Origin of the sequence: Psychrobacillus insolitus, assembly GCF_003254155.1 — a bacterium.
Lineage (GTDB): Bacteria > Bacillota > Bacilli > Bacillales_A > Planococcaceae > Psychrobacillus > Psychrobacillus insolitus.
This window is the reverse complement of sequence record NZ_QKZI01000003.1, coordinates 115,065-230,407: the sequence shown is the minus strand read 5'-3', so window position 1 is coordinate 230,407 and position 115,343 is coordinate 115,065. Positions and strand designations below refer to the sequence as shown.

The following is a 115,343-nucleotide window of genomic DNA, read 5'->3' as shown; positions in this document are numbered from 1 at the left end:
ACACCTTTATATTGTAAAAATTGGCCCCTTGGTCAAGCGGTTAAGACACCGCCCTTTCACGGCGGTAACACGGGTTCGAATCCCGTAGGGGTCACCATTTTAAGAATAAACCAGTTTCATTGGAGGATTAGCTCAGCTGGGAGAGCATCTGCCTTACAAGCAGAGGGTCGGCGGTTCGAGCCCGTCATCCTCCACCATTAATTTTCATTAAGTATATTGTTGTCGCGGGGTGGAGCAGTGGTAGCTCGTCGGGCTCATAACCCGAAGGTCACAGGTTCAAATCCTGTCCCCGCAACCAAAATGGTCCCGTGGTGTAGCGGTTAACATGTCTGCCTGTCACGCAGAAGATCGCCGGTTCGATCCCGGTCGGGACCGCCATTTTTAAAGTTTTATTTAAACAACATATGTGGCTCAGTAGCTCAGTCGGTAGAGCAAAGGACTGAAAATCCTTGTGTCGGCGGTTCGATTCCGTCCTGAGCCACCATTTTTACGCCGAAATAGCTCAACTGGTAGAGCAACTGACTTGTAATCAGTAGGTTGGGGGTTCAAGTCCTCTTTTCGGCACCATGTATAGTGGAGGGGTAGTGAAGTGGCTAAACACGACGGACTGTAAATCCGTTCCTTCGGGTTCGGCGGTTCGAATCCGCCCCCCTCCACCATCTTTAAATTTAGGGGCATAGTTTAACGGTAGAATACAGGTCTCCAAAACCTTTGATGTGGGTTCGATTCCTACTGCCCCTGCCAATTTTAAAATTTAGCTATTTTTCATTTATATTTATGGCGGTTGTGGCGAAGTGGTTAACGCATCGGATTGTGATTCCGACATCCGGGGGTTCAATTCCCCTCAGTCGCCCCATAATTCTTAGCAGTTAGCTCTTTTTTTATTTATATTTATGGCGGTTGTGGCGAAGTGGTTAACGCATCGGATTGTGATTCCGACACTCGGGGGTTCAATTCCCCTCAGTCGCCCCATTGGGGTATAGCCAAGCGGTAAGGCAATAGATTTTGATTCTATCATGCCCTGGTTCGAATCCAGGTACCCCAGTTTTTTTTGCGGAAGTAGTTCAGTGGTAGAACATCACCTTGCCAAGGTGGGGGTCGCGAGTTCGAACCTCGTCTTCCGCTCCAAATTTTTATTTCGGCGGCATAGCCAAGTGGTAAGGCAAAGGTCTGCAACACCTTTATCACCGGTTCAAATCCGGTTGCCGCCTCCAAATTTTATAAACTGCCTTTTATTTTGCCGGTGTGGCGGAATTGGCAGACGCGCGGGACTCAAAATCCCGTATCCTCTGGATGTGCCGGTTCGACCCCGGCCACCGGTATTAAATTACTTTAGAAACATTGTAGTATCAAGACTTCACAGTTAATTCTGTGGAGTCTTTTTATTTTTCTTACAGAAATAAATAGTTATAAATGTAATAAAGAAAATCTTTGGGTAAATAAAAAAAGAACGTGCATAATTTAGCACGTTCAATAAATTCAGTTCTTGTTTTTGCTACTTTATATCACGTTCGGTGTATTGCATTTGAATTGGGCTTTCAGTAGATGTATCGATTGAATTGCTATTCAAAAGTGTTCTCAATATATTCCTTCTCTTCCCATGGATTCAATAAACCAGTAGCTCGTCCTACACTTCCACCTTGAAGTTTCCATATATCATTGTGGTCAATATCAACTTTTGAAAAATCCCCACTTGACCATTGTGCTAAAATATCTACGTATAAATCGCCATTTAACTCCCATTTTTGCTCGTTAAGTTTGGCAACTTCCAACAAGCGTTTAATACGTTCTTCTGTCATTTGTATGTATCCCCATTTAGTTTTTGCTTCTACTTTCTGATGAGATAAACCATGAATAGCATTCTGCATTTCTGACTCCTTCATATTGTCAGGGAATCGTACTGTAACATCATCTATTACTTTGCCATCTGTTTCAATTAATTCTAATTCTGTTGCTTTAAATCCTTTTTCGATTTCTGCTTTTGCTTTATCTATTTCTTCGTCTGTGGGTTCGTTCAATAATTGTCCCATTTTGTAAATTCCAAAACCTAATGCTAAGATCACTACAGCAATTGTTATTCCAAGTAATTTCTTTTTCTTCATGAATACTCACGCAACACTCGAGACAGAGTATGCTTATAGGTCACAAGCTTTTCTGCTATACTTTGGATTTTATTTTTTCCATTTGCTTCATTTAACTTTAATAGTTCTCTAACTAATTCTAGGAAATCTCTTGAGTAATATTGTATCCCCATTTTTGTTTGATTGAATTCTATCATTTTGTAATCATCTCCAATACTAGTAATATTACCATAATCAGACAATGTATTAAAGACTTCAAGAGAGCTATTGAGATTTTCAAAATCCTATATGATATTGTTCAACGAATTGTAACTTGTTCACATAAGTTATGTTAGTGCATGAATATTATAATTTTCTCTCCTCATAATAAATACCAGAAGGAGGGATATTTTTATGGCAAAAAGAACAAAGAAGAACGATCCACAGCAAAAGAATAAAAAGGGATTTAATTCAAGTAAGCAGGACTCCGAGTTTTCAACAGAATTTGGTAGTGCAAAGGCTAATCAGGCACATAAAGAAAAAGCAAAAGAAATTAGAGATAAATTTTAAGATGCCGTTGACCGAGAGATAGATGAAACTTGAGGCTATAAAAAGGTTCGGGTACTATTGAAGAATTAAGTAATAAATAAATTTGAAATTCCAAAAGTAGAATTTTGAAGAGAAAAATAAAACAACTCCCTTTATCGAAAAAGGGAGTTGTTTCTTTAATATATTTCTTATAAAAAGTCTCTTCTTAATTCTTCTGCAGATCGTGGTGAAATATAACCAGGTGCTACATCATAAACTGTTTTGGCACCAAACTGTTTTTCATTATTTAAACGATAAGCTGCTCTTGCATAGGCTACTAATACGCTTGCAGTAAATTCTGGATTGCTGTCTAGTTTAAGTGAGAATTCGAAAATTTGCTTGTTGCCAGCTCCCGTATCTCCACCACGGATAACAAATCCGCCATGTGGTGCTTTGGTATGGTCTTGATTTAATTCTTCTTCAGAGATAAAATTTACATCTGTATTATAATCTGCAAAGTAGTTTGGCATTGTTTTGATTTCATTTTCGATTGCTGCTTTGTCTGCGCCTTCTTCAGCAACGATATAGCAAACACGAGCGTGCTTTTCTGCCGTTTTTAGTTCAGGATTTGCTCCACTACGGACTTTTTCTATTGCATCTTCAGCTGGAATTGTATATTGTACACCATTTTTTACACCATTTACTCTTCTTACTGCATCCGAGTGGCCTTGGCTTAGTCCTTTACCCCAGAACGTATAGTTTTCCCCATTCGGTAAAATTGCATCTGCCATGACACGGTTGACAGAGAATAAGCCTGGATCCCATCCGACTGAGATAATTGCAGTGGTATTATTTTTTGTTGCCACTTCATTTACAGATTGATAAAACTCAGGAATTTTTGCATGTGTATCAAAACTGTCTACAGTGTTGAACATGCTTGCAAAGTAAGGAGTTTGTTCAGGTAAATCTTTTGCAGATCCACCACAAAGTAACATTACATCAATTTCATTTTTGTAATCAATCGCTTCTGAAATATGTACAGTTTTTACATTGGGCACATTAAGATTTAAATCTTTAGGATCTCTTCTTGTGAAAATTGCTACTAACTCCATGTCTTGAGTTTGTTTAATCGCTTCAATTGCACCTTTTCCGAGATTACCATATCCAACGATACCTATTTTTATCTTATTACTCATATACCTATCCCCTTATTGCTTTATGATTTTTTTAGTAAAGAAATGAAGCAAATCTTTAGCTAATGCTTTCCTTTATTATAAGTGAATTAAATGTTTTTTGTAAATAATATTTGGATGATGTAGGTTAAACATAAAAAGGGTATAGTTTATCCTAGTCGATGATGATTAAAGTACACATGAATTATGAAACCAATGGATATAATTTATTCAAATTGGCTTCTTTTTAAAGTAATAGCGTAAGATGATCTGTGCGACGAGCTTGCGCAGATGTCTCAAACGTTTCGCAATGCGAGACTATTTTTAACATCTAACATGCTTGCGTTTAAAACCAAGCTTTCCTTTATCGACGAATTTTTGAATACTTTCGTAAGCATTTAGGAAGCTGGTTTTTTTCATGTCCCGTTTAACTTCTACTATACCTATTTCCTTTGCTGTCTCTATTGCTTTTTCATGTAGCGGCAAATATGAAATCCCCACGGTGTAAATAAAATTATTCATAGAGGATTTCGCTCGTTCTGGTGATTCATGAATCGTATTTTTTACAAGATCAAGCATATTAGAAATTTTACTTTCTGAAAATTCAACGTCTTTTCGATTTCCTAATAGCCAACAATAGCAACTCCAGCCTGCTGACATCCTAAGCTCTTCACCGCTTGCGATCCATGTATCAGCAACCTCTTGTGCAATATCTGACTCTGATAAAGTTACGGCCACTACAAAATCGGATAGCATATAAAAATACGCCGCATCCATCCAACGATCATAATCTGACATAGTCATGGCATTTGGGTCAGCAATAATTCCTGCAAAATACATTGCATCGTAGTTCCCGGTGGCATAAAGCTCTTCAGCCAAATGTTGATTTATTTTTATTTTCTTTGAAATAGGTTTCATAGCTCCTGTAGCCACGCCAAAAAGCGGCTCGTGCGCACCATTAGATATGTAGATTTTTTTAGTTCGTTCCTTGCCAAGTGCGCAAAGCTCCTGCATAACCATATCTAAATTCATCGTTTAGCACTTCCTTCATTTCGAATTTTTCCCATCAGCTATAACATCATTATCCTATAACAAACAACTATTGGCTATTATCACAAAGGTTCCTACCTAAGGTAAGCCAAGAGCCTTTGTGATAATAGGAAAGTCTAAATATTTACCTTTTGATTTCTCTATGTTGATTGAGAACAGTTACTACTTTTAATAATGATCGATTTCTTCATCACAGAAAGACTACATTAACGACGAACTCGCTTTGGGAACTTAAACTAGATTGTATTAAAGCAGGTTATTTGGTATATTATAAGTAATAGTTAATCTACGATGTGATCAAGTAAATAAGTATTGTGAAACAGAAAATATAGCAACTTGCTGAGAGCTATATCACCACTTCTTATTGAAACCTTCCACTGAGATGTTATGAAAACATAACCGGCTCGTTGTCGTTATTCAACGTTTGAGATAGTCCGCTAAATTGTGGCGGATTAATTAAAGGTGGTACCGTGTCTATTCAGTATAAAGACGCCCTTTTTATAAGGGAGTTTTTATACTTTTTTTAATTTAAAGGAGGAAAAGTAGATGTCTACACAACAAAATGACTTTACAAAATGGTATATTGATACAATTCAAAAAGCAGATTTAATGGATTACACACCAGTTCGTGGGTGTATCGCTTTTAAACCAGATGGTTATGAAATCTGGGAGCATATTCAAGATGAAATGAACAAACGTTTTAAAGAAACTGGACATCGCAATGCTTACTTCCCAATGCTTATTCCGGAATCTTTCTTTGAGAAAGAAAAGGATCATATTGAAGGATTCGCTCCTGAGCTTCCTTGGGTAACAGAGGCTGCTGGTGAAAAACTAGAAGAGCGTTTAGCGCTTCGTCCAACATCTGAAACGATGATCGGTCATTTATATTCGAATTGGATTAAGAGCTATCGTGATCTTCCTGTTTTAATTAACCAATGGGCAAACGTATTCCGTTGGGAAAAGAAAACTCTTCCTTTCATCCGTACATCTGAATTTTTATGGCAAGAAGGGCATACTGCTCACGTAGATGAAGAAGAAGCACGTAAAGAAACAATGCAAATGCTTAACATTTATAAAGAGGTAATAGAGGAGCTATTAGCTATTCCAGTATACGACGGTGAAAAAACACCTTCTGAGCGCTTTGCTGGGGCTGTAGACACGTTTTCAGTTGAAGCAATGATGAAAGATGGAAAAGCAGTTCAAGCTGGAACATCTCATTACCTAGGAACAAAATTCGCAGAAGCGTTTGATATCAAATATTTGAATAAAGAAAATAAACATCAACATGCACATACAACATCATGGGGAACTTCAACACGATTAATCGGTTCGGTCATTATGGTACATGGTGACGAGCAAGGTCTAGTATTACCACCACGTGTTGCTCCAACGCAAGTTGTATTAATTCCAGTGGGACCTTGGAAGAAGAATCCTGCGATTATGGAAAAATTAGATGAGCTTTATGCCGCATTAAAAGCAAAAGGTATTCGTGTTCGTTTAGATGATTCAGATCAATCTCCTGGGTATAAATTTAATGAGTGGGAGCTTAAAGGTGTTCCAGTTCGTGTTGATTTAGGTCCTCGTGATTTGGAGAACAATCAAGCATTGATTAAAGTACGTGACTTGGCTGATAAAGAGTCTGTAGAGCTTGCTGTTATAGTAGAACGTATTGAAGAAGAATTGAAAACAATGCAAACACGCTTATTAGAAACTGCACGTGCATTCCGTGATCAAAATTCACATTTGAATGTAAATTCATTAGAGGAATTAAAACAACATCTTGCAGATTCAACTGAAAAAGGGTCAATTCCTGGATGGGTTCTTGCAGGTTGGTGTGGAGACGATGCTTGTGAAGAAAATGTGAAGGAAGAAACGAAATTTACAACACGTAATATTCCATTCAACCCACCGGCTGAAAAAGCAACATGTATTAACTGTGGAAAAGAGTCTAAACACACAGTTTGGTTTGCTCGTTCATATTAATTAAATAAATAAGAAACGCTCCTTCAAAAAATAGAAGGGAGCGTTTTTTATTTACACTAATACAACAGAATATTCCATAGAAGCTGATAATATAACAGGTTGCTCAATATGAGTTGCTTTAACACCATACTTAGGATAAAGTGTTTCCACTTTGCCACCTAGTAATAACTTAATCGCATAATAAGGGATATTAATATCTGCTAGGCAACTAATATGTAGTCCACCACTCATGCGAGGATTAATTTCTAATAGTTTAGGAATACCGTCTTTATATTTGACTTGAATATTAAAAATATAAGGAATTTTATATTGTTCTGCCATTTTCTTAGCAATTTCTAATAGTTCCTCGTTATATTCAAGTTCTCGAATGCGACCATTACCTTTTTTTCGAGGTATAGCAACAAGTAATGTTCCATCTGCTCCAGCTAAACAATCAATACTATATTCATAGCCATCTAGATATTCTAATACCATTAGGTCTGGAAAATTTTCTTGTGTCTGTAATACTTTATAGACTGTTTCAAAAGAGATCTTTTGCGAAGAAGCGGTACTAAACAAGTATGGAATAGTATCTGAAATATTATCAATAATACGGAATCCACATGCTCCTTCACCTACTACTGGTTTAATGCATAGTTTTGTATTATTTATACTTAATTCTTCATATGCTTTTTTGAAGCTATCAGCGTCATTTACAATTCGATAAGAAGGTATATCAACAATAAAGTTACCATCTTGTTCTATCGTTTTTAATGATCGATACATAGCTGCTTTATTATCCATTATGGACATTAAATCGCCTTTAGGACACACTAAAACTTTAACTCCAATTTGTTCAAACTTATCTAAATTATTTGAGATGAGCACGTTTTCTTTTCGTGGAACAAAGATATCAATCCTATTTTGCATACAATAATCAATACAAAATTGAAGATATTCTTCTCCATCAATATCAGGTTCTGTGCCATAAACATCGCAGTTTTTAAAATAAACAGTATCAGGATTAGGATGTGTACCATAAATTACAAATTCCAGACGATCCGGATTATGTCGAATCATATCCATATAGTGTGAAACTGTTGAAAACCATCTATTGAACCAAATATTAAGTGCCATTTTATAAAGCTCCCTTTTCTTATAAGTACGATTTAACCAATAATAGTGGACTCGAAATCTCCACCATGTAACTGTAGAAACATGGTTGCCATAGAATTGATTAATTTTTGTCCTTCCTTAACATCCATAGAAGGTCGAAGGAATACAATTTGTAACGCTTCGGTAGTGTTTTCAGTTACAGCCGTTCTAACGGAGTCAACAAATGGACTTCCGAATGGTCCGACTGTATCTTGTAGAGTGAGTATATTTTCCAATTTATTTTCTTGGCCATTTAACCCTACATATGTGGTTTCTTCATCGCCTATAGAAATAGTTATATCCCCTTGAATCTTGTCTATATCATAGATTCCCATAGGTATTTCATATTTAAGAGAGAAGAAATTATTTAAGTCAACAGCGGAGTCCATTGGTGTGATATAATTTTGTTTTGCTATTCGTCGATATAAAGCTTCTACAGATGAATGATAATGATTGGGATCAGCTCCAAACTTTTTCCAGAGAGCTCTCCATTCTTTTATTCCATCAAATTCAGTTACAGCTTTTTCATCCATTTCAAAGAAAAGTTGTTCTTGAAATAATTGAAGTCGTCCTTTAAGCATTTGAGGAGAAGAAGAAACGACAATTTTGGTATAATGAATAATGCCTAGTTTAAAAGTAGGCTCGATTTGCACTAAAGCATCGGCTAGTTTAACTCTCATAACAATCATCCTTACATATAGTTTCTTATTTTAGTTTAGCATAGGAAGGGGGAAAAGCAGTGAATATCAATCAATTTCAAAACAATCTAATTGAATATGCTGCATCCATTGGAATTGATAAGATTGGATTTACATCTGCTTCTCCCTTTCATGAATTAAAAAATAGATTAGTTCGTCAACAAGAGCTAGGATATGCATCTGGTTTTGAAGAATCAGATATTGAGAAAAGAACACATCCAGAGCTTTTACTATCGGAAGCAGAAAGCATTATAGCTATTGCCATTGCGTATCCATCGAAAATGAAAGATGCTCCTTCAAGTACAAAAGGTGCAAGGCGGGGTATTTTTGCAAGAGCTTCATGGGGAATGGATTACCATACGGTTTTACGGGAGAAACTCGCGCTATTAGAGTTATTTATTTTAACACATATTCCAGATGCAAAATTACGTTCAATGGTGGATACTGGAGAACTTTCGGACCGTGCAGTAGCGGAGAGAGCTGGCATTGGTTGGAGTGCGAAAAACTGTGCAGTTATTACGCCAGAGTTCGGTTCTTATGTGTACTTAGGTGAAATGGTCACATCGATACCATTTGCTCCTAGTGAGCAGATGGAAGATCAATGTGGGGATTGTAGGCTTTGTTTAGACATTTGTCCAACTGGTGCATTGATAGAAGGTGGACAACTAAATGCGCAACGTTGCATTGCTTTTATCACCCAAACGAAAACAATGGTTCCGGATGAATTTCGAGCGAAAATCGGCAATCGAATTTATGGTTGTGATACATGCCAAACCATTTGTCCTAAAAACAAAGCGAAAGCAAACTTGCATCAAGAAGCGTTTAAACCAGACCCAGAGCTCGTTAAGCCTTTGTTAATACCTTTGCTAAGTATGACAAACCGTTCGTTTAAAGAGACATATGGGCATATGTCTGGGGCGTGGAGAGGGAAGAATCCTATTCAGCGAAATGCAATTATTGCGTTAGCACATTTCAAAGAAGCATCTGCCGTACCAACATTAATCAAACTTATGGAGAATGATGCTCGACCAGTTATTCGAGGGACAGCTGCATGGGCAATTGGTAAGATTAATACAGAAGAAGGCCTTGTTGCATTAAAAAAAGCGGAACAAACTGAAGAAGTACAAGAAGTTCTAGAAGAAATTCGAAAAGGGCTTCTATTCTATACATTAGAGAAATAGGAAGTGGACAAGTTGAGTATTAATATTGTGTTATATCAACCAGAAATTCCAGCAAATACTGGAAATATCGCTAGAACATGTGCGGGAACGGGTGCAAAATTACATTTAATCCGCCCTTTAGGATTTTCTACTGACGATAAAATGCTCAAACGTGCAGGTTTAGATTATTGGGAGCATGTCGATATTACGTATTACGATGGATTAGATGAGTTTTTTGCCAAACATCCGGCAGGAGAATATTATTTAATAACTAAGTTTGGTGCTAAGCCACACACTACTTATGATTTTAGTGATGTGGAGAAAGACCATTTCTTCATTTTTGGTCGTGAAACAAAAGGGTTACCAAAAGAAATTATTGATGCTCATCCAGACAAATGTTTAAGAATTCCAATGAATGATAATATTCGTTCTTTAAACTTATCAAATACCGCTGCAATTCTTGTTTACGAAGCTTTAAGACAGCAAGATTATCCAAATTTACATTAAAAAACGAACGAGTCATTATAAAATGACTCGTCCGTTTTTTAAATTTGCTTATTTGTTTGATGCACCTGGTTTGTCGTTATATCCAGCTTTGAACATTGGGACAAGAAATGCAATAGTAACACCAAGGATAAGGATTAAATTCATATGAAGTGCCTCCTATAATATATTCTTAACTAAGTATACCTTACTTTGTTTAAAAAGGAAATAACGTCAAAAAAACGAATAGTTCAAAGATTCGCACTATTTATAGTTGCAACATGGGTTGTATTCTACTAACATATAGTATAAAGGTAAAGCCTTTGAATGGAAATACTCGAAGGAGGATCTGATATGAGCAATTTGAAAAATGATACAGAGAATGGTTCGATGGCAACGAATATGGAAGAAGTGAAACAGTTAGGCAAGCAAATGGAGAAGATGCGAGACGATAATGAGCTTGAACAAGATAATCGCGTATCCGACCCTGCTCAATCTGATGATACTTCTTCTATGAAAAGAAGAGAAAACGACTGATTCATTTCAGTCGTTTTTCTAATACGAAAGGGTGAATGAGATGGAATTACAGAAGAATGCAACTAAACGATTAGCAAATGGAGTTGAGATACCACGTATTGGTTTAGGTGTCTATAAAATGACAGAGCCGGAAATTGCTATTCAAGCAATCACGACAGCACTGGATATTGGTTATCGACATATCGATACAGCTTCTTTATATGCAAATGAAAAAGAAGTAGGCGAAGTAGTTCGTAATTCAACTGTCCCAAGAGAAGATATTTTCATTACAACTAAAGTTTGGAATACAGATCAAGGATATGATCAAACATTAAAAGCATTTGAAAAGTCATTAGAATTATTAGGATTAGATTATGTAGATTTATATTTAACTCATTGGCCAGTGAAAGAAACATTCGTAGAAACATACCGTGCTATTGAGCGTTTATATGAGGAAAAGTTAATTCGTGCAACTGGAGTATCCAATCATCATCAACACCATTTAGAAACAATTGCAGCAAAAGCAAATATACAACCTATGGTGAACCAAATTGAATGCCATCCACGTCTAACACAATTTGATCTTCGTGAATACTGTGCTGAACAAGGAATTGCTGTTACTTCTTGGTCACCACTTGCTAGAGGTGGACTGTTGGATGAACCTGCGTTGAAACGAATTAGTGGGAAATATGGTAAGTCACCGGCTCAAATTATTATTCGCTGGCATCTACAACATGATCTAATCGTTATTCCTAAATCTATTACACCTGCTAGAATTGAGGAGAACCTTGACGTATTTGATTTCGAATTATCATTTGAGGATATAAAAAATATTGATTTACTTAACTTGAATGAGCGAATTGGAGCAAATCCAGATAACTTTAATTTTGAAAGTTAATTTCCTACAAGAATTTAAACGAAAAGGCAGAGCTTCAGAAAATGATCACGTCATTTTCTGAAGCTCTGTCCCTTTTTAATAGATAAGAAGTATAAGAGTTTCATTGGCAAGAAAGCGCCCCTCAAAAAAACCTGCCAATAAAATAATCTCCAACATCATAAATGTGCAAAACTCACATACGACATATTTTAAAATAAGTACAAAAACAGGAGAAAAGTCTCTTTTGGCACTTATTTCCGGATAAGTCGTATAGTGATTTTGCTGTATTTTATAAATCAGGATTAAATTTTAAAGGCAAAAAGATCTCTTCTTTTATTTCCATAAGCATTTGTTTTTTTTCTTCGATGTTTTAGGGGAGCGAGGGACAAACTATCTTAATAAAATGGTTGTAAACTATATGACATTGGTGAAATAAAATCCCCTTCTCGATCAAACAGGAGAACGGGATGGAACTTCACTCATGTCATTTTTTTATCAATATCTATGAAAAAAACCTGATCCGCGCTCTGATTTTCGTTCCGAGCGGACGCTTTCCGTGGGGAGTGCGGTGAGCCTCCTCGCCCTCGAAAACCGCGCTCCTGTGGAGTCTCACCTGTCACGCTAATCCCACTGGAGTCGCCGCTCGTAACGAAAATTAGCTGAGTGAATATAGGAAACATAAGTTCAAACAGATATAGAAAACAAGTGAGATTCCCTGAAGAATAAAAGTCGACAAAACCATCATCCAGGGGGGAATCACTTGTTAGGCTCTAATAGTATAAAATTTTTACTCTATATTCAAGATCCAAACATTCCTTTTGAATAAACCTATATAAAAAGACTGCCGCAAAAAATCAGTTTTACTGACTTTCTGGACAGTCCCGTGATAAATAAATAAATTATAGCCGACTAAAATTCTTCATCAACGTCATTTTATTGTTACAATATGGTCCAAAACGAACCGGCAACGTCCGTATAGAAAAAGGGCGCTTCCGCTTTTCAAATATTAAGATTCTAATTTTTTATCCTCAACGATCAAAACTTCACCAGTAATAGGATGTTTGAACTGCGCTTTAAATGCGTGAAGTTCATAAGTTCTAGTAGGTGTTTTTTTCGCTCCATACAATTCATCTCCCACAATAGGATGCCCAAGATAAGAGAAATGTACGCGAATTTGATGAGTACGTCCCGTTTCTAAAATAGCATTCACTTTTGTGAATTCAGGATTTCTTCCAACTACTTCATAATGAGTGATTGCTTGTTGGCCAGATGGTGAAACTCTTCTTCTACTAGGATGATGTCGATCACTCCCGATAGCTGCGCGAATAGTGCCGTGATTATTTTTTACTTGTCCTTCAACAATTGCTTCATAAGTACGTACAATTTCTTTGTTTTCTAACATACGGTCTAGCATACCTTTTACTAGTGGATTTTTTGCAATAACCACTAACCCTTTTGTTCCCTCATCTAAGCGATGAATATGCTCTGCGTAATGATGTCCTTTTAAAGAAAGATAATTCATAACTGTATTGATCAATGTATGATTTTGTCCATCTTCGTTTGGATGAGTGGAAGCACCTCTAGGTTTAGATGCAACGATTATATACTCATCTTCATATGCTACATATAATGGGATTTGATCGGAAAGAAGATAATTCGATGCTTCGCCTTCCCATTTAAAAACAAGAACGTCGCCTTTTTTATTTGGTAATTTCCATTGTAAAAGTTCTCCACCCACATTACTTACTGCTTTTTGCATACGCAATTCATGTATTAATTTTTTTCCGAGTTTCCATTTTTCTTGGAAAAGTGTATCGATTGTTAACCCGTCTTCAGGAACGGTATAGTTGAATGTATGTATCATACTTGTTCTCTCCTTTATAAAAGGCCCAGTCCAAAAAGACAAGGCCTCTTTTTTATTATTTTAATACAACTTGATCAAAGAATGCTTGGATTTGTTCGTTTGGAATAGCTCCCGTAGCTCTTGTTACTTCTTTTCCATCTTCAAAATAAATAAGGGTTGGTGTAGCTTCGATTTGATAATCATTCCAGCCTTGCTCATACTCAAGAACATTATACTTTACAATATCAACGCTATTTTCATCTGCAAGTGGTGTTAATCTTGGAGTCATTTCTTGGCAATGAACACATTCTGGACTAAAGAAATAAGCAGTAACAGGTTCTCCAGTTTCAATTTCAGCTTTTAGATCATCTGGAAGAATGATGTTCTGATAGTTTGGATCGTCTATTAGATCAATAGTAGATTGTGTTAAATTTTCTTTGTCATAAGGGTTGTCCGCTAGTACATCCTTATTTTTTTGGCTGTTTAATACAATTATTAATACAAAAATAGCGATAATGATACCACCGAATATAGCTAATTTCTTCATGATTATTTTTCCTCCTTCAAACCTTTCAAGATCATGATACTACTAATCGCTATAAGGATAAAAGCGACAAGTGCTAAAAAAGGGATTGTGATAAATCCTAAGATATTAATATACTCTCCAGTACAAGGTACTCTTCCACAAGCTACAGCTGAATCTTGCATAAAATCTAATTTTTGAAGACTATAGTGATATGCAGAGATACACGCTCCTATTACAGAAAAAGCAAGAGTTGTTATAGCTATTTTTGCATTCTTTTGTATATATGCAATTCCTAATATTAACACAAGTGGATACATCAGTATACGTTGGTACCAACACAATTTACAAGGTTCATACAATTGGATTTCTGAAAAGTAGAGGGAACCAAGCATTGCTGTGAATGATACAGCCCACATAAACAGCAAAAGATTTTCAATTTTTTTTGTCATAAGTTGCTCCTTTAAATTACTTTGAACTCAAATCAAAGTATAAAGGTTATTTAAAAACATGTAAAATGTTTTAACTGAATGCAAAAGAGATATATAATAGAAGTTAGTTATAAATTAAGGAGCGGATAGTATGTCAGAAGAATTCGATTTATCGCAATTTGAAAAAAGCATGAATATTAGACAAACAACTTTTTCTGATATTGAATCTATAATAGAAATACAAAGACATTGTTTCCCTGGAATGGAACCTTGGGAACTTTCACATTTACGTAGCCATTTAACAATATTCCCAGAAGGCCAATTAGTAGCTGAACTAGATGGAATAGTAATAGGTTCTTGTTCGAGCTTAATAATAAACTTTGATGAGTATGATGATCGCCATTCTTGGTCAGATGTCACAGATGCTGGCTACATTACGAATCATAATCCTGATGGATATAATTTATATGGTATTGAAGTAATGGTACACCCGAAATATCGAAGAATGAAGGTTGGACAACGTCTTTATGAAGGAAGAAAAGATATTGCAAGACAATTTAATCTAAAATCAATTATTATCGGAGGACGTATTCCGAATTATCATAAATATGCAGATGAAATGTCTCCAAGAGAATATGTAACTTCTGTTTCTCGTCATAAAATCTATGATCCTGTACTCACATTCCAATTGATGAACGGTTTTACATTAATGCGTATCAATCCAAATTATTTACCAGATGATAAAGCATCTGCTAAATATGCTACATTGATGGAGTGGAACAATGTAGATTATATTCCGCTTTCTAAACGTCATTTTAAAACGAGCTATCCAGTTCGTATATGTGCAGTACAATATATGATGCGTAAAATAAACTCATTTGAAGAATTTGCTAACCAATGTGAGTATTTTGTGGATGTAGCCTCTGATGCACAATCAGATTTCGTCGTATTTCCAGAAATATTTACAACACAATTAATGTCATTCTTAAATGAGCACTCGCCGAGCCAAGCGGTTCGGAAATTATCAGAGTATACTCCTCAGTATATGGAATTATTCTCAGATTTATCGGTTCGATATAATATTAATATTATTGCAGGTTCTCATTTCGTAGAAGAAGAGAATGAGGAAATTTATAATATCTCATATTTATTCCATAGAGATGGTGCGATTGATAAACAATATAAAATTCATATCACACCAAATGAACGTAAATGGTGGGGTATTAGTGCAGGGGACTCTGTACAAGTGTTTGATACAGACTGTGGGAAAATCGCGATTCAAATTTGTTATGATATTGAATTCCCTGAGCTTGCCCGAATTGCTACAGATATGGGAGCAAATATCATTTTCACACCGTTTTGTACAGAAGACCGCCAAGGGTATTTGCGTGTGAGATACTGTGCACAAGCCCGCGCGATTGAAAATCAAATCTATACCGTTATTTCAGGAACGGTTGGAAATCTTCCACAAACAGAAAATATGGATATTCAATATGCACAGTCTGCTATTTTTGCACCGTCTGATTTTGAATTTGCACGAGATGGAATAGTTGGAGAAACGGAGCCGAACGTAGAGATGGTATTAATAGGTGACGTTGACTTGGAAATTCTTAGACGTCAAAGACAAGACGGTACTGTGAAGCATTTAAAAGATCGTCGTCATGATGTATATGGCATTGATTATAAAAAAGAATGAATGGGAGATTCGCAAAATGTCTTATAAACAGATAATGGAGCAGTGGTTGGATTTTTCTGAACTAGAGACAGTTTGGAAAAAAGATTTGGAGTTACTTGCTGAAGATGACAAAAGAGCAGAAGATGCATTTTATCGTGATTTAGAATTTGGGACAGGTGGAATGCGCGGAGAAATTGGTGCTGGTACTAATCGTATCAACACGTATACGGTTCGAAAAGCAACAACAGGACTAGCTTCATACATAAAAGCAGCTGGAACAGATGCGATGGACCGCGGAGTAGCAATTGCTTACGATAGCCGTAGACATTCTCCTGAATTTGCGCTTGAAGCCGCTAGAACACTTGCTGCAAATGGCATTAAAGCATATTTATATAAAGCGCCAAGAACAACGCCACAGCTATCCTTTTCCGTTCGAGAACTACAAGCATATATGGGAATTGTCATTACTGCGAGCCATAATCCACCTGAATACAACGGGTACAAAGTATATGGTGCAGACGGAGCACAATTAAATTTGGATGATGCAGATACAGTGATTAAGCATGTTTATCAAGCGGGAGATGCGCTTCAAATAACATTAGATAATTTAGATGAAAGCTTAATCATTGAATTAGATGAAGCGATGGATGACGCATATATAGAACAGCTAAAAACAGTGCAAGAAAATCCAAATTTAGCTCCAGAAACAGATTTGAAAGTTGTATTTTCTCCACTTCATGGTGCATCTGGTCAAATAGTAAAAAATATTCTAAGCGAAGTAGGCTATAAGCATATTTATTACGTAGAAGAACAAATGGAACCTAACGGCGAATTTCCAACTTTAAAATCTCCTAATCCAGAAGAACAAAGTGCATTTGAATACGCGATCCAATATGGTAATAAATATGCTGCAGATATTCTAATTGCTGTAGATCCAGATGGCGACCGTGTAGGTATAGCGGTAAAAGTGAATGATGAATATAAATTATTAACTGGCAATCAAACTGGTGCAATTTTAATCGAGTATTTATTGACCCAACGGAAAGAAAAAGGAACGATGCCTGCAAATGGTCGTGTATTTAAAACGATTGTAACATCTGATTTAGGTCATGTAATTGCACAATATCATGGTGCAAGTACAGAAGATGTATTAACAGGTTTTAAATTCATTGGTGAAAAGATAAAAGAATATGAAGAAACACAAGAAGTGCAGTTTTTGTTCGGTTACGAGGAAAGCTATGGTTATTTGATCAAGAGTTTTGCTCGTGATAAAGATGCGGTACAAAGCGTCCTTGCTATTGTAGAAGCAGCTGCTTACTATAAAAAACAAGGGAAGTCACTTGTAGATGTTCTCCATTCATTGTTTGAACGCCATGGTTATTATTTAGAAGATCTTGTTTCGGTTACTAAAAAAGGTGTTAGTGGTGCAGATGCTATTAAGAACTTATTAGAACAAGTACGAGTGAATCAGTTAACAGAAGTTGCGGGTATTCAAGTTCAATCACAAGAAGATTATTTAACTTCTATTCGAACATTTACAGATGGACGAGACCCAGAAGCGATTCTATTACCACAAGCGAATGTTTTGAAATACTTCTTAGCAGACAACTCTTGGGTATGTGTACGACCAAGTGGAACAGAACCGAAGATTAAATATTACTTTGGTGTGACGAGTAATTCAGAAAAAGACAGTAGAGAAAAGTTAAAAGTGTTGAAAGAAGCCTTTACTGCTGAAATGAATAGGTATTTAAAAGAATAGTAAGAGAAAAACGAGATTAAGCAAGAGATTGCTTAATCTCGTTTTTTCTGGTTCCTTGTCAAATGACGTTGGTAAATAATTTTAGTAGGCGATAATTTATTTATTTGTCGCGGGACTGTCCAGAAATTCAGTGAACCTGATTTATTGCGTCAGTCTTTTTTATGTAGTTTTTCAAGTCTGGTTTTCTATATCTATTTGAGAATTTTGTTTCTTATATTCTCTTAGCTGACTTTCGTTCCGAGCGGCGACTCCAGTGGGATTAGCGTGACAGGTGAGACCCCACAGGAGCGCGGTTTTCGCGACGAGGAGGCTCACCGCACGCCCCACGGAAAGCGCCCGCTCGGAACGAAATCAGCGTGCATCAGGACTTTTTTATTTCATCACCGTCATATAGTGTACAACTTTTTTTCTACTCCAAAAGTATGAAAGCTTGTTCACACAGTGAAACAAAACAAAATGATATGATGGAGAGTAACTGGAGGTGTTTATATGCAATCAAACGAACTCTCAAATATAAAAATATTAAAGGAAATAGCAGAATTATTAAATGAAGAGACAGATATGGAAAAAATGTTACATGGCGCGTTACATAAGTTATTAGAAGGAACCATTTTTGAAACAGGATGGATATTCTTCATCGATGCTAAAGGGCAACATGAACTTGTAGCCCATGAAAATTTACCAGCTGCTTTGAAGAGTAATAATTGTATGAAGTTAGAAAAAGGCGGATGTTGGTGTGTTTCTAGTTTTCGTACTGGTAAGTTAAAAAAGGCATCAAATATAATAGAATGTAAACGAATTGATAATTCTGGTAAGACACCGATTATAGAAAATGCAGGTATTACACACCATGCAACTGTCCCACTTCAATCTGGACAAGAGAGATTTGGATTGCTAAATGTTGCAACGCCGAATACGATTCGTTTTGCGGAAAGAGAACTGGCTCTTTTAGAATCTGTTGCATTTCAATTGGGTTCTGCTATAAAACGTTTTTTATTAACCAAGCAAGAGCAGGAAGTAGCACTGGTTCAAGAACGTAACCGACTAGCCCGGGATCTTCATGATGCAGTAAATCAATTATTATTTTCAGTCACCTTAACTGCACGTGGTGGCATGGAGATGACAAAGGATTTGGATATAAAAGAGACGTTCCAAGAGATTCAACACTTATCTCAAGAGGCCTTAACAGAAATGCGTGCACTTATATGGCAGTTGCGTCCTAAAGGGCTAGAAGCTGGCATTGTGGAAGGAATCAAGGGATATGGAGAAGTATTAGGGCTAACATTAAATGTAAAAGTAAAAGGCGTGATTAACTTGCCAGCAAATGTAGAAGAAGCGTTATTCCGGATTACACAAGAAGCTTTAAATAATGTTCGAAAGCATGCTGGAGTATTAAACGCGGATTTATATTTGACGGTTACCTCTACGGATATTTTATTAGTTGTGAAAGATGAAGGACATGGTTTTCATATGAACAAAACAAATCATTTACCTTCTATTGGGATTCAAAGTATGAAAGATCGTGCAAAATCAGTTGGAGGAACAGTTGACTGGGTAAGTGAATGGAATAAAGGAACGGAAATTTTAGTTCGTTTACCATATTAGGAGGTGTTTGAATGATACGCGTATTAATAGCAGATGATCATCACGTAGTAAGAAGAGGATTAATGTTCTTTTTGAAAACCCAGAAGGATATGGATATTGTAGGAGAAGCTGTGAATGGAAGAGAAGCGGTAGAGTTGGTAGAAAGGCTTAAACCTGATGTTGTATTAATGGATTTAGTGATGCCTGAAATGGATGGTATTCAAGCAACAAAGCGAATAAAGGAGAAATTTCCAGAAACACATGTATTGATGTTGACCAGTTTTTCTGATCGTGATCATGTGATTCCTGCTTTAAATGCAGGAGCAGCAGGCTATCAATTAAAAGATATTGAACCAGATGATTTAGCAGAGTCTATTCGAAAGCTTATGCGAGGGGAACACACACTGCATCCCCATGCTACTACACAGTTAGAAAAAGAAAAAGAACCTGTTGAACTTAGTCCACATGATAAACATCCACTAACGCCAAGAGAACAGGATGTTTTATCGGAATTAACGAAAGGGAAAAGTAATCGAGAAATTGCTTCAGCTTTATTTGTAACTGAAAAAACAGTAAAAACGCATATATCCAATTTATTTGCCAAGCTACAAGTTCAGGATCGAACACAAGCGGCTCTCTATGCAGTAAAACATGGTTTGACAGAACCAAGTGGACAATAAAAAAGTGCATTCTAGTTAGAGTGCACCGTTCCTGGATTTATCCATCATTCAAATGTGGCTCAATATGTACTAACACGACAGAAAATGGCTTTGCTTTCATAATTCGTTGTTCAATTTCTTCCGTTATTCGGTGGCTTTCAATAACATTCAAATCTGGATTAACTGTTACCGTTAAGTCCACAAACATTAAATTGCCATGCATTCTAGCTTTAAAGTCTATTAGCGCATCTACTCCATCTACAAGACGAACTATTGTAGATAATGATTCTGCTTCTTCTACATTAAATCCATCAGATAATGTAAAAGCTGCATCATGAAAAATAGAATAAGCAGTGTAGATAATGATTATACCTACAAGTAATGCAGTAATGCCATCCAATAGTGGAAAGCCTAAAATAGAGCCAATTATCCCGATAGTGGCACCTATACTTACTAGTGCATCTGAGCGATTATCGTACGCAGCTGCTTTTAAAGCCGCACTATTAATACGGGTTCCTAATTTTAAATTATACCTATATACAATGTACATAACAACGGCACTAACCAATCCAACTATTGCAGTCAGGAAAGATGGGGTTTCGTTAACTGGATGTGCAAGATGCTGGATTGCTTGAATAATTACTTGGATTCCAATAAAAGCCATGATAAAAGCAGCGACTAACGATGCAATTGTTTCTGCACGTAAATGACCGTATTGATGTTGTTCATCAGGTGGTTTTTGGGATATCCGTAAACCGATTAATATCGCAATAGAGGCAATAATATCGGTAAAATTATTCAATCCATCTGCTTGTAACGCTTGGGATGAACCAAGGAAGCCTGTAATCAGTTTAAAAACAGTTAATAGTAAATAGATACAAATACTGACCCAAGCACCTTTTTCCCCTTCGCGTAAATTTGTATATAGTTCCAAATTGTTTCCTCTTCTCAACATATTTTTACACATGAAAACGACTCTCAAAAGAGAGTCGTTTTGCTTTAGGATTCAGTTAATATTTCTTGTTCATTTGATTCACTTATTGGAACAATTTTTGTTACCTCTAAATAAATGATATGATGACCTTCTATTTCTTTTACGATAAACTCATAACCCTGTTCGAAGATTTTTTCTCCTTCAATCGCATCAAAACTTTTTGTCATAACCCAGCCGCCAATTGTATCAATGTCATCTTCATCAATATCGATTCCTAGTAAGTCATTGACGTTTTCAATTAACATTTTGGCATCTAAAATATAATGATTTTCACCTATTTTTTGAACCTCTGGAAGTTCGTCAACATCAAATTCATCACGTATATCTCCAACGATTTCTTCGATAATATCTTCAATGGTAACGAGACCTGAAGTACCACCGTATTCATCTAATAAAATGGCCATATGAATTCGTTCACGTTGAATCTTCAGCAACAAATCTGAAATGGGCATATTTTCGATAACACGAATAATTGGTTGCATATAATCACTTACTGGTGTATTTGCATTAGTTGGATCTTTTATATAAGCAGTTAATAAGTTTTTCATGTTCACAAGTCCAATAATATGGTCTTTGTCCCCATCCGTAACTGGATAACGCGTATATTGTTCAACGCCAATTAATTCAAATACTTTAACTAAAGTTAAATCTTTTTCAATTGATATAATTTCTGTACGAGGGACCATAATTTCTTTTGCAATACGATCATCAAATTCAAAAATTTTGTTTACATATTTATATTCCGCTTGGTTGATTTCTCCACCTTTGAAGCTATCGGCAAGAATCATTCGAAGTTCTTCTTCTGAATGGGCTACCTCTGATTCAGAAACGGAATTTAATCCAAATACTTTAGTAGCTAAAAATCTTGCTGATCCGTTCATACCATGAATAATTGGATACATAAGTTTATCAAAAATGATAAGCGGTTTTGCAACTGCTAATGTAATTTGTTCTGCCCTTTGGATAGCAAATGTTTTTGGTGTTAATTCCCCTACTACTACGTGTATATACGTTACAAGGGAAAATGCAATGATAAATGAAAGCACAGAGGAAACACTCTCTGGAAGTGCAAAATACTCAAATGCTGGATGTAATATCACTTCTATTGTCGGTTCTCCAAGCCACCCTAAACCTAACGCGGTTATCGTGATACCGAGCTGACAGGCAGATAAATATTCATCTAGATTGGAAACGAGTTTTTTTGCATCTATCGCCTTTTTGTTTCCCTCAGCAACTAGCTGATCAATTCTTGTAGATCTTACCTTTACTATTGCAAATTCACTCGCAACGAAAAAAGCGGTGAATGCGATTAAGACAGCAAATGCTGCCAATCGTATGGCTATCTCCAAATAATTACTTTGTCCCTAACCCAGATGAGGGGTAGAACAAAGTGTACACCTCCTGTTTTCTAAAAAATAGTTACTATATGTAATAATAAAATATTGAGAGAGAAATTACAAATCTTTCTTCTTACATTAGAGGGATGAACATTATTATCTTCCATAAAATAAGAAAACATGGCAACAAAAAATTACATCATAATATTTACAAAAATTTAATATTCATTTTCGAGAAATGTATACGATAATAGGAACTAGAAGAATGGGGGGTAAGTATGTCAAACAAATACATAGAAATCTTAAAGGCTTCAACAAAGCTCGGATTGACGTCTTTTGGTGGACCGTCAGCACATATCGGATATTTTCATGAAGAGTACGTAAATAAACGGAAATGGTTGGATGATAAATTATATGCAGATATCGTAGCGCTATGTCAGTTTTTACCCGGACCAGCATCCTCTCAAGTAGGAATTTCAATTGGATTACTAAGAGGAGGTATAGCAGGAGGAATTATTTCGTTTCTAGGATTTACGTTGCCATCTGTACTAATACTGATGCTTTTTGCAGCATTTGTCACAACAACTGGTTCCTTTGATAGTGGTTGGATTCAAGGGTTAAAAATAGTTGCAGTTGCTGTTGTGGCGCATGCACTACTAGGTATGCAAAAAAACCTAGCTCCAGACCGCATAAGAATTACCATTGCTATAGTATGTGCGATTCTAACATTGCTTATTCCAACTGCAGTTGGACAAATTGGAGTTATACTTGTCGCAGGATTATTTGGTTTTCTTTACTATAGAAAAGAAACGATTGAACCAGCATCTAAAATGGAACTTTCATTTGGTAAAAAAACAGGTATTGTTAGTTGGGTATTATTTTTCGGATTATTAGTTTTATTACCTATCTTCAAGCCGTTTGTTCAATCTATTTATTATTCTATTTTTGATACATATTATCGTGTAGGTTCGATTGTATTTGGAGGAGGCCATGTGGTCTTGCCAATGTTACAAAGAGAAGTAGATGTAGCACCGGATATTTTCCTTGCAGGGTACGGAGCGGCACAAGCTGTTCCTGGACCACTTTTCACTATAGCAGGTTTTTTAGGCCAAGTAACTGCTGGAATTCCAGGAGCGCTTCTTGCTGTTTTTGCTATGTTTTTACCTTCGTTTCTTCTTGTAATTGGAATGTTGCCTTTTTGGTCGATTATTCGTTCTAAAAAAGGTATTCAAGCTGCTCTGAAAGGTGTCAATGCAGCAGTCGTAGGAATTCTATTTGCCGCTTTATATGATCCAGTTTTCACGAGTGCGGTGAAAGAGCCAATTGATTTTGTAATTGTTCTAATTACGGGTACGCTGCTAATTGTGTATAAATGGGCTCCGATTAAAGTAGTAATAGTTAGTGCTATTTTGGGTGCAATTGTGCATTCATTCTAATCATAATTTCTAAAGCTGAAAACGAAATCCCACCTTTAGTATAATTTTATACTAAAGGTGGGATTTACTACTTGAAGATTAATAAATTTCAATCGTATACATGGAATAACATTAGTTCATGAATCATTTTTTTCACAGTTTCTTCATCATCTGGTACTTCCCCAACCCACTTAATCATTCCATCTGCTTCGTAAACACCCGTATATCTAGTTTGTTTAAAGAAGAATGAGATAGACCAACCAGGAATTTGTTTATTTTCAAATAGAGGTTTAAAGCTAAAATGTTGTAGCAATCTAATCAACCTTTCATGTGAGTTAATGTATATGCATACACTAGTAGAAATGACTAGTGAAGGAGCATGTAATTGTTTATTGAAAAATTAAAGATGGCTATAGAAAATGAATATCATGACTATTATTTCTATCGTTCGATGTATATTCTAACGGATGACCCCTACTGGCAAGGTTTCATACAACATATATACGAAGATGAAAAAAGCCATTATGAAATGTTTCAACAGCTCTATTATATGCTGACAGGGGCATTTGTACAAAACTTGAATAAACCGGAACCTTGTTTCGATTTGAAAGCTTGTGCTAAAGAAGCGTTAAAAGGTGAGCTAGACGCGACGGAAATGTATAAGGAAATGCTATTACAAATACCTATACAGCAAGCGTATGCACCATTATTTATTGCCATGCAAGATGAGATGGAGCATGCAATTCGTGTATCCACAATATACAATGCATTGTAAAAGTGTTCACCAGTATTCAGTACGAGTCTTACTGAATAGAGAATTTGATGTATTTTCCTAACCTCTGCTATAATAAGTTTAAGCTTGAGGAAAAAGGTGAAATAGATGAGTTTTTTATGGACAATAACATTCATGGCAATAGTTGGAGCGGCGATTGGAGCTGTAACAAATCATTTAGCAATTCAAATGCTTTTTAGACCACATGAAGCAAAATATATAGGATCTTATAGAGTTCCTTTTACACCAGGCCTCATACCGAAAAGACGTGATGAGCTTGCAAAACAATTAGGAAATACAGTAATTCAACATTTACTTACTCCTGATATTTTTAAAAAGAAATATTTTAATACGAGCATGGAAGCAAAAGCTACTAGGTTCTTAACTCAACAGTTAAATAGTAAAATTCTTTTATCCGATAAAACTATTTCAGATTGGTTAAAGCTAGGTGGGCTTGATAATATAGCGTCCGTTGCTAATGAAAAAGTTGAAGAGCAAGTAGATGTTCAATTCAAAACAATAAGAGCTAGATTTCAACATGAAACCATTAGACAATTGGCACCTGCAGATTGGCAACTAAAAGCAGATAGTAAAGTAAAAGAAATTGTTGAATATGTCTTATTAAAAGGGGAAGACTTTTTCGAATCGGAAGAAGGAAAAATGACGGTAAAAAACCTCATTGATGACTTCCTTTCTACAAAAGGTACGTTAGGTAGCATGGTTCAAATGTTTGTCGGAGAGTCCTCTTCCTTAGCCGGAAAAGTACAACCTGAAATACTTAAATTTTTAAGATCGCAAGGTACAAAAAATATGATGGAGAACATTGTACGAAATGAATGGGAAAAACTAAAAGATCGTCCAGTCGTTGAAATGATGGATGGCTTTAATTTTGATCCTATTATTGTAAATGTCAAATCATATTTAACAAATCAGCTTGCCATTGAAGATCGATTAAATCATAGTTTAGTGCACTATTTCCCAGAAGCGGCAGAGTGGACACAAACACAACTTGTGCCTAAGTTAACTTCTTTTGCATTTAGAGAAGCGGAAGAAAAGCTTGAGGAAGTATTGCGAAAAATGAAGTTAGAGGATATGGTAAAAGAGCAGGTTGATTCTTTCCCCGTTTCCAGATTAGAGGAAATTGTTCTTGGCATATCGAAGCGTGAGTTTAAAATGATTACGATTCTAGGAGGATTCCTTGGTGGTCTTATTGGAATTATTCAAGGATTAATCGTATTTTTTACTAGTTGAGAATAGCGTGAACATCTGTCACGGCTAGGTTCTATAGTCTAGAAAATAATTTAATTAAAGGAGTTTTTCACATGATTAATATTTATGATGACATTAACAAATTAGAAACGACTCTTCGTCAAACAGATGAGTTCGCAAATGTAAAAGTGGCTGTTGAATCAGTAAAAGCAGACCCTGAGGCACTTGTATTATTCCAAAGCTTCCGCAAAATTCAAATGTCTCTTCAAGAAAAACAAATGAGTAATGAAGAGATTTCAGGGGAAGAAATAGAGTACGCTCAAAAAACAGCTCAGTTAGCACAAGAAAATGAAAAGATTTCTCAAATGCTTCAAGCTGAAATGGCATTGAGCCAGTTAATCGAAGAAGTTAATCGTGTACTCATTAAACCGGTACAAGAGTTATACGAAGGTATCTAATATGTAATCAATAAGGGTCTTCTACAATAAAATGTAGGAGACTCTTTTTTGTTCAATAATAAAGGGAAAGTTTTATCCAATGTCGAACTAAATATAAGTATGAATGAGTATTCACAAATAAAGGGGAATGAATATGTACAAAACATTACTAGTTGAAAAAAGTGGGAGAATTGCAACATTATCATTAAACCGTCCGGAAGCTATGAATTCAATGAATGAAGTAATGATGATGGAGCTAGCTGAATTTTTTGAGTCGATAAAACAAGATACGTCGATACAAGTTTTATTGTTAAAAGGGGAAGGTCGCGTATTTTCAGCAGGTGGCGATGTAAAAGCAATGCTTGATACAGAAAATCCTTTTAATATTGAAGAAGCAATGGAATATGTTTCTCGTATTGCATTGGCACTGTATACTTTGCCACAACTCACAATTGCTTCAGTTCACGGAGCAGCAGCCGGTCTTGGATTTAGTCTAGTACTTGGATGCGATATTATTATAGCGGAAGAAAATAGTAAGTTAGCGATGAATTTTAGTGGAATTGGATTAGTACCAGATGGAGGAGGACATTTCTTCTTGAAGGAAAGAGTAGGAATTCCAAAAGCCAAGCAGATAATGTGGAGTGGTCAACTATTTAATGGAAAAGAGGCAAAAGCGGTTGGTCTAGTAGACGAAGTTGCTTCAGATGGGCTTGGTTGGGCGACGGCAACGTCTTACGCACAAAAATTATTAGAATCCGCAACTGCTTCTCTTATAGCATCAAAAGAAATTTTACATGCTGGTCAAATAAAAGAATTAGAAATGATTCTTCAAAAAGAAGCGGTAACACAATCTACCTTGCGCAAATCTGTAGATCATAAAGAGGGGATTACAGCATTCGTAGAAAAGCGTAAACCCGCTTTTAAAGGAGAATAATAAAAGGGACGTAAACCGATTAAGGTTTACGTCCCTTTGAATTTGATAAAGGAACCACAATGAAGATTGGTGAACGAGAAGACATCAGCGTTCCAAGGCTTTCATTTTTAGAACCGTTTGTGCAATTTTTATTTATTATCGCCCGAACCTAACTCTTCCAACGGCTTTCATCGATTTTCAAGGAAATAGATTGCTTATGACCTTTGCATAAATTCTTGCATATTATTTGTGTAAATTTTAAAATTAAAACTAATCAAAATCGTCTTGAATTTTAATCAACTGATGTTTTATTATCGTTTTTTTCTAATAAGTCACTAAAATTATCTCCCCAATCACAGATGGAAGTTACAACGGGTTCTAAGAGTCGACCAATTTCGCTTAGTTGATACTCTACTTTAGGAGGTACAACAGGATATACAAATCTAGTAATTATTTTATCATCTTCTAATTCCCTTAATTGTCTAATTAGCATGCGTTGATTGACATCGGGAAGTTTTTTTTGTATTTCACTTAACCTTAATGGGGACTGTTGGATAAAACACCATATAATCGATATTTTCCAACGTCCACCTATAATTGATAAAGCCAAATCTTTGCCAGTGAAAAAAGTTTTATCTTTATAATGAATCACCAAGTATTGTCATTCCTTTCTATTAATATCACGGTCTTTAGTGACAAAAATGTCAGTATTGTATTCTAACATATAATCATGGGAATAGTAGAAAAGAAAATAACAGAAATTAGGAGTGCTTTGTAAGTTAGCAGCTGTCATTTGAACGAGGAGAATCACAGTATATATTGGTTTAGAAGAAGCAAAAGAGGTATGATGTATTAGTGAAATGCTATTACCATTTTTATGGTGACAAAAATGTCAGTATTGTATGCATTATCGTAATATGTAATTATGAGAAAGTAATATTAGAACACAAAAGAAAGAAAGAAGGGATTCATTTGAAAAGTAGAGCTGCTGTTGCATTTAAACCAGGAGAACCACTTCAAATTGTAGAAATAGATGTAGAAGAACCAAAAGCAAAAGAGGTATTAGTAAAAATACTGTATACTTCAGTCTGTCATACCGATGCCTTTACCTTATCTGGTGATGATCCAGAAGGCGTATTTCCTGCTGTACTAGGTCATGAAGGTGCTGGTGTTGTTGTTTCTGTAGGGGATGGAGTGACTTCCGTAAAACCAGGGGACCATGTTATTCCACTATACACGGCTGAATGTGGAGAATGTAAATTCTGTCGTTCTGGTAAAACAAACTTGTGTAGTGCCGTACGGGAAACTCAAGGTAAAGGTTTAATGCCTGATGGAACAACTCGTTTCTCTTATAATGGTGAGCCGATCTATCATTACATGGGAACAAGTACATTTAGTGAATATACAGTCGTTCCTGAAGTCTCTTTAGCAAAAATTAACCCAGAAGCGCCACTTGATAAAGTCGGTCTATTTGGATGCGGAGTTACGACAGGTATTGGTGCTGTTCACAACACAGCAAAAGTGGAAGAAGGAGCTGTGGCAGCCGTATTTGGTTTAGGAGCCATTGGATTAGCTGCTATTCAAGGGTTAGTTCAAGCAAAAGCGAGCCGAATTATTGCGGTAGACTTAAATGAAGATAAGTTTGAATTAGCTAAAAAAATGGGCGCAACTGATTTTCTAAATCCCGCTAAATTTGAAAAACCAATCCAAGAAGTCATTGTTGAAATGACGGATGGAGGGGTAGATTATAGTTTCGAGTGTATTGGAAATGTTGAAGTAATGAGGTCTGCTCTTGAATGTTGTCATAAAGGTTGGGGCGAAAGTGTTATTATCGGTGTAGCAGGCGCAGGTAAAGAGATCCATACTCGTCCATTCCAATTAGTAACGGGTAGAGTATGGCGTGGTTCTGCCTTTGGCGGCGTGAAAGGCAGATCAGAGCTTCCAGGAATGGTTGAAGATTATATGAATGGTAAAATCGATATCGATTCGTTTATCACACACAACTTAAACTTTACAGACATCAATGAGGCATTTGATTTGCTTCATAAGGGTGAGTCGATCCGTACGATGTTAACATATGGAGAGTGAGAAAGTGAGTCTTAAACTTATTGGAAAACATCGCTCTTTTGGCGGAGAACAATGTAAGTACCGCCATTATTCAGAAGTCTTACAATGTGATATGACATTTAGCATCTACTTACCATCAAATAAAGAAAAGAAAAAAATTCCTCTTATTTGGTGGCTATCTGGCTTAACTTGTACAGATGATAATTTTAGTCAAAAAAGTGGATTCCAAAGATTGGCTGAAAAATATCAAGTAGCAGTCATGATTCCAGATACTTCACCACGTGGAGAACATGTTGCTGATGATGAAGGATGGGATCTTGGACAAGGTGCAGGTTTTTATGTAAATGCGACACAAGATCCATGGGCAAAGCATTATAACATGTATACGTATATAGTAGATGAATTAGCAGCTATTGCGTCAACTTTGGTACCTAATTTTTCAGGAGAAGAAAGCATAATGGGCCACTCAATGGGAGGTCATGGTGCCTTAATAATCGGCATAAAAAATGCGGCGAGATTCAAAGCGATTTCTGCTTTTGCTCCTATTTTAAGTCCTAGTCAAGTCCCATGGGGAATAAAAGCTTTCTCCACTTATTTAGGCGAAGATAAAGCTTCCTGGAAAGAATGGGATGCCACTGAATTAATAAAAAATAGTATCGACTCCCCTCCAATCTACATTACGCAAGGATTAGAGGATCAGTTTTATGAGATTCAATTAAATGAGGATAACTTCTTAAAAAATGCTAATACTAAAATGGTAACCTATCAAAAAGTAGAAGGATATGATCATAGCTACTTTACGATTGCATCATTTATGGAAGATCATATTAAATTTCATAAAAACAATTTAAATAAGTGAAGTTAGAAACACTTTGCACGATATAAGCCTGTCCAGAAAATGTCTCAAATAAAACAAGCTAACGAAAATATCTACATTGCAGCTAAATGTAGATATTTTCGTTTACTGCATTTTGTCGTGTATTCCAGTTAACGATCTAAAAAAAAGAAATAGTCTGAAGGGGTGAGATAATTGGGAGATATAGTTAAAATGGATATTAAAAAAATGTTAGTTAATGACCTTGTTAAACCATTCTTATTAAAAGCTCGTTATGGGATTGAAAAAGAAAGTAAACGAGTTGACTTATCCGGAAATTTAGCTAAAACAGATCATCCTAAAAGTATTTCGCAGCGAGATGATCATCCGTATATTCAGCGCGATTTTTCAGAATTACAGATGGAAATAATCACACCTGTTACGGAGACATTAGAGGAACAGTTTAATTACTTAGCAGCGATCCATGATGTTGCTTATCGTTCTATGGGTAATAATGAGATGCTTTGGCCATTAAGTATGCCGCCACAGTTACCAGAAAAAGAAGAAAATATTGTGATTGCAAAATTGAAAAGTGTAGAAAATGTTCAATATCGTCAAACTTTATCCAATTCTTATGGTCGTCGTAAACAAATGATTTGTGGTGTTCATTTTAACTTTGAATTTGGCGATGAGTTAATTCAAGCGTTATTTAACACACAATCGGAGATTAAAGATTATCGCCATTTTAAAACAGAGATTTATCTAAAAACCACAAGAAACTATTTACATTATCGATGGTTATTTACTTATTTTTATGGTGCTTCTCCTAGTAGTGAAAAGAACTTTTTTGAAGAAGAATCTTTGAAAGAGGCAGTAAGAAGCATTCGAAACAGTAAATATGGTTATACTAATTCTGATGATGTTCAAGTGTCATATAGTAGCATACAGACCTATCTATCAGACCTTTCTTCTATGGTTAAAAGAGGTATTCTATCAGAAGAAAAAGAATTTTATTCACCTGTCCGTTTAAGAGGCGGATATCATGTTTCAGATCTAGCGGATCACGGCATTAGGTATATTGAATTGCGAAATATAGATTTAAATCCTTTTGAACCGTATGGAATTGGTTATGAACAAGCAGAATTTCTCCATCTTTTCTTAATTTATTTACTCTGGAAAGATGAAGGAGAAAATTGTGATGAGTGGGTAAAAATGGGCGACTTTTACAATGATATAGTGGCTCTTGAGCACCCATTAGAGCATACACAATTTGAAACAGAAGCTAAAAATGTGATTGATGAGATGGAACATTTAGCAGCAACTTTAAATTTAACTATTTCAAATAAGCTATTTGCTCGCCTGAGAGAAATGCTAATGGACCCAAGCAAGACTTTAGCTGGAAGACTGTATAAAGAGAGTGAGAAAAGCAGTCAAAGTCAAGTAGCTACGTGTATTGCTAAAGAAAATTATGCAAAATCATGGGATAAGCCATATCAATTAACTGGATTTACTGACATGGAGTTGTCCACACAGATTTTAATATTTGATGCCATTCAACAAGGAATCCAAGTAGAAATTTTGGATCGTCAAGATCAATTTTTGAAGCTTCAATTAAAAGATCATGTTGAATATGTGAAAAATGGTAATATGACTAGTAAAGATAGCTATGTATCAACTTTAATTATGGAAAATAAAACAGTAACAAAGAAAATTCTTCAACAACATGGATTCCGGGTGCCGCAAGGTAAGGAATTTCAGACAATAGAAAAAGCTTTACTTTCCTATGATATATTTTCCAACAAACCTTTTGTTGTGAAGCCGAAAACAACAAACTATGGATTAGGAATATCTATCTTCAAAGAAGGCCCAAATTATGAAGATTATCAAAAAGCCATCACATTAGCATTTAAAGAAGATTCTTCTGTATTAATAGAAGAATTTCTTAGTGGAACAGAATATCGATTTTTTGTGTTAAATGATAAGGTTTATGCTGTTTTATTACGAATTCCTGCGAATGTTAAAGGTGACGGTAAACATACAATCGAAGAGTTAGTCATTCAAAAGAATCGTGATTCGTTAAGAGGAAAAGACCATAGGACCCCTTTAGAAAGTATACAATTAGGTGAATTGGAGAACCTTATGCTAAAAGGTCAAGGATATCAAATGGATTCGATTCCAAAAAATGATGAAATCATCTATCTGCGTGAAAATTCTAATATTAGTACAGGTGGAGACTCGATCGATGTGACAGATCAAATTCCGGATGATTATAAAAAAATAGCGGTGGATGCGGTATCTGCACTTGGAGCTAAAATTAGTGGGATCGATTTGATTATTGAAAATACAGAAGTTCCTGCAGCTAATAAAAATGCTTATGGAATTATTGAGGCGAACTTTAATCCATCCATGTATATGCATATCCATCCATATAAAGGAGAGTCTCGACGTTTGACTATGCATATCATACATTATTTATTCCCTGAACTATTGCAAAGTCAGTCAAATTAGGGGTACACTAAAAAAACGCTCATTTACACATTGTTATATAATAATGACATTAGAAAAAGGAGGTTGAACAATGATTGCTACTTATGAAGAAAATATAGCTAGTTTTGATAAAATAGATTCCGTAAAAGCACAGGAATTGGTAAAAGGGGAAGGCGAAGCCGTTATCTATATCGGCAAGGCTGTATGTCCTTATTGTCAAATATTCATTAAAAAACTAAAAAAAGTTGCTGAAGAAACTGATACTCATATCTATTATGTCAATAGTGTGGAAGAATCTGATATGGAAGGTATTACGGCCTTCCGAAATGAATACGACATTCCAACGGTTCCTGGTTTCATCTTCACTAATGGTGACACAGTAAACGTGAAATGCGATTCATCCATGCCAGAAGAAGAAATCAAAGCTTTTATGAATAAATAAATCAATTCCGAAAGATAAGAAAGTATAAGAATTTCCTCGACTTCGAAAACAGGTTGTACGATTTTTTCTAGATCGCTCTGGACAGTACGAAAGACTTACACTTAAATAAAAAGAGGAGGAGGTGAAGAAAGTGACTGTGTCACTTTCTTCACCTCCTCATTCTTTTTCTCGTTTATTCTACTACAAAAGGTTTCGTCCAAAGCGAACCGACAACGTCCATTTAGAAAAGGGAGCTTATGCTTTTCTCAAAAGATAAGAAAGTATAAAAAAATCCTGCAAAATCTGTCTAGCTCCAGCGCCTTGCCCCTCGGGGTCAAATGGGTAATCACTGCGGTGGCTGAGGAGCTGCCTCCTCGCGATTCCCCATTTGCCTGTCGGGGCAGAGATAGGCGCTTGCGCTTTTCTAATTAAACATGAAATAATACAAGTTTTCCAGAGCTGTTTACTAGCCTGTGAGTTATTCCTGTCAAGCCTTTTTCTTCTATTGCTAGTTCCCCTTTTACCTTCGCCTCGTCGTCATTTTCATACGTCCAAGTTTCCTCTGTAATGACCTTCCCTGTTGGTTCAAATGCAGTAAATTTATACGATTTCAACAGTCAACACCCCTTTGTTATTATTATCTATAGTATACATAAAAAGTTAGTAATTTCCTATTGAAATATGTTAAAATAAGAACAAATATTCGTTTTTTGAATGGGGTGAAATAAATGACAGACGTTCGATTTCTACATATAGCAGATTTACATTTAGACAGTCCATTTAAAGGGATTTCAGCTATTCCTAAGAACAGGTGGAAAGATATACGTGAAAGTACATTTCATGCATTTTCAAACATTATTGCATATGCAATTGAACATAAGCCTGATTTCGTTTTAATTGTAGGGGATATCTATGATGGAGAAAATCGGAGTTTACGTGCACAGCATTTATTTCAACAAGGGATGGAAAGATTACAGGCAGAAGGAATACCTCTTTACATTTGCTATGGAAACCATGACCACTTAAGTGGAAACTGGGTTCGCTTTCAACTTCCGGAAAATGTATATGTATTTGGAGAGAGTGTAGAAACGAAAACATTGAAGCTAAACGGAGAAATAGTGCATATAACAGGTTTTAGCTACAAGGAAAGACATATACGTGAAGCAATGCATTCATTCTATCCTATGGCAGATAACGATGCATTTCATATAGGCATGCTTCATGGAAGTGTGGAAGGCAATACCGAACATGATGTGTATGCTCCTTTTCGAAAAAACGATTTACTGGAGAAAGGATATGATTACTGGGCATTAGGTCATATTCATAAGAGACAAACATTGCACCCTGATCCTCCAATTGTTTATCCGGGTAACACGCAAAGTAGGCATCGGAACGAAAAAGGTATGAAAGGTTTTTATGACGTAACTTTATCAAAAAATAAAGTAGATTTTACATTTATTCCTACATCTGCTTTTATATATGACACACTTGAAGTTTCATGTGAAGGAATAGTTCACGCCAATGAATTAATTCAACGTATCGATCAATCTCTAAATAAATTTAGGGAAGAATTCGGAAATGCAATAGTAGAACTTACCTTGATAAATATGACAGATGAAACAAGAGAGATTTTTGATACATCTTCTAAAGAAGAGTGGCTAACAATCATCCAAGAGAGTACAGAAACTACTAATCCTTTTCTCATCGTTAAAGAGCTACATATGGAAGTTCCTACAATAAAATTGAAAGAATCGACAATGGTTTTAGAGTTAATCAATGAGTGGGATATACAAGATTGGAAGCGCGTATTGAAAGATGTATATCAGCATCCACAAGGCAGTAGATTTATACCTGCGATGAACCAGAATGATGTAGAAGAAACGATAAAAGAAGTGGAGCAAATGCTCTCTGAAGTTGTAACGACAAAGGGGGAATAGTGAGTGCTGATTGAAAAGCTACATATATATGGTTTTGGAAAACATGAAAATGTTGAAATCAATTTAATAGATGGAATAAATGTTTTCTTTGGGGAAAATGAAGCTGGAAAGTCTACAATCCAACAATTCATTTTGCATATATTATTTGGGTTTCCACAAAGGAATGCACAGGTGTTAAGATATGAACCGAAAAGTGGAGCCAAGTATGGTGGAAGGATTCAAATTTTGGATGATCATGGGGCTCGTGTAGTAATTGAGCGTGTAAAAGGTAAGGCAAGTGGAGATGTCACTCTATACTTCGAAGATGGAACACGTGCTGGAGAAAAAGAATTAGCATCCCTGCTCCATTCTTATAGCCGTGCAGATTTCGAAGCCATTTTTTCATTTTCATTGTTACAATTACAAGGTTTTGAAAAAATGACAGAAGACGAGCTAACAAGAACACTACTTTCCTCCGGCACAACAGGTATGGATACCTTATCCAGTGTAGAAGCACAATTCGTAAAAGAAATGGGAGAGTTATTCAAACCTACTGGCAAAAAGCCGTTGATCAATCAAAAAATAGAAGAAGTAAGAGAGTTAGAGGTTGAATGGAAAAAATTAATAGAAGAAGCAGATAAATACGAACCTTCAATGCAAAGATTAAAGGAAATTGATATTGAATTAGAACGTTTTAGTGAAGATGAGAAAGCACTGTCTAGTCAATTACAACAGTATATGCAATGGAAACAGCTACATCCGATAAAGGTAAAGGAAGTAGAACTAATACATGCGCTAGAAACGGTAAAGAATCAAACATTCCCACCTGATGGTATTCGTAGATTTGAAGTGATAAAAGATAAAGAAATAAACATCAAAATAGAAAACGAGCAGTTAATTGGAAATTTAAAAGTCCTAATAAATAACAATGAAACAATAACAGTACAACAACTTGAAGAAATACGGTCTTTTTTAGCATATGAAACAGAGTGGCATGAGCTAAGGGCGAAGCGAATACAAATTGAAGAAGAACACAGCAATACATTGCAAAGCCAAATGCAGCAATTAGCTTTAGTCGGAGTAGATTGGGAGAAAAGTTTAACGCATATTGTCGAGGCAGATGTGTCCATCCAACAAGAAGATAAGCTTGTGTCATTACTGAAAAAGCACGAACAGCTAGAAAGTGAATTACAACAAGAATCACGTTTATTGCAAATGAAGACGGAAGATTTACAGCAACAGCAAGCACGTATGACAGATGCAAAACGGACAAGTCGAACTTCTTCTAAAAAGAACGAAGCACAAGGGATTGGATTTCTATTCATAGGTCTTATTCTAATACTTGGATTCGTTTTTAGTTTCTTACAATCTAACTGGATCATTGCTCTAATAGCAATAATTATATGTGGACCAGTGTATGCTGGCTTTTATTTTATTCAAAAAACAATGCAAAAAACGAATGATATAAAAGCATACGAGCGTTTACTAGTGAAGGAACATCAAACCCTTCAAGACCAAGTAAAGCAGCTTGAACAAGCGATTAATGCCTTAGAACAGGAAAAACGTCGGATTGAGCAAGGTGTACAAATATTTTTAACGACTTATCATATAAGCGAGCAGCTTTCTCCTAGTTTGTTACCAGAGTTGTTTAATCGTTTCCGTAAAATTCAGGATCAACAAATACAGCTAGAACATATGGAGACTAATCTATATGAGGTAAGAAGCAGATTGCAAAAGTTAGAGAAACAAGCGCAGGAGTTAAGCAATATTTCTTTGGTAGAAGGTATGCTATTTCATCAATTGCGAGAGTTCTATTTAAGCGAAAAGAAAAGAATAGAAGAATCGGCAAATATGGATAAGCAGAAAAAAGAAATAGATGTAAGGCTAAAGGAAAATCAGTTACTTCTAAATGCATACAGTGAAAATATGGATCTACTTTTTCATGAAGCAAAAGTAGAATCAGAAAATGATTATTACGCTGCGTATCATATATACGAACAGAAGTTAACATTAGAAAAAGAATTAGTACAAATAGAACTACAATTAGGAAAGAAGAAAATAGGATTAGAAGATTTTGATGGAAATTTTGAAATCAAATGTAATGAAAACCTAAAAACTCTGCAAGAACAGCGAAACAAGCTAGTGGAAGAAAAAGCGTCATTATCATATAGATCTACTAAACTCATAGAAGATGATGAGCAGAGTGAAAAATTGCAACACTTGGAGCAGAAAAAAGCAGAACTACAACAATTAGTGAAAAAATGGGCTGCATTTAAAGCGGTTGTTGAAGCAATCAAACAAATAATGAGTCAGTTAAAAGAAGAAAAATTACCGGAAGTTCTAGAAAGTGCGCAAAGTTATTTTCACACGTTAACAGGAAAAGCATATGAAAAGCTTGAATTGACGCCAGAAGGCAACTTTGAAGCAATAAAAAAAACTGGTCAGCGATTTAAGATTGCAGAGTTAAGTCAAGCGACAAAAGAGCAAGCCTATATTTCACTTAGACTAGCACTTGCCGTTTCTTTAAAGAATAAGGCACCTTTTCCTATCATTATGGACGATCCATTTGTACATTTCGATCGTTTCCGACTACAACAAATGGTACAATTAATGACGGAGCTACAGGAACAACATCAATTACTCTACTTTACATGCCATGAAAATATGCAATATGTTTGGAAAGATGCGCATATTGTACAAGTAGAGACATTATTAAACGAAAAGGGAGGGATTGTGCAATGACAAAGATTACACAACTACGAGTAGGAGATCCAGTAGATCATTTCTTACTCATTAAGCAATCTTCAAAAGGCGTAACAACAGTAGGTAAACCATTTATGTCACTAGTCTTACAAGATAAAAGTGGAGATATTGAAGCGAAACTTTGGGATACGAATGATGAGCATGAAAAACTATTCGCTGCAGGCCAAATTGTTCGTGTAGGTGGAGAAATTCAAGATTATCGTGGGAAATTTCAACTTCGTGTGAAAAGCATTCGACCAGTGAAAACAGATGAGCCTATAGAAATTCAAGATCTTGTACCTTCTTCTGAAAAACCAAAAGAAGAGCTGATGGAAGAGTTAATGCAATATTTCTTTGAGATGAAAAATCCGGTAATACAACGCATTACTCGCCATTTATTGAAAAAGCATCAGGTTGCATTTATGACGTACCCAGCAGCTATGAAAAATCATCATGACTATGCGTCAGGTTTAATCGATCATGTAGTATCGATGTTACGACTTGGTAAATCATTATGTGAGCTCTACCCAACGTTGAATAAAGATCTTCTATATGCTGGTATTATTTTGCATGATATCGGGAAAGTAGCAGAACTTACAGGTCCGGTAGCAACGACGTACACAGTAGAAGGAAATTTACTTGGTCACATTACGATAATGGTCAATGAAATTTCAAAAGCAGCAGAAGAACTTGAAATAGAAGGGGAAGAAATCATGCTTCTTCAACATATGGTCCTTTCTCATCATGGTAAAGAAGAATGGGGTAGCCCAAAACGTCCAATGCTTCGCGAAGCAGAGATCTTACATTATATTGATAATATTGATGCGAAGATGAATATGCTTAATCGTGCATTAGATAAAACAGAACCTGGCGAATTTACAGAGCGTCTATTTGCATTAGAAAACCGCTCATTCTATAAACCAACATTTGAATAAAAAAAGCGTAAAGGCTATATAACATAGCCTTTACGCTTTTTTTTGGAATAAATTATTTTGCTTCTTCAGCAGGAGCCTCTTCTACAGGGGCTTCTTCTACCGGAGTCTCTTCCGCAGGAGCTTCAGCTGAATTTAAGAATTCATCAAGTGCTGTTTTTAAATCTTCATCTTTAATTTTGACCTTCGCATCTTTTAATAATTTCGCAACTTTTGTTAATAAAGCAGCTTGATCCGCTTTTGCAAGCTTCAATTGTTTTTCTAGCTCGTCTTTTTTATCTTTATATGACTCTTCAATTGAACGAGTATCTGTAACTTCGATAACGTGATATCCAAATTCAGATTGTACTGGCTCACTAATTACATTTTTCTTAAGACCAAATGCTACATCTTCAAATGCCGCAACCATTTTTCCTTTTCCAAACCAACCAAGTTCTCCACCAGTTGTTTGTGCTGCTTCTTCAGTAGAGTATGCTTTTGCTACTTCTGCAAAATCTTTACCTGATTCAAGTTCTGCTTTTACTTTTAAAGCAGTTGCTTCATCTGCTACAAGTACGTGACGTGCATTAATTTCATTTTTAATATTTTCATATTCTGCTTTAATTTCATCTTCTGTAACTTCCACATCTTCAATTAATGCTTTTTCTTGTAGTAAGTTAAGTTTTAAAAATTTCTTGTATGATTCTTCCGTATATCCAGATTGCGCGATATATGATTCGAAATTTTCTCCAAGTTGTTTTTTGTCAGCAGCTAATTGAGTATCCACTTCTTCATCAGTTACATCATATTTGGATTCAAGTACTTTTTCAATAACTAATAGTTGGAATGCTTGGTCTCCAATAGAACCCTTCATTTCTTCATATAAGTCATTTTGTGTGATGTCCCCAACTTTTGAAGTAGCAATTACTTCGCCACCGTCAGCAGAATCGTTGCTACAAGCACCTAAAGCAAGTATGGATGCTGCTAATGTTAATGATAAGACTGTTTTTTTCATGAATTAATTCTCTCCCAACTTCTTTGTATTGCAGTAGTAACTATAACATAAACGAAATAAAAACAAAAATGGTTCCCGTTCATTTGCCTACCGAATAATTTAAAATCCGCATAGGATAAATGAGAAAGGGAGGTGTTAAATATGGGTAACTCTTATCAATCTTCAGGTTCTTCAGGCTTCGCGTTGATCGTAGTATTATTTATTCTACTAATCATTGTTGGTGCTGCGTTTCTTTACTAGAGAAGAGTAAGCCAAGATCGTTTATACGATCTTGGTTTTTCTTTCAAATAAGGATACATAAAGAAAAAACCCTAAATCATTCACATGATCAGGGTCTACTTTTTCTCTTAAACTGCGTAAACTAATTCTACATAGAATGTCACAAGAAGTAGCGTAATTAATATATTAATCGTACGAAAAATCTTCTGGTGTTTTTCTTCTGGAATTTCACGAGATGTTACTAATGCAAATGTCATTCGATTGATTTGTATCAAATAAAATGCTGAGAATAGAAGCAAAGTAAATATAATCATGTCTAGACTCCCTTCATATACTAGTAAGCATATCAAAGAAGGAATAGAATTTACAAGTGGTAGATATTATAACTAAGATATTGGTGCTATTAATATTTCAAATCCAGTAGCTGTTTCTTCAATTAAGGCAGTCTTTGGTGACTTCATTAAATTTTTTACATAGATTAAATCTATTAAACACATACCGCAATGATACGCTAGTAAAATAGTAAAATAATGTGAAAAAGCAGGCACTAAAATAGCGGCCGAAAGAAGAGAAAGATTAATAAATAAAAATGGTGACATTAAAACAAAGACAAATCTATTTTTTTTGATAGGCTCCGAAATACGCAATGAAAATATTGGTAAAAATCCAAACTGCTTGTACATAATAAATTTCAGCTTATTTGTATGTCCAAAAATCGCTAGATAATGAAAAAATTTATGCAGTGGATAAACGCATAAAAAAGAAAGTACAAAGAGTAAAAAATATTCGTCAGATTTAGCGGAATCATTAAATATTCCTAATAAAACATAAGCAAAAGAAAAAACAATCATAACAATTAGGGAAGATAATAGAAATAATCGATCAAAACCGTATTGTTTTTTCACGTTTATGGTTTTCCAGCAGTGCATTTTGATGCATCTCCTAATAATAGAATGAATTACTACAGATACATACAATACGATGTTTAAATGAAAAAAGCAATACATTAAATGTTAAGTATTTTGTAACGCTTACATGCTTGATTATTTACTTTTTGGTTTGGTCGAATTATCTATATTTTGTAGGGATTTTTCAAAAATATCCATGAAATCGTCTCCGTAAATGTTACGAATAACTGCAGTGACTTCCATGAAATCTGGGAATTTACCATAAATCTCTTTGATCGGGATAGAACCTTCGATTACAGAGTGTGTTGTATCGTGATAGTTTTCGTACATTCTTTCTAGTAATTCTTTCCCTTCAGGCGTTACGTTTACATAGGTATTCCGTTTATCTGTGTCTCTTTTAGAGAAAGAAAGTAAGCCTCGTTCTTCTAACTTTTTAGAAAAGTTAAATGCAGTTGAAACATGCATAACACCGAATTTGGCGATGTCTGAAATTGTTGCACCTTCTAAGTGGTAAGAAATCCATAAAATATGGTGTTCATTAATATTCAAGTCATAAGGTTTTATCCAATTTTGCCAGTCTTTTTCAACTGCTTTCCAGAGTGCTTTTGATAGCTGACCGATGCGCTGACTGTAGAGCATTGCTTCTTTTAATGTATAAAATTCTTCATTCACAATAATACCTACTTTCTATTTTTTATTCTTTCGAATATTATAGCAACAAAGTATGTAAGTTGGAAGAAAATATACAAAAATATTATTTTTCTTCTAATAAAATGTTTTAGGGGAGCGCCGAACAAACAATAGTAATAGGATGATTAAAAACATTAGAGGAGCTACGTGACACAGTCGCGTAGCTCCTCCTCGAATTCTCGTTTATTCTATTACAATAAGTTTTGTCCAAAGCGGACCAACAACGTCTATGTGAAAAAAACGATTTTCTACTTATTTATTTCTTTAGGTTTAGGCAATATTTTCTCTAATTCTTCCATTGCTAATTGAATTGAAGTTATTTCATCTTGAAGTTGTTGTTGAATTGGTGCAGTTTCACTTTTCCATTGCATAATACTTTCTTTTAAAGATTCCGCCGTTTCGGGGAATACTTCTTTTGAATCTTTTGTTAGATTTTCAATGGATATTTTTACATCTTGTAATTTTAGTCTGGCATCTGAGAGTTTTTCTTTAAAATCAGTGGAAGTACTCTTTATAGTAGATCGTACCTCACTACCAGATTTTGGTGTAGAAAGAAGAACTGTAGAAGCTCCAACTACTGCTCCAGCTGCTATTCCTATTAAAAATTGAGTTACTTTCACATAAATCACTCCTTATACTATATTCTTCCTTATTTATACCTTATTAAAACATATTTTTATATACAAAAAAAGCTTTCCTTTTAAAAGGAAAGCAAGTAATTTTAAGCAGTGATAGCTGTACTGAATTTAGATCTCTTAATAATTTTCCCGATAATCGGATAAATCACGAAAAATGCTATTGCATTAATAACAATTGCAGGAAGAACTACTAAAACAAATAGTTCTTTAAATACCATTCCTGCTCCAAAAACAAAAATAGCTGTTGATAAAAATATAGTTCCAGATACGACTGTGCCGACACATGTAAGTAAAACTGCGACGGATAATTTATTAGCGTGTTTATTCAGTAGAAGTACTAATCCGAAGAAAATGAATGCTGTAATCGATTTGTCGAGTACATTTGGAACAAATCCTCCAGGGAATGTTGAGAACAATCCAGAAATCACTCCTGTAGTTATTCCAAGTAAAAATACACTTTTTACATCAGGGAATAAAAGAATTCCAATAAACATCATTGTTAACATGAAATCTGGTTTCATACCACCGTTAAATCCAGGGATAATAATATACAATACTGCACCGACTGCTAATAATAAGGACATTAATACTAAATTTTTCGTATTCACTTCTCATCTCTCCTCAGCTTATCTATGTTCTTTTTGTTAATCCCTCTAACGTATCCTCATGATCGTTAGCAGAAACTTATTTATGATTGTAAATCGAAATCACTAAAAATGCAATACTAGTTCTTTAGTTTTTCAAATAGTTCTTTTGCTAGATCTTGAATAACTTCCGGAGTAAATGTTTTTTCTTTTGTATTAAATGTCGGATGGAAGCCATCTGTTTGATCATAGCGCGGAATAAAATGTAAATGGAAATGGAATACAGTTTGTCCTGCAGGAGTACCATTATTATTGAGTAGATTCATGCCTACTGAACCAAAAGATTCTTGTAAAGCATTTGCAATTTTGGGAACCACTTTAAAAAGATTACTTGCTTCTTCTTCCGATAACTCATAGACATTTTCTTTATGATTCTTTGGAATGATAAGAGTATGTCCTTTTGTCACAGGCATAATATCCATGAATGCGTATACATGCTCATCCTCATAAATTTTTGCACTTGGAATAGAACCGTCAATTATCTTACAAAAAACACAATCGCTCATCCAAAAACCTCCTATTCATTGTTAAGTGAAGTTTATCATATATTAATACAACATTGTATTGAAAGAAGATTTTTTCTAGTAGTTTTGGTAAAATATTAAAATAGAAGTGAGGTGCAGAAATGACTGTATTAGAAGTAAATAACGTGACTGGTGGGTATACGAGAAAACCTGTACTACATGACTTATCCTTTTCTATTGGAAAAGGCGAGCTTGTTGGGATAATTGGATTGAACGGGGCAGGGAAGAGTACGACGATCAAACATGTCATTGGAACAATGAATGCAACAAAAGGGGAAATTCTGCTAAATGGAAAGACGTTAAAAGAGGATCCTGCATTATATCGTTCATCTTTTTCCTATATTCCCGAAACACCAGTACTGTATGATGAATTGACTTTATTAGAGCATATGCAACTAACTGCAATGGCTTATAACTTAGAAGAATCGATATTCAAAGTAAGATTGGAATCATTATTGAAAGAGTTTCGTATGGAGAAACGATTAAACTGGTTTCCGACACATTTTTCTAAAGGAATGCGTCAAAAGATAATGATTATGTGTGCCTTTTTAGTAAGTCCTTCTTTATATATAATAGATGAACCTTTCGTTGGCCTAGATCCACTCGGAATACAATCCTTACTCAATCAAATGCAGGCTAGAAAAGAAGAAGGGGCTTCTGTTCTTATGTCGACTCATATATTAGCTACTGCAGAAAAATATTGTGATCGAATCTTACTACTGCATAACGGGAAAATTCGTGCGCAAGGAACGATGGAAGACCTTAGAGCAGCTTTCCAAATGCCAAATGCAACACTAGATGATTTATATATTGAAATGACGAAGGAACAACAAAATGAACAATTTGCGTGAAGTTTGGAGTAAACGATTTGTCTATTATATAAATGAATTGCAAAAATATATGAAATATATTGTGTCTGGTCACATTGCGATTGTCTTCGTATTTGTTATAGGGGCTGCGGGATATTCATATAGTGAATGGTTGAAGACTGCACCACTGGACTTTCCAGTCTTTTTACTTGTTGCCTTCCTATTAAGTTTGACGATAACCATTAGTACACCCGTGACATTGATGAAAAATGCAGATAGTGTTTATTTTCTTCCATTAGAAACGAAGTTAGATGAATATTTCAAGCCCGCACTTAAATGGACGTATTTTTCAACTGTATTTGTTTCGGCTCTTGTTTTCGTAGTTTCTATTCCTATGTTAACGAAGTTAAGTGGCCTGATTAAGAATGAGATTTTATTTCTCTTCCTATTAATACTTGTCCTAAAATATTGGAGTATGCAAGTGGAATATAGCTACCGTTTTGCAGAGAGTGGTAAGTTTGTTTGGGTGGACCGATTCGTAAGATTTGTTTTATTGTTTATAGGATTATTTTTTCTATTAACAGGAAGTTATGTTCTAGCTATTGCAATCGCATTTATTTGTGTAATGTATTTAGTTGTTTGGAAAAAGAAAATGAAAGAAGTAGCTTTTCCTTTTGATCATTTTATTAATGTAGAACAATCTCGTATGATGCGATTTTACCGATTTGCTAATTACTTTACGGATGTTCCACATATTAGGGGAATGACGAAGCGCAGAAAGTTATTAAATTTTGTTTACAAATTTGTTCCTTATAAACAACAAAATGCGCAATTGTATTTAGTTTTGCGCACATTTATACGGACAGATGATTATTTTTATTTATGGGTTCGTTTAACTGCATTAGCGATGCTTGGAGCTATTTTTATCCCGATGCCAATCGTTGCAATTATCTTTACAGGAGCACTAGCGTTTGCAACGGTTATACAGTTAAAGCATGCACTATTATCAGGTTTTGAGTTTCGAATGGATTTATTGTTTCCTATAGATTCAAATGCAAGATTGCTAGCCGTGGAGAAATTACTTAGGATGTTCCAATTTGTACAAGTTGTTTTTGTATTAATCGGGATTATTATTCAAGGTCAATTTACACTGCTTATGCTGCTTGTACCTGTAATCGTTTTAGTAGTATCTGAATTGACACTACGTATAAGTAAGTAGTAAGAAAAGAAGAGGGAGCCTAATAGTCATCGGCTTCCTCTTCTTCTTCTTGTGTTTTATATTTAGTGACATAAGGGGCACTATTGAATATTTTTTGATAGTCCGCAATTTTGGTGAAATCGAATGCAACTGACTTTTCCCAAACTTCAAAGCTGTTTGGACCTGACCATTCTGTTAAAATGATATAGGTATCTGATTTTATTGGTTTTAGCACACGTAGAGCAATACAACCTGGTTCTTTTTCAACAGTAGTCGATAAATTTGTATATTTACTTTCAAATAGTGGGCTACCTTCATCTGAAATAGGGATATGTTGTAAGACAAAATATCCTTTCTCTGCGAATGTCCCATAGGTTTCTAGCACCTCGAATTTCCGTGGTACTTGGAAAGCAGTTTTTCCTAATGTTTCATGGAATAACAGGGAATTACCTATTCCGTGAAGTAAATACATTTGCTCGTTGGGATATTTAGATTTTATTCTCTTCATATATTCAGGTGTTCCTGAAGTCATGTATATGTACATATGTGCACCTCCACATTCGTTTTGCTATTATTATTCCCTTTAATACGTTTTTGAAAACCTAAAAATACAAATAAGACTGTTGAAACGGGACAAATTTATGACAAATTCACTATATATCTATACAATAGGAAACAGGAAGTCTATAGTTGTAACGTATATTATAATCAGTAAGTTAGGTTAGTATGTTTTAAATAGTAGAAAGGCAGGGAAATTGAATGACAATTTTTAATGATACGCTATTGCGTGCAGCTCGTGGAGAAAAAGTAGATCACACTCCAGTTTGGTACATGAGACAAGCGGGAAGATCACAACCTGAATATAGAAAAATTAAAGAAAAGTACTCATTAGAACAAATAACGCAAGAACCAGAATTATGTGCGTATGTAACACGCTTACCTGTAGAAAATTATAACGTAGACGCAGCAATTTTATATAAAGACATCGTAACACCACTAGTAGGAATTGGCGTAGATGTAAAGATTAAATCTGGTGTAGGACCAGTAATTTCAAATCCAATCCGTTCTGTTCAAGATGTAGCGAATTTAGGAGAATTCTCTCCGGAGGATGATGTTCCATTCGTACTTGAAACCATTAAATTATTAACGACGGAACAGTTAAGTGTGCCACTAATTGGATTTGCAGGAGCACCATTTACACTAGCTAGTTATATGATTGAAGGCGGTCCTTCGAAAAGTTATAATAAAACGAAAGCTTTCATGGTGTCAGAACCACAAGCTTGGTTCGCATTAATGGATAAGTTAGCAGATATGACGATCGTTTATATCAAAGCACAAGTAAAGGCAGGAGCAAAAGCGATTCAAGTATTCGACTCTTGGGTAGGTGCCTTAAACGTTGCAGATTATCGTATCTTCATCAAACCAATAATGACTAGAATTTTCACTGAAATTCGTGAGACAGGAGTTCCAATCATCACATTTGGAGTAGGTGCAAGTCATCTTGCAATGGAATGGCATGATTTACCTGTAGATGTAGTAGGACTTGACTGGCGTTTATCCATCGAGGAAGCGCGTGCGAAAGGTTTAACTAAAACATTACAAGGTAATTTAGATCCTTCTTATTTACTTGCAGACTGGCCTGAAATTGAAAAACGTGCAAAAGTAATTGTAGAACAAGGAGTAGCGCAACCGGGACATATTTTCAACCTTGGACATGGCGTATTCCCAGAAGTAGATCCAGATAAATTAAAACGGTTAACAACATTTGTGCATGAATACAGTAAAGAACTGATTGCGGCAAAATCAAACTAAACTTTCATGAGGTGAACTATGATGAAAAAAACAATGGGATTATTAGTAATGGCATACGGAACTCCGAATAAGGAAGCCGATATTGAACGCTATTACACGCATATCAGACGTGGTCGTAAACCAAGTGAAGAGCAACTAGCAGATCTTACAGGTCGCTACCAAGCAATCGGTGGAATTTCTCCACTTGCTAAAATTACAGAAAATCAAGCACAAGGTCTTTGTGACCGTCTAAATGAAGTACAAGATGAAATCGATTTCAAATTATATATTGGTTTAAAACATATTGAGCCATTTTTAGAAGATGCAGTTGCAGAGATGCATAAAGACGGTATAACTGAAGCGGTTTCAATGGTATTAGCTCCTCATTTCTCTACGTTCTCTATTAAATCCTACAATGGACGTATTAAAGAAGAAGCTGAAAAGCTAGGTAATCTAACAATTACATCTATTGAAAGCTGGTACGATGAGCCGAAATTCATTCAATATTGGAATGACAAAATAAGCGCGGCATTTGCTGCAATGACAGAAGAGCAGCGTGCAAAAGCATGTTTAATCGTTTCCGCACATTCACTTCCTGAAAAGATTAAAGAATTGGGAGATCCATATCCGGATCAATTACAAGAAACGGCTGATTTAATCGCGCAAGCTGCCGGTGTTGAAAACTATGCTATCGGTTGGCAAAGTGCTGGACAAACTCCAGAACCTTGGATTGGACCAGACGTGCAAGATTTAACACGTGAACTAGCAGAACAAAAAGGATATACAACATTCGTCTATACACCAGTTGGTTTCGTAGCAGAACATTTAGAAGTTTTATATGATAACGACTATGAATGTAAAGTAGTTTGTGACGAAATTGGTGCAACTTACGTGCGTCCAGCTATGCCAAATGATCAACCTCAATTCATTGATGCAATGGCTGATGTGGTATTAAAACATCTTCGTGCTTAAACTTATAAGGAAGAGATGATTTTGATGGAAGTACAAAAAAAGAAGGTAGTTGTTGTTGGTGCAGGGATAACTGGCCTTGCTGCTGCTTATTATATGCAAAAAGAAATTAAAGAAAAAGGCCTTCCAATTGAGCTCTATTTAATCGAATCTTCCCTTCGACTGGGAGGACAAATTCAAACAGTTCGCCGGGATGGCTTTGTTATTGAAAGAGGACCAGACTCCTTTTTATCTAGAAAGGTAAGTATGGCTAAACTCGCGAAAGAGGTTGGGTTGGAAGACCAAATGGTTCGAAATGCAACAGGTCAATCCTATGTGTTAGTAAACGAACAATTGCATCCGATTCCTGGTGGATCCATTATGGGTATTCCGACAGAAATTGCTCCTTTCATCAAAACAGAATTATTTTCTTGGAGTGGAAAAATTCGTGCAGCTGGAGACTTTGTGATTGGTCGTTCGGGTATTAAAGAAGACCAATCATTAGGGCAATTTTTTCGTAGACGTTTTGGAAAAGAAGTCGTAGAAAATTTAGTAGAGCCACTACTTTCTGGAATTTTTTCTGGTGATATTGACCGCCTGAGCCTACATGCAACATATCCCCAGTTTTATGAAGTGGAACGAGAACATCGCAGCTTGATGCTAGGTATGAAAAAGACGAAACCAAAAACAACTACTCCACAATCTGCATCCGCGAAGCGTGAAGGGATTTTTCTGACGTTTCGTAATGGATTAGAGTCATTGGTAGAAGCTATTGAGGAAAACTTAGATGTATGTAATGTGATGAAAGGCGTAAAAGTAGAAAATATTGAACGGGTAGAAGATAAAGCAATCCTGTCTTTAAGCAATGGAAAGACTTTAGATTGTGACGGTGTTATTTTAGCTACCCCACATCATATTTCACGTCAATTATTTGAAAAACATGGAATACTACAGAGCTTAAAAGATATTCCTTTAGCTTCTGTTGCTACGGTTGCAATGGCGTTTCCTAAAGCTTGCGTAACGCAGGAAAAAGAAGGAACTGGATTCCTTGTTTCTCGAAACGGGGATTATTCCATTACGGCATGCACATGGGTGAATAAAAAATGGCCAACTACAACTCCCGAAGATAAAGTGTTGCTTCGCAGTTTTGTTGGACGTTCTGGCGATGAAGCAGTTGTAGAACTGTCCGATAGTGAGATTGAACAAATTGTCTTAACGGACTTACGTAAAGTTTCTAAAATTGAAGGCAATCCATTATTTACTGTAGTTACTAGATATAAAGAGGCAAGACCTCAATATGTAGTAGGTCATAAAGTACGAGTAGAAAAAGCTAAAAATGAATTACAAGAACAGTTTCCAATGATAAAAATTGCTGGCTCTGCTTATGAAGGAGCAGGTTTACCAGATTGTATAGATCAGGGTGTTAATGCAATGCATGCAGTTCTTGCCAATTTGAAATTATCATAACTCAAATTTTTGCCTTAGAAGTCAAGTTACAGTTGACTTCTGGGGCTTTTTTATTTTTAAAGAATAAGAATTTTAGGAGGCTATAATTGATTTATTTATCGCGAGACTGTCCAGAAAGTCAGTAAAATTGATTTTTTGCTGCAGTATTGTTCTCTATATGTAGTTGAACTTATGTTTCTTCTATTCACTTAGCTGACTTTCGTTCCGAGCGGCGACTCCAGTGGGATTAGCGTGACAGGTGAGACCCCACAGGAGCACGGTTTTCGCGACGAGGAGGCTCACCGCACGCCCCACGGAAAGCGCCCGCTCAGAACGAAATCAGCGTGGATGATTTTCTTATAATAATTATTCAACCTTTTTTCACATTTATTTTGTACAATGAAGGTTAGGGGGTGGGTAATTGAAGAAGCTTATTATTGTTTTTATCCTATTTTTACTTACTGCATGTACACAACCTAGTTTTGAATCTATTGACCCATCAGTCGACTTTCTTGCAAGCTTAAACACAGGAGACGGATCAATCGATTTTCTGTCAGAAGAACGAGAAATAATTGGAAATTGGCAATTAGACAAGGCGTATACTGGTTTTTCATTAGTGACAGATGATCTTATATTGGTCTATGGCTTCACTATGAATGAAGCAGTAATTTTTCAATTATCCACCGGGAAACAAGTTAGTACAATTGAAGTAGCTGAAGGAACAACCAATAGTTATGTATATAACGAAGAAATATATATTGCGAACGGAAAAGAAAATACCATTAGCCACTATAATTTAGAAGGCAAACTTTTGGAGCAAACGAGTGCAGGGAATTATCCCATGTCGATGGTCACAGAAGGGGAAAATTTGTACGTAGTAAATTTTAAAGATGAAAGATTATCTGTTTTTACATTAGATTTACAGGAAGTTACAGAGTGGGATATTCCAAGCTCATCACAAGGGATCTTGGTTAACGGTGATGAAATTTGGCTTGGTGGTCATGGTGCTGGTAGTAGTCCAAACCGAGTTATTAGCAGATATGATAGGGCAACTGGTAAATTAGTTGGTGAGATTGAGACTCCGGTTATGCCTATTATGATGACAGCGGATGCAAATGGATTTATATACGCGCTAAGTCATGGAAGTAGTACATTGTATAAAATATCAGAAACAGGAGAAGTACTGACTTCTATAAAAGCAGGAGCAAATCCATTTTCAGTAGCTATTTTTGGAGAAAGTGCAGTATTAGCAGGTTATGAGGATCATCAAGTTTATTTTATTGAATCTGGAAAAGTTACAGATAAAGTGCCTGTGGGGAAAGGTCCATTTCAGTTAATCGTGCGGGAGGCGAGCAAATGACGACCATATTAGTAGTTGATGATGAGCTAGAGATGCGTAACCTTATTGCGTTGCATTTGCAGCAATCTGGTTTTGATGTTGTACAAGCTGAAAATGGAAATGATGCAATTAAAATTGTTCGCTCTTCAAATATCGATTTAGTATTATTAGATGTGATGATGCCGAACAAGGATGGATTTCAAGTGTGTCAAGAATTAAGGGAGTTTACATCGATTCCAATAGTCTTTCTTACAGCACTTGATGCAAAAGATGATTTAGTAAAAGGGCTAAAGCTAGGTGGAGACGACTATGTTGTTAAGCCGTTTACTGCGATTGAATTAACTGCAAGGATAGATGCGATATTAAGACGAAGCTTGGGAGTTCCAAAGACTGGAACAATTACAAAAGGTGTATTAGTAAACGATCCGGCTGCAAGACAACTTTTAAGTGGTGGGAAAAAAATAACACTTACATTAAAAGAGTATGAACTAATCTATTTATTCATGAAGAATGAAGGGAAAGTTTTTTCGCGTGATCAACTTCTCGAAAGACTTTGGGGATTAGAATACGAGGGTGGAACTCGCACAGTAGATACACATATTAAAACACTAAGGTTAAAATTGGGTAAAGTATCGGGAAAATATATTGAGACTGTATGGGGAATTGGGTATCGTTTTGAGGTAGTTGAATGAAAAAGTTATCTGTTAAAATATGGATGTTACTCCTCGTGTTTATAGCAACTACAATCATATTTTTAAATGTCTTCACCAACTTTTTATATGAAGAACTTTATGTAAGGCATACAGAAACAGCAATGAAAGAGGTTGCGGGAAATCTGCAACGTACATATGACGGTGGAGCGGTCACAAATGATTTTATCAAACAAACAGAAACGTATAATCAATTTTCTGATGTGGAAGTGTTTACTGTTCGTAATCCAAGAGAATTAAGTGCTTGTTTACCTTTTGATATTGATTATGATGCATTAATAGGTGCAGAGGAACGTGAGCAGTTAATATTAGGACAACCCGTAACAAAACGAGGATACGAAAAACGTTTCGACCGAGAAGTTGTGTCTGTTATTTATCCACTCGTCGATCAAAATAGGTTAGAAGGAATTATTTATTTATATGTACCACTAACGAAAATAATAGAAATGGCTTCAAAAGACATTATTATATTAGTAGCAATTGTTTCTTTATTATTAATCGCAATGGCCTATATTAGCTTAATAAGTTTGCGGAGAGTTTTAAGGCCTTTAGCGAAACTAAAAGAAGCATCAATACTAATGGCTGCTGGTAAATATGAAACACGGGTAAACGTGGAGTCGAAGGATGAAATTGGTGAACTAGCGCAAACTTTTAACCAAATGGCTGCTTCTATTCAAGAAGAGGATGAGAAAAAAAGAGATTTTCTTTCCATCGTCTCACACGAACTTAGAACTCCAATCAGTTATATTAAAGGATATGGAGAGGCATTCGAGCAAAATTTAATAGTAGAAGAGAAGAAGTCCGAAGTGTATTCTCTTATCGTTCGAGAAGCGAATCGCATGCAAAAATTAACAAATGATTTACTGACAGTCGCTCGATCCGAACATGATGAATTGTCGGAAATTACTCCACTTGTTTTATCGGAAACAGTAAGAGAGGTAGCTCAGATACTGAAACCATTTGCAGACGAGAAGCAAGTTAGGTTTACAATAACAGTGGATGAAGATACGATTCTTGCTGCAGATGAACAAAAAACAAAACAAATTCTGATCAATATATTAGAAAATGCGATCAAATATTCACCAGAACTATCGACTATTTCGATTGAAAATACTACGACGAAAAATCATACAACTATTCACATTAAAGACAATGGTTGTGGTATTGAGCCAGAACATATTTCTCATATTACAGAACGATTCTATCGTGTAAATAAAGCGAGAAGCCGAGCGGATGGAGGGACAGGATTGGGTCTTTCTATAGCTTCCCAATTAGTGGAGGCGCAAAAAGGAATGCTTGAATTTACGAGTGAAGTAGGAAAAGGAACGACCGTACACATTACATTACCAATTTGGGAGGACTAGTCGAATGAAAAAAACAATAGCAGCTCTAGTAATGGTAACAATGACACTTGTAGGGTGTTCAGATAAACAAGTAACAGAAGTTAATAGTCAACAGGAAGGCACGCTAGAGGAAGTTATGGTAGAGTTTCAAACCCCTACTGAACTGGCAGTTAATGAAGAAGTAGCATTATCTGTTAAGGTAACGCAAGGGGACGAAGCAGTAGATGATGCAGATAGTGTGGAATTCGAAGTGTGGGAATCAGGAATGCGTGATGCGAGTGAAATGATTGATGGTCAGCTAACAGAAGATGGCGTATACGAAGCCAAATATACATTTGACCATGATGGTGTGTATTATATGTTTGCTCATACTACAGCACGCGGCCTTCACGTAATGCCTAAACAAGAGTTAACAGTAGGAACTCCAGATATGAGTAAAGTAATGCCAGATGAAAGTGATGATTCTATGAGTGATATGAATCACGAATAAATGCTTGATAAAAAAATAAAATGAGTGTATTATAATGACTAGTTGACCGAAATAGGTTTCTAGTCATTATTGCTTTTAAATTAGATACAAGCAGGAGAGATATTAAATGGATCGAAAACAAGAAATTATTGATGCTGCAACGAAATCTTTTTCGCTTTTCGGATACAAAGCGACAACTATGGATCAAGTGGCTAAAATAGCGAATGTTGGAAAAGGTACTATTTATACTTTCTTTGACAATAAAGAAGTACTCTTTCAGGAAATTGTCATTCGAATGATTACGGAAATGAAGCAAGAAGCAGCAATTGTAATAATTGAAGGGAAATCTTTTCAAGAAAATGCACATGCGGCATTGATGAAAATGTTAGAGTTTCGAGAAACACATCAATTATATGCGAAAATTATTATTGAAGAAAAAGAATGGAAAACACCAGCAGTTCAGCTTGTTATTAGTCAAGTCGAAAAAGCTATTGTGAAGTTCGTGAAAGAAAAAATTGATAAATATATTGCTAATGGAGAAATTAGGGCAGTAAATAGTGAACTCGTTGCATACTTATTATTTAAGGCATATCTTGCTTTTGTGAATGATTGGAACATTACACATGAAAAATCGCTTTCTGAAGTAGAAATTGCGGAGTTCTTTCAAGATACAATTTTTAGGAGTCTTGCACTTTGAGACTTATTTTTTTGACAATAAATGACCAATTGAACGATTCGGTCAAAATGTTTTAGGGGGTAAAATAATGATAAAATCAGAGTGGAAAAGTATATTTAAAAACCCCAAATTGTTAATTTCAATCATTGCTGTTTTATTCATTCCGGTAATGTATGCTGGAATGTTTTTATGGGCTTTTTGGGATCCAACTGGAAATGTAAGTAACTTACCTGTTGCAGTTGTCAATTTAGATGAAGGCGCAGAATACAATGGAACTGAGTTAAAGCTTGGGGAAGAGTTGTCAGATAAGTTAATAAAAAGTAAGGAATTAAATTTTATTTCAGTTTCAGCAAAAGAAGCGGACCAAGGTTTGTTGGATCAAGATTATTATTTATTAATCGAGATTCCAGAAAATTTTTCACAGCATTCGACAACATTGTTAGATGAAAATCCACAGAAAATGGTTATTACATATAAACCAAATGAAGGATATAACTTTTTTTCTTCACAAATTGGAGAAACCGCAATTAAAAAAATTCGTTTAGAAGTAAATGAACAAGTATCAGCAACGTATGCGGAGCAATTATTCGAATCCATTTCGGAAATGGGAGATGGTTTTGCAGAAGCCTCAGACGGTGCAGGTAAATTAAAGGATGGAGCTACTGAGATTGGTACAGGTGTAAGTAATCTACAAGGATATTTAGAACAATTGGCGAGCAGTACGATTGAGTTAAGAGATGGTACCGATATAATTGCAGAAGGAATTCAATCGGCAGCATCTGGTTCTTTTGAATTAAATAAAGGACTCTCTCAATTAGAAGATGGATCCATACAATTAGTTGATGGCGTTACGCAAACAGCTTCAGGAGCTAGTTCTCTACAAAGCGGTATTCAAGCGTACACATCTGGAGTTTCAAAGTTAAGCGAAAGCTATGCATTATTAGGAGAGAAAGAACAAGCATTATTAGATTCATTAGCAAGAACAGAGAGCGGTTCTGTAACGTTAAGCGAAAGTACTACGCAATTGTCCCAAGGTTCAACAAGCGTAACAGCAGGTATTCAAGCTCTTGCTGAGCAAATGACACAAATAACTGCCACTTTACCAGCAGAACAGGCTGCAGCATTAACGACTACATTGCAAGAATTAGAAGCAGGAAGTACATCAGTATCCAATGGATTACTGCAACTTGCAGCAGGAACTGAAGAATTATCCACAGCGACAGCTCAAATAGGTAGTGGAGCAAAACAATTGAGTGAAGGTTATGCTCAGGCACAACAAGGTGTAGATGAGTTAAATGGATCATCTACTGGCTTAATAGATGGGGCATCTAGTTTAGCTAAAGGAACGAATACATTAGCTGTTAAAATGAATGAATTTAATACAGGTATTCAAGAAGCGAATGCAGGTTCATCAAGCCTAGTAAATGGATTAAATCAATTAGCATCAGGTTCTTCCGAATTAACAGAAGGAACTGGAACGCTAGCTGAAAAATCTGGAGAGATAGCAAAAGGCTCTTCCGAATTAGTAGATGGAACGAATCAATTAGTGGACGGGACTGATACATTACAAACAAGTTTAAAGGATGCAAGTAGCCAAGCAGGAGAAGTATCTGCAAGCGATAAAACATACGAAATGGTTGCCTCACCTGTAGAGATAAATACAGAAGAAGTGAATGTAGTACCTAACTATGGTACAGGATTTACACCTTATTTCTTATCACTTGGTTTATTTGTAGGGGCTTTAATGTTTTCGATTGTTTTTCCTTTTGTAGAAACAACGATGAAACCATTGAATGGTGCATCCTGGTTTGCAAGTAAAGTATCAGTTTTCGCAGTAGTAGGATTTATCCAGTCGCTAATAGTGGTGCTTGTTGCATTATTTGCACTAAAAGTTGAAGTAGAAAGTGTTGGATTATTCGCTTTGTCTGCGCTTATTGCAAGTTTTACATTTTTTGCGATCATCCAATTTCTTATTTCCGTATTTGGTGATCCAGGACGATTCATCTCTCTCATTTTGTTAATCATTCAATTAACATCGAGTGCGGGTACGTATCCATTGGAATTAATACCAGAACAACTGCAAATTTTCAACAAATATTTACCGATGACCTACTCTATACAAAGCTTTAAAGCGTCTGTTTCCACAGGTGATATGGACCAGTACTGGTATAGCAATGGTGTATTACTAGGATTTATGCTTACATTTCTTATGTTAACATTGGCTTACTTCATGATTGTATTTAAGAAACGTTATTCAAAAGAAGTAGCAACCGAAGCATAAAAAAAGCGATGATCTTATTACATAGAGATCATCGCTTTTCTTCTTAAACTAAGTACATCGCAAGCTCAGGGCGGCATATCGCAAGTTCAAGTGCAAATATCACAAGTTCACATAAAAAAAGCCAACTGGAAGGAATTGTCCAGTTGGCTTTTGTGAATTAAATTAAAGTGTGTTGCATTTATCACAAGTGTTACCGTAGCATTCATGTTGCTCTTCGATTTTCTCGCCACATGTAGCACATTTTTTTTCAGGTAGGTTACGGAAAAATTCAAGTACGTTTTCTATCATTTTGTTACACCTCCATCTGTTATATAACTGTTTAAGTTGTATTGATTGTAATATAACACAGAATGCTTTGTCAACACTTTATTTGATTTTTTGTTAAAATAAATATAAAGGAGAGATGGTCATGTATTTTATTGATAACAAAGGTATTACAGATCCACGGATAAACCTTGCGATTGAAGAGTACGCGTTAAATACAATGGATGTTGAAAAGGATTCGTTTCTATTGTTTTACATAAATCAGCCTTCTATCATCATTGGAAGAAATCAAAACACAGTAGAGGAAATTAATACGGATTTTGTAGAGAAAAATGGTATTATTCCTGTCCGTAGGCTTTCGGGTGGCGGCGCTGTGTATCATGATTTAGGAAATTTAAACTTTAGCTTTTTAACAAAAGATGATGGAAATAGCTTCCGAAACTTTAAAAAATTCACGCAGCCAGTTGTTGATGCACTTGGCAAAATGGGTGTGACTGCGGAGCTTTCTGGACGAAATGATATTTTAGCAGAAGGTAAAAAAATATCAGGTAATGCGCAGTTCTCTACAAGAGGAAGAATGTTCAGCCATGGTACATTAATGTTTGATACAGAAATAGATGCAGTTGTATCTGCGTTGAAAGTAAGTAAAGATAAAATTGAATCGAAAGGAATTAAATCGATTCGTAGCCGTGTAGCCAATATTTCCGAATTACTAAAAGAACCGATGACAATTGAACAATTCCGTTCGGAAATTCTTACTTCTATTTTTGGTGGAGAAGAACATATTCAATATTGGGAGCTTACAGAAAAAGATTGGGAAAATATTCATAAGCTTTCGGAAGAACGTTATCAACAATGGGATTGGAATTATGGGAAATCGCCTAAGTTTAATATGAAACATTCTCATCGTTTTCCAACTGGCAGTGTAGATGTCCGATTAGAAGTAAATAAAGGTATTATTGAAGAAGTGAAAATATATGGTGACTTCTTCGGGGTTGGTGAGATGGACAAGGTAGAACAGTTACTGACAGGTAAGCCATATAGCAAACAAGCGATGGAAGAAGCACTAAAACCAATTGATGTGCGGAAGTATTTCGGCGGTATTACAAAAGAAGAACTAATCCAACTTATTTATTAAGAACCGATGAAGAGTCTAACGTTGTTAGGCTCTTTTTTGTTATGATAAAGAAAGTATATTATGGTTTAAGGAGGATACCTATGACGATGCACCGCGTGTTAGTAGTAGAAGATGATCGTAAAATTTCTTTACTACTGGCAGAACAATTACGTAAATATCATTATGAAGTGCAAACTATAGAAGACTTTGATCGAATTATGGAAGAATTTGAGGCATTTGACCCTCATATTGTATTGTTAGATGTCAACTTACCTTCGTATGATGGCTATTACTGGTGCCGCCAGCTCCGTCAACTGACGACTTGCCCGATTATTTTTGTTTCCGCCCGTTCTGGTGAAATGGACCAAATATTTGCATTAGAAAATGGCGGAGATGATTTTATAACGAAACCTTTTCATTATGAAATCGTCCTTGCCAAAATAAGAAGTCATTTAAGAAGAACATATGGTGAATACGCGACTAAGCAAGAAGAGCGTGTCGTAAAAGTGGGTAAACTCCAACTCTATTTAGAAAGAATGGAGTTACATATTGCAAAAGAAGAAATTCCTTTACAAAAAAAGGAATGCACCATCTTAGAATTATTAATGAGAAATTATCCGAAACTTGTAACGAGAGAACAATTACTCGAAGACTTATGGGATGATCAATCATTTGTAGATGAGAATACATTAAATGTGAATATGACTCGTGTTCGCAAGAAATTAGCAGATTATAAAGTCACATCCACCATTGAGACGGTACGGGGAGCGGGATATCGTTTGAATATTAGTGCGGAGGAGTCATAATATGTTCCGATTATTTCTACGTGAACATATAACCTTTCTCATATTCCAATTTCTCCTCGTGTTATTTATCATGCTGTTATATTGGCTAGATGGTTTTCGAAATGTGGATACCGCGATTTATTCTATTGTTATTAGTAGTATATTAACATCCACTTTTTTAGGGGCACTTTTTGTAAAAAAGTATTCGTTTTATAAGAAAATTCTTTCTGTCCCGACGAAGATGGAAGTAGTTCTCCAACGAGAAGCCCAGTCTCCAGAAATTGCTCAAATTGAAGAATATTTGCATCATATTTATCGTCTGTATCAAAAGGAAGTACAACTTTTATATGCGAGTCAAAATCGTCATTTAGAATTTATGAATAGCTGGGTTCATCAAATGAAAACACCCATTGCTGTCATTGATCTCATGACTCAGGGAAGCGATACGCTAGATTCTAAAAGTGTTTCAGAGGAAATGGATCGTTTACGAAGAGGGCTTGACACAGTTCTGATGAATGCTAGGTTAGATACGTTTGAAGAGGATATGCAAATAGAACAAGTGAATTTAAAGCAACTTGTCACACAAGTGGTATCTGAAAACAAACGATTATTTATCGGGAAACATGTATTTCCGGTCATTTCGATGACGGATGATTTAATGATCACTACAGATGAAAAGTGGATGCGATTTGTTATTACACAATTTTTGACAAATTCAGTGAAATACACATTTACAGAGAATAAAAAAATCTTTTTTGAATCCATATTAAAAGAAAACCAAATTGTTTTTTCTGTTCGAGATGAAGGAATAGGAATACCACCGACTGATATTAATCGGGTAATGAAAGCGTTTTTCACTGGTGAAAATGGTCGTAAAACGGGTGAATCTACTGGTATGGGATTATATTTGGCGCATGAAATATGTCGTCGTCTAAATCATAAAATGACCATTGCTTCAACAGTAGGTGAAGGTACGATTGTTTCTATTTATTTTGAACAAGAAGAACAAAGAGAACGGAGCGGTTTTGATGTCGATATTAAAACTTGATGAAGTGACGAAAGTATATGAGGGTAAAGTTGCGCACCTTGCTGTAAATCTATTGAGTTTTGAAGTAGAAAAAGGAGAATTTCTAGCTGTTATGGGGCCTTCGGGTAGTGGAAAGACGACGCTGCTTAATATTATTTCTACAATTGACACACCAACTTCAGGAGACTTATTAATAAATGATATTAATCCCTTGAATTTGCCAAAAAATGAATTGTCACTTTTTAGAAGAAAACATTTAGGATTTGTTTTTCAAAATTTTAACCTTCTTCCGGCGTTAACAGTGGAAGAAAATATGATACTTCCTTTAACACTGGATGACCAACCGGTAGAAGAGATGAAAAAGAAAGTGAAAATTCTTGCGGAGCAGTTAAATTTAACATCTATTTTAGAAAAACGTCCTGCAGAAATTTCTGGTGGGCAAGCTCAGAGAACTGCAATAGGACGAGCATTAATACATGAACCATCTCTTATACTTGCAGATGAACCAACCGGGAATCTAGATTCGAAATCCGCAAAAGATGTACTTGAAATTCTCACAGAGGTAAATAAAAAGAGGCAGACAACAATTATAATGGTGACACATGATCCGACTGCTGCAAGTTATTGTGACCGTGTTCTATTTATCAAGGATGGTCAGTATTTTAATGAAATTTATAAAGATGATCGAAGACAAACGTTTTTTCAACGAATTCTCAACGTATTGTCTTTATTAGGTGGAAACGTTAATGACCTTTCAACAATTCGCTTATCGTAACGTGATCCGTAATAGTCGTGTGTATGCTGCGTTTTTTATGGCTAGTATTTTTTCAGTCATGGTATTTTTTATATACTCCATGCTAATGTTTCATCCAAATATTGAGGATCAGTTTTTACAAGATATTGCATTTGGTGGAATGTTAGTAGCGGAAATAATTCTAATTATTTTTACATTGTTCTTTTTGTTTTATTCTATGAGTGCTTTTTTACAAGCACGCTCAAAAGAGTTTGGGATATTACTAAATTTAGGAATGGATCGGGAACAAATGGATCGTCTTATTTTCATCGAAACAATGATATTGGGGTTTATTTCCATTGCAGTTGGTATTTTCTTTGGATTCTCTTTTTCGAAATTTTTCTTTATGGTTATTCGTGAAATGTTTTTATTGGATAGTCTTCCTTTGTATTTGTCTTGGAAACCATTTGCACTAACAATCTTCGTTTTTTTATCGTTATTCATTACGATTTCCATAAGTAGTGCCATGTATATTCGTAAGAAAGAAATCATTCAATTACTAAAAGGTAACTGGAGAAAAAGTGATGATGTCGATTTTACAAAGTGGAAAGCAAATCTAGGATTTGGATTACTATTAGCCGCTTATAGTTTAGTCATTATTTCCACGTATTATATGAATATTGAAATGTCGATTATCATAATAATCCTAGCGACTGTAGGAACTTATTACTTTTTTACTGATAGTATTTTATATTTACTACACCAAATTCGAAAGAGAAAAAATTTATATTGGCATCGTTATAGGCTTATAGCATTTGCGGAAGTTTCGATTAAAATCAGAGAAAATGCCCGAATGTTTTTTATTGTTACGATTGTGTCCACGATTGCATTTTTATCAGTAGGTGTTGTTACTTCATTTTCTACATTCACTGGGCAATACCGAGCGTTGAATCCAGTAAGTATTTTTTACTCAAGTAATTGGGACAATCCTTTTGAGAGAGAGCATATTATGAAAATCACGAATCAGCTACAAAGTGATAATTTATCCTATGAGCTTGTAAAATTTAATGTAAAAAAACAGACTTCTTCTAGTAATGGAGAAGTCGTCCATTTGATTCGTGAATCTGAAATCAATAGTTTAGCCATTTCTCTGAAATATCCAATTCTTGATTTGCCAGCTGGTAAAGCCCAGTTTCTTACTGACATAAAAGAAACCATGGGTAATGACAATGAACAAGAAGTGCAAACTGTTTTAGCAGAAAGTAGTGTGCCGATATATATCCAAGGTGTGTATGATTATCAGCTATTCCCTTCATTTGTCATGGATAAGCAAACAATCATTATTAGCGACGAGGATTACCGATTAATAAATGAACCATTAATGGGATACGGAGTGAATGAATCGAATATTACGTATTATGCATTTCATGTTCCAGAATGGCTGCGAACCAAAAATGTGGGAACAGATTTAGTAAATATTATGACAAGTTCTCTAGCTAATACCAATCATAATCCGAATCCTTTCTATTTTGAAAATCCAGGATTAGATTATTCTGTTATTCAAGCGACATTTTCCTTATTGTTATTTACTGGTTTATTAGTTGCAGCAGTGCTGTTACTTGCAGCGGGTAGCTTTGTTTATTTTAAACTCTATACAGATTTAGAAAGAGATAAAAAACAATATGATGTCCTTCGGCGAATGGGAGTAACGGATCGGGAGTTAGTGAAAATCGTTAATCGACTGTTGATTCCTCAGTTCTTTTTACCATGGGGACTTGCGATGGTCCATAGTACATTTTCTTTCTTGTTCCTACAAGCGTTGTGGGTAGATTTAGCAGCTATTTCTATTGCGATGGAAATGTTACTCGTACTAGCTGCTTTTACACTAATTCAAGTGTCTTACTTTTATTTAATCCGTTGGAGATATATTGCGCATATACAAATATAGACAAAAGAAGGTTGTCTTTTAGTAACGGCTTGCGTTTCCTATAGCAAAATTAGAATTTACACACAAAAATACTAATGAAAATGTATTACAAAAAGCACCGCAATTGCGGTGCTTTTTGGGTTGTACAATATATGAAGTTCATGAAAAAAATCCTGATCCACGCTGATTTTGTTCCGAGTGGGCGCTTTCCGTGGGGCGTGCGGTGAGCCTCCTCGCCCTCGAAAAACGCGCTCATGGGGGGTCTCACCTGTCACGCTAATCCCACCGGAGTCGCCGCTCGGAACGAAATCAGCAAAGTGAATATTGGAAACAAGACTTGAAAAACTGCATAAAAAGACTGTCTCAAACAATCATTTTACTGATTTTCTAGACAGTCCCGCGACAAATTAATAAATCAATTATAGCCGAATAAAATTCTTTTCCAACGTCATTTGACTAAGAACCAAACCTTGTATTTATTTTCAACGCTTAATTACAGATTATCTTCGTAATCCGAATTATTCATTTATAACTTTTGAATTGGTCTAATGTTACATTGGAATACTCCATTTTCACCCTAGCTAACTATATCATTTCAAACACAACGCATATCCTATTAATAGTTCCTAAATTTTTTCAAATTTTAAAAACGGAGTGATGGATGTTGGCAATAGTTTTTAAGAAAAATTATATTTATACAGTACGTGCAGGTGATACACTATATTCAATCGCTCATAGATTTGGAAGCACTATTGAAGCAATAGAACGAGCGAATCATTTATTTGAACCGGTTACTGATCCTGGCCTTATTTTCCCTGGAGATGTCCTGGTCGTTCCAAGTCTTTTAGAAACAGGAAAAGTAACTTATATTGTTAAATCCGGAGATACAGTCAGTGGGATTGCTTCTAGATTTAGTACATTTAGTGATTTAGTTTCTGGCATTAACAATCTAGAAAACCCTAATCTTATTTTCGTTAATCAACGATTGATCGTACCTGTATTTATATATAAAATACAACCTGGGGACACACTTTCAGCTATTTCACGTAGGTTTGGAATTTCCCTTTCAAACATAACGAAAGTAAACCAAGGTCGACCAGGTTATCAAGAAAGTGTAATTTGGCCAGAATTTCATTTGATTCTTCCTTTACCAACCTCACTAAATATTGTGGTATGGACTCCTCTTCCAGGAACAAGAGTGGTTAATAGACAAAGAATAGAAGGGCAGGCAAGGGCTTTTGAAGCAAATGTTTTACATCAACTAAGAGATACTAACGGAGCCATTGTGTCTAACGAACGTTTTACAACAGCTGATGAAGGAGCTCCTGAATACGGTAATTTCAATAGCACTTTACCATTCGACAGAACCCCTACATCAAATACAGGTGAACTTTGGGTTTACACTAGAAGCGCAAAAGATGGGAGTATCCAAGACTTGGTGAAGATAAAAATCTACTTTTAACAGCAATCCGAAAGAAGTCTCTTTCTACTAAATGTATAGGTGCATAGCGCCAATGAAAGTGGGAGATGAATTTCGGTAGATAATGGTCTGTTTTTCTTCCCTTTAGAACATTGGTTCGTTTTGATGGGAATAAGAATAGGGAGGTGTTGGATATGTATAAACACAAAGCCTATAAATTTCGAATCCATCCAAGTGACGAACAGAAAATTTTTTTCGCGAAATCATTTGGTTTTCCAAAGTTCAAAAGTAAGAAAAATTCTGTGCAGTCCTATACAACGAACAATCATAGGCGCTTGCGCTTTTCTCAAAAGATAAGAAAGTATAAGAATTTCCTCGATATGGAACAAAATGGGTGCGATTTTTCTAGATCGCTCTGGACAGTTTTTTTAGCTTACACTTTATCTTAAAAGAAAAACAATGGCTTAAGAAAGCGACTGCGTCACTTTCTTAAGCCATTCCTCTTTTTAGTAATTGTGTAACAAATGACTGTCCGCCGCTCTCTAAGAATAACCGTAATCATAGTGTAGAAGCTTTTGTTAAGAAGAGAGGAGCCGCAAGTCTATCTAAAAAGGACGCCGAAGATGTAATTTCGGCTTTCATGTCCCCTCTTACTTGGAGGTATGCTTCTTCCTTTTTAGAGACACTTCCAAACAGAGTCTTATTTTCTTCTAGTAACTTATGTAGAAAAGGTTATCTTCCTTCAAAATAAGCAAGAATTATAGTGTAGAAAAGTGGATGGCGCCTGAAATTGTATCTTCAGGCGCATTTTATAAGAAAAGCGGAAGCGCCTATCTCTGCCCCGACAGGCAAATGAGGAATCGCGAGGAGACAGCTCTTCAGCCACCGCAGTGATTCCTCATTTGACCCCGAGGGGCAAGGCGCTGTAGCTAGACAGATACTATGTAGAAAAGGGTCTCCTCTTGTATTCCCCAAAGGATTTGCCCTTTTCCCTTAGGTGTTTTAGGAGAGCGACGGACAAACAACCGTAATAAGATGACCGAAAAAAGTAGATGAGCTACGTGACGCAGTCACGTAGCTCATCTACTTCTTACTCGTTTATCCTATTACCATATGTTTCGTCCAGAGCGAACCGAAAACGCCCATTTAGAAAAGGGCGCTTTAGCAGTTTTCTCATTTATAATATTCTTTTTATTGAATTATCAAAAAAGTTATTATATAATAATAATGGGGATAATGAATGAGTATTCATTCAAACAAAAGATGGGAGACGAGTATATGAATTTAGTTTCAAGTGTTCAACAAATTGCTTTAGAGCATCCGGGGAAAATCGCTTATCATTTTATGGGGAAAGATACAACTTATGGTGAATTTCAACAATCCGTTGAGCGTTTTGCAAATGCATTGAAATCTCTTGGAATTGAAAAAGGGGATCACGTTGCATTTTTACTTGGCAACTCACCACATTTTATCATTTCTTTATATGCAACCATGCATATAGGAGCAACCGCTATACCAATTAATCCTATTTATTCACCAGATGAAATTAGTTATATTGTGAAGAATAGTGATGCGAAAGCAATTATTGCACTCGATTTGCTATTACCTTTAGTAGAAAAAGCAGTAGATGTGTTTACAACTGTTGAAAACTATATTATTTGTGAAACACAACCAGACATCGCAGAGAAATTAGCGGCATTACCAGAAACATTAAAATCAAAAGTGAAACCGTTTACATTATTATTAACATCCTCTTCACCTGATATATTACCGGTGGAAGTGTCACCGGATGATACTGCTATAATCTTATATACATCAGGAACGACAGGACAACCAAAAGGTGCAATGCTTACATACAACAACATGTATTCAAACGCACGTGATGTAGCAAATTATTTAAATTTTAATACAAATGACCGAGTAGTTGCGACACTTCCTGTATTCCATGTGTTTGCATTAACTGTAGTTGTAAATGCGCCATTATTAATGGGTGCTACAATATTAATCGTGCCTAGATTTAATCCCGAAGAAGTGTTTACTATGATTAGAGAGCAAAAAGCAACCATATTCGCTGGGGTTCCGACTATGTATAATTTCTTATATCAATTCCCTAAAGGAAAAGCGGAAGACTTTTCTACTATTCGATCAGCTATTTCAGGTGGTTCTTCACTACCAGTGACGCTACTTCATAATTTTGAAGAAAAGTTTAAAGTACGTATGTCCGAGGGCTATGGACTGTCTGAAGCATCACCAGTTACTTGTTTTAATCCAATAGATCGGGATCGAAAAGCGGGTTCTATTGGAACGAACATTGTAAACGTGGAAAACAAAGTAGTGAATGAGCTTGGCGAAGAGGCTCCAGATGGAGAAGTTGGAGAACTAATCGTACGTGGTCCAAATGTCATGAAAGGCTATTACAAAATGCCGGAAGAAACGGAGAATACCATTCGTGATGGTTGGTTATATACAGGAGACCTTGCAAGAAGAGATGAAGAAGGGTATTTTTACATCGTTGATCGTAAGAAGGATATGATTATCGTAGGTGGATATAATGTATATCCTCGTGAAGTTGAGGAAGTGCTGTATAGTCATCCGGGTATCATTGAAGCTGCGGTAGTAGGTATCCCAGACCAAAACTTTGGAGAAAGTGTACTTGCATTTGTCGTGAAAAAGGATGAATCTTTATCCGAAGAGGAATTACATGAGTACTGCTTACAAAAAATAGCAAAATACAAAGTACCTCAAAAATTCGAGTTTTTAGAAGAACTACCTAAGAATACAACAGGTAAAATCCTACGACGTTCTTTGAAGCTGCAAATAGTTTAAGAGATTGTGATAATAAGTTCGTCGCAGAAGTAAAAGCTCCTTTCTTAAGTGAAAGGAGCTTTTCTCATGTTTTCTTCAGCCATTATTTTGTTTAATCTATTTGCAACTTGTTCAATTTCTTCATTAGTTGTTGTCGATCCAAACGAGACGCGGAAAAAACTTCTTGCTTCGTTCAAAGAATAATTCATCGCCAATATGGCTTTTGTTCCTGATGCACTGTTTATATCACAAGCACTTCCTGTTGAAATGCAAATTCCAGATTCATTCAATTTTAATAATATGAGTTGTCCTTCTACCCCTTTTATATATAATCCACAAATGGATGGAAGTTGATGTGGTAAATCCGCCTCAACCCAAGTGCATATATCTGTATCTAGTGCTTCCTTGAATTGATTACGAAGTTGATTTTGGTCATGGATAGAATACTCAAATTTCTCTACGGCCATTGCCATTGCTGCAATTGCCGGTGTATCAAGTGTACCCCCGCGCAAACCTCGCTCATGGGTAACTCCTGGAAACAAAGGTTTTACTAGTAAGCTTGGATTTAAGTAAATTGCCCCGCAGCCTTTCGGACCGCCAATTTTATGAGCTGATACGGTAATGCCATCTACTAGTTTTGCAAAACTTAACAAGGATAGTTTACAAAAAGATTGTACACAGTCTACATGATATCGGATATTATTTTCTTTTGCGATATGTGCAATCTGTTCTACTGGTTGTATAGATCCTATTTCAGAATTGACATGTTGTATGGAGATTAGTGCAGTATCTGTTCGGATATTGGCCTTTAACTGCTCTAAGTCTATAATCCCTTTTTCTGTGAAATTTAATCTAGTTATCTCATAACCTTCAAGCTCTAAAGTATTCATGGCAGCATGAACTGAAGTATGTTCTGCGATAGATGTGATAATATGTTTTCCTTTGTTAGAAGCACGAGCTAATGACAAGATTGCTAAAATATTTCCTTCTGTACCACTTCCAGTAAAAAGAATACCATCTTCATTTACTCCCAATTTACGTGCTATAATCTTGCGCGCTTCTTGTATAAGAGCTTGTGCTTTCCCCCCCTCATCATGCAGGCTGGCAGTGTTTCCAAAATAAGAATTAGCTACTTCTACATATGTGTCTATCGCTGATTTAGACATGGGCGATGTTGCGGCATAATCCAGATAAATCATGTTCATTCCCTCATTTACTACTGAAATAATATCTTGTTATATTCATCATCTTATGTCAATATAGGTGTAAAGACAAGTGTAAAGAAGGTGGAAGGGTGAATTTAAAAACAGATGTTGTCATTATTGGTGGAGGCATTGCTGCTTTGCAAGCAGCTCGAGTTCTGGGACAACGATTTAAAGTTCATATAGTCACAAAATCTGAGTTGAAAAATAGTAGTTCTTATAAGGCGCAGGGAGGGATAGCGGCTGTATCTAGTCCAAATGATCACGTTGACCTTCATGTGGCAGATTCATTACAAGCTGGTGTCCATCATCATCATGAAGAGAATGTGGAAACGCTTGTCAAGTCAGGGGCAAATGTTATTAGTGAACTGATTGCTGGGGGTTTACCTGTAGACCGAAAATCTAATGGTGAAATTTCTTTAGGATTAGAAGGAGCGCATAGTCGTTCTCGTATTATTCATTCTGGGGGAGATGGAACTGGACGAGCATTAGTTGAGCATTTACTAAAAATCATGCCTGAAAACGTGGAGATTCATCCGCATGAATTTGCGTATGAATTACTGTTAAATATAGACGGAGAATGCATTGGAGTAAGAACGCTTCATGAACATACAAAAAAAACATATCTAGCTTCTTATATCATTATTGCAACAGGTGGAGCAGGTGCACTTTATTCTACGACATCTAATTGTTCCAATAGTTTTGGCGATGGCATTGCACTTGCCTACCGTGCTGGAGCAGAGGTTGCAGATATGGAGTTTGTCCAATTCCACCCAAGCTTGTTATTTGTAAACGAGAAAGCGAAGGGCCTAGTCTCTGAAGCTGTTCGTGGAGCAGGTGGAAGATTTATAGATGAACAAGGTAATCTTCTCATGGAAGGTGTTCATCCTTTGGGAGATTTAGCTCCTCGTCATATTACTGCTTATGAAATGTATAAGCATAGAAAACGTGGAAAAGAAGTATATATCGACATTTCGATGATGACAGAATTTACAACAAAGTTTCCTACGATCACACAGCTGTGCGTAGATAATAATATAAATTTAGAAGACGGTAAAATTCCAGTTGCACCAGGTAGTCATTTTTTAATGGGAGGGATTGTAGCTGATGCAACTGGTCAGACAACAATACCACGTCTCTTTGCAATTGGTGAAGCAGCATGTACAGGAGTGCATGGGGCAAATCGTTTAGCGAGTAATTCTTTACTTGAAGGAATAACATTTGGAAAAAGTATGGCTGAATTCATTTTAACTTCTTTTTCTACACAAACAAATTATCATAAAAAAAATATAAAGGATCAAACTATACCTATCAAACTACTAACAAAACAAGAGCTTCAATTGAAAATGATGGAGAGCGCTGGAATTGTTCGGTCGCATAAAGGTTTATCTAATTTTCAAAAACAGTTACCTACTCTGAGACAATGTTCGAAATTGCGTTTTGTGGGGGAGACATCTGAGGAAATTGAAATCTATTTCATGCATATTGTTGCTTCTCTGATAGTGAATGCAGCAATACTTCGAACAGAATCTCGAGGGGCTCATATCCGTGCGGACTATTCGGAGACAAACTTCCTGTGGCAAGATAATTGGATTATTACCCAACTAGATACGATGAAGGTGAGGAAAGGTTTATATGAACATCATCAAGCTAGAAGACATGTTGAAGCAATTTTTTAATGAGGATATTGGAGACGGTGATTTATCAAGTGAGTTTATCTTTTCATCACTTGACCAAGGATCCTTCACTTTTTATGCAAAGGAAGATGGCATATTTTGTGGAACGCTTATTATTGAAACTGGTTTCCGTATTTTAGACTCATCCATACAAGTAACACTTTTAAAGCAAGATGGTGACAGCGTTTATAAAGGGGAAGCTTTAGCCAAAATTGATGGTTCACTTCAAAAATTATTAATCGGGGAACGCGTTATATTAAATTTAATTCAGCGAATGTCCGCAATTGCAACAATGGCAGCAAACGCGGTAGCTCAAACCGCGGGCACCAATGCTCGAATTTGTGATACTCGTAAAACAATGCCAGGATTACGAATGTTAGATAAGTATGCGGTGCGTACTGGTGGTGCCTTCAATCATCGTAACGGTCTATATGATGCCATCATGTTAAAGGATAATCATATCGCTTTTGCAGGTAGTATTACACATGCAGTTGAAACGGCTCGTTCCAAGATTGGTCACACTGTGAAAATTGAAGTTGAAATTGAAACGAGAGAACAGTTACTAGAAGCGGTAGAGGCAGGTGCGGATATTATCATGTTTGATAATCGAACACCGGAAGAAATTAGGGACTGGTTACCACTAGTACCAAGCACAATTGCTACTGAAGCTTCTGGAGGCATCACTACTGAAAATATTCGCTCGTATGCGGAGTCTGGAATTCAGTGGATATCATTAGGTGCCCTAACACATTCGATAAAAGCATTTGATATTAGTGCACTTGTTCATATGAAGGGAGCTATGGTGTAATGACATTATCAAGTATTTTACAAAATCCAACTATTTTACCTGAGTATTATCGTAGTCTTTCTGTATCTGAGATGGAGAGTCGAATTACGGAAATTAAAAATAGACTAGGTAATAAATTATTTATTCCAGGACATCATTACCAAAAAGACGAGGTTTTTCAGTTCGCAGATGTGACAGGAGATTCTCTACAACTCGCACAAGTTGCAGCTGCAAATAAGGATGCTGACCATATCGTTTTTTGTGGTGTACATTTTATGGCAGAAACAGCAGATATGCTAACAACTGAAAACCAAACTGTTTACCTTCCAGACATGCGTGCTGGTTGTTCGATGGCAGATATGGCGAATATTTATCAAACAGAGGAAGCATGGAGTCAATTACAAACTCTATTTGGTGACACGATTATTCCTTTAACATATGTCAATTCGACAGCAGCTATTAAAGCATTTACCGGGAAAAACGGTGGTGCATGCGTCACTTCTTCTAATGCGAAAAAAATGGTAGAGTGGGCTTTCACACAAAAAGAGCGTCTCTTTTTCCTACCAGACCAACATCTTGGTCGCAATACTGCATTTGATTTAGGTATCCCACTGGAACATATGGCTGTATGGAATCCCATTAATAACTCTCTTGAATTTGATGGAGATGTAGAGGACATTAAGGTCATTCTTTGGAAAGGTCATTGTTCCGTTCACGAAGGTTTTACTTTGCAAAGTGTTCAGCATATTCGTACCATGTACCCTGATATGCAAATTATTGTTCATCCAGAATGTAGCCGCGAAGTTGTTGCAGCTTCTGATGATAGTGGATCTACAAAATATATTTTGGATACTATTGAAAATGCTCCTAAGGGGTCAAGTTGGGCTATAGGAACGGAAATGAATCTAGTAAAAAGAATTATCAAGAATCACCCAGAGAAAACGATTGTTTCACTTAATGAAAATATGTGTGCATGTTTAACGATGAATCGTATTGATCTGCCTCATTTACTATGGACACTTGAACGAATTGAAAATAATGAAGTTGGTAATGTCATCAAAGTTGAAGAAGATGTAGCTATACAAGCAAGATTATCTCTTAGTCGAATGCTGGAAAGAGCTTAACAATATAAATTAAAATAATAAGTCTAAAGCTAGTTTACACTGGCTTTAGGCTTATTATTTTTGTATGGGTTTAGACATAAATGAAGGAATAAGATTTCGGATGTCGAAATATAATACTATGGACATATGGAAAGCAGGGATATATATGACTAAAAGAAAATTAATAGCAACTGATTTATTTAAACTGCACTCAATAACGAATCCGGTATTAGCACCAAGTGGGAAAGAGGCAGTATTTATTCGAACTATCATGCATGAATTGGATAATAAATATTATACATATCTGCATCATGTCAATTTAGAAACAAAAGCTGTTTCGCAGTGGACATATACGAAAGAGATTATTTCTTGCCCTCAGTGGTCAAATGATGGAAAAAGTATCGCTTTTTTATCTAATCGAGAAGAAAAGAATCAATTATTTTTAATGTCTTCAGATGGAGGAGAAGCAAAAAAACTAACAGATTTAGAAAATGGAGTTTCTAGTTTTGTATGGTCTCCTTGTAGTGAAAAAATTTGGATTTCTGCTCTCCTGAAAGAAGGCAAAACATGGTCTGAAAAAGCTGATAAAAAAGAGATAAAATTACCTGAAGTATATGTAGTAGATCAGATGAAATATCATATGGATGGTACTGGTTTATTACCAAAAGATACGTATAAGCAAATTGGCTGGATCGATCTAAATACAGAAGAAATTGTTCCATTCAAGGTAGGTAATTACCATTATAATTTAGAAACGATTTCTCATGATGGAAAAAAACTTGTTATTGGTGTAAATCGGGAAGAAAATCAAGACTTTTCATTCCGAGAGCCTTTGCTATTAGTTGATGTGGAGACAAAAGTTGAAACTGTGATAGTTGATGAAGAGGGTTATTTTGGAGGAGTGGCATTTTCGAAAGACGACCAATATTTAGCATTTGTCGGGTCGCCTTGTACTTTCCAAAATGCTACTCATTCAGAAGTCTACATATATGAGTTAGGCACCGGAATTCGCCAATCATTAACGGAAGGAATCGATGCACCAGTTGGTGATTATGTTGCGGCTGATTTCCAGCAAGGTGGACGTGCGCCAAGTGTTGTTTGGACGGAAAGTAACCATTTATATTTCCAACTATCTACAATGGGAGATGTTCGTCTGTATTTTGCTTCACTTGAAGGTGAGTTATATCCAGCAACTGGTGAGTATGAGCATGTGTATGGCTATGATGTGGATGCATCAGGAATATTTGCTCTTGTGACAATAAGTACCTCAATATTTCCCGGGGAATTATTTTGCCAGAATTTAGCGACTGGTGAAAGAACTGCCCTTACAAATTTTAATGAAACATTTATTAAAGACGTTGAGCTTGTCGAACCAGAAGTTGTTGTATATAAAGGTGCAAAGGACTGGGATGTGTATGGTTGGTTGATGAAGCCAGTTGGATATGAAGAAGGTCAGAAGTACCCTCTAGTTGTCGAAATACATGGCGGTCCACATACAATGTATGCGAATACGTTTTCCCATGAGTTCCAGCTATTGGCTGCGGAAGGTTACGGTGTCCTTTATGTAAATCCAAGAGGTAGCCATGGCTATAGCCAAGCATTTGTCGACGCTGTAAGAGGAGATTATGGTGGCGGTGACTATGAAGATATTATGGCAGGGCTAGAGTATGTAGTGAAAGAAAACGACTGGATCGATGAAACGAGACTTGGTGTAACCGGTGGAAGCTATGGAGGATTTATGACTAACTGGATTGTTGGTCATACCAATCGTTTTAAAGCAGCTGTCACACAGCGTTCTATATCTAACTGGGTCAGTTTTTATGGTGTATCTGATGTTGGCTACTATCTTACACCTTGGCAAATTGGAGCAGATATGACAGATATTGATAAACTTTGGAATGCATCTCCGTTAAAATATGCAGCAAACATTGATACACCGTTACTTATTTTGCATAGTGAAAATGACTATCGTTGCCCAATTGAACAAGGTCAACAATTATATATTACGTTGAAAGCAATGGGGAAAGAAACGAGCTTTGTTCGATTCCCAGAAGCAAGTCATAATTTGTCGAGAACAGGTTTGCCAAATTTACGTATAGAGCGTTTAAAACAAATTACCGGATGGTTTAAGAAATATATTTGAAAAAACAAGCCTTACTTTCATTTCGAAATGAAAGTAAGGCTTGTTTTTTATTGTTTATGAAATCCTTTTTTATAATAGATAAACACTAAACTAATAACCCATATAGGTCCTACGATTAAAGCAATTCTCGTATCTGGGAAGTACGCCATGAGCACGAGTACTAACACCAAAAAGGCAAGTACAAGATACGATCCAAGTGGATATAGTAAAGCTTTATACGTTAACCTGGAAACCTCTCCTTTAGAGAGCGATTTTCGGAATTTTAATTGGGACAATAATATAATGCCCCATGTCCAAACAGCACCGAATGTAGAAATACTTGTTACCCATATAAACACTTTTTCCGGTACAAGATAATTTAACAAAACTCCTATTAATAATAAGAAAGCAGAGAATAGGATAGCTTTCGAAGGGACACCAGTTCTACTAATTTTCTTAAATGATGCAGAAGCTTGTTTTTGCTCCGCTAGATTAAATAGCATGCGCCCTGTACTGAAAATCCCACTATTACAGCTAGATAGTGCAGCCGTTAAGACAACAAAATTGATAATTCCAGCAGCCGGCCCAATGCCAATTTTCTCAAACATCAAGACGAAAGGACTTCCATTTTCACCTATTTCATTCCAAGGATATATAGACATAATGACAAATAAAGCACCTACATAAAACAATAAGATACGCCAAAAAACAGTATCTATTGCACGAGGAATGACCTTTTTCGGGTTTTTTGCTTCACCAGCTGTTACACCAATCATCTCAACACCTAGGTAAGCAAACATAACCATTTGCAAGGACATCAAAACACCTGTAACTCCATTTGGGGCAAATCCGCCGTTCGACCATAAATTACTAATCCCAACAGCCACTCCGCCATTCCCAATCCCAAAAATAATTACACCTAGTCCCATAAATATCATTGCTAGTATGGCAACAATTTTAATGAGCGCAAACCAAAACTCAAATTCCCCATAAGCTTTAACTGCTATTAAGTTGACTAATGTCATGACAATTAGTGCTGCTAGGGCCCAAATCCAGCTTGCTGTATCCGGGAACCACATCTTCATGTAAACACCTACTGCTGTAATCTCGGCCATACAGGTTACAACCCATAAAAACCAATAATTCCAACCAGTAATATAGCCCGCAAGCGGTCCTAAATAATCCTTTGCGTACCTACTAAAAGATCCGGATACTGGATTATAAACAGCCATTTCACCAAGTGCACGCATAATGATTAATATGGCAAAGCCGCCAATTATGTATGAAATAAGAATTGCAGGTCCTGCAAGTCGAATAGCTGTAGCAGAACCTAAGAATAACCCAACTCCAATTGCGGCTCCTAAAGACATTAAGGTGATATGCCGTTGTTCTAATCCACGTTGTAATTGTTGATTTCCACCCATTGTGTTTCACTCCTTATTCAATAAATACTACTGTACTATAACACTTTTTAAATAATAGAGTATTAGAAGAGAAGAGTCTAGCAAAATTATATGTGGTAACATAATGTATATGTTATTGGGACGGGGGCTATGAAATTGAGGACAGTAAATATTAGAAAAGTAGTAGAAGAGGACATGGTTCGTTTATGGGAGTTAAGTGCAAAAGAAGAAGCACCTGAATGGAAAAAGTGGGATGCTCCTTATTTTCCATATGAACCAAAAACATTAGAGGAATTTTTAGAGAAAAAGCATCATTACATAGATCAAGATGATTTCTGGGGCATTTATCTGGAAGAAGAGTTAGTAGGTACTCTTTGTTATTACTGGGAGCACGAAGCATCGCTATGGTTAGAGATGGGTATTGTTATTCATGAACCGAAATATTGGAGTGGAGGTATTGGTACGGAAGCGATGCGTTTGTGGATTACGCATTTATTCAACGAATTACCACTTGTCCGTGTTGGTTATACCACTTGGTCTGGCAATGAACGAATGATTAAAGTTGGAGAGAAACTAGGAATGACGATGGAAGCAAGACTACGAAATTGCCGCTTCTATAATGGTGTTTACTATGACTCCATACGCATGGGGATACTCCGAGAAGAATGGGTTATAGATGATATGGAATAAGCAAAAATATCTACTGAATCATTCTGCGAATAAACATGTTCTACCTATCACCTCATATTATTGAAAAATATGTGACCTTTCAAGTAAGAAATGATTGAAATTGATGAGGTATCAGGCGACCTTTCTTCTGTCATCTTATATAATAGAAAGTATATTTTGATGGAAGGAATTTAAACTCATATGCAACTAGCGATAACGTTTATTATATTAGCGATAACTATTGTTTTGTTTATAAGTAACAGAGTACGAGCTGATTTAGTAGCTATTTTAGCGCTTTTAGCATTTGTCATTACGGGGATATTAGATACTAATGAGGCGATTGCAGGGTTTTCGAATTCAGTTGTTATCATGATAGCTGGATTATTTGTTGTGGGTGCAGGTATTGTACGGACGGGACTTGCGCAGTCTGCGGGTAATTTACTCCTTAAATTATCTGGAGAAAGTGAGCAAAAGTTATTTGTTTTATTGCTCATCATTACAGGTGGTGTAGGTGCATTTATGAGTAATACAGGAACTGTTGCATTAATGCTTCCGATTGTCATTAGTATCGCAATTAGTATAAATAGCAGTCCTTCGAATTATTTAATACCACTATCGTATATCAGTAGTTTGTCGGGGCTTTTAACGCTTATCGCTACGCCAGCCAATCTAATTGTTAGTCAAGTACTGGTTGAAAACGGGTATGAAAAGCTTGGTTTCTTTGAGATTACGCCAGTTGGAGTTATTGCTATAATAGTTGGAATTCTTTATTTTGTAGTTGCACGGAAATATATTCTTCCAAGTGGGGAAAATAAAAATGCACAAAGAGAAGGACATAAACTTTCGCCAAAGCAACTCGCAATTGACTATGAACTTGGAGGGAATTTACATCATTTAAAGGTTCCAGAAGGTTCTAGTATTATTGATAAACAATTAGCAGATTTAAAACTGCCTGCGAAATACCATCTAGCGATATTGAAAATAGAACGTAAATCGATGGAGGGGTTAAATTTACTTCCTATTTCATATCAAGAAATGGCTAGTGCTTCCAGTATTATTCACTCAAACGATACGTTATATATTCAAGGAGCATTGAGTGATATAAAGCAGTTTGTTTCCGACTTTGGTTTAGACATTGAACAACAAGATTCGGAAGCAAGTGAATTAGTATCCAAACAGTTTGGTATAGCCGAAGTTCTATTAACGCCACATTCAAGTTTAATCAATGAAACAGTAGGTAGTATTGGTTTTCGTGAAAAATATAATTTAAATATTCTAGGAGTCAATCGAAAAGGGGATTATGTGTTAAGTGAAATGGCGCATGTACGGCTTCGTTTCGGTGATGCTCTTTTAGTGCAAGGTGCCTGGGATGAGATTGAAGTTCTTGCTAGAGCGATGAATGATGTTGTCGTAGTTGGACAACCAAAAGAGCATGCAAGTATGGCAGCTGCTAGTGGAAAAGCTCCGATTGCAGGTGCAATTATGCTATTCATGATTATATTAATGATTTCTGAAGTTTTCCCTGCTGTCATTTCTGTATTAATCGGAGCAGTGCTAATGGTGATTACAGGATGTTTGCGTAATATGGATGATGCTTATGGCAAGATGAACTGGGAAAGTATTGTGTTAATCGCAGCGATGCTTCCGATGGCTACAGCACTTGAAAAAACAGGTGGGATGGTCATTCTCTCTGAAGGAATAATTGAACTTCTTGGTGGCTTTGGGGCAATGGGTGTACTTGCAGGAATTTATTTTATCACAATGGTGTTTGGTCAATTTATAAGCAATACAGCGACTGCGGTTTTGTTTGCCCCGATTGCGATGAGTGCAGCAATTAGTATGGGATCAAATCCATATACATTTTTAATCGCGATTGCTGTTTCTTCGAGTATGGCTTTTGCGACACCAGTTGCATCGCCGACAAATGCACTTGTAATGACTGCTGGAGGGTATAAGTTCTTCGATTTTGTAAAAGCAGGAATTCCATTGCAAATCGTTATGTTCATCGTTATGATGATTGTGATTCCGATTTTCTTTCCACTATAAAAACCAAGAAGATTAATATGATATAATGAAATTAATTAAATTCTGAAAAGTGAGGGTACACATATGCAAAAAATGAATGTAGAAAGTTTTAACCTAGATCACACAAAGGTTGTCGCACCATTTGTTCGCTTAGCTGGAACAAAAGTAGGAACTCATGGAGACGAAATTTATAAATATGATATCCGTTTCAAACAACCAAATAAAGAACATATGGAAATGCCAGGATTACATTCTTTAGAACATTTGATGGCAGAAAAAATTCGTAACCACACCGATCAAGTGGTAGATTTAAGTCCAATGGGTTGCCAAACAGGTTTTTATTTATCTGTGATCAATCACGATAATTACGATGAAATTCTAGAAATTTTAGAAAAAACATTAGAGGATGTACTAGTAGCGACAGAAGTTCCTGCATGTAATGAAGTGCAATGCGGATGGGCAGCTAGTCATAGTTTAGATGGAGCAAAAGAGATTGCAAAAGAAATGCTAGCTAAAAAAGATGAATGGCGTCAAATTTACCAAGAAGAGATTAAATAATAAAGCATATATAAGGTGTCTTTTCATTGTATAAACACAATGGAAAGATGCCTTTTTTAAAAGATCGGCCAAACGTACCAGTCACTTCTTTAAAATCAAGCAAATATGAATATACGACATATCCGTAATTAAGTGCAAAAAGGGGCTTTTCTCCTACATTAGCACTTATTTTAAATTATGTCGTACGTCAATTTTGCTCATTTTTGGTTTTCGTAGTTTTTTAGAGATCAATTCTTGGTTATGTTTATGAATGATACTTGGATGAGGAAATAATTTCAGCGACTTTCTGTTAGGGATGATTATTAATTGTAGAGTATATTTGGGTGGGATGGAATGGATTAGAGCGTAATTAGTGATGAACATTTACTAATTTACACATTAATCAACGAAATACTACTGAAAAATTATTAAATGAATGGTAAAGTTTGTTTGGAACACAGGCTACGAAGATTATGCTGAAAAGGAGGAACTAAATTGGAATATATTTTAGATCACGTTGGAATTGCTGTTAGAAGTATTGACGACGCTCTTCCTTTTTATCTTAATGTATTAAATGGGTCATTGGAGGACCGTTATACAAGTGATGCACCTGGTGTTGAAGTACATGTTGCTGTTGTCAGAACTAATGATAAAGTAATTGAATTGCTGGCACCAACCAACAAGAACTCGCCAATGGCTCGGTTTATTAAGCAACGAGGGAAAGGGGTGCATCATATGGCATATCGAGTGGACGATTTGGACAAAGCAATACTCGAGGCAAGTAAAAATGGAGTTCGTTTTCTAGAGGACACACTACGTACTAACACCCGTGGAAGAAGACTAATTTATATTAATCCGGCATCAACTGATGGAACTTTGATAGAACTTTGTAGTTATCCAAATAATTAAAGAAAACTTAATTAAACTATAATGCTGTTCAACTTACACAGCGGATTAGTTGAACAAGTTAAAAATTGAATCATTTATAGTTATAAAACATTTCTTAGTAATGAGGGATGTTTTTTATTTTTGTCTTAAATTTAAAGTTACTTACATAACAATTCCTTCAATTAATGTGACGCGATTACTAAGAATCTTTTGAGATGAGTAACTTAGAATAGATATAATTATCAGTACGATTATTCTAACTGTTCAGTTAATTCGGTATGATGTAATTAATTGATTGAACGCTCAATCATAATTGGTAGTTCATTAAATTTTAGGAGGAATTAAATTGTCATTAAAAGTAGGCGATATTATTACATTTGAACGGACTTTCACAACAGAAGATGTTGAAATGTTTACTAAGGTTTCAGGTGATAAAGGTATTCATCATTTAACCCCTGATGAGCAGGGAAGACTTGTAGTTCAAGGATTACTAACGGCAACTCTTCCAACAAAAGTTGGTGGAGATAATAACGTATTAGCTCGTACTATGAATTTTGAGTTTTTAAGACCAGTATTTACTAGTGATACAATAATTTGCGAAGTAACAATTGAGCAATTTGAAAAGCGGGATAATAGAACACATATTACTAGCTCTTTTTTATGTACAAATCAGCATGAGAAACAAGTATTGAGAGGGAACTTTGCGGGAGTAATATTATAAACTCATATGTTCTCATAAGGGACGGAAAGTACGGAGAAAAACATTTTTTCTTTTCACTAACTTGGTACGTTACTCGAAGGTTCGAAATCGAATTCACTAACTTTTAAGAGCGTTACTACATAATCTAATGTAGTAACGCTCTAGTTTTATTGGAAATAAAAGCTTTCAAGTGGACAACGGGTGCTTGTGCTTTTCTTCGTTTAGCTTAACCAATATGAATAGTATAGAGTGTGTTTTACCAAAAAAATGCGGAAGCCAGGACGATGCCTGTAATTGCACCAAGAGCGATGCCAAATCCAAGTCCAAATCCACGTCTTCCAAAGAATCCCAAACCATAACCACCAAGATTTTCATCAGGTCGGATCCAGACCATATCTCTACTAACTCTAGTTATTTCTCCTACATGAACGCTACCATCCCGACAAGTAATTCTCACCTTTTGCCCATGATATCTACAACATTGATTATATAAATTAGATTGATACATTTTCATCCTCCTTTCAAAAATAGATTCATACAAGTATGTTCTATTAATATATTCAGTTGATAGACTTACGTAATAGACAAACGTCTAGAGAATGGTTATTAATGTGAAAATCAAATTCCAAAAAACAATAAGGAATTCGAAACATATACTACAACATAAAGAATGGAAAAGGATGGGATACTTGTCGGTAATTCAAACATACGATTGGCTTTATAAATTTGCAGAGTTATGTGAGGAACAATCGGGAAAAAATTCTTCTTATATGCAGCGTGAAATAATATGCCGTCCACTTATGAAGTTATTTCCTAAAATAACACCTGAAGTATGGCAATATGAACTTCTTGGCCATGGATTATTTGAGTCTGATGAATGGATAAACATAGCAAGCACTGTAAAAGAGATGGAAGTACAGAACGTTTGGGGAATTGTGAAACAGGAATACCGATTTCTAAGAAAATTATGGAATGGTCCAAAGGCTTCCATCTATATTTTCCCTCTAAAAAAAGCAAGTCTAAAATCAGGAGAGCAAATGCCCAATAAAAATGGGGTCGCATATAAAGGGGCGATATTCTTATTTTTGTCTGCCGAGCTAACTATAGAAGAAATAAAGGCATTATTGGCGCATGAATATAACCATGTTTGCCGACTAAACTTATTAGATTTGGCTCCTGATAAAATTCCTTTGAAGGATTCGTTGATCATCGAGGGTCTTGGGGAGTATGCAGTCAAGGATCTGTATGGTAAGAAGTTTTTAGCACCTTGGATAAATCTCTATTCACATGAAGATGCTATTAATATATGGAAAAAGCACTTTATTCCTTCTTTGAATGTTTTGGGAGTTAATAATCATCATCTGTTTTTATACGGTAAAATGAGAAGTCCGTTTCCTAAATGGATTGGGTATCATATAGGGTTTCAAATTGTGAACACCTACCAAAAGAAACACGGTCCTTTTCCAAATGGCGAGTTATATACCAAATCCTCTGAAGAAATAATAGCCGGATCCAAATTTCCTATTATGTTAAGTGACAACTAAATGTACGGTAACCGATGAATTTGCGGTTACGAAGTATAAACTCGTTATGCTCTTCCCATAAATCATAGAAATCTGTATTTATGTTTTTCGATTGATTTATGTCAGTAATGTCACTTTGGATAAATTCAGACGGAGTATTTATCATGTCAACTTGAGTAAATCCAGCTTGCTGTAACTGCAATATCCATTGTTTTTCAGTTAAAACCTCATGTATGCCATATAGGCTGCATACTTTTCTTTGTAATTCTTCTGTCAGGTATTGTTCAGCTATCATTTCAATGATAATCATTCTTCCATCACTTTTCAGAACTCTGGAAAGCTCCTTTAATGTCTTTGAAATATCAGTAAAAACGATAACAGATTCAGCTATGATTAAATCAAAGGAATTATCCGCGAAATCTAAATGTTGTGTGTCTCCTTCCATGGCATTGACAGAGACTTTCCTATTCTTAAATCGTTCCCTAGCTTTTTCTACCATAATCGGGTGATTATCTACTGCAGTCACTTGACAATGAAACCTTTCAGCCAAGAAAGCTGCCGTCTGTCCTGTACCACAACCTATATCAAGCACAGAATCAACTGGTTGAATGTTTTCATCTTCCAATAGAGATAGGGTTAGATTGAAACCTCCAGGATGTGCACCACCAATTCCAAAATAAGCTAATAAATCTAAATAACTATTAGACACTATATTTCCCTCCAATTTTTATTACAACTTATTTTATTACAACTTATAATATGCAAAATTTATTTCCTTAACTGTATGGGGGTGTGAAATGACAACGTCACTTTCTCGGCTTTTTCTCGTTTATCTTATCACCGCAACTTTTGTCCAAAGCGAACTAGCAACGTTCAAGTAAAAAAAGGGAGTTTTTCTTATTAACTTCCTAATATTTCTAGATAGTATATATATTTAATAATTCATTCAATTTAAACATTAAAAATATTGAAGTTTTCTGTTGAATACTTATGCATAAAGGCTTATATTATATAAATCCTAGAAAATTCATTCAAGGATGAGTTAGTAGTTTTTAATACTAATTTCGATCGTTATTGCACATCCTAAATCATGGGAATAAACTATACTAACTTGTAGAAAAGTGAAGGTGAACAACATGAGTAACTGGCTAGATTTATATGAAAATATGGGGGATTACTTAGCGCCGAGTATGGCAAAAGATCATCCTAATATTCCGATTGTGAAGGAAGAAGGCTGCTACTACTATGGTGTAGATGGCAAGAAGTATTTGGATTTCACATCAGGGATTGCGGTAACCAACACTGGGCACCGTCATCCAAAAATCGTTCAAAGCATTAAGGACGCGGCAGATCAACTTGTACATGGACCATCAGGTGTCATTATGTACGAATCGATTTTGAAACTAGCAAAAAACCTTGGCGAAGTTTTACCAGGAAATTTAGATTGTTTCTTTTTTGCTAATAGCGGAACCGAAGCGGTTGAAGGTGCATTGAAGCTTGCTAAATATGTGACAGAGCGTCCATATGTAGTATCATTTACGGGCTGTTTTCATGGTCGCTCACTAGGAGCACTAAGTGTGACAACATCGAAGAGCAAATATCGTAAATTTTTACAACCTTCGCATTTGTCTTACCAGGTTCCTTATGCGGACGAAAAGAGTTGTCCAGAGGGAATGGATCCGGAAGTCTATTGCGTAGAACAATTAGAGAAGGATTTTAAACGTCTTTTCCAGCATCAAGTTACACCTGAGGAAGTTGCTTGTATTATTTTAGAGCCAGTACTTGGTGAGGGTGGATATATCATTCCTCCAAAGGCATGGGTCAAGAAAATTCGAGAAATTTGTGATGAGCATGGTATCCTGTTAATCTTCGACGAAGTGCAAACAGGTTTTGGCCGTACTGGCGAATGGTTTGCAGCTCAATATTTTGAAGTAACACCAGACATTATGGCGATTGCAAAAGGTATTGCATCAGGATTACCACTCAGTGCGACAGTTGCTTCCAAGGAATTAATGAAAAAATGGCCATTAGGAACACATGGAACAACTTTCGGTGGAAACCCTATCGCATGTTCAGTAGCTTTGGCAACTTTAGAAATACTTCATGAGGAAAAACTTGTGGAAAACTCGAAAGTTGTTGGAGCTTATGCAAAAGAGCAATTAATAGAGCTTCAAGCAAAATATCCTATTATTAGCGATGTCCGTTCAATTGGTTTAATGATTGGGATTGAAATATCGAATCTTGAAACAGGCGAGCTAGATGGACAAGCAGTAATGAAAATTCTCGATTATGCATTAGAAGAAGGCGTGCTCTTTTATCTATGTGGGACTGTTGGAGAAGTCATCCGCATGATCCCGCCATTGACTGTAACAAAGGAACAAATTGATGATGGTTTAGAAATGCTAGAAAAGGCTATTAAACGGTATATGGACGAAATATAATTCAAAGGAGAGAAAAACATGAAAAATAAATTATTTATGTTGATGCTAGTACTAGTGATTGCTGTTTTAGGAGCATGTGGTACAGCAGACAAAGAAGAAACATCAGGTAACGAAGGCACAAAAACAGAGGACAAAAAAGTATTAACCATGGGGACATCGGCTGATTATCCACCATTCGAATTTGTTGATCCTACAGTTAGCGAAGAAATTATCGGGTTTGACGTTGACCTAGCAAATTTAATCGGTGAAAAATTAGGATACGAAATTGTCATTGAAAATATTGACTTCAACAGCTTAATTCCATCTATACAAGCAGGTAAAGTAGACTTCGTTTTAGCTGGTATGAGCTCAACACCAGAACGTGATAAAGTAGTAGATTTCTCAATCGCTTATAACGAAACAGTACAAATGGTCGTAACGAAAAAAGATAGCGGTATTGAAACTGTAGAAGATTTAGCAGGCAAAAAAGTTGGAGTTCAAGTTTCTTCCATCCAAGAAGACCTTGCAAATGAAGTGGCGAAAACTGTAGACATGACAGTTGAAAGCCGTAACTTAATTCCAGAGGTTTTTCAAGATATAATGACTAAACGTTTTGATGCTGCAATCATCGAAGATATTGTAGCGGAAAACTATACAGAGCGTAATACTGATTTAACTTTCTTCCCAGTAGTAGTAGATGATGCTGACTATAAAGCAGCTGTATTCCCTGAAGGCAGTGAGTTAAAAGGTCAGTTTGACGAAACAATTCAAGAATTAATCGATAATGGTGAAATTGAAAAGTTAAGACAGAAATGGTTTGTAGTAGAAGCAGAATAATATAGCTTGAAAAGAAAGGAGGGCAACGATGTTAGATTTTACAGCAGTCGTTCCCTCTATTCCTTATATTTTAAAAGGAATAGGTATCACGCTTCAAATCGTTGTTGGAGCAACTATCTTGGGTCTTGTATTAGGTGTTTTATTAGCACTTTGCAAAATTGGGAAAATTACTATATTACGATTACTAGCAGATTTTTATACATCTATTTTCCGCGGAACCCCGCTTGTATTACAATTAATGCTTATTTACTATGCGATTCCTCAGTTATTTGATATTCAAATTGATCCAATGCCAGCTGCTATTCTTGCATTTGGTTTAAATTCAGGAGCTTATATTTCTGAGATTATTCGTGGTGGTATTAATGCGGTCGATAAAGGCCAGCTGGAAGCATCACTTGCATTAGGTATTCCATATACAAAAATGATGAAGGATATTATTTTACCGCAGGCGATGAAAAATATCATGCCAGCATTGATGAATGAATTTATCACATTAAATAAGGAATCTGCAATTGTAACGGTGATCGGGGCACTCGATATTATGCGACGTGCAGTCGTTGTTGGTGGCTCTAATTATCATTATTTAGAGGCATTAATAGTTGCCGGTGTAATTTATTATATTATGACACTCATTTTAACATTCCTTGGAAAAATGCTAGAAAAGAGGATGAGAAGAAGTGATTAAAGTAGAAAATTTGCATAAATCATTCGGAAAAAATGAAGTGCTAAAAGGCATTTCAACTGAAATTAAAGAAAAAGAAGTAATTGCAGTGATTGGGCCTTCTGGTTCAGGAAAGTCAACGTTTCTACGTTGTATGAACTTATTAGAGGAGCCAACGAAGGGTATTATTACGATTGGTAAGGATGTCGTAACAGACAAGAAAACAAACATTATGAAGGTACGCGAAAATGTCGGAATGGTGTTTCAACATTTCCACTTGTTCCCTCACAAGACAGTGCTTGAAAACGTAACGTATGCTCCAATCAATGTGCAGGGTATTTCAAAGAAGCAAGCGATTGAAGCCGCGGATGAGTTACTACGTAAAGTTGGACTTTTTGAAAAACGCGCTGAGTATCCAAATCGCCTGTCAGGTGGGCAAAAGCAGCGTGTGGCTATTGCTCGTGCGCTAGCGATGAATCCATCTGTAATGCTTTTTGACGAGCCTACTTCTGCGCTCGATCCTGAAATGGTAAAGGAAGTACTTGAAGTTATCAAGTCGCTTGCAGATTCAGGTATGACGATGGTCATCGTGACGCATGAAATGAACTTTGCACGTGAAGTAGCGGATCGCATTTTATTCCTAGATGGCGGTCAGCTAGTTGAAGATACAGCACCAGCTCAGTTTTTCTTGGAGCCGAAATCGGCACGTGCGAAAGACTTTTTAGCTAAGGTCCTATAATTTCTAAACGAGCAAACCCTTTTAATCAGGGGTTTGCTTTTTAGGTTGTACAATATCTGACGTTGGTGAAATAAAATCCTGATCCACGCTGATTTCGTTCCGAGCGGACGCTTTCCGTGGGGCGTGCGGTGAGCCTCCTCACCCTTGAAAACCGCGCTCCTGTGGGGTCTCACCTGTCACGCTAATCCCACTGGAGTCGCCGCTCGGAACGAAATAAGCTAAGAGAATATTGGAACCATAAGTTCAAATAGATATAGAAAACAAGACTTGAAAAACTATAAAAAAAGACTGCCGCAAAAAATCAGTTTTCCCGACTTTCTGGACAGTCCCGCGACAAATAAATAAGTAAATCAATTATAGCCGACTAAAATTCTTCACCAACGTACATTTGGCAAAGAACCTTTTTTTCTTGGTGCCTGGCACTCTATTCTACCCTAAGTAAAAAGATAGATGTTCAGAAGACTCGCCTTTGTTAAATTCGATTGTTTCGATAAACTTTTCAATAGTAGAAGTAAAGTATGCATCAGAACGTCTAATAAAAACTGTTTTTATTTTACTGTATTTTTCAGGTAGGGAATGGAATTTAATAAGACCTCTACTTTCAATATGGGCTACAGCTGATTTTGGAACAAATGTAATGCCGAGTCCTACTACAACACTGCTTAAAATTGTTTCCAAAGTACCAAACTCCATTACTTTTTGTGGTGTTATATGTTGATCTTTATACCATTCTGTAAGTCTTGCCCGATAGCCACAACCCTCGCTAAAACATAAGAAGGGTTCACGTATTAATTGTTCCATTGATGTTATATTCGGATCCGATATTAATACAAGCTCTTCTTGAAAAACATCATAGGAAATGAGATCTTGATGCAGCTCCGTCTCCGTTATGAAAGCTCCATCCAGACGGTGATTTAATACATCTTTCTGCAATTTTTCTGTGACTCCTGAGAAAAGAGATAAATCCACATTTTTATACTTTTTGGTATAGGCAGATAAAATTGGAGGTAGTTTGATGACAGTTTCTACTGATCCAATTTCTAGTTTTCCAGATGGCTCTTCCTTGCTCTGTACTACTTTTTTCATTTCATTTGTTAAGGCTAATATTTTCTCGCAATATACTAATAGTTTTTTTCCTTCTGGAGTTAAACTCATTCCTCGATTGTGTCGGTTAAACAAAGGAGTATTTAATTCAGTTTCTAACTTCTGAATTCTCGAAGTAATATTTGATTGTACATAGCGTAACTCTTTTGCTGCCTCCGTGACAGTTCCTTTTTGTGCAACTGTTTGGAAAATCTCCAAATCTTTAAACTCCATTATTTTAACCCCACTTAACTTATCGCTTTTATTATGATATCACAATTCTTGATGGCAAACATCATTATTATTCATTTTACATGATAGTGGAATATAGCGTTTAATGAATATTAATACACTCAGAAAGGACTGTCGTACTTGAAAAATAATGTGTTTTTAGGTGCTTTACTATGTTTTATTGCAAGTGTTTCCTGGGGTGCTATGTTTCCCGTTGCTCACAGTGCTTTTAAACATATTGACCCATTTTACTTTACTATTATTCGTTATGGAGCAGTGACGGTAATTTTAGTTGCACTTCTATTTTGGAAAGAGGGAGCACAGGCTTTCCGATTAGAAGGAAGAGGAATGCTATTGTTGTTTTTTGGTACAATGGCTTTTGCCGTATATAATTTACTTATTTTTTATGGAGAGGATCTTTTAGGTGAGTCAGGAGTGATGGCAGCATCTATTATGGAATCTTTAATGCCTATGATATCTATTGTAATATTTTGGATAATGCATAGAAAACGACCTTATACATTCACATTAATATGTGTATTTCTAGCTTTTATAGGTGCTTTTTTAGTGATTACAAAGGGTAAATTTGGCGTATTTCTATCCGCAACAGATAATCTAATTCCCTATCTTCTTATCTTTATCGCGGTTATTGGTTGGGTTGTCTATACAATGGGCGGAGATAAGTTTAGGGATTGGTCTGTGCTTCGCTATTCAACTTTAAGTTGTCTACTTGGAACAGTATCTGCCATGGTTATCGTTTTAGTATTAACTCTTTTTGGATTTATACATGTACCTACAATGGAAACAATCAAAATTGTCAGTCCGCATTTATCATTCATGATAATATTTCCTGGTGTCATTGCATTAATCGGATGGAATGTAGGAGTTAGTATTTTATCTCCGCTAAATGGTTTATTATTTATAAATTTTGTGCCAGTAACAACATTAGTAATTTCCGCTATTCAAGGTAATCAAATAACATCATATGAATTAATAGGAGTCGTTTTTATTGTTTTCTCTTTAATTGCAAATAATATATTTGTACGATTAATTCAGAAAAAAATGGGAACGAAGCGTTTCAATAAAGTATTGAATGAAAGTGTTTCATAAGATTAACTTTTGGAATTACAATAGTCCTCTTATCTAAAAAGTAGGCAGCAACGGAGGTTATGAACTCTGTATGCGCTTTTCATCGTATTTTTCATCGTTTTGTATAAAGTTAAGTTTATTGTGAAAGATAAGAATGAATCTGAGCAATGGATTTGGTTTTTATGTTGCTTTGTTTCTTAAAGGAAACGAAGGAGGTGTTAATTTGTGAGAACGATACAGAGAATTGCTTTATTTCTCGTACTTGTTGGGGCTATTAACTGGGGACTAATTGGTTTTTTCCAATTTGATTTAGTTGCGTCAATATTTGGAGGTCAAAATGAATTTATGTCTAGAGTTATCTACGGCCTTGTAGGGTTGAGTGGACTGATTTGTATTCCATTATTATTTGAACCGATGAGAGATCTTGATGTGGATACTGATCGTGTAAGTTCTAGAAAGCTCAATTATGAAACAGAATTTAGTGAGGAGCCAGAGTTCACTAACGTAAAGACGTTTCCTAAGAAAGATAAAGACGAAGAGAAATAATTGAATTGTATTAAAATGATAGGTAATAGCTAAATTAATTGCTATTACCTATTATTATTTTATTTTCCTTTGAAAACTGGCTTTCTCTTTTCACTAAACGCATTCAACGCTTCGATACGATCTTCTGTTGGAATCGTCATTTCATATGCCTTCCGTTCAATATTTAACCCCGTTTGTAAATCGACATTCATGCCATGCTTAACAGCGAACTTCGCTTGTTGTAGTGCAATTGGTCCATTGGCAAGCATGAGTGCCGCAAAACTTTCGGTCTCCACTTTCAACGCTTCACGAGTAGTTACTTTTGTTACTAAACCACATGTTAATGCCTCGTCAGCTCGCAGTCTTTTAGCAGTCAATATTAATTCTAACGCCTTTGTTTCTCCAACTAGTCGTGGTAAACGTTGTGTACCACCTGCTCCAGGAATAATTGCTAAGCTGGTCTCTGTTAAACCTAGTTGGATATCATCCGCAGCGATGCGGAAATCACATGCGAGAGCAAGTTCTGTACCACCTCCAAAAGCATAGCCATTTAACATTGCAATTGTAGGCTGGGGTAGGTTTTCAATAGCTGAAAAGACTTCCCCAATTTTATAAATATTTCGTTTTACTTGTAATTCAGTTAATGTTTTTCGTTCTTTTAAATCTGCGCCAACACTGAAAGACTTTTCACCTGCACCAGTAAAAATAACGACACGAATATCAGGATTTATACGAATAGATTCTGCAATATCTCCTAGTTTACGCAACATTTCGTAATTAAATGCGTTTAATGCTTCAGGTCTGTTTAGTGTCACATATGCTAAATTATTATGTTGCTCAAATTGAATGGATTCCATGTCATTTCCTCCTAAGTGTAAAAACTTTTCCATACGAAACATACCATTTTATAAGTTTTCTGTCATGTCTATAGTAAATGGATTCAAAATAAATCGATTTTCCTTAAACTTTTTGATAGAACTGAAACATTGGTTGTATGTCCTATTACTTCGTGAGTTTAAAAACAAGAATTCAGGTGGTAGCTTGGTCCTTATAGAAAGCTCTCTTATTAGGAATGTTTTCTTTAATGGATATAATATTCCATCGTCCGATGTTAGAATTACTCAACGAAGTCCCTCTTACTGATGATGTTTCAGAAACACTTATTGGAATGAAAACAATTAGGAAACCATTTTTAGATTTAGCAATTGCATGTGAAGAAGTACGATGGGACGACATGATTACTGGGGCGAATCTATTGAATGTAAGTCATACGACCTTGAATAATATATATAGAAGCAGGTGCATGGGCAACTGAAGTGGGGAGATCGTAAATAAATCCTGAGCCACGCAGATTTTCGTTACAAGCGGATGCCTTCCGTGGGGCGTGCGGTGAGCCTCCTCGTCGCTCGTAACGAAAATCAGCAAAGTGAATATTGGAAACATAAGTTCAACTAGATATAGAAAAAAGATTGCCTCAGAAAATCAGTTTTACTGACTTTCTGAACAGTCCCGTGACAAATAAATAAATAAATAAATAAATAAATAAATAAATAAATAAATAAATAAATAAATAAATAAATAAATAAATAAATTATAGCCGACTAAAATTCTTCACCAACTTCATTTGATAAAGAACCAAAAAAACTGCCATTTCGTATGAGATGTCAGTTTTTTTCTTGTGCAGGAAAAAAAAATTCAGATGAGGTTGCATTATTTGTTAAAAGTTGTACAATAAAAAGAACAAGTGTTCTATGTGAAGGGGAGGAGAAATTATGCCGCTTATACTAGATGAGGCGATACCTTATTTAGAAAATATGATTTATCTCCCAATGGTTTTGACAATTTTAGAGAAAGACCGAACAATTTTTGAAAGCGGTCCTTTTAAATTGAAACGACCATATATAACAATAGTTGAAGGAGCAACAAAGCAAGTACAAAAAGAGTTAAAAGAAACACGTGTTTATTAAAAAAAGCATAGTATGCAAGTTCTTAGAGGTGAGGGGGATGATATGTTTACAGAATATGTGTTTTTTCATGGTGGTTACGAAGAACATCGTCGTTATTTAAATGTTCGTCTCCGGAATCGAGTTAAAGAGTTACTTTCTATTTATTTTGCCATTGTAGAAAAGGTATTTTAATCAATCAAAAAGGTTCGATTTCTGTTACCAGAGAATTGGACGAAAGTTTTCTCATTTTACTTTGATGAATATTTTTTAACGTAGAGGAACGAGCGAATTGTGTAGTCATAGTAGTCGGAGAACAATTGACTGGTATAATTTTTCCGTTTTTCAGAAAAATTAAGGATCCACCATCATCAGATGAAGAAAATGTTTGAATAGCATCTAAAGAAAACCATACGTTAAAGTCTGACTTTTCCGATAACAAAGGGAAGAAAATACACGGGATTCCAAAGTCATGTGATATAACCAAGGGTAATTTATAGACATTTCCAATTGCATCCCGTGAATTTTTTTTAACTAACTTAATAATAGTCCCATAATGTGAACAAGACTTTTTAATAATGTCATAGGGCTTTAGATTTACGACAAATTCCTCTCCTGAGTTAAGGGTAACTCTTGTGAATACCTTATTTTGAACTCTAATTGACTCTAAAACAGCTGTTTCAAAAGAAATTACGAAAGGTGGCTCATTTTTTAATATAGTCATCTATTTTCCTCTCCTTAATTAGTTATAGCTAAATTATAGTTAATATTTGGAGGAAATCAATACCAAACCATTTTTTCTAATGTTATTTCTTTGTAAAGAGATTTAAATTTTCTAAATATTTAAACAAAAGGATTGCAACTTTGCTTTAATTTTTATATAATAAAAAAAAGGCATCGGGGTGATGGAGATGGACAAACAATATTCATATACGGATTTTTTAAAAGCAATGAGTCAGACAGGAAAAGAAAGTTCCGCTGAAAAACTGTTAAATGAAATTTATCTTGATATGTTTTTGAACATTATCCACCGGGAACAAAGTCAATATCGATTAGTCAAGTTAATAGACGAGGCACTGGACGGTAAAGATCAAGTAGCTTTTATAAAATATACAGATATGTTACATCATTTACAAAAAGTAAATTAAACATAAAGCAAAGCCGCTTATGCAGAGCGGCTTTTTCTTATGTTTACGAAAAAACATACGTTCGTTTTCTTCGTGTTCAAAAAGAGATTATGGTAAACTGAAAATAATAGAAGTGTAGGAGGGTGAATATGGAAAGTATTTTTGATTTGCAATCACCGTATGAGCCAGCAGGAGACCAAATATCCGCAATACAAGAACTAGTAGATGGCATAAAACAAGGCAAAAAACATCAAACATTACTCGGTGCAACAGGCACTGGGAAGACATTTACGATGTCTAATGTAATTCAACAAGTAAACAAACCGACGCTAGTTATGGCACATAATAAAACGCTTGCGGGTCAACTTTATAGTGAGTTTAAAGAGTTCTTTCCAAACAATGCAGTGGAGTACTTTGTAAGTTATTATGACTATTTTCAACCAGAAGCATATGTTCCACAAACAGATACATTTATTGAAAAAGATTCAAGTATAAATGAGGAAATTGATAAGCTACGACATTCTGCAACATCCTCGTTATTTGAACGAAAAGATGTCATCATTATCGCATCTGTTTCGTGCATTTATGGTCTTGGTAATCCAGAAGAGTATAAAGAAATGGTTGTTTCTCTTCGAACAGGGATGGAAATTGAACGAAATCAATTATTGAGAAAATTAGTCGACATTCAATACGAAAGAAATGACATTAACTTTAAACGTGGTACTTTTCGAGTACGTGGAGATGTAGTAGAAATTTTCCCAGCGTCACGCGATGAAAAATGTCTTCGAGTCGAGTTTTTTGGAGATGAAATCGATCGAATTCGAGAAGTAAATGCACTGACAGGAGAAATCTTGTTGGAACGAGAACATGTAGCCATATTCCCAGCATCCCACTTCGTTACGCGGGAAGAAAAGCTGAAACTGGCACTTGAAAACATCGAAATAGAATTAGAAGAGCGGCTAAAAATTTTACGCAGTGAGGATAAGCTGTTAGAAGCACAACGACTAGAGCAGCGAACACGCTATGATTTAGAAATGATGGAAGAAATGGGTTTCTGTTCTGGAATTGAAAACTACTCTCGTCATTTAACTCTTCGTGAAGCGGGAGTAACACCTTATACATTAATGGACTATTTTCCAAAAGACTTTTTACTAGTAGTAGATGAAAGTCATGTTTCATTACCGCAAGTAAGAGGAATGTTTAATGGAGACCAAGCGCGTAAATCGGTGCTCGTAAATTATGGATTTCGACTACCATCAGCACTAGATAATAGACCATTAACATTTGCGGAATTTGAAGATCATGTGCATCAAGCTGTATTTGTATCTGCAACGCCAGGACCATATGAACTAGAACATACACCAGAGATGGTTGAACAAATTATTCGCCCGACAGGACTGTTAGATCCGGTCATTATAGTGAAGCCAATTGAAGGGCAAATTGATGATTTGATCAATGAAATACATGAGCGATCTGCGAAAAATGAACGAGTATTAATCACTACTTTGACGAAAAAAATGTCTGAGGACTTAACCGATTATTTAAAAGAAATCGGTATTAAAGTGCAGTATTTACACTCAGACATAAAAACATTAGAACGAATTGAAATTATTCGAGAACTTCGATTAGGAACGTATGATGTCCTGATTGGTATAAATTTACTTAGAGAAGGGATAGATATACCTGAAGTATCTCTTGTAGCTATATTGGATGCTGACAAAGAAGGATTCCTACGTTCAGAGCGTTCATTAATTCAAATAACGGGACGAGCAGCAAGAAATTCAAACGGGGAAGTTATTATGTACGCCGATAGAATGACTGACTCTATGCGTAAAGCGATTGATGAAACATCTCGGCGTCGTACGATTCAAATGGAATACAATGAAAAACATGGAATTAAACCAACAACGATTGTGAAGAAAATACGTGATGTTATACGTGCATCTCAAGTTGCAGAAGAGCAAGAAACTTACGCGCAACGATTATTGAGTGGAAAAGCATTAACAAAAGCAGAAAAAGTGAAGCTATTAGATAATCTAGAAAAAGAAATGAAGGATGCAGCCAAAGCATTGAATTTCGAACGAGCTGCAGAATTACGCGATGCAATCCTGGAACTTAAGCTGGAAGGATGATACCTGTTGAAAAACCAAGAAATTGTGATACAAGGTGCAAGAGCACATAATTTAAAAAATGTTAGTTTGACAATTCCTAGAGATAAACTAGTTGTCATGACAGGATTATCCGGTTCTGGAAAATCATCTTTAGCATTCGACACGATTTATGCGGAAGGGCAAAGACGATATGTAGAGTCTTTATCATCGTATGCAAGACAGTTTTTAGGACAAATGGATAAACCAGATGTCGATGTTATAGAGGGATTATCACCTGCTATATCAATTGACCAAAAAACGACAAGTAAAAATCCTCGTTCTACTGTAGGTACGGTAACGGAAATTTATGATTATATCCGATTATTATTCGCCCGCGTAGGGAAACCAATCTGTCCAACACACGGAACAGAAATTTCTTCCCAAACAATAGAACAAATGGTGGATCGTTTAAGTGAATATCCTGAAAAAACGCGGATGCAAATATTGGCTCCAATTGTTTCGGGACGTAAAGGAACGCATATAAAATTATTCGAAGAAATGAAGAAACAAGGATATGTACGCGTTCGAATCGACGGGGAATTAATAGACTTAGATGATGATATTAATTTAGATAAAAATAAAAAACATAATATAGAAGTAGTAATAGACCGAATTGTAATGAAAGAAGGCGTAGCTCCAAGGTTAAGCGATTCGATACAATCAGCGCTTAGAATCGCAGATGGACGAGTACTAATCGACGTAATGGAACATGAAGAAGTTCTATTTAGTGAGCACCATGCCTGTCCGATTTGTGGATTTTCTATTGGGGAGCTAGAACCTCGTATGTTTTCGTTTAATAGCCCATTTGGTGCTTGTCCAGCATGCGATGGTCTTGGGACAAAACTAGAAGTCGATCCAGAGTTAGTAGTGCCAGATAAAAGCTTAACGCTAGAAGAAGGTGCAATTCTTGCATGGCAACCAACCAGTTCCCAGTACTATCCAAAACTATTAGAAGCTGTCTGCAAACATTATAAAATTAAAATGAATGTGCCGGTAGAAAAATTACCGATTGACCAGTGGAATAAAATCATGCATGGATCAGGGGAAGATAAAATACACTTCCATTATGAAAATGAATTCGGACAAGTACGTGATAGTCAAATTCAATTTGAAGGGGTACTCTCCAATATAGAACGTCGCTATAAAGACACTTCATCGGACTATGTTCGAGAACAGATGGAAAAATACATGGGACAACATAATTGTCCAACTTGCAAAGGTTATCGGTTGAAACCCGAAACATTAGCTGTGAAAGTTGATTCTTTACATATTGGACAAGTTACGCAATTTTCAATTGAAGATGCCAATAAGTTTTTCAAACAGTTAACATTATCAGAAAAGGATACACAAATTGCTCGGCCTGTTTTCAGAGAAATTAATGAACGCTTAGGGTTTTTAGAAAATGTTGGACTCGATTATCTCACACTGAGTCGTGCAGCGGGTACATTATCAGGTGGGGAAGCGCAAAGAATTCGACTGGCTACACAAATTGGTTCTAGATTGACAGGAGTTTTATATATTTTAGATGAACCTTCAATAGGACTACATCAACGTGATAATGAAAGGCTAATTAGCTCGCTGAAAAGTATGCGTGATCTTGGAAATTCATTAATCGTCGTAGAACATGATGAAGACACAATGATGGCAGCTGATTATTTAATCGACGTTGGTCCTGGAGCAGGTATCCACGGAGGGGAAATTGTTGCCGCGGGAACTCCTGAACAGGTAATGAAAAATACAAAGTCACTTACAGGGCAGTATTTGAGTGGGAAAAAGTTTATTCCTCTACCTACCGAAAGAAGAAAACCTGATGGTCGTTTTATAAAGATTAAAGGTGCAACTGAAAATAATTTAAAAAATGTCAAGGTAGATATTCCTTTAGGTGTATTTATAGCAGTAACTGGTGTTTCAGGATCAGGGAAAAGTACACTTGTAAATGAAATCCTCTACAAGTCCCTGGCGCAAAAACTGAATCGTTCCAAAGTGAAACCTGGAGCAAACAAAGGCATCGAAGGCATGGAAGTATTAGAAAAAGTCATTGATATTGACCAGGCTCCAATTGGTCGTACACCAAGATCGAATCCGGCTACATATACAGGTGTTTTTGATGATATTCGTGATTTGTACGCAGTGACTAATGAAGCAAAAGTAAGAGGCTATAAAAAAGGAAGATTCAGTTTTAACGTAAAAGGTGGACGATGTGAAGCCTGTCGTGGAGATGGAATTATCAAAATTGAGATGCATTTCTTGCCAGATGTTTATGTTCCTTGTGAAGTATGCCATGGAAAACGATATAACCGAGAAACATTAGAAGTTCACTATAGAGGAAAAAGTATTGCAGACGTATTAGAAATGACTGTTGAAGAGGGATGTACATTTTTTGAAAATCATCCGAAAATTAGTAGGAAAATACAGACAATCGCGGACGTTGGATTAGGCTATATGAAGTTAGGACAATCCGCAACTACTCTATCGGGCGGAGAAGCGCAACGTGTCAAACTTGCTTCTGAGCTGCATAAGCGTTCAAATGGAAAATCATTTTATATTTTAGATGAACCAACTACTGGATTGCATGTGGATGATATCGCTCGACTACTCACTGTTCTTCAAAGACTAGTCGAAAATGGTGATACCGTATTGGTTATTGAACATAATCTAGATGTTATTAAAACAGCGGATTATATGATTGACTTAGGTCCAGAGGGCGGAGATAAGGGCGGCATGATTGTGGCTGTTGGGACACCAGAACAAATTGCTGCAAACAAAAAATCATATACTGGGAAGTATTTAAAATCAGTTTTAGAAAGAGATCGTAAACGAATGGATGATGTTGTGTCCAAAGCAACAGAAAAGAAATCTACTGCTGTAAAATCTTAAATGAAACTTTTTATTTTTTCATTCGTATTAAGTATAGTAAGTAAATTGTTTCGCACTTAGAATTTATGAGGAGGTCTTTCACTATGCAAGAAGAAACGAAACGTATTTTGGATATGGTTGAAAATGGCGTACTCACGGCACAAGAAGCGAAAGAGCTGTTAGAGGTTCTTGGTAATCAATCTACAGTCATAACACCAGAAGTAAAAGAAGAATTTAAAAAAGAACCATACACCCAAGAAAATGCGGATTTTATAGACGAGTTAAAAAGAGATTTTACGGTAGTTGGAGAACGTTTCATGCAATTTATGCAAGGAACAGTTGAGAAAATAAAACAATTTGATTTTGAAATGCCATTTGGAGAACCAGTAGTATTTCAAGAAAAAGTAGTAAAAGAGGATGCACAATTCGATGATATTTCTATCGATATTGCAAATGGTAAAGTGGAGATATACCCATCGGAAGATGCAACAACATATGCAGATGTGACGGTGAAATCGTATAAAAACTCTACGGAAGAAGAAGCAAAAACTCATTTTAATAGTGAATTTGTTTTTACAACAGAAGGAAACAAATTACGTATGTATAGTGATTTGAAAACTACGTCTGTTCAAGTAGTGTTATATGTACCAAAAAAAGCATACAATCAGATTTCCGTACGTCTTTTTAATGGAGACTTCATAGCACAACAATTAGAAGCCAACTCGATTAAAGTGAAAACAACGAACGGAAAAATAAACTGGAATGAACTGAAGTTTGGTCAAGGAGACATCGAAACTGTAAATGGTTCTGTTCAAGTTCAAGATGTGGAAGGCGAATCCATTGAAGTAGAAACGGTTAATGGTCGAATTTATGTAGATGGTAATCTGAAAGAAATAGAAGGTTCATCTGTCAGCGGACATGTAATTTTAACGACAAAAGCAAAAGAAGCTCGTAAAGTCGAAGGAACTGCTATTGCAGGGAATGTCGAATTATATGTACCAAAAGATGTTTCTTTAAAAGGGGAAGCAACATCCCAAATGGGGAAACTAGACGTTCAACTACCCGATGTAACGCATCTAAATCAATCGGAACAATTGCTACACAAAAAAGTTGTATTTACTAAAATCCTAGAGAACGAATCAGAACCACTTCGTGTACATGGTGAAGCTAAAACAGGATCTGTTGTAATACGTTATACAAGTGAAGGCGAATAATCAAATCAATAGAAAAAGCAGTTCTTTATCAAATGACGTTGGTGAAGACTATAATTGATTGATTTATTTGTCGCGGGACTGTCCAGAAAGTCAGTAAAACTGATTTTTTGCGGCAGTCTTTTTTTTGTAGTTTTTCAAGCTTTTTTCTAAATCTGTTTGAACTTATGTTTCCGATATTCACTTTGGAGCAGTGCGCCTCTTCTTTATTAAATAAATAGAGAATAAAGGTGATTGGATACAAATTTTTTCAATAATCATGCTAAAATAAGAACTATGTAAAAACAGAAGCGTGAAAGGAGTTAAGAATGATGACCCATGTAACGACGAAAGATATTAAAGACCAATTCAATTTATCACTCGTGAGTGGAGAAGAAGGTATTGGACGTCATATTTCAATCAGCGATATTTCTCGACCAGGGATTGAAATAGCGGGTTATTTTATGCATTATCCATCCAATCGGATTCAATTATTAGGAAAAACAGAGATATCTTTTTTAGGCTTATTAGAACCGGAAGAAAAACAAGATCGAATGATGAAATTATGTGCACTAGATACTCCGGTTATTATTATTGCACATGATATGGAAGTTCCAGAGGAGTTAATCTTTGCTTCAAATGAAAAATCAGTGCCGGTATTAACAACAAAGATGCCTACAACTAGGTTTTCAAGTAAACTTACGAATTTTTTAGAAAGTAAACTTGCTCCAACAACAGCAGTTCATGGTGTATTGGTAGACATATACGGTGTTGGAGTATTAATCACTGGTAAAAGTGGAGTAGGTAAAAGTGAAACAGCGCTTGAATTAGTAAAGAGAGGACATCGTTTAGTTGCGGATGATTGTGTAGAAATTAGGCAAGAAGGCGAGAATATGCTCGTAGGAAGTGCACCAAAGTTAATCGAACATCTTCTTGAAATTCGAGGGCTTGGGATTATTGATATTATGACACTTTTTGGAGCAAGTGCTATTCGATCGTATAAACGTATTACGCTAATAATTGAATTAGAAATATGGGATGAGAAAAAGCCATATGATCGACTTGGAATAGAAGAAGAGAAGATGGAAATCATTGATACTCCCATAACGAAGCTTACGGTTCCAGTAAGACCTGGGCGAAACTTGGCAGTCATTATTGAGGTAGCAGCAATGAATCATCGATTAAAACGAATGGGCGTAAATGCAGCAGAAGATTTTGCGAAACGATTAGATAATGTGATTACGGGAAATGAAAACTAAACTACTAGGTTATGAATTGAGAGGAGTTTCAAATGAATATCTTATTACATGCTATTGATCCAATAGCATTTTCGTTAGGACCATTAACAATAAGATGGTACGGAGCAATAATTGCTTTTGGTATTATTTTAGCATTTATCGTGGGACAACGAGAAATGGTTAAACGTGGATTTCATCCAGATTATTTAACAGATTTACTAATATGGGCAGTGCCAATAGCGATTATTTCTGCACGTATATATTATGTCATTTTCAAATGGGATTTTTATAGTGAAAACCCAGGGAAAATCATTGAAATATGGAATGGTGGAATTGCCATTCATGGGGCATTAATAGGTTCATTCATCACTGCATACGTCTTTACGAAAAAAAGAAAAACGTCTTTTTGGAAGGTAGCAGATGTACTTGCTCCAAGTATATTAATCGGACAATTAATTGGACGATGGGGTAATTTTATAAACCAAGAAGCACATGGTGGAGAAGTTACAAGAGGATTTTTGGAAAATCTTTTCCTTCCTGATTGGATTATCAATCAAATGTATATTGATGGTACATATTATCATCCAACCTTTTTATATGAATCGGTTTGGAGCTTAGTTGGATTGTTGCTATTACTAGTACTTCGGAAAGTAAACTTACTACGCGGCGAAATGTTCTTATTTTACTTAACTTGGTATTCTATTGGACGCTTCTTTATAGAAGGAATGCGAACAGATAGCCTCTATATAATTGGGGATTTACGAACTGCACAAGTTGTTTCCTTAGTAACGATTGTCATTGCAATTGTCCTATTTTTCTACAGAAGAGCAAAGGTTAAACCTATCGTTCGTTATTTAGATAAGTAAAGAAAGAAGTGAACAAACATGGGGATACTGAAAAGAGGTCTATTAGCAGGACTGAAAACTACTTGGACATTAAGTAAAGTAATTTTCCCTATCACATTAATTGTCGTTATTTTGCAATATACGCCTGTTCTTCCTTGGATCATTGATTTAATATCTCCTTTTATGGGCTTACTTGGACTTCGAGGAGAAGCTGCTATTCCACTTGTTTTAGGGAATGCACTTAATCTATATGCAGGAATTGCAGGGATTTTATCATTAGAGTTGACGGTGAAAGAAGTATTTATATTAGCGACGATGTTATCCTTTTCACATAATATATTTATCGAAACAGCAGTTGCTTTGCGGGTTGGCGTCAAGCTTTGGGTTGTATTAGTAGTGCGTTTTGGACTTGCTATTCTTTCTGCAATACTCATTAATGTATTTTGGAAAGGTGGAGGAGAGATTGCGAAGTACGGAGTTACTTCGGTCTCTCAGCAAGTACCTGATGGCTGGGGAGAGATTATCTTACTTGGTTTACAAAAAGCAACATTTGGAGTTGTACAACTTGCGTTAATTGTCATTCCTTTAATGGTCATCATTCAATTCTTGAAAGAGCGTAATTATTTACAGAAGCTTTCCAATGCGATCGCACCATTTACTAAAATTATTGGTGTGCAGCCGAATGCCTCGTTGACGTTGGTTGCAGGTCTTGTAATGGGTCTTGCATTCGGAGCAGGCGTGATGATTCAAGCTGTGCGAGAGGATGGAGTAAGTAAAAAAGATGCAACGCTTGCTTTTATTTTCCTCATCGCATGTCATGCTATAGTGGAAGACACACTTATATTCATTCCTTTAGGAATCCCTATTTTACCTTTATTTTTAATTCGAATTTCAACGGCATTTATCCTAACGATTGTAGTAGCCTTTGCATGGAGAAGGGCTGAGAGTAGTAAACAAAAGGAAGTGGCGACATTATGAGTAAGCGTGTATACAAAGCATTATTATTTGATCTAGATGGTACACTTATTAACACAAATGAATTAATAATCGACACATTTCTACATGTTTTAGGAGAAAAATTTCCCGGGAAATACGATAGAGAAGCTGTTATCCCTTTTTTAGGACCTTCGTTGGAAGACACATTTTCTAGCGTAGATTCGACACAAATTGACGAGTTAACAGCTTCTTATAAGGCATGGAATGAAAAAATGCATGATGAAATGGTTGAAGGATTTGAAGGAGTTGCAGAAACGCTTCATCTGTTGAAAGAAAAGGGATATAAGCTTGCAATTGTTTCGACCAAAAGAAGGGTCATGATTGAAAAAGGATTAAAAATAATTCAATGTCAACATTTATTTGATACAATAGTTGGATTAGAGGATGTTAAAAATACGAAGCCAGATCCAGAATCACTTGAACTTGCTTTGCAAAGATTAGGTATTGCAAAAGAAAATGCATTAATGATTGGGGATAATTATCACGATATTGTAGGAGGTCAAAATGCATTGGTAGATACAGCTGCTGTTGCATGGTCCATAAAAGGTGAAGACTTTTTAGCGACTTTCCATCCTACTTATATGCTCCATCATATTACTGATTTGCTTGCAATTGTGGAAGGACAGCCAGTATGAGAAAAACGAAAAGGTATCCTGTAAGTGGGGCTAATTCGTTATGGCATGTATATGATACAGTTCCTTTTTGGAAAGTAGTGAAAAATTTTGTTTTTATCCAATCGGCAAGGTATTCTCCTGTGTTGAGCTGGAAGAACTTCATTTATCGAACGTTTTTGAAAATGGAAGTAGGAAAAGAGACATCATTTGCATTGATGGTAATGGTGGATGTGATGTTCCCTGAAAGAATTAAAGTCGGTGCAAACTCAGTAATTGGCTATAATACAACTATTTTAGCGCATGAATATTTAATTGATGAATACCGAATTGGCGATGTTATTATCGGAGACCGTGTATTGGTTGGTGCAAATACAACCATCTTGCCTGGCATAACCATTGGGAACGATGCAATAGTATCGGCTGCAACACTGGTCAATAAAGATGTTCCAGAAGGGTGCTTTGTTGGTGGTAATCCAATGCGCATTATTTACACGAAAGAACAAATGCAAGAACGTAAAGGCAAAAATATATAAAAAAGCTATCTTTCAGGGCGGAAAGATAGCTTTTTTTACTAAAGATACTTTCTTGAATAATCAGTTCAACAAATGTGATTTGACTAAATGAATAATATGCGTTAAAATTTATTTAATTTAACGCGTTAGTTCTCTAGTGTACTAAAGTGAATTTAGGAGTGATTTGATGAGCAAGATTCAAATGTTCGAAAAACCGTTAGGAATGAGAGACTCATTTCCAAAAGTTTTTGAACAAAAAGAATATATTCGTTCAACCGCAAGAGATTTTATCCGAAATAAAGGATATGACTTTATCAAAACACCAAGTGTCGAATATTTTGAAACAATCGGGAAGGCATCTGCAATTGATGAATCCTCCCTTTTTAAATTAGTAGATAATCAAGGAGAAATGCTTGTACTAAGACCAGATATGACAACTCCAATAGCGCGTATTGCGGCATCTAAGTTGTTAAAAGAAAAGAATCCATTGCGTTTAGCTTATTTTGCAAACGTGTTTCGTGCCCAACAACAAGAGGGTGGAAGACCAGCAGAATTTGAGCAGTTAGGTCTTGAATTAATAGGAGACTTTAGTGCATATGGTGATAGTGAAATAGTGAACGCTGCAGCTGAGCTTTTGAAGGCGCTTGGAGTAGAAAGCTTCCGTATTACAATCGGTCATGCAGGAATATTGACAGCTATTTTAGAAAACAACACGAATAACCAAGAGCAAGTAAGTGCATTGCGCCAATTATTAGTAGAAAAGAACTTTGTAGGTTTTGAAGAAATGTTAGAAGAGTTACAATTGACAGAAGAACAAAAAGGACAGCTTACTCGCATGGTTGAATCTTCTATTGAAGCATCACCATTGCAAAACTTTAGAACGTTTTTAACAGACGAGCAGCAAGTATTACTAGATCATGTTGAAACACTTCAAAAGTTACTTAATGTTCAACTGAGTGATCCTTTACTAATTTCGTTTGATTTCACATTAGCTAGTCATATGAGTTATTACACAGGTATGTTGTTTGAAATTCATGCAGCAGGAAGTGGTTTCCCGATTGGTAGTGGTGGTCGATATGATGAGTTATTTAGATTATTTGATGAAGAAGTTGGAGCAACAGGATTTGGAATACGTGTAGATAGACTGCTAGAAGTATTGCCAGATAAAACAGTAAAAGAAAAGCATACACTTATTTTATTCGAAGAGGGATTTTATCAAAAATCGAATGAGCTTGCAGAGGAAAGAAGAAGTAAGTCTGAAAGAGTGACACTTCAGTATGCAGCGAGTGTTCTTGATTTAGATGTATTTAAACAAAACTTTGATGAAGTAATAATGGTCTCAGAAGGTGGTTCGTTAACGTGAATGAATTAACTATTGCAATGCCAAAAGGTCGTATTTTTGAAGAAGCGTATCAAATGTTTATCGATGCTGGATTTGATCTGCCAAGTGAAATAGATGACTCTAGAAAGTTAATCGTAGAGGCACCAAACGAACGTATTCAATTCATTCTAGCTAAGCCAATGGATGTACCTGTTTATGTGGAGCACGGGGTTGCAGACATCGGAATTGCAGGAAAAGATGTATTATTAGAACAGCATCGTGATGTCCACGAATTGTTGGATTTACATATTAGTAATTGTTATATTGCTACCGCAGGATTACCTAACACGCAAATGGATGACATTGCTCCACGTGTGGCAACAAAATATCCAACAATTGCAACGAACTTTTATAAAGAAAAAGGCGAGCAAGTGGAAATTATTGAGCTTAATGGATCGATTGAATTAGCACCAATGATTGGACTTGCAGATCGTATTGTCGATATCGTTTCAACAGGACAAACGCTAAAAGAAAATGGCTTAGTTGAATATGAAAAAATCGTCGATATTTCTTCTCGTTTGATCGTAAATCCTGTTAGTTATCGAGTGAAAAATGAACGAATTAGACAATTTGTTGCACAATTAAAAAATGGAATGAATAAAAGGTAGGCGAAGCCGGATGAAAATATCAAAACTAACCGATAGTATTTCGTTACAACGCTCAGTGGAACAAGCAAATGTAGATCATTTAACAACAGTTCGTCAAGTGATTGAAGATGTGCAAAAGAATGGAGACAAAGCACTTTTTGCTTACACTGAAAAGTGGGATGGCGCGAAGTTAACTTCTTTAAAAGTGACGCAGAATGAAATAGACGAAGCTTTTGAGAGTTTCGATGGGCAGTTAATCCAAGATTTAGAAGAAGCTGCAACAAATATTCGTGCATTCCATTCAAAACAATCTCGTCAAAATATAGATTTTCCATTAGCAAAAAACTCGTATATCAAATATCAAATTACTGCATTAGATTCAGTTGGATTGTATGTACCAGGTGGAACTGCTGCGTATCCTTCATCTGTATTGATGAATGCCATTCCAGCATTAGTTGCAGGAGTGGAACGTGTCGTAATCGTATCTCCTCCTTCTAAAGAAGGGAAGTTACCAGCCTCGGTATTAGTAGCAGCAAAAATTGCTGGAGTGACTGAAATTTATAAAGTAGGGGGAGCTCAAGCAATTGCAGCTCTTGCTTATGGGACAGATTCTATTCCTGCTGTCGATAAAATTACAGGTCCTGGGAATAGCTATGTAGCTCTTGCTAAAAGAGAAGTATTTGGGAAAGTGGCAATTGATATGATTGCAGGCCCAAGTGAAATTGCTGTTATTGCGGATGAAACAGCGTATGCAGATGAAGTAGCTTCTGATTTATTGGCACAGGCAGAGCATGATCGTTTTGCATGCTCCATCCTTATAACTACAAGTGAAAGTCTTGCAGAACAAGTGGCGCTTGAAGTAGAAAAACAATTAAAACAATTACCAAGAGAAGAAATTGCAAGAGCTTCGATTGAAAACTTTGGACATATTTATGTTGCAGAATCGCTGGAACAAGCAATTGATGCAGTCAATGAATTAGCACCGGAGCATTTAGAAATCATCACTAAAAATGCAGAAGCAGTTGCAGAACAAGTGAAGCATGCAGGCGCAATATTTATCGGAAGATTTAGTAGTGAAGCAGTAGGTGATTATTTCGCTGGTACGAACCATGTTCTGCCAACAAATAGTACGGCTAAATTTTCAAGTGGATTATGCGTAGATGATTTTTTGAAAAAAACAAGTGTTGTTTATTATTCCGAGGAAATGTGGAAAGAGCAATATCCGAAAATCGCTCGTTTAGCAAGAATGGAGCAATTAGAAGGACATGCTCGGTCAGTGGAATCGAGAAGTTGGAATAAGGGGGACTTAAATTGACAAATAAAAGAGCTGCTAAAATAGAAAGAATGACGAACGAAACAAAGGTATGGGTAGAAATTGATCTAGATGGTGAAGGAAAAGCAGAGATTGATACTGGTGTACCATTCATGGATCATATGCTTGATTTATTCACAAAGCATGGTTTATTCGACGCAACTATTAAAGCTGATGGCGATACATATATCGATGATCATCACACGACAGAAGATATTGGAATTGTACTTGGTCAAGCTCTAAAAGAAGCACTAGGCGATAAAAAAGGTATTAAACGATATGGAAATGCATTCGTACCAATGGATGACACACTTGCTCAAGTAGTAATTGATATTTCAAATCGTCCTCATTTAGAGTTTCGCGCCGAGTTCCCTACGCAAAAAGTGGGTAATTTCGATACAGAACTTGTTCATGAATTCCTATGGAAATTTGCTTTGGAAGCACGTATGAATGTGCATGTCATCGTCCACTATGGTCAAAATACACATCATATGATTGAAGCAATCTTCAAAGCATTAGCACGAGCAATTGACGATGCCATCACAAAAGATCCACGTGTAAAAGGCGTACCTTCGACAAAAGGACTACTGACTTAAATAAGGGAGAGAAATAATATGACGACGATTCAAGTATATCCAGCAATTGATATGAAAGGCGGGAAATGTGTTCGCTTATATCAAGGGGATTACGATCAAGAAACAGTCTACGGAGATTCTCCATTTGATATGGCTAAAAAGTTTGCAGATGAAGGTGCAACTTGGATTCATCTTGTAGACTTAGATGGAGCAAAAGATGGAGAAAAAATCCATGCGAATGAAGTCATTCGTATTGCAAAAGAACTCCCAGTACGTGTTCAAATCGGTGGAGGGATTCGCTCAAAAGAAGATGTAAACTATTATTTAAACAATGGTGTTACGCGTGTAATTATTGGAAGTCTTGCTATTTCAAATCCGGAATTAGTAGCCGAATTATTAGAAGAGTTCGGTGGAGACAGAATCGTCATTGGATTGGATGCAAAAGACGGAATGGTTGCAACGCATGGTTGGTTAGAAACCTCTACACAATCAGCAGTAGAAGTAGGACAATACTTTGCTTCTAAGGGTGCCAAGCATGTCATTTTTACAGATATTGCAACAGACGGTACATTACAAGGGCCAAACTTACTGGCAAACAAAGAGCTTGCAGAAGCAACTGGTCTATCTGTTATTGTTTCAGGGGGTATTAGCTCGTTAGAAGATCTTGGAGAAGTAGCCAAACTTGCTCAAGAGACAACAGTTCGTGGTGTTATTACAGGAAAAGCATTATATAATAACCGATTTACGCTAACAGAAGCATTGCAGGAGGCTACTAAATGGTAAAAAAAATTATTCCCTGTCTGGATGTAAAAGACGGTCGAGTTGTTAAAGGGATTCAATTTGTTGAGTTGAAAGACGCGGGAGATCCTGCAGAACTAGCAGTATTTTATGACCAAGAAGGTGCCGATGAGTTAGTGATTTTAGATATTTCTGCAACGGTAGAGGGTCGCGAAACCATGCTAGATGTAGTAAAGAAAACAGCAGCAAGTATTTCCATTCCCTTAATAGTCGGTGGAGGCATTCGTACTACCGAAAATATGCAGCAATTATTGGACGCAGGAGCTAGTAAGATTTCTATTAATAGTGCAGCAATCAGTAATCCTAGTCTCATAACGGAAGGTGCAAAATTATTTGGCTCCAATAAAATCATTGTTGCAATCGATGTATCATGGTCAGAAGATGATCAAGACTGGTTCGTTTATACACATGGTGGTCAACAAAAATCGGATTGGAAAGCAGTCGATTGGGCGAAGGAAGTAGAAACACTTGGTGCTGGAGAGATTTTGTTAACTAGTATGGACTGCGATGGAAAAAAAGAAGGTTATGACATTGCAATTACCAAACGTGTAAAAGATGCGATTTCTATTCCAGTAACTGCAAGTGGTGGAGCTGGTAATGTAGACCATTTTTTAACCGCATTTACAGAAGCAAATGCAGATGCAGCACTTGCAGCATCTATTTTTCATTTTAAAGAAACAAGTATACAAAAAGTAAAAGACTACGTTCGTGAAAGAGGAGTAGAAGTAAAATGACAAATATAACATTTGATGACAAAGGGCTTGTTCCAGTAATTGTACAACACGCCATTACAAGAGAAGTATTAACACTCGCTTATATGAACGAAGAAGCATATGCAAAAACAGTTGAAACACAAGAATCATGGTTTTACAGTCGTAGCAGACAAGAATTGTGGCATAAAGGGGCAACATCAGGAAATACGCAAAAAGTAGTCTCTATTACAGCTGATTGTGATTCAGACGCGCTAGTTCTGCAAGTATTACCAAATGGACCTGCATGTCACACTGGAGCAGACACATGCTTCCATAATAGTTTAGAAAAATTTGATGAAACAGTAGGTTACAATATAGTAACTCATTTGATCAATGTGATTAAAGAAAGAAAAGAAACATTGCCTGAAGGTGCGTACACTACGTATCTATTTAATGAAGGTGTCGATAAAATTTGTAAAAAAATAGGGGAAGAATCCTCGGAAGTTATTATTGCTTCTAAAAATAACGATTCACAAGAACTAAAATGGGAAGCGGCAGATTTAATCTATCACTTACTTGTTTTACTAGAAAATCAAAACGTAAGTTTCTACGATCTTTTACAAGTGTTACAAGAAAGACATGATACTAAAACACATAAATAATTATTGTTTATGATATACTGAAGATTATACTGATGAGGGACGTTTATAACGTTCCTTATTATTTTTCGGAGGATTATCTTGAATAAAAAAATTAGAAAAAAAGCAAAAGAAAATATCGTTTCTTTTTTACCCACTGGCGAATATTACTATAAGAAAGCCTTAGAAGAGTTACAAAAAGAACAATTTGAAAAAGCACATAAATATTTAAAAAGAGCAGCAGATTTAAGTCCAGATGATCCATTAATACTTTTACAATATGCGATTATGCAAATGGAACTAGATCAATTTGATTATGCACATGAATTATTAAGAAGTGCCCATTCTATTGATCCAAATGAATCGGAAATCGTTTTTTTTCTAGCAGAAGTAAATGCTCATATCGGAAACTTTAAAGATGCTCATCGATTCGCAAAAAAATATTTAGAAATGGATATTCACGGTGAATATACCGAAGAATCGATGGAAATTGTAGACTTTACAGAGCAAGATGATTTGCTTAGTTTAGAGCCAGATAGCCCTTCAAGCGAAGCTCTCTTTTTACAAGAGAAGTCCCGGAGGTTAATGGAATCTGGAAAATTTAAAGAAGCAGTGGAATTGTTGGAAACGATTATTGTAGACAATCCTGACTTTTGGGCTGCCTATAATAATTTAGCACTTGCTTATTTTTATATTGGTGAAGAAGAGCAAGCAAAAGCTTTACTCCATCAAGTACTAGATGAAAATAGAGGTAATTTACATGCACTATGCAATATAGCGGTTATTCATTATTATGAAAAAAATGAAAAAGAACTAGAAGAAATAGTTGAATTTCTAAAGAAAATAAATCCTTATTTTGTAGAGCATCGCTATAAACTAGGGGCAACATTTGCATTGATAGGGAAATATGAAGAAGCATTTAAATGGTTAAGAAGCTTACAGAAAAAAGGATTTGAAGGGGATCCAGGATTCTATTTTTGGTTATCCCATTCAGCTTATTTCTCTGGCTATGAAGAAATTTCAAGAAATGCATGGAAAGCTTTATTAAAAATAGATCCTGAAAAAGCTGGCTTTGAACCTTGGTTACCTCATATGCAAGAGATAAACGACGATGGTTCAGAGCAACAGAAGGAATTTATTCTGGAAAAACTTCAAAATGAGAATGTGAGTACAAGAATCTTCGGTTTCTATTTGCTTGGAAAGACAAAGCATCGTCAAGAAATCATATCCCATCCGAAATGGATTGTGGTGGACGAACTGACGACAATGGAGAAACTATTTTTAGCTCAATCTTTAGGTCATTCTTTTGATGAAAAATTGCCAGCTGAAAAAGCATTTTTACGCGCAATCGCAGCAACTGACATCCTATATAACAAATTCAAGCCGCTCTCTGAATCATCCACATACTTGTTCCAAATGTGGTTTGTCTTAGTGGAGCGCGCACTCGAAAAAGGGTATGCTTTTAAAAATCCAAAAGCATTGGCTGCTGCAACAGAGTATATGTTTGAGTCATCTCGTGCAAAAAATGTCACGAAAAAACGATATGCGGATCAGTATGAAATTACAACATCCACACTAACTAAATATATTAATGAACTTATTCAATTTTTGCCTCTTTTTGACGCATAGGCAAAATACTTGAAGAGGGTATCAAAATCCTATAAATTGAAGTTAGAAGCAATTTAGGAGGAAATAACAATGACTGAAGAAAAAATTTATGATGTAATTATTATTGGAGCAGGACCAGCAGGAATGACAGCAGCTGTATATGCATCTCGTGGTAATCTTTCAACTTTAATGATCGAAAGAGGTATTCCTGGTGGTCAAATGGCGAATACCGAAGAAGTAGAAAATTTCCCAGGATTTGAAATGATTTTAGGCCCTGATTTATCTACAAAAATGTTTGAACATGCGAAAAAATTTGGTGCTGAATATGCTTATGGCGACGTATCAGAAATTATTGATGGCGAACAGTATAAAACAGTAAAAGTTAGTGGAAAAGAATATAAAGCAATAGCGGTCATTATTTCTTCTGGAGCAGAGTATAAAAAAATGGGTATCCCTGGTGAACAGGAACTTGGCGGACGTGGCGTGAGCTATTGTGCTGTTTGTGACGGAGCGTTCTTTAAAGGGAAAAATCTAGTAGTTGTAGGTGGCGGAGATTCAGCAGTTGAAGAAGGCGTATTTTTAACTAAATTTGCTGATAAAGTAACAATTGTTCACCGTCGTGATGAATTACGTGCACAAAAGATTTTACAAGATCGAGCTTTTGCAAATGACAAGATCGATTTCATTTGGAATACAACTCTAAAAGAAATTAATGGTAAGGATGGTAAAGTTGCTAGCGTAACATTATCTTCTACTGTTGATGGGACTGAAAAAGACTTCGAGGCAGATGGAGTATTTGTTTATGTAGGAATGCTTCCTTTAACAAAACCATTCGGTAATTTAGGCATTTTAAATGACAATGGCTATGTTGTAACGAATAGTGAAATGGAAACTTCTGTTCCTGGAATTTTTGCAGCAGGGGATGTTCGTGAAAAAACACTTCGTCAAATTGTAACAGCTACAGGTGACGGAAGTATTGCAGCACAAGCGGCTCAACATTATATTGAGAAGTTAAAAGATAAAGCTATTGCAAATGCTTAAAAATAATTAATATTTTATTAATCAGTTTGTAATCATTCTGAAATAAACTAAGTGTATAGTAGGGAATATAAATTATCCCCCTATTTATATACGAAATATTTGAACAGGCTGTTTCTCGATATTAATCGATGAGGCAGCCTCTTTTTATGAAATTCATGTATAATATAGGATATCAACGTAGTATAGATTTGGAGTGACAGTCGGTGCAACGAATTGCAAATTTAATTGTATGTAAAGACAATCAGGTACTTTTATTAAAAAAACCTAGACGTAACTGGTATGTGGCTCCAGGTGGCAAGATGGAAATGGGAGAGTCAATACTTGAATCCGCTATTCGCGAATTTACAGAGGAAACAAATACGAAACCTGTAAATACCCACTTAAAAGGAATTTATACGATGGTCATTGAAGAGAATGGGCAACATCTGAATGAGTGGATGTTATTTACATTCATAGCAAGAGATTTAGTAGGAACTCCCTTTAAAGAAACAAAAGAAGGTATTTTAGAATGGCATCCTGTTGAAGAGTTATATAATCTTCCTATGGCTGAAGGCGATCGAACTAATTTATTATTTGCCGTGAAAGAAAAAGGAATGCAATATGGAACATTTGTATATACGTCAGATTTTAAATTATTAAAAGAAACCATTCAGCAAACATCAGAGGAGGAATAAGTAATGGATAGTCAACAAAAACTTGAAACCGATGTAGTTATTATTACTGGGATGTCTGGTGCTGGTAAAACAGTTGCTATTCAAAGTTTTGAAGATTTGGGGTATTATTGTATAGATAATCTGCCTCCAGAACTACTAGGTATATTTCTTAATCTGATGATCGAATCCAATAAGCAACCTCGCAATATTGCTGCTGTAATGGATCTGCGCGGTGGAGAAATGTTTCATTCGTTGGCAGATTCTATTAATAAGCTTCAAGATGCCACTTCACTAACTCCGAGGGTATTATTTTTAGATGCAGCAGATGAAGTTTTAGTGAGAAGATATAAAGAAACAAGACGTTCTCATCCTTTAGCCAATTCTGGACTTCCATTAGATGGAATAAACAAAGAAAGAGGACTGCTTTCAGATTTAAAAGGTAGAGCGCAATTCATCTATAATACTTCTGAGATGAAGCCAAGAGAACTTCGTGAAAAAATTATTGAAGAATTTTCACAAAAGGGTAGCAATGTTTTTACGATTAATGTGATGTCATTCGGATTTAAACATGGTATGCCGATAGATGCCGATTTAGTTTTTGATGTTCGTTTCTTACCGAATCCATATTATATGGAAGAACTCCGGTTAAAGTCTGGTTTAGATGAAGAAGTATCTAGTTATGTACTGAAATGGTCAGATACGAAGACATTAATTGAAAAGTTAACGGACTTATTTCTGTTCATGATTCCGCAGTATAAACGAGAGGGTAAAACACAGTTAGTCATTGCTTTTGGATGTACAGGAGGACAACATCGTTCTGTTACTCTAGCAGAATACTTTGGTAAACTTCTAAAAGCAGAAGATAAAACTGTTATTACGCATCGAGATGTAACTATCAGAAAGGATTGATGTAATGCGTCGTACAAAACACCAGAAGAAAATAGTTATTATTGGTGGTGGTACGGGATTATCTACTTTACTGCGGGGTTTAAAGAAGTTCCCAATCGATATTACAGCAATTGTTACTGTAGCAGATGACGGAGGAAGTTCTGGGCGCTTACGGGATGACTATGATATTCCCCCACCTGGGGACATTCGAAATGTATTGGCCGCACTTTCAGAAGTAGAGCCATTAGTAGAAGAAATGTTCCAATTTCGCTTTTCTAACTCATCGGATTTAGAAGGGCATTCATTAGGTAATTTAATGCTAACTGCTTTGACCTCTATTACAGGGGATTTTGCAAATGCGATAAGTGAAATGAGCCGTGTGTTAAATGTCAATGGAAAAGTCTTACCCGCAGCCAATCAAATAGTTACATTGCATGCGGAGTTTGAAGATGGGATAGTTATTAGCGGAGAATCTAAAATTCCTAGTTACAATCAAAAAATTAAAAAAGTATTTATCACACCTGATAATGTGAAACCGCTGCCAGAAGTATTAAATGCAATTAAAAATGCTGATATTATCGCAATTGGACCTGGAAGTCTATATACTAGTATTTTACCGAATCTGTTAGTTGGTGATATTCCGAAGGCTATTATGCAATCCAATGCGAAGAAAGTATATATTTGTAATTTGATGACGCAAGCTGGAGAAACAAGTAATTACACTGCATATGATCATGCAAAAGCACTGATTGATCATGTTGGAGTGAATTTTTTAGATAGCATTTTAATTAGCAATGAAGAAATTCCAGAAAATGTGCAGTATTTATACAAGCAAGAAATGGCTTCACCGGTTAAAATAGATATAGAACAGTTAAAAACACTTCATATAGAAGTTGTGAAAAAAGATATCTCTATCGTTCATGATGGAGCGGTTCGTCATGATTCGATAAAAGTAGCAAAATGGCTAGTAGAATATGCAGGTTAATTATAGAAATTTAAAATAACAAGCTATAGTCTCTGGCAAGAAAGGGGACAGCTTATGTCATTCGCGTCTGAAACAAAAAAAGAAATGACTTTAGAAGAGTCAAAACCATGTTGTGTAAAAGCTGAACTCTCAGCGCTAATTCGAATGAATGGTTCTATGTCATTTAGTAATAAAATGTTAAGTTTAGATGTTCAAACTGAGAATGCTGCAATCGCTAGAAGGTTATACACACTTATCAAGCAGTTATATCCATATCGAGTGGAATTACTTGTTCGAAAAAAAATGAGATTGAAAAAAAATAATGTATATATTTGTCGTATTCGTGAGGGTGCAAAAGACTTTTTAGAAGACTTGCAAATATTAAGAGATAATTTTCAATTCGAATATTCCATCTCTAAAGATTTGGTGAAAAAGAACTGTTGTAAACGTGCTTATCTTAGAGGCGCATTTTTGGCAGGTGGATCTGTGAATAATCCAGAAACTTCTTCTTATCATTTAGAGATTTATTCTTCATATAAAACACATAGTGATGCATTGGTAGACTTGATGAATGGATTTAACTTGAACGCTAAAACAATTGAGCGCAAAAAAGGCTTTATTGCTTATTTGAAAGAAGCAGAAAAAATTGCCGATTTTCTCAGTGTTACGGGAGCTCATGGTGCACTTTTGAAATTTGAGGATGTTCGAATCATTCGAGATATGAGAAATAGTGTAAACCGCTTAGTTAATTGTGAAACAGCTAATCTAAACAAAACAATTACTGCTTCTGTGCGACAAGTCGAAAATATTCGATTCATTGATAATTCAATGGGGGTAGATCAGTTGCCTGAAAGGTTAAGAGAAGTTGCCAGATTACGTGTGGAATATCAAGATGTGACGCTAAAAGAATTAGGTGAGATGGTTTCTACTGGTACTGTTAGCAAATCTGGTATTAATCATCGGCTAAGAAAAATAGATGAAATCGCAGATGCACTTCGCAGAGGCGAGACAATATAGTGAAATGAGGCATGTGACAATGACGGAGAAACAAGTCGAAGTGAAATTAGCAACGGGATTACAAGCAAGACAGGCTGCACTATTTGTGCAAGAGGCAAATCGCTATATTGCGGATGTGTATTTGGAGAAAGGTGATAAAAAAGTAAATGCAAAGAGTATTATGGGGATTATGAGCTTGGCGATTAGCCGAGGTATTACTATTACTCTAAGCGCGGATGGTTCTGATGAAGAAGAAGCAGTAGATGCATTGGCTAAATTTATCACAAATGAGCAATAAATAAACCGGGCGAATTTGCCTGGTTTTTCTGGTTTTACAATATATGACGTTGGTGAAATAAAATCCTGATCCGCGCTGATTTTCGTTCCGAGCGGACGCTTTCTGTGGGGTGTGCGGTGAGCCTCCTCGCCCTTGAAAACCGCGCTCTGAAGTGAACCCAAAAAAGTACCCAAGGAAAAGTAAATTTTCCTTGAGTACAATTATTATTATGCTTTTTTCATTTCGCTGCGGTCAATAATATGGTCGATTAAACCATATTCTTTTGCACGTTCAGCAGTCATGAAGTTATCGCGGTCTGTATCACGTGAAACGACTTCAAGTGGTTGACCAGTACGTTCAGACATAATGCCATTTAGTTTATCGCGTAAGAATAAAATACGTTTAGCAGCAATTTCGATTTCCGTTGCTTGCCCTTGTGCTCCACCAAGTGGTTGGTGAATCATTACTTCAGCATTTGGAAGCGCATAACGTTTCCCTTTTGTACCTGCAGTAAGTAGGAATGCTCCCATAGATGCTGCCATACCGATACAAATAGTTTGAATATCTGGTTTGATAAACTGCATCGTATCGTAGATTGCCATACCAGCTGTAATACTACCACCTGGGCTGTTAATGTAGATAGAGATATCTTTTTCTGGATCTTCTGCTTCTAAAAATAGTAGTTGGGCAACAATGGAATTTGCCACGTTGTCATCAATACCACTTCCAAGCATAATAATGCGGTCTTTTAATAATCGCGAGTAAATGTCGTACGCACGTTCTCCACGGCTCGTTTGTTCGATAACTGTAGGAATTAAATTCATCCTGATTGCCTCCTTCAAGGTGGTTTGATTTGATAAGCTGATTACTGAGAAAAGTTCCCTCAGTTGTAACTTTATCATACACATTAAGGTCAAGGAAGGTCAAATATTAAGCCTTCAAATAT

General features: G+C 35.9%; 113 protein-coding genes, 14 tRNA genes and 1 pseudogene. 97 read left to right on the top strand and 31 right to left on the bottom strand.

The genetic code is table 11. From position 1 onward, the window contains the following. Nucleotides 1-22: 22 nt before the first annotated feature. The 14 genes from C7437_RS10515 (at nucleotide 23) to C7437_RS10450 (ending at nucleotide 1,322) form a co-directional block, all read left to right on the top strand. Nucleotides 23-97 (top strand) — tRNA-Glu (locus C7437_RS10515). 24 nt (nucleotides 98-121) lie between these two features. Beyond that, nucleotides 122-197 (top strand) — tRNA-Val (locus C7437_RS10510). Between the two features lie 26 nt (nucleotides 198-223). Further along, nucleotides 224-298: transfer RNA gene (locus C7437_RS10505), tRNA-Met, on the top strand. Between the two features lie 4 nt (nucleotides 299-302). Further along, a tRNA-Asp gene (locus tag C7437_RS10500) sits at nucleotides 303-378 on the top strand. Nucleotides 379-408: 30 nt separating this feature from the next. Then, a tRNA-Phe gene (locus C7437_RS10495) sits at nucleotides 409-484 on the top strand. A gap of 7 nt (nucleotides 485-491) precedes the next feature. Next, nucleotides 492-567: transfer RNA gene (locus C7437_RS10490), tRNA-Thr, on the top strand. Between the two features lie 8 nt (nucleotides 568-575). Continuing rightward, nucleotides 576-659 (top strand) — tRNA-Tyr (locus C7437_RS10485). Between the two features lie 11 nt (nucleotides 660-670). Beyond that, a tRNA-Trp gene (locus C7437_RS10480) sits at nucleotides 671-744 on the top strand. A gap of 36 nt (nucleotides 745-780) precedes the next feature. Beyond that, nucleotides 781-856, top strand: a tRNA-His gene (locus C7437_RS10475). A 40-nt stretch (nucleotides 857-896) separates the two neighbouring features. Further along, nucleotides 897-972, top strand: a tRNA-His gene (locus C7437_RS10470). Nucleotide 973: 1 nt separating this feature from the next. Continuing rightward, a tRNA-Gln gene (locus C7437_RS10465) sits at nucleotides 974-1,045 on the top strand. Nucleotides 1,046-1,053: 8 nt separating this feature from the next. After that, nucleotides 1,054-1,128, top strand: a tRNA-Gly gene (locus C7437_RS10460). A 12-nt stretch (nucleotides 1,129-1,140) separates the two neighbouring features. After that, nucleotides 1,141-1,214: transfer RNA gene (locus C7437_RS10455), tRNA-Cys, on the top strand. Between the two features lie 25 nt (nucleotides 1,215-1,239). Then, nucleotides 1,240-1,322: transfer RNA gene (locus C7437_RS10450), tRNA-Leu, on the top strand. Nucleotides 1,323-1,562: 240 nt separating this feature from the next. Here the strand turns inward: C7437_RS10450 and C7437_RS10445 are convergent. Beyond that, nucleotides 1,563-2,102 (bottom strand): DUF6241 domain-containing protein, encoded by a 540-nt coding sequence (locus C7437_RS10445; RefSeq protein ID WP_111439629.1) that lies wholly within the window; start codon nucleotides 2,100-2,102, stop codon nucleotides 1,563-1,565. Next, nucleotides 2,099-2,278, bottom strand: a complete 180-nt coding sequence (locus tag C7437_RS10440) for a hypothetical protein (protein WP_111439628.1) — start codon at nucleotides 2,276-2,278, stop codon at nucleotides 2,099-2,101. The genes C7437_RS10445 and C7437_RS10440 overlap by 4 nt, the downstream gene beginning before the upstream one ends. Before the next feature lie 196 nt (nucleotides 2,279-2,474). Between C7437_RS10440 and C7437_RS16980 the strand changes: the two genes are divergently transcribed. Further along, nucleotides 2,475-2,630, top strand: a complete 156-nt coding sequence (locus C7437_RS16980) for a hypothetical protein (protein WP_170122360.1) — start codon at nucleotides 2,475-2,477, stop codon at nucleotides 2,628-2,630. 167 nt (nucleotides 2,631-2,797) lie between these two features. Here the strand turns inward: C7437_RS16980 and C7437_RS10435 are convergent, their stop codons facing one another. Next, a complete protein-coding gene (locus tag C7437_RS10435; RefSeq protein ID WP_111439627.1) occupies nucleotides 2,798-3,784 on the bottom strand; it encodes a diaminopimelate dehydrogenase in 987 nt (328 codons plus the stop codon). A gap of 300 nt (nucleotides 3,785-4,084) precedes the next feature. Continuing rightward, the gene (locus C7437_RS10430; RefSeq protein ID WP_111439626.1) at nucleotides 4,085-4,792 is read right to left on the bottom strand and encodes a DNA alkylation repair protein; all 708 of its coding nucleotides are present in this window, start codon (nucleotides 4,790-4,792) and stop codon (nucleotides 4,085-4,087) included. Between the two features lie 564 nt (nucleotides 4,793-5,356). Here C7437_RS10430 and proS point away from each other — a divergent pair. Next, nucleotides 5,357-6,793 carry a proline--tRNA ligase gene (gene proS / locus C7437_RS10425; protein WP_111439625.1) on the top strand — a complete coding sequence of 479 codons (1,437 nt, stop codon included), beginning with the start codon at nucleotides 5,357-5,359 and terminating at the stop codon, nucleotides 6,791-6,793. 51 nt (nucleotides 6,794-6,844) lie between these two features. On the opposite strand, the gene C7437_RS10420 is transcribed toward proS, so the two are convergent. Both C7437_RS10420 and C7437_RS10415 read right to left on the bottom strand, forming a co-directional pair. After that, nucleotides 6,845-7,909 carry an ATP-grasp domain-containing protein gene (locus tag C7437_RS10420; protein WP_111439624.1) on the bottom strand — a complete coding sequence of 355 codons (1,065 nt, stop codon included), beginning with the start codon at nucleotides 7,907-7,909 and terminating at the stop codon, nucleotides 6,845-6,847. A gap of 32 nt (nucleotides 7,910-7,941) precedes the next feature. Continuing rightward, on the bottom strand, nucleotides 7,942-8,607 hold the full coding sequence (locus tag C7437_RS10415) for a B3/B4 domain-containing protein (protein ID WP_111439623.1): 666 nt from the start codon (nucleotides 8,605-8,607) through the stop codon (nucleotides 7,942-7,944). A gap of 59 nt (nucleotides 8,608-8,666) precedes the next feature. Between C7437_RS10415 and queG the strand changes: the two genes are divergently transcribed. From queG to C7437_RS10395, 4 genes are all read left to right on the top strand, one after another. Beyond that, a complete protein-coding gene (gene queG, locus C7437_RS10410; RefSeq protein WP_111439622.1) occupies nucleotides 8,667-9,806 on the top strand; it encodes a tRNA epoxyqueuosine(34) reductase QueG in 1,140 nt (379 codons plus the stop codon). Between the two features lie 12 nt (nucleotides 9,807-9,818). Further along, complete coding sequence (gene trmL, locus C7437_RS10405; RefSeq protein ID WP_111439621.1) at nucleotides 9,819-10,292, top strand: tRNA (uridine(34)/cytosine(34)/5-carboxymethylaminomethyluridine(34)-2'-O)-methyltransferase TrmL; 474 nt, start codon at nucleotides 9,819-9,821, stop codon at nucleotides 10,290-10,292. A 330-nt stretch (nucleotides 10,293-10,622) separates the two neighbouring features. Then, the gene (locus C7437_RS10400) at nucleotides 10,623-10,805 is read left to right on the top strand and encodes a hypothetical protein (RefSeq protein WP_111439620.1); all 183 of its coding nucleotides are present in this window, start codon (nucleotides 10,623-10,625) and stop codon (nucleotides 10,803-10,805) included. A 40-nt stretch (nucleotides 10,806-10,845) separates the two neighbouring features. Further along, the gene (locus tag C7437_RS10395) at nucleotides 10,846-11,682 is read left to right on the top strand and encodes an aldo/keto reductase (protein WP_111439619.1); all 837 of its coding nucleotides are present in this window, start codon (nucleotides 10,846-10,848) and stop codon (nucleotides 11,680-11,682) included. 985 nt (nucleotides 11,683-12,667) lie between these two features. On the opposite strand, the gene C7437_RS10390 is transcribed toward C7437_RS10395, so the two are convergent. From C7437_RS10390 to C7437_RS10380, 3 genes are read right to left on the bottom strand one after another with little or no spacing between them, the layout of a single operon-like run. Then, nucleotides 12,668-13,525, bottom strand: a complete 858-nt coding sequence (locus C7437_RS10390; protein ID WP_111439618.1) for an RluA family pseudouridine synthase — start codon at nucleotides 13,523-13,525, stop codon at nucleotides 12,668-12,670. Between the two features lie 55 nt (nucleotides 13,526-13,580). Beyond that, a complete protein-coding gene (locus C7437_RS10385; RefSeq protein WP_111439617.1) occupies nucleotides 13,581-14,051 on the bottom strand; it encodes a thioredoxin family protein in 471 nt (156 codons plus the stop codon). 2 nt (nucleotides 14,052-14,053) lie between these two features. Continuing rightward, entirely contained in the window at nucleotides 14,054-14,479 is a 426-nt protein-coding gene (locus C7437_RS10380) for a disulfide oxidoreductase (RefSeq protein WP_111439616.1), read from the bottom strand. A gap of 130 nt (nucleotides 14,480-14,609) precedes the next feature. Here C7437_RS10380 and C7437_RS10375 point away from each other — a divergent pair, with 130 nt between their 5' ends. The 4 genes from C7437_RS10375 to C7437_RS10360 all read left to right on the top strand — a co-directional run bounded on the left by C7437_RS10375 (nucleotide 14,610) and on the right by C7437_RS10360 (nucleotide 20,156). Next, nucleotides 14,610-16,154 carry a carbon-nitrogen hydrolase family protein gene (locus C7437_RS10375; RefSeq protein WP_111439615.1) on the top strand — a complete coding sequence of 515 codons (1,545 nt, stop codon included), beginning with the start codon at nucleotides 14,610-14,612 and terminating at the stop codon, nucleotides 16,152-16,154. 16 nt (nucleotides 16,155-16,170) lie between these two features. Beyond that, nucleotides 16,171-17,892, top strand: coding sequence for a phospho-sugar mutase (locus tag C7437_RS10370; protein WP_111439642.1), 1,722 nt, complete (start codon nucleotides 16,171-16,173; stop codon nucleotides 17,890-17,892). Between the two features lie 489 nt (nucleotides 17,893-18,381). Further along, entirely contained in the window at nucleotides 18,382-19,497 is a 1,116-nt protein-coding gene (locus tag C7437_RS10365; RefSeq protein WP_111439614.1) for a GAF domain-containing sensor histidine kinase, read from the top strand. 11 nt (nucleotides 19,498-19,508) lie between these two features. Further along, nucleotides 19,509-20,156, top strand: coding sequence for a response regulator (locus C7437_RS10360; protein ID WP_111439613.1), 648 nt, complete (start codon nucleotides 19,509-19,511; stop codon nucleotides 20,154-20,156). Nucleotides 20,157-20,193: 37 nt separating this feature from the next. On the opposite strand, the gene C7437_RS10355 is transcribed toward C7437_RS10360, so the two are convergent. Both C7437_RS10355 and C7437_RS10350 read right to left on the bottom strand, forming a co-directional pair. After that, nucleotides 20,194-21,069 (bottom strand): cation diffusion facilitator family transporter, encoded by an 876-nt coding sequence (locus C7437_RS10355; protein WP_111439612.1) that lies wholly within the window; start codon nucleotides 21,067-21,069, stop codon nucleotides 20,194-20,196. A gap of 65 nt (nucleotides 21,070-21,134) precedes the next feature. Beyond that, the gene (locus C7437_RS10350; protein ID WP_111439611.1) at nucleotides 21,135-22,460 is read right to left on the bottom strand and encodes a hemolysin family protein; all 1,326 of its coding nucleotides are present in this window, start codon (nucleotides 22,458-22,460) and stop codon (nucleotides 21,135-21,137) included. A 284-nt stretch (nucleotides 22,461-22,744) separates the two neighbouring features. Between C7437_RS10350 and chrA the strand changes: the two genes are divergently transcribed. After that, nucleotides 22,745-23,902, top strand: a complete 1,158-nt coding sequence (chrA, locus tag C7437_RS10345) for a chromate efflux transporter (protein WP_111439610.1) — start codon at nucleotides 22,745-22,747, stop codon at nucleotides 23,900-23,902. An 88-nt stretch (nucleotides 23,903-23,990) separates the two neighbouring features. On the opposite strand, the gene C7437_RS10340 is transcribed toward chrA, so the two are convergent. Next, on the bottom strand, nucleotides 23,991-24,194 hold the full coding sequence (locus C7437_RS10340; protein ID WP_111439609.1) for a YheE family protein: 204 nt from the start codon (nucleotides 24,192-24,194) through the stop codon (nucleotides 23,991-23,993). A gap of 72 nt (nucleotides 24,195-24,266) precedes the next feature. Here C7437_RS10340 and C7437_RS10335 point away from each other — a divergent pair, with 72 nt between their 5' ends. From C7437_RS10335 to C7437_RS10320, 4 genes are all read left to right on the top strand, one after another. After that, nucleotides 24,267-24,656, top strand: coding sequence for a ferritin-like domain-containing protein (locus C7437_RS10335; RefSeq protein ID WP_111439608.1), 390 nt, complete (start codon nucleotides 24,267-24,269; stop codon nucleotides 24,654-24,656). Between the two features lie 105 nt (nucleotides 24,657-24,761). Next, nucleotides 24,762-25,904, top strand: coding sequence for a DUF445 domain-containing protein (locus C7437_RS10330; RefSeq protein ID WP_111439607.1), 1,143 nt, complete (start codon nucleotides 24,762-24,764; stop codon nucleotides 25,902-25,904). Between the two features lie 71 nt (nucleotides 25,905-25,975). Continuing rightward, nucleotides 25,976-26,320: a YlbF/YmcA family competence regulator gene (locus C7437_RS10325; protein ID WP_111439606.1), complete on the top strand. Its 345-nt coding sequence runs from the start codon at nucleotides 25,976-25,978 to the stop codon at nucleotides 26,318-26,320. Nucleotides 26,321-26,453: 133 nt separating this feature from the next. Beyond that, on the top strand, nucleotides 26,454-27,233 hold the full coding sequence (locus C7437_RS10320; RefSeq protein ID WP_425450565.1) for an enoyl-CoA hydratase: 780 nt from the start codon (nucleotides 26,454-26,456) through the stop codon (nucleotides 27,231-27,233). A 271-nt stretch (nucleotides 27,234-27,504) separates the two neighbouring features. Here C7437_RS10320 and C7437_RS10315 read toward each other — a convergent pair whose 3' ends face one another. After that, on the bottom strand, nucleotides 27,505-27,867 hold the full coding sequence (locus C7437_RS10315) for a winged helix-turn-helix transcriptional regulator (RefSeq protein WP_111439604.1): 363 nt from the start codon (nucleotides 27,865-27,867) through the stop codon (nucleotides 27,505-27,507). A 317-nt stretch (nucleotides 27,868-28,184) separates the two neighbouring features. Here C7437_RS10315 and C7437_RS10310 point away from each other — a divergent pair, with 317 nt between their 5' ends. The 4 genes from C7437_RS10310 (at nucleotide 28,185) to C7437_RS10295 (ending at nucleotide 33,022) form a co-directional block, all read left to right on the top strand. Continuing rightward, nucleotides 28,185-29,300 (top strand): S-(hydroxymethyl)glutathione dehydrogenase/class III alcohol dehydrogenase, encoded by a 1,116-nt coding sequence (locus C7437_RS10310; protein WP_111439603.1) that lies wholly within the window; start codon nucleotides 28,185-28,187, stop codon nucleotides 29,298-29,300. A 4-nt stretch (nucleotides 29,301-29,304) separates the two neighbouring features. Next, entirely contained in the window at nucleotides 29,305-30,138 is an 834-nt protein-coding gene (gene fghA, locus C7437_RS10305) for an S-formylglutathione hydrolase (RefSeq protein WP_111439602.1), read from the top strand. Between the two features lie 189 nt (nucleotides 30,139-30,327). Next, a complete protein-coding gene (gene gshAB, locus C7437_RS10300; RefSeq protein WP_111439641.1) occupies nucleotides 30,328-32,601 on the top strand; it encodes a bifunctional glutamate--cysteine ligase GshA/glutathione synthetase GshB in 2,274 nt (757 codons plus the stop codon). A gap of 70 nt (nucleotides 32,602-32,671) precedes the next feature. After that, complete coding sequence (locus tag C7437_RS10295; RefSeq protein ID WP_111439601.1) at nucleotides 32,672-33,022, top strand: DUF6568 family protein; 351 nt, start codon at nucleotides 32,672-32,674, stop codon at nucleotides 33,020-33,022. A 407-nt stretch (nucleotides 33,023-33,429) separates the two neighbouring features. Here the strand turns inward: C7437_RS10295 and C7437_RS10290 are convergent, their stop codons facing one another. Next, nucleotides 33,430-33,615, bottom strand: a complete 186-nt coding sequence (locus C7437_RS10290; protein ID WP_111439600.1) for a YhzD family protein — start codon at nucleotides 33,613-33,615, stop codon at nucleotides 33,430-33,432. Nucleotides 33,616-33,729: 114 nt separating this feature from the next. Between C7437_RS10290 and C7437_RS10285 the strand changes: the two genes are divergently transcribed. From C7437_RS10285 to yhaM, 3 genes are read left to right on the top strand one after another with little or no spacing between them, the layout of a single operon-like run. Continuing rightward, entirely contained in the window at nucleotides 33,730-34,938 is a 1,209-nt protein-coding gene (locus C7437_RS10285; protein ID WP_111439599.1) for a metallophosphoesterase family protein, read from the top strand. A gap of 3 nt (nucleotides 34,939-34,941) precedes the next feature. After that, entirely contained in the window at nucleotides 34,942-37,659 is a 2,718-nt protein-coding gene (locus tag C7437_RS10280) for an ATP-binding protein (protein ID WP_111439598.1), read from the top strand. Then, nucleotides 37,656-38,594, top strand: coding sequence for a 3'-5' exoribonuclease YhaM (yhaM, locus tag C7437_RS10275; RefSeq protein WP_111439597.1), 939 nt, complete (start codon nucleotides 37,656-37,658; stop codon nucleotides 38,592-38,594). Before C7437_RS10280 ends, yhaM begins: the two co-directional genes overlap by 4 nt. 52 nt (nucleotides 38,595-38,646) lie before the next feature. On the opposite strand, the gene C7437_RS10270 is transcribed toward yhaM, so the two are convergent. Continuing rightward, the gene (locus C7437_RS10270; protein WP_111439596.1) at nucleotides 38,647-39,585 is read right to left on the bottom strand and encodes a peptidylprolyl isomerase; all 939 of its coding nucleotides are present in this window, start codon (nucleotides 39,583-39,585) and stop codon (nucleotides 38,647-38,649) included. Nucleotides 39,586-39,726: 141 nt separating this feature from the next. Between C7437_RS10270 and C7437_RS10265 the strand changes: the two genes are divergently transcribed. Continuing rightward, on the top strand, nucleotides 39,727-39,825 hold the full coding sequence (locus C7437_RS10265) for a YjcZ family sporulation protein (protein ID WP_111439595.1): 99 nt from the start codon (nucleotides 39,727-39,729) through the stop codon (nucleotides 39,823-39,825). Between the two features lie 107 nt (nucleotides 39,826-39,932). Here the strand turns inward: C7437_RS10265 and C7437_RS10260 are convergent, their stop codons facing one another. The 6 genes from C7437_RS10260 to C7437_RS10235 form a co-directional block, all read right to left on the bottom strand. Beyond that, nucleotides 39,933-40,118 (bottom strand): hypothetical protein, encoded by a 186-nt coding sequence (locus tag C7437_RS10260; RefSeq protein WP_111439594.1) that lies wholly within the window; start codon nucleotides 40,116-40,118, stop codon nucleotides 39,933-39,935. A 72-nt stretch (nucleotides 40,119-40,190) separates the two neighbouring features. After that, nucleotides 40,191-40,709 carry a DUF3267 domain-containing protein gene (locus tag C7437_RS10255; protein ID WP_245909267.1) on the bottom strand — a complete coding sequence of 173 codons (519 nt, stop codon included), beginning with the start codon at nucleotides 40,707-40,709 and terminating at the stop codon, nucleotides 40,191-40,193. 138 nt (nucleotides 40,710-40,847) lie between these two features. Then, nucleotides 40,848-41,384, bottom strand: coding sequence for an HTH-type transcriptional regulator Hpr (locus tag C7437_RS10250; protein WP_111439592.1), 537 nt, complete (start codon nucleotides 41,382-41,384; stop codon nucleotides 40,848-40,850). 266 nt (nucleotides 41,385-41,650) lie between these two features. Further along, the gene (locus C7437_RS10245; RefSeq protein ID WP_111439591.1) at nucleotides 41,651-42,022 is read right to left on the bottom strand and encodes a YtxH domain-containing protein; all 372 of its coding nucleotides are present in this window, start codon (nucleotides 42,020-42,022) and stop codon (nucleotides 41,651-41,653) included. A 101-nt stretch (nucleotides 42,023-42,123) separates the two neighbouring features. Continuing rightward, nucleotides 42,124-42,648 (bottom strand): tryptophan transporter, encoded by a 525-nt coding sequence (locus C7437_RS10240; protein WP_111439590.1) that lies wholly within the window; start codon nucleotides 42,646-42,648, stop codon nucleotides 42,124-42,126. 116 nt (nucleotides 42,649-42,764) lie between these two features. Next, nucleotides 42,765-43,190 (bottom strand): HIT family protein, encoded by a 426-nt coding sequence (locus C7437_RS10235; protein ID WP_111439589.1) that lies wholly within the window; start codon nucleotides 43,188-43,190, stop codon nucleotides 42,765-42,767. A 119-nt stretch (nucleotides 43,191-43,309) separates the two neighbouring features. Here C7437_RS10235 and C7437_RS10230 point away from each other — a divergent pair, with 119 nt between their 5' ends. Continuing rightward, nucleotides 43,310-44,059 carry an ABC transporter ATP-binding protein gene (locus tag C7437_RS10230; RefSeq protein ID WP_111439588.1) on the top strand — a complete coding sequence of 250 codons (750 nt, stop codon included), beginning with the start codon at nucleotides 43,310-43,312 and terminating at the stop codon, nucleotides 44,057-44,059. Next, on the top strand, nucleotides 44,043-45,236 hold the full coding sequence (locus C7437_RS10225; RefSeq protein WP_111439587.1) for an ABC transporter permease: 1,194 nt from the start codon (nucleotides 44,043-44,045) through the stop codon (nucleotides 45,234-45,236). The genes C7437_RS10230 and C7437_RS10225 overlap by 17 nt, the downstream gene beginning before the upstream one ends. A gap of 19 nt (nucleotides 45,237-45,255) precedes the next feature. On the opposite strand, the gene C7437_RS10220 is transcribed toward C7437_RS10225, so the two are convergent. Beyond that, nucleotides 45,256-45,759 (bottom strand): antibiotic biosynthesis monooxygenase family protein, encoded by a 504-nt coding sequence (locus C7437_RS10220; RefSeq protein ID WP_111439586.1) that lies wholly within the window; start codon nucleotides 45,757-45,759, stop codon nucleotides 45,256-45,258. Nucleotides 45,760-45,974: 215 nt separating this feature from the next. Here C7437_RS10220 and hemE point away from each other — a divergent pair, with 215 nt between their 5' ends. The 9 genes from hemE to C7437_RS10175 all read left to right on the top strand — a co-directional run bounded on the left by hemE (nucleotide 45,975) and on the right by C7437_RS10175 (nucleotide 56,218). Further along, entirely contained in the window at nucleotides 45,975-47,027 is a 1,053-nt protein-coding gene (gene hemE, locus C7437_RS10215) for a uroporphyrinogen decarboxylase (protein ID WP_111439585.1), read from the top strand. Between the two features lie 18 nt (nucleotides 47,028-47,045). Then, entirely contained in the window at nucleotides 47,046-47,978 is a 933-nt protein-coding gene (gene hemH, locus C7437_RS10210; protein ID WP_111439584.1) for a ferrochelatase, read from the top strand. 24 nt (nucleotides 47,979-48,002) lie between these two features. Continuing rightward, a complete protein-coding gene (gene hemY / locus C7437_RS10205; protein WP_111439583.1) occupies nucleotides 48,003-49,421 on the top strand; it encodes a protoporphyrinogen oxidase in 1,419 nt (472 codons plus the stop codon). Nucleotides 49,422-49,821: 400 nt separating this feature from the next. Continuing rightward, nucleotides 49,822-50,760, top strand: coding sequence for a YncE family protein (locus C7437_RS10200; RefSeq protein WP_111439582.1), 939 nt, complete (start codon nucleotides 49,822-49,824; stop codon nucleotides 50,758-50,760). After that, nucleotides 50,757-51,431 (top strand): response regulator transcription factor, encoded by a 675-nt coding sequence (locus C7437_RS10195; protein WP_111439581.1) that lies wholly within the window; start codon nucleotides 50,757-50,759, stop codon nucleotides 51,429-51,431. Before C7437_RS10200 ends, C7437_RS10195 begins: the two co-directional genes overlap by 4 nt. Next, nucleotides 51,428-52,813: a sensor histidine kinase gene (locus C7437_RS10190; RefSeq protein ID WP_111439580.1), complete on the top strand. Its 1,386-nt coding sequence runs from the start codon at nucleotides 51,428-51,430 to the stop codon at nucleotides 52,811-52,813. Before C7437_RS10195 ends, C7437_RS10190 begins: the two co-directional genes overlap by 4 nt. Before the next feature lie 4 nt (nucleotides 52,814-52,817). Next, complete coding sequence (locus C7437_RS10185; RefSeq protein WP_111439579.1) at nucleotides 52,818-53,282, top strand: FixH family protein; 465 nt, start codon at nucleotides 52,818-52,820, stop codon at nucleotides 53,280-53,282. Between the two features lie 106 nt (nucleotides 53,283-53,388). Further along, nucleotides 53,389-53,958 carry a TetR/AcrR family transcriptional regulator gene (locus tag C7437_RS10180; RefSeq protein ID WP_111439578.1) on the top strand — a complete coding sequence of 190 codons (570 nt, stop codon included), beginning with the start codon at nucleotides 53,389-53,391 and terminating at the stop codon, nucleotides 53,956-53,958. 67 nt (nucleotides 53,959-54,025) lie between these two features. Further along, nucleotides 54,026-56,218, top strand: a complete 2,193-nt coding sequence (locus C7437_RS10175) for a YhgE/Pip domain-containing protein (protein WP_111439577.1) — start codon at nucleotides 54,026-54,028, stop codon at nucleotides 56,216-56,218. 162 nt (nucleotides 56,219-56,380) lie between these two features. Here C7437_RS10175 and yhfH read toward each other — a convergent pair whose 3' ends face one another. Next, a complete protein-coding gene (yhfH, locus tag C7437_RS10170; protein ID WP_111439576.1) occupies nucleotides 56,381-56,506 on the bottom strand; it encodes a protein YhfH in 126 nt (41 codons plus the stop codon). A 121-nt stretch (nucleotides 56,507-56,627) separates the two neighbouring features. On the opposite strand from yhfH, the gene lplA reads away from it, so the two are divergent. The 8 genes from lplA (at nucleotide 56,628) to C7437_RS10130 (ending at nucleotide 66,317) form a co-directional block, all read left to right on the top strand. Beyond that, complete coding sequence (gene lplA / locus C7437_RS10165) at nucleotides 56,628-57,620, top strand: lipoate--protein ligase (RefSeq protein ID WP_111439575.1); 993 nt, start codon at nucleotides 56,628-56,630, stop codon at nucleotides 57,618-57,620. A gap of 80 nt (nucleotides 57,621-57,700) precedes the next feature. Then, a complete protein-coding gene (locus C7437_RS10160; protein ID WP_111439574.1) occupies nucleotides 57,701-58,405 on the top strand; it encodes a response regulator transcription factor in 705 nt (234 codons plus the stop codon). Nucleotide 58,406: 1 nt separating this feature from the next. Then, on the top strand, nucleotides 58,407-59,432 hold the full coding sequence (locus tag C7437_RS10155; RefSeq protein ID WP_111439573.1) for a sensor histidine kinase: 1,026 nt from the start codon (nucleotides 58,407-58,409) through the stop codon (nucleotides 59,430-59,432). After that, nucleotides 59,413-60,186, top strand: a complete 774-nt coding sequence (locus C7437_RS10150; RefSeq protein WP_111439572.1) for an ABC transporter ATP-binding protein — start codon at nucleotides 59,413-59,415, stop codon at nucleotides 60,184-60,186. The genes C7437_RS10155 and C7437_RS10150 overlap by 20 nt, the downstream gene beginning before the upstream one ends. After that, a complete protein-coding gene (locus C7437_RS10145) occupies nucleotides 60,158-62,092 on the top strand; it encodes an FtsX-like permease family protein (protein ID WP_111439571.1) in 1,935 nt (644 codons plus the stop codon). The genes C7437_RS10150 and C7437_RS10145 overlap by 29 nt, the downstream gene beginning before the upstream one ends. A 640-nt stretch (nucleotides 62,093-62,732) precedes the next feature. Further along, nucleotides 62,733-63,533, top strand: coding sequence for a LysM peptidoglycan-binding domain-containing protein (locus C7437_RS10140; RefSeq protein WP_111439570.1), 801 nt, complete (start codon nucleotides 62,733-62,735; stop codon nucleotides 63,531-63,533). Nucleotides 63,534-63,685: 152 nt separating this feature from the next. Next, nucleotides 63,686-63,940: a helix-turn-helix domain-containing protein gene (locus tag C7437_RS17325; RefSeq protein ID WP_211310001.1), complete on the top strand. Its 255-nt coding sequence runs from the start codon at nucleotides 63,686-63,688 to the stop codon at nucleotides 63,938-63,940. A gap of 814 nt (nucleotides 63,941-64,754) precedes the next feature. Beyond that, nucleotides 64,755-66,317, top strand: coding sequence for a fatty acid--CoA ligase family protein (locus C7437_RS10130; protein ID WP_281269948.1), 1,563 nt, complete (start codon nucleotides 64,755-64,757; stop codon nucleotides 66,315-66,317). A gap of 44 nt (nucleotides 66,318-66,361) precedes the next feature. On the opposite strand, the gene C7437_RS10125 is transcribed toward C7437_RS10130, so the two are convergent. Further along, nucleotides 66,362-67,495 (bottom strand): cysteine desulfurase family protein, encoded by a 1,134-nt coding sequence (locus tag C7437_RS10125; protein WP_211310000.1) that lies wholly within the window; start codon nucleotides 67,493-67,495, stop codon nucleotides 66,362-66,364. A 95-nt stretch (nucleotides 67,496-67,590) separates the two neighbouring features. Here C7437_RS10125 and nadB point away from each other — a divergent pair, with 95 nt between their 5' ends. From nadB to C7437_RS10105, 4 genes are all read left to right on the top strand, one after another. Then, complete coding sequence (gene nadB, locus C7437_RS10120; RefSeq protein WP_111439568.1) at nucleotides 67,591-69,177, top strand: L-aspartate oxidase; 1,587 nt, start codon at nucleotides 67,591-67,593, stop codon at nucleotides 69,175-69,177. Continuing rightward, on the top strand, nucleotides 69,134-69,982 hold the full coding sequence (gene nadC, locus C7437_RS10115) for a carboxylating nicotinate-nucleotide diphosphorylase (protein WP_111439567.1): 849 nt from the start codon (nucleotides 69,134-69,136) through the stop codon (nucleotides 69,980-69,982). The genes nadB and nadC overlap by 44 nt, the downstream gene beginning before the upstream one ends. Continuing rightward, nucleotides 69,982-71,085: a quinolinate synthase NadA gene (gene nadA / locus C7437_RS10110; protein WP_111439566.1), complete on the top strand. Its 1,104-nt coding sequence runs from the start codon at nucleotides 69,982-69,984 to the stop codon at nucleotides 71,083-71,085. The genes nadC and nadA overlap by 1 nt, the downstream gene beginning before the upstream one ends. Before the next feature lie 145 nt (nucleotides 71,086-71,230). Beyond that, entirely contained in the window at nucleotides 71,231-73,207 is a 1,977-nt protein-coding gene (locus C7437_RS10105; RefSeq protein ID WP_111439639.1) for a S9 family peptidase, read from the top strand. A gap of 47 nt (nucleotides 73,208-73,254) precedes the next feature. Here C7437_RS10105 and C7437_RS10100 read toward each other — a convergent pair whose 3' ends face one another. Continuing rightward, nucleotides 73,255-74,610, bottom strand: a complete 1,356-nt coding sequence (locus tag C7437_RS10100; protein ID WP_111439565.1) for an amino acid permease — start codon at nucleotides 74,608-74,610, stop codon at nucleotides 73,255-73,257. 174 nt (nucleotides 74,611-74,784) lie between these two features. On the opposite strand from C7437_RS10100, the gene C7437_RS10095 reads away from it, so the two are divergent. The 5 genes from C7437_RS10095 to C7437_RS10075 all read left to right on the top strand — a co-directional run bounded on the left by C7437_RS10095 (nucleotide 74,785) and on the right by C7437_RS10075 (nucleotide 79,429). Next, complete coding sequence (locus C7437_RS10095; RefSeq protein WP_425450566.1) at nucleotides 74,785-75,279, top strand: GNAT family N-acetyltransferase; 495 nt, start codon at nucleotides 74,785-74,787, stop codon at nucleotides 75,277-75,279. A gap of 180 nt (nucleotides 75,280-75,459) precedes the next feature. After that, a complete protein-coding gene (locus C7437_RS10090) occupies nucleotides 75,460-77,304 on the top strand; it encodes an SLC13 family permease (RefSeq protein WP_111439563.1) in 1,845 nt (614 codons plus the stop codon). 63 nt (nucleotides 77,305-77,367) lie between these two features. After that, nucleotides 77,368-77,841 carry an S-ribosylhomocysteine lyase gene (locus C7437_RS10085; protein WP_111439562.1) on the top strand — a complete coding sequence of 158 codons (474 nt, stop codon included), beginning with the start codon at nucleotides 77,368-77,370 and terminating at the stop codon, nucleotides 77,839-77,841. 474 nt (nucleotides 77,842-78,315) lie between these two features. Beyond that, nucleotides 78,316-78,729, top strand: coding sequence for a VOC family protein (locus C7437_RS10080; RefSeq protein ID WP_111439561.1), 414 nt, complete (start codon nucleotides 78,316-78,318; stop codon nucleotides 78,727-78,729). A gap of 325 nt (nucleotides 78,730-79,054) precedes the next feature. Continuing rightward, complete coding sequence (locus C7437_RS10075) at nucleotides 79,055-79,429, top strand: hotdog family protein (RefSeq protein ID WP_111439560.1); 375 nt, start codon at nucleotides 79,055-79,057, stop codon at nucleotides 79,427-79,429. 235 nt (nucleotides 79,430-79,664) lie between these two features. Here the strand turns inward: C7437_RS10075 and C7437_RS10070 are convergent, their stop codons facing one another. After that, nucleotides 79,665-79,916: a hypothetical protein gene (locus tag C7437_RS10070; protein ID WP_111439559.1), complete on the bottom strand. Its 252-nt coding sequence runs from the start codon at nucleotides 79,914-79,916 to the stop codon at nucleotides 79,665-79,667. Between the two features lie 181 nt (nucleotides 79,917-80,097). On the opposite strand from C7437_RS10070, the gene C7437_RS10065 reads away from it, so the two are divergent. Beyond that, the gene (locus C7437_RS10065) at nucleotides 80,098-80,952 is read left to right on the top strand and encodes a DUF2268 domain-containing putative Zn-dependent protease (protein WP_111439638.1); all 855 of its coding nucleotides are present in this window, start codon (nucleotides 80,098-80,100) and stop codon (nucleotides 80,950-80,952) included. Here C7437_RS10065 and C7437_RS10060 read toward each other — a convergent pair. Next, a complete protein-coding gene (locus tag C7437_RS10060) occupies nucleotides 80,933-81,640 on the bottom strand; it encodes a class I SAM-dependent methyltransferase (protein ID WP_111439558.1) in 708 nt (235 codons plus the stop codon). The genes C7437_RS10065 and C7437_RS10060 overlap by 20 nt on opposite strands. Before the next feature lie 427 nt (nucleotides 81,641-82,067). Here C7437_RS10060 and C7437_RS10055 point away from each other — a divergent pair, with 427 nt between their 5' ends. From C7437_RS10055 to C7437_RS10040, 4 genes are read left to right on the top strand one after another with little or no spacing between them, the layout of a single operon-like run. Continuing rightward, nucleotides 82,068-83,372, top strand: coding sequence for an aspartate aminotransferase family protein (locus tag C7437_RS10055; RefSeq protein WP_111439557.1), 1,305 nt, complete (start codon nucleotides 82,068-82,070; stop codon nucleotides 83,370-83,372). 18 nt (nucleotides 83,373-83,390) lie between these two features. Then, entirely contained in the window at nucleotides 83,391-84,188 is a 798-nt protein-coding gene (locus C7437_RS10050) for a transporter substrate-binding domain-containing protein (protein ID WP_111439556.1), read from the top strand. A 28-nt stretch (nucleotides 84,189-84,216) separates the two neighbouring features. Then, the gene (locus C7437_RS10045; protein WP_111439555.1) at nucleotides 84,217-84,873 is read left to right on the top strand and encodes an amino acid ABC transporter permease; all 657 of its coding nucleotides are present in this window, start codon (nucleotides 84,217-84,219) and stop codon (nucleotides 84,871-84,873) included. After that, entirely contained in the window at nucleotides 84,866-85,588 is a 723-nt protein-coding gene (locus C7437_RS10040; RefSeq protein ID WP_111439554.1) for an amino acid ABC transporter ATP-binding protein, read from the top strand. The genes C7437_RS10045 and C7437_RS10040 overlap by 8 nt, the downstream gene beginning before the upstream one ends. Before the next feature lie 429 nt (nucleotides 85,589-86,017). Here C7437_RS10040 and C7437_RS10035 read toward each other — a convergent pair whose 3' ends face one another. After that, nucleotides 86,018-86,905 (bottom strand): LysR family transcriptional regulator, encoded by an 888-nt coding sequence (locus tag C7437_RS10035; RefSeq protein WP_111439553.1) that lies wholly within the window; start codon nucleotides 86,903-86,905, stop codon nucleotides 86,018-86,020. A 138-nt stretch (nucleotides 86,906-87,043) separates the two neighbouring features. On the opposite strand from C7437_RS10035, the gene C7437_RS10030 reads away from it, so the two are divergent. Together C7437_RS10030 and C7437_RS10025 are read left to right on the top strand one after the other, a co-directional pair. Beyond that, nucleotides 87,044-88,012: a DMT family transporter gene (locus C7437_RS10030; RefSeq protein ID WP_111439552.1), complete on the top strand. Its 969-nt coding sequence runs from the start codon at nucleotides 87,044-87,046 to the stop codon at nucleotides 88,010-88,012. 204 nt (nucleotides 88,013-88,216) lie between these two features. Next, nucleotides 88,217-88,537: a DUF378 domain-containing protein gene (locus C7437_RS10025; RefSeq protein WP_111439551.1), complete on the top strand. Its 321-nt coding sequence runs from the start codon at nucleotides 88,217-88,219 to the stop codon at nucleotides 88,535-88,537. Nucleotides 88,538-88,596: 59 nt separating this feature from the next. Here the strand turns inward: C7437_RS10025 and C7437_RS10020 are convergent, their stop codons facing one another. After that, a complete protein-coding gene (locus C7437_RS10020; RefSeq protein ID WP_111439550.1) occupies nucleotides 88,597-89,373 on the bottom strand; it encodes an enoyl-CoA hydratase-related protein in 777 nt (258 codons plus the stop codon). A 227-nt stretch (nucleotides 89,374-89,600) separates the two neighbouring features. On the opposite strand from C7437_RS10020, the gene C7437_RS10015 reads away from it, so the two are divergent. Together C7437_RS10015 and C7437_RS17510 are read left to right on the top strand one after the other, a co-directional pair. Further along, complete coding sequence (locus C7437_RS10015) at nucleotides 89,601-89,831, top strand: hypothetical protein (protein ID WP_111439549.1); 231 nt, start codon at nucleotides 89,601-89,603, stop codon at nucleotides 89,829-89,831. 457 nt (nucleotides 89,832-90,288) lie between these two features. Continuing rightward, nucleotides 90,289-90,654 (top strand): annotated as a pseudogene (locus C7437_RS17510) (YhjD family protein). Between the two features lie 4 nt (nucleotides 90,655-90,658). Here C7437_RS17510 and C7437_RS10005 read toward each other — a convergent pair. Beyond that, nucleotides 90,659-91,183, bottom strand: a complete 525-nt coding sequence (locus tag C7437_RS10005) for a competence protein ComK (RefSeq protein WP_111439548.1) — start codon at nucleotides 91,181-91,183, stop codon at nucleotides 90,659-90,661. A gap of 187 nt (nucleotides 91,184-91,370) precedes the next feature. Here C7437_RS10005 and C7437_RS10000 point away from each other — a divergent pair, with 187 nt between their 5' ends. The 23 genes from C7437_RS10000 (at nucleotide 91,371) to C7437_RS09890 (ending at nucleotide 114,418) form a co-directional block, all read left to right on the top strand. After that, on the top strand, nucleotides 91,371-91,607 hold the full coding sequence (locus tag C7437_RS10000) for an IDEAL domain-containing protein (protein ID WP_111439547.1): 237 nt from the start codon (nucleotides 91,371-91,373) through the stop codon (nucleotides 91,605-91,607). Nucleotides 91,608-91,735: 128 nt separating this feature from the next. Beyond that, on the top strand, nucleotides 91,736-93,718 hold the full coding sequence (gene uvrB / locus C7437_RS09995; protein ID WP_111439546.1) for an excinuclease ABC subunit UvrB: 1,983 nt from the start codon (nucleotides 91,736-91,738) through the stop codon (nucleotides 93,716-93,718). A gap of 6 nt (nucleotides 93,719-93,724) precedes the next feature. Beyond that, complete coding sequence (uvrA, locus tag C7437_RS09990; protein ID WP_111439545.1) at nucleotides 93,725-96,613, top strand: excinuclease ABC subunit UvrA; 2,889 nt, start codon at nucleotides 93,725-93,727, stop codon at nucleotides 96,611-96,613. Between the two features lie 83 nt (nucleotides 96,614-96,696). Further along, nucleotides 96,697-97,806: a DUF4097 family beta strand repeat-containing protein gene (locus C7437_RS09985; RefSeq protein WP_111439544.1), complete on the top strand. Its 1,110-nt coding sequence runs from the start codon at nucleotides 96,697-96,699 to the stop codon at nucleotides 97,804-97,806. A gap of 308 nt (nucleotides 97,807-98,114) precedes the next feature. Continuing rightward, nucleotides 98,115-99,041, top strand: coding sequence for an HPr(Ser) kinase/phosphatase (hprK, locus tag C7437_RS09980; RefSeq protein WP_111439543.1), 927 nt, complete (start codon nucleotides 98,115-98,117; stop codon nucleotides 99,039-99,041). Between the two features lie 32 nt (nucleotides 99,042-99,073). Next, nucleotides 99,074-99,886 carry a prolipoprotein diacylglyceryl transferase gene (lgt, locus tag C7437_RS09975; RefSeq protein ID WP_111439542.1) on the top strand — a complete coding sequence of 271 codons (813 nt, stop codon included), beginning with the start codon at nucleotides 99,074-99,076 and terminating at the stop codon, nucleotides 99,884-99,886. Between the two features lie 18 nt (nucleotides 99,887-99,904). Next, entirely contained in the window at nucleotides 99,905-100,843 is a 939-nt protein-coding gene (locus C7437_RS09970) for a nucleoside recognition domain-containing protein (RefSeq protein ID WP_111439541.1), read from the top strand. Beyond that, entirely contained in the window at nucleotides 100,840-101,496 is a 657-nt protein-coding gene (gene ppaX, locus C7437_RS09965; protein WP_111439540.1) for a pyrophosphatase PpaX, read from the top strand. Before C7437_RS09970 ends, ppaX begins: the two co-directional genes overlap by 4 nt. Then, nucleotides 101,493-102,008, top strand: a complete 516-nt coding sequence (locus tag C7437_RS09960; protein WP_111439539.1) for an acyltransferase — start codon at nucleotides 101,493-101,495, stop codon at nucleotides 102,006-102,008. The genes ppaX and C7437_RS09960 overlap by 4 nt, the downstream gene beginning before the upstream one ends. A gap of 166 nt (nucleotides 102,009-102,174) precedes the next feature. After that, entirely contained in the window at nucleotides 102,175-103,350 is a 1,176-nt protein-coding gene (locus tag C7437_RS09955; RefSeq protein WP_111439538.1) for an ATP phosphoribosyltransferase regulatory subunit, read from the top strand. Continuing rightward, the gene (gene hisG, locus C7437_RS09950) at nucleotides 103,347-103,976 is read left to right on the top strand and encodes an ATP phosphoribosyltransferase (protein ID WP_111439537.1); all 630 of its coding nucleotides are present in this window, start codon (nucleotides 103,347-103,349) and stop codon (nucleotides 103,974-103,976) included. The genes C7437_RS09955 and hisG overlap by 4 nt, the downstream gene beginning before the upstream one ends. Before the next feature lie 10 nt (nucleotides 103,977-103,986). After that, entirely contained in the window at nucleotides 103,987-105,270 is a 1,284-nt protein-coding gene (gene hisD, locus C7437_RS09945; protein WP_111439536.1) for a histidinol dehydrogenase, read from the top strand. After that, a complete protein-coding gene (hisB, locus tag C7437_RS09940) occupies nucleotides 105,267-105,863 on the top strand; it encodes an imidazoleglycerol-phosphate dehydratase HisB (protein WP_281269945.1) in 597 nt (198 codons plus the stop codon). Before hisD ends, hisB begins: the two co-directional genes overlap by 4 nt. Nucleotides 105,864-105,881: 18 nt before the next feature. After that, a complete protein-coding gene (gene hisA, locus C7437_RS09935) occupies nucleotides 105,882-106,625 on the top strand; it encodes a 1-(5-phosphoribosyl)-5-[(5-phosphoribosylamino)methylideneamino]imidazole-4-carboxamide isomerase (protein WP_111439535.1) in 744 nt (247 codons plus the stop codon). Next, nucleotides 106,619-107,374 (top strand): imidazole glycerol phosphate synthase subunit HisF, encoded by a 756-nt coding sequence (gene hisF / locus C7437_RS09930; protein WP_111439534.1) that lies wholly within the window; start codon nucleotides 106,619-106,621, stop codon nucleotides 107,372-107,374. Before hisA ends, hisF begins: the two co-directional genes overlap by 7 nt. Further along, a complete protein-coding gene (gene hisIE, locus C7437_RS09925; RefSeq protein WP_111439533.1) occupies nucleotides 107,371-107,994 on the top strand; it encodes a bifunctional phosphoribosyl-AMP cyclohydrolase/phosphoribosyl-ATP diphosphatase HisIE in 624 nt (207 codons plus the stop codon). Before hisF ends, hisIE begins: the two co-directional genes overlap by 4 nt. Before the next feature lie 78 nt (nucleotides 107,995-108,072). After that, nucleotides 108,073-109,599, top strand: a complete 1,527-nt coding sequence (locus C7437_RS09920; RefSeq protein WP_111439532.1) for a tetratricopeptide repeat protein — start codon at nucleotides 108,073-108,075, stop codon at nucleotides 109,597-109,599. 69 nt (nucleotides 109,600-109,668) lie between these two features. Continuing rightward, nucleotides 109,669-110,619, top strand: coding sequence for a thioredoxin-disulfide reductase (gene trxB, locus C7437_RS09915; RefSeq protein ID WP_111439531.1), 951 nt, complete (start codon nucleotides 109,669-109,671; stop codon nucleotides 110,617-110,619). Nucleotides 110,620-110,822: 203 nt separating this feature from the next. Continuing rightward, a complete protein-coding gene (locus C7437_RS09910) occupies nucleotides 110,823-111,293 on the top strand; it encodes an NUDIX hydrolase (protein ID WP_111439530.1) in 471 nt (156 codons plus the stop codon). Nucleotides 111,294-111,296: 3 nt separating this feature from the next. Further along, entirely contained in the window at nucleotides 111,297-112,181 is an 885-nt protein-coding gene (gene rapZ / locus C7437_RS09905) for an RNase adapter RapZ (protein ID WP_111439529.1), read from the top strand. 4 nt (nucleotides 112,182-112,185) lie between these two features. Beyond that, entirely contained in the window at nucleotides 112,186-113,145 is a 960-nt protein-coding gene (locus C7437_RS09900; RefSeq protein ID WP_111439528.1) for a gluconeogenesis factor YvcK family protein, read from the top strand. A gap of 54 nt (nucleotides 113,146-113,199) precedes the next feature. After that, nucleotides 113,200-114,141, top strand: coding sequence for a DNA-binding protein WhiA (whiA, locus tag C7437_RS09895; protein WP_111439527.1), 942 nt, complete (start codon nucleotides 113,200-113,202; stop codon nucleotides 114,139-114,141). 19 nt (nucleotides 114,142-114,160) lie between these two features. Continuing rightward, on the top strand, nucleotides 114,161-114,418 hold the full coding sequence (locus tag C7437_RS09890) for an HPr family phosphocarrier protein (RefSeq protein ID WP_111439526.1): 258 nt from the start codon (nucleotides 114,161-114,163) through the stop codon (nucleotides 114,416-114,418). Between the two features lie 206 nt (nucleotides 114,419-114,624). Here the strand turns inward: C7437_RS09890 and clpP are convergent, their stop codons facing one another. Further along, nucleotides 114,625-115,221, bottom strand: coding sequence for an ATP-dependent Clp endopeptidase proteolytic subunit ClpP (gene clpP, locus C7437_RS09885; protein ID WP_111439525.1), 597 nt, complete (start codon nucleotides 115,219-115,221; stop codon nucleotides 114,625-114,627). Nucleotides 115,222-115,343: the final 122 nt, after the last annotated feature.

Bases quoted from the DNA above. Each gene is read 5' to 3' on its own strand.
- gshAB (WP_111439641.1), top strand. From the start codon at position 30,328: ATGGATATTAAAAAAATGTTAGTTAATGACCTTGTTAAACCATTCTTA.
- C7437_RS10270 (WP_111439596.1), bottom strand. From the start codon at position 39,585: ATGAAAAAAACAGTCTTATCATTAACATTAGCAGCATCCATACTTGCT.
- C7437_RS10085 (WP_111439562.1), top strand. From the start codon at position 77,368: ATGCAAAAAATGAATGTAGAAAGTTTTAACCTAGATCACACAAAGGTT.
- C7437_RS10390 (WP_111439618.1), bottom strand. From the start codon at position 13,525: ATGATACATACATTCAACTATACCGTTCCTGAAGACGGGTTAACAATC.
- hemE (WP_111439585.1), top strand. From the start codon at position 45,975: ATGACAATTTTTAATGATACGCTATTGCGTGCAGCTCGTGGAGAAAAA.
- C7437_RS10015 (WP_111439549.1), top strand. From the start codon at position 89,601: ATGGATATAATATTCCATCGTCCGATGTTAGAATTACTCAACGAAGTC.
- hemY (WP_111439583.1), top strand. From the start codon at position 48,003: ATGGAAGTACAAAAAAAGAAGGTAGTTGTTGTTGGTGCAGGGATAACT.
- C7437_RS10105 (WP_111439639.1), top strand. From the start codon at position 71,231: ATGACTAAAAGAAAATTAATAGCAACTGATTTATTTAAACTGCACTCA.
- hisF (WP_111439534.1), top strand. From the start codon at position 106,619: ATGGTAAAAAAAATTATTCCCTGTCTGGATGTAAAAGACGGTCGAGTT.
- C7437_RS10375 (WP_111439615.1), top strand. From the start codon at position 14,610: ATGTCAGAAGAATTCGATTTATCGCAATTTGAAAAAAGCATGAATATT.
- rapZ (WP_111439529.1), top strand. From the start codon at position 111,297: ATGGATAGTCAACAAAAACTTGAAACCGATGTAGTTATTATTACTGGG.
- uvrB (WP_111439546.1), top strand. From the start codon at position 91,736: ATGGAAAGTATTTTTGATTTGCAATCACCGTATGAGCCAGCAGGAGAC.
- yhaM (WP_111439597.1), top strand. From the start codon at position 37,656: ATGACAAAGATTACACAACTACGAGTAGGAGATCCAGTAGATCATTTC.
- C7437_RS09960 (WP_111439539.1), top strand. From the start codon at position 101,493: ATGAGAAAAACGAAAAGGTATCCTGTAAGTGGGGCTAATTCGTTATGG.
- nadA (WP_111439566.1), top strand. From the start codon at position 69,982: ATGACATTATCAAGTATTTTACAAAATCCAACTATTTTACCTGAGTAT.
- C7437_RS10360 (WP_111439613.1), top strand. From the start codon at position 19,509: ATGATACGCGTATTAATAGCAGATGATCATCACGTAGTAAGAAGAGGA.
- C7437_RS10435 (WP_111439627.1), bottom strand. From the start codon at position 3,784: ATGAGTAATAAGATAAAAATAGGTATCGTTGGATATGGTAATCTCGGA.
- C7437_RS10045 (WP_111439555.1), top strand. From the start codon at position 84,217: ATGTTAGATTTTACAGCAGTCGTTCCCTCTATTCCTTATATTTTAAAA.
- C7437_RS10380 (WP_111439616.1), bottom strand. From the start codon at position 14,479: ATGACAAAAAAAATTGAAAATCTTTTGCTGTTTATGTGGGCTGTATCA.
- hisA (WP_111439535.1), top strand. From the start codon at position 105,882: ATGACGACGATTCAAGTATATCCAGCAATTGATATGAAAGGCGGGAAA.
- C7437_RS10400 (WP_111439620.1), top strand. From the start codon at position 10,623: ATGAGCAATTTGAAAAATGATACAGAGAATGGTTCGATGGCAACGAAT.
- C7437_RS09890 (WP_111439526.1), top strand. From the start codon at position 114,161: ATGACGGAGAAACAAGTCGAAGTGAAATTAGCAACGGGATTACAAGCA.
- hemH (WP_111439584.1), top strand. From the start codon at position 47,046: ATGATGAAAAAAACAATGGGATTATTAGTAATGGCATACGGAACTCCG.
- C7437_RS10195 (WP_111439581.1), top strand. From the start codon at position 50,757: ATGACGACCATATTAGTAGTTGATGATGAGCTAGAGATGCGTAACCTT.
- C7437_RS10320 (WP_425450565.1), top strand. From the start codon at position 26,454: ATGTACAAAACATTACTAGTTGAAAAAAGTGGGAGAATTGCAACATTA.
- C7437_RS09970 (WP_111439541.1), top strand. From the start codon at position 99,905: ATGGGGATACTGAAAAGAGGTCTATTAGCAGGACTGAAAACTACTTGG.
- C7437_RS09900 (WP_111439528.1), top strand. From the start codon at position 112,186: ATGCGTCGTACAAAACACCAGAAGAAAATAGTTATTATTGGTGGTGGT.
- lplA (WP_111439575.1), top strand. From the start codon at position 56,628: ATGTATTTTATTGATAACAAAGGTATTACAGATCCACGGATAAACCTT.
- C7437_RS10155 (WP_111439573.1), top strand. From the start codon at position 58,407: ATGTTCCGATTATTTCTACGTGAACATATAACCTTTCTCATATTCCAA.
- C7437_RS10265 (WP_111439595.1), top strand. From the start codon at position 39,727: ATGGGTAACTCTTATCAATCTTCAGGTTCTTCAGGCTTCGCGTTGATC.
- C7437_RS10260 (WP_111439594.1), bottom strand. From the start codon at position 40,118: ATGATTATATTTACTTTGCTTCTATTCTCAGCATTTTATTTGATACAA.
- C7437_RS10235 (WP_111439589.1), bottom strand. From the start codon at position 43,190: ATGAGCGATTGTGTTTTTTGTAAGATAATTGACGGTTCTATTCCAAGT.
- nadC (WP_111439567.1), top strand. From the start codon at position 69,134: ATGAACATCATCAAGCTAGAAGACATGTTGAAGCAATTTTTTAATGAG.
- C7437_RS10395 (WP_111439619.1), top strand. From the start codon at position 10,846: ATGGAATTACAGAAGAATGCAACTAAACGATTAGCAAATGGAGTTGAG.
- C7437_RS10185 (WP_111439579.1), top strand. From the start codon at position 52,818: ATGAAAAAAACAATAGCAGCTCTAGTAATGGTAACAATGACACTTGTA.
- C7437_RS10130 (WP_281269948.1), top strand. From the start codon at position 64,755: ATGGGAGACGAGTATATGAATTTAGTTTCAAGTGTTCAACAAATTGCT.
- C7437_RS10445 (WP_111439629.1), bottom strand. From the start codon at position 2,102: ATGAAGAAAAAGAAATTACTTGGAATAACAATTGCTGTAGTGATCTTA.
- C7437_RS10370 (WP_111439642.1), top strand. From the start codon at position 16,171: ATGTCTTATAAACAGATAATGGAGCAGTGGTTGGATTTTTCTGAACTA.
- C7437_RS10220 (WP_111439586.1), bottom strand. From the start codon at position 45,759: ATGTACATATACATGACTTCAGGAACACCTGAATATATGAAGAGAATA.
- C7437_RS10160 (WP_111439574.1), top strand. From the start codon at position 57,701: ATGACGATGCACCGCGTGTTAGTAGTAGAAGATGATCGTAAAATTTCT.
- C7437_RS10385 (WP_111439617.1), bottom strand. From the start codon at position 14,051: ATGAAGAAATTAGCTATATTCGGTGGTATCATTATCGCTATTTTTGTA.
- C7437_RS10420 (WP_111439624.1), bottom strand. From the start codon at position 7,909: ATGGCACTTAATATTTGGTTCAATAGATGGTTTTCAACAGTTTCACAC.
- hisD (WP_111439536.1), top strand. From the start codon at position 103,987: ATGAAAATATCAAAACTAACCGATAGTATTTCGTTACAACGCTCAGTG.
- C7437_RS09955 (WP_111439538.1), top strand. From the start codon at position 102,175: ATGAGCAAGATTCAAATGTTCGAAAAACCGTTAGGAATGAGAGACTCA.
- C7437_RS10150 (WP_111439572.1), top strand. From the start codon at position 59,413: ATGTCGATATTAAAACTTGATGAAGTGACGAAAGTATATGAGGGTAAA.
- C7437_RS10055 (WP_111439557.1), top strand. From the start codon at position 82,068: ATGAGTAACTGGCTAGATTTATATGAAAATATGGGGGATTACTTAGCG.
- proS (WP_111439625.1), top strand. From the start codon at position 5,357: ATGTCTACACAACAAAATGACTTTACAAAATGGTATATTGATACAATT.
- C7437_RS10090 (WP_111439563.1), top strand. From the start codon at position 75,460: ATGCAACTAGCGATAACGTTTATTATATTAGCGATAACTATTGTTTTG.
- C7437_RS10230 (WP_111439588.1), top strand. From the start codon at position 43,310: ATGACTGTATTAGAAGTAAATAACGTGACTGGTGGGTATACGAGAAAA.
- clpP (WP_111439525.1), bottom strand. From the start codon at position 115,221: ATGAATTTAATTCCTACAGTTATCGAACAAACGAGCCGTGGAGAACGT.
- ppaX (WP_111439540.1), top strand. From the start codon at position 100,840: ATGAGTAAGCGTGTATACAAAGCATTATTATTTGATCTAGATGGTACA.
- C7437_RS10175 (WP_111439577.1), top strand. From the start codon at position 54,026: ATGATAAAATCAGAGTGGAAAAGTATATTTAAAAACCCCAAATTGTTA.
- hprK (WP_111439543.1), top strand. From the start codon at position 98,115: ATGACCCATGTAACGACGAAAGATATTAAAGACCAATTCAATTTATCA.
- C7437_RS10070 (WP_111439559.1), bottom strand. From the start codon at position 79,916: ATGTATCAATCTAATTTATATAATCAATGTTGTAGATATCATGGGCAA.
- C7437_RS09985 (WP_111439544.1), top strand. From the start codon at position 96,697: ATGCAAGAAGAAACGAAACGTATTTTGGATATGGTTGAAAATGGCGTA.
- C7437_RS10180 (WP_111439578.1), top strand. From the start codon at position 53,389: ATGGATCGAAAACAAGAAATTATTGATGCTGCAACGAAATCTTTTTCG.
- C7437_RS10100 (WP_111439565.1), bottom strand. From the start codon at position 74,610: ATGGGTGGAAATCAACAATTACAACGTGGATTAGAACAACGGCATATC.
- C7437_RS10145 (WP_111439571.1), top strand. From the start codon at position 60,158: ATGACCTTTCAACAATTCGCTTATCGTAACGTGATCCGTAATAGTCGT.
- lgt (WP_111439542.1), top strand. From the start codon at position 99,074: ATGAATATCTTATTACATGCTATTGATCCAATAGCATTTTCGTTAGGA.
- C7437_RS10225 (WP_111439587.1), top strand. From the start codon at position 44,043: ATGAACAATTTGCGTGAAGTTTGGAGTAAACGATTTGTCTATTATATA.
- C7437_RS10095 (WP_425450566.1), top strand. From the start codon at position 74,785: ATGGTTCGTTTATGGGAGTTAAGTGCAAAAGAAGAAGCACCTGAATGG.
- C7437_RS10295 (WP_111439601.1), top strand. From the start codon at position 32,672: ATGATTGCTACTTATGAAGAAAATATAGCTAGTTTTGATAAAATAGAT.
- C7437_RS10005 (WP_111439548.1), bottom strand. From the start codon at position 91,183: ATGACTATATTAAAAAATGAGCCACCTTTCGTAATTTCTTTTGAAACA.
- C7437_RS10125 (WP_211310000.1), bottom strand. From the start codon at position 67,495: ATGATTTATCTGGATTATGCCGCAACATCGCCCATGTCTAAATCAGCG.
- C7437_RS10050 (WP_111439556.1), top strand. From the start codon at position 83,391: ATGAAAAATAAATTATTTATGTTGATGCTAGTACTAGTGATTGCTGTT.
- C7437_RS10190 (WP_111439580.1), top strand. From the start codon at position 51,428: ATGAAAAAGTTATCTGTTAAAATATGGATGTTACTCCTCGTGTTTATA.
- yhfH (WP_111439576.1), bottom strand. From the start codon at position 56,506: ATGATAGAAAACGTACTTGAATTTTTCCGTAACCTACCTGAAAAAAAA.
- C7437_RS17325 (WP_211310001.1), top strand. From the start codon at position 63,686: ATGTATAAACACAAAGCCTATAAATTTCGAATCCATCCAAGTGACGAA.
- C7437_RS10415 (WP_111439623.1), bottom strand. From the start codon at position 8,607: ATGAGAGTTAAACTAGCCGATGCTTTAGTGCAAATCGAGCCTACTTTT.
- hisIE (WP_111439533.1), top strand. From the start codon at position 107,371: ATGACAAATATAACATTTGATGACAAAGGGCTTGTTCCAGTAATTGTA.
- chrA (WP_111439610.1), top strand. From the start codon at position 22,745: ATGTCAAACAAATACATAGAAATCTTAAAGGCTTCAACAAAGCTCGGA.
- C7437_RS10020 (WP_111439550.1), bottom strand. From the start codon at position 89,373: ATGGAATCCATTCAATTTGAGCAACATAATAATTTAGCATATGTGACA.
- C7437_RS10365 (WP_111439614.1), top strand. From the start codon at position 18,382: ATGCAATCAAACGAACTCTCAAATATAAAAATATTAAAGGAAATAGCA.
- C7437_RS10325 (WP_111439606.1), top strand. From the start codon at position 25,976: ATGATTAATATTTATGATGACATTAACAAATTAGAAACGACTCTTCGT.
- C7437_RS16980 (WP_170122360.1), top strand. From the start codon at position 2,475: ATGGCAAAAAGAACAAAGAAGAACGATCCACAGCAAAAGAATAAAAAG.
- C7437_RS10440 (WP_111439628.1), bottom strand. From the start codon at position 2,278: ATGATAGAATTCAATCAAACAAAAATGGGGATACAATATTACTCAAGA.
- C7437_RS10035 (WP_111439553.1), bottom strand. From the start codon at position 86,905: ATGGAGTTTAAAGATTTGGAGATTTTCCAAACAGTTGCACAAAAAGGA.
- trxB (WP_111439531.1), top strand. From the start codon at position 109,669: ATGACTGAAGAAAAAATTTATGATGTAATTATTATTGGAGCAGGACCA.
- C7437_RS10140 (WP_111439570.1), top strand. From the start codon at position 62,733: ATGTTGGCAATAGTTTTTAAGAAAAATTATATTTATACAGTACGTGCA.
- C7437_RS10000 (WP_111439547.1), top strand. From the start codon at position 91,371: ATGGACAAACAATATTCATATACGGATTTTTTAAAAGCAATGAGTCAG.
- whiA (WP_111439527.1), top strand. From the start codon at position 113,200: ATGTCATTCGCGTCTGAAACAAAAAAAGAAATGACTTTAGAAGAGTCA.
- C7437_RS10430 (WP_111439626.1), bottom strand. From the start codon at position 4,792: ATGAATTTAGATATGGTTATGCAGGAGCTTTGCGCACTTGGCAAGGAA.
- C7437_RS10330 (WP_111439607.1), top strand. From the start codon at position 24,762: ATGAGTTTTTTATGGACAATAACATTCATGGCAATAGTTGGAGCGGCG.
- C7437_RS10285 (WP_111439599.1), top strand. From the start codon at position 33,730: ATGACAGACGTTCGATTTCTACATATAGCAGATTTACATTTAGACAGT.